Source organism: Nocardioides sp. NPDC023903, from assembly GCF_040639295.1.
Lineage (GTDB): Bacteria > Actinomycetota > Actinomycetes > Propionibacteriales > Nocardioidaceae > Nocardioides.
On the sequence record NZ_JBEZZS010000025.1, the window covers coordinates 1 to 87,154 of the forward strand.

The window sequence follows — 87,154 nt, forward strand, 5'->3', positions numbered from 1 at the left end:
GGGCGGCCGGTCACCTACGAGATCGACGCACCGGCCGACCTGATCGTCGACGCCGACCCCGATCGCCTCAGCCAGCTCGTCGTGACCAACACGGTCCCTCCGCGCTCGATGGGACTGTGTTGGTCTCGACACCGCTCGCTGGCGCTCGCGGGCTCGACCAGCGGGGGCTACGGCGCCGCCGGGGTGCTCGGCGGGAGCGCCGGGTCACACGTCGGCGGGTCGCCCGGCTCGGCGGTCTGGGTGGCCGAGGCCGACGGGTTGGCCGGGTCCGTGCCGGGCACCAGTGTCTGACAGCTCGGCAGGGCCTCCTCCTTCGTCGAGACGAAGATGATCACCTCGCCGTCCTGCGCGAGCGGCGTGCCCTTGGCCGGCGTCTGCTCGACGACGGTGCCCTTGGGTTCCTCAGTGTTGGGCTCGTCCTTGACCACGGGCGTGAAGCCGGCGCTGCGGAGGATCTCCTTCGCCTCTTCGGACGTCTTGCCGACGACGTTCGGAACCTTCTTCGGGCCCTTGGAGACGGTGAGGAGGACCTCGGTGCTCTCGCCGGTGGTGACGCTCTGGTCCGCGACCGGGTCGGACTCGATCACGGTGCCCTTGTCCTTGTCGGAGGGGGCCGTCTCGATCTTCACCGTGAAGTTGTAGGGCGCGCCCTCGAGCAGGTCCTTCGCAGCAGCCTGTTGCATCCCGACCACGTTGGGCATCTCGCGGTTGGGTGGACCGGTGGAGACCGTCAGGGTGACGGTGCTGCCCTCCTCGACGTCCTGGCCGGCGGGCGGGTCCTGAGAGATCACGACGCCGACCGCGACCGTGTCGCTCGCCTCCCGCTTGACCTCACCCTTCAGCTTGGCCGTGCTCAGCTCGGCCCTCGCCTTCTCCTCGGTCAGGCCGGTGACGTCGGGTGCCGGGGTGCTCTGCGGGCCGAGGGCGGCAGGCAGGAAGTAGGCGCCCAACCCGATGAGGCCGATGATGACCAGACCGAGCAGGACGAGCACCCACGGGCGCGGGCCCTCGGGGCGGTCGTCCTGAGGCGGGTAGTAGCCACCGTTGGTGGGGTCGCCACCGTAGGGGCCGACAGCGCGGTTCTGGGCGACCTGGGTCTGGTCCATGCTCGGGGGCACGGTCGCCTGGACCGGACGTCCGGCGAGGTAGCGCTCGATGTCGGTGCGCATCGCCTGCGCGGACTGGTAGCGATCCTCGACCCGCTTGGCCAGGGACTTCATCACGATCGCGTCGAGCTCACGGGTCAGCGTGGGGTCGTGGGCCGAGGGAGGCTGGGCCTGCTCGCGTACGTGCTGATAGGCCACCGAGACCGGAGAGTCGCCGACGAACGGCGGACGGCCGGTGAGCAGCTCGTAGAGGAGGCAGCCTGCCGAGTAGACGTCGGAGCGGGCGTCGACCTGCTCGCCACGGGCCTGCTCGGGGCTGAGGTATTGGGCGGTGCCGACGACAGCCGCGGTCTGGGTCATCGTGGACTGGGCGTCGTTGAGCGCCCGGGCGATGCCGAAGTCCATCACCTTCACGTCACCGGCGGGCGTCAGCATGACGTTGCCCGGCTTGATGTCGCGGTGGATGATCCCGTTACGGTGGCTGTAGTCGAGAGCGTTGAGTACGTCCGAGCTGATCTCCAGCGCCCGCTCGGGCAGGATCTTGCGACCCTCACGGAGTACGTCACGCAGCGTGCGGCCGGCGACGAACTCCATCACGATGTAGGGCTGGGCGACGCCGTCGTCGGACTTCTCCTCGCCGGTGTCGTACACCGACACGATCGAGGGGTGGTTGAGCTTGGCCGAGGACTGCGCCTCGCGCCGGAAACGCGCCTGGAAGGTCGCGTCGCTGGCGAGATCGACCCGCAGGCGCTTGATCGCGACCACCCGGCCGAGCCGGTGGTCGGTGCCCTTGCGGACCTCCGCCATGCCGCCGCGGCCGAGCAGCTCGCCGACCTCGTAGCGACCGGCCAGGAGAGCTCCCTCAGCCATTGCCGCCCCCGTTGCCGTTGCCGCCGCCAGTCTCGTCGCCGGGGAGCTCCGGGACGCCCCAGCCGTCGGAGGATTCTCCGTCGGTCGGCTCCTCCTCGTCGCTCTCTTCCTCGTCGGGCTCCTCCTCGGCGGGAGGGGGCTCGACCACTGGGCGCTCGCCGTAGTAGCGGATGGTGATCGGGTCGCCCTCGTAGAGGTTGCGGGTCGGGTCGAGGCCGGCGACCGTGTCGGGCTCGTAGCTGCCGTCGTTGTCCTGGACCGCGACCTTGACCTTCAGACCGAGGTCGTCCAGCTCGGAGCGCACCTCATCGACGTTGCGGCCGATGTAGGCGTCCTCGTCGATCTCGACGGCCTTCGGCTCCTCCTCGGGCTCCTCCGACGGGGTGGGAGTCGGGGAGGCCGAAGGGGTGGTGGACGTGTCGTTGGCCGGAGGGGTCTTCGGGTCCATGGCGAGGGTCGAGATGATCCAGATGATCGCGACGATGACGGCCACGAGCATCAGGATGACGATGATGTTGAACGGCTTCTTGTACCAGGGCTTCTGCTCGTCGTCCTCGTCGTAACGGTCGTAGGGGTCCTGGTAGCGAGGCGGCGGCGGGCCCTCGGGACCGCCCGCGGCGCCCTGCATGCCGACGTAGTTCTGAGTGGGTGAGGGCACCGGGTCCATGACCGACGTCGCGGTCGCGTCGCCGGGCGCCGCGGCGACGACGGTGGTGGCATCGGCGTCCTGGTCGGCGGCGCCGTGACCGATCATCGCGCTGGTGAACGCGGCCGCGTCGGCGTAGCGGAGGGTCGGGTCCTTCTGCAGGCTCCGCATCACGATCGCGGCCAGATCGGCAGGGACGTGGTCGGGCAGCGGCGGGACCGGGTCGTGCAGGTGGGCGATCGCGGTAGCGACCGGGGTCTCCTTCTGGAACGGCCGATAGCCGGCCAGGCACTCGAAGGCGACCACGCCGAGGGAGTAGACGTCGGAGGCCGGGGTGGCCTTCTCGCCACGCGCCTGCTCGGGGCTGAGGTACTGAGGAGTGCCCATCACCTGGCCGGTGCCGGTGATGCCGGTCGAGGCCTGCGCGCGGGCGATGCCGAAGTCGGTGACCTTCACCTTGCGCTGCGGGGTGATCAGAAGGTTGGCGGGCTTCACGTCACGGTGCACGATGCCGGCCCGGTGCGCCGCGGCCAGCGCGTCGCCGGCCTGACCGAGCAGGTCGCGTACGACCTCGGGGGCCAGGGGCCGCCCGTCACGGATGAGCTCCGAGAGCGGCTTGTGGTCAACGAGCTCCATCACCAGGAACGGCCGCATCAGGCCGGAGGCGGTCGGCATCTCGCCGACGTCGTAGACGGCCACCACGTTGGGGTGGTGGAGCGCCGCGGCATGCTTCGCCTCGGACTCGAAACGGGAGCGGCCGATCGGATCCTCGGCGTGCTCGGGCTTGAGGAGCTTGATCGCGACCTCGCGGTTGAGGGTCGTGTCGGTCGCTCGCCACACCTCGCCCATCCCGCCGGTGCCGATGAGCTCGTGGAATACGTAACGACTCATGAGATCGCTGCCTCCATCATGGCCTTCGCGATAGGTCCGCCCAGCCGTCCGCCGGCGATTTCGCTGCGTTCGGTGCCGCTCTTCTGGACCATCACGGCGACCGCGATGGACGGGTTCTCCGCCGGGGCGAACGAGGTGAACCAGGCGTACGGCGGCTTGTCCGGCGTGGTCTGTGCGGTGCCGGTCTTGCCGGCGACGCTCACGCCGTCGATGGCCGCCGCCTCGGCGGTGCCGTTGTCGACGGTGCTGACCATCATCTGGGTCAGGATCTCGGCGGTGTCCTGCGAGACCGCAGGCTGGTTGTCGATCGGGGTCGGGTTGCCCTGGTCGATGACGTCGAGCGAGGAGGAGGTGACCCGGTCGACGAGGTAGGGCTTCATGACCTCGCCCCCGTTGGCGATGCCTGCCGAGACCATCGCCATCTGCAGCGGGGTCGCGATCACGCTCTGCTGACCGATCGCGGCACGGGCCTGCTCGGCTTTGCCGTCGTTGGGCGGATACTGGCTCTCGGCCAGCGGGCCGATGTCGTCGAGGTAGTCCTGGCCGAAGCCGAACCCCTCGGCCTGGTCCTGCATCTCCTCGTCGGAGAGCTCCATCCCGAGTGAACCGAACGCGGTGTTGCAGGAGACCTCGAGAGCGCGGGTGAGGGTGATCTGCTCGCCGCCGCAGCTGGTGCCGTTGAGGTTGGGCAGGTCGGTCGTGGTCCCGGGGAGGTCGAGCGACGCGCCGCCGTAGACCATGCTGTCGCCGTCCATGCCGAGGTTCTCGATGGCGGCCGCGGCGGTGACCAGCTTGAAGGTCGATCCCGGCGGCAGCGCCGTCTGGATGGAGCGGTTGAGCAGCGGCTCGTCGTCGTCCTTCGAGAGCTGGTTGTAGGACTTCTGCGCAGCACTGAAGTCGTGGGTCGCCAGCTTGTCCGGGTTGTAGGTCGGCGTGGAGGCCATCGCCAGGATCTTGCCAGTGCTCGGCTCGATCGCCACCGCCGCCGCCTGGACGTCGTCGCCGAGAGCGGTCAGGCCCTCGTACGCAGCGTCCTGGACCTTCGGGTCGATGGTGAGCTCGACGTTGCCGCCTGACGGCTCGGAGTTGGTGACCAGGTCGACCAGACGGTTGGTGAAGAGCTTGTTGTCCTTGCCCGACAGCACCGAGTCCTGGGAGCGCTCGATCCCGCTCTGGCCGAAGGAATAGGACATGAAACCCGTGATCGGGGCGTACTTCTTGCCGCCGGGGTAGGTGCGCTGCCACTCGTAGGTGTCGTCGCTCGGCTTGCTGGTGGCGATCGCCTTCTTGCCGACCAGGATGTCGCCGCGCTGCCGCGAGTAGGCCTCTTCGGTGACCCGCCGGTTGTCAGCCCGGTCGTTGTACCAGTTCGCCTTGAAGAACTGGACGTACGTCAGGTTCAGCATCAGCGCCACGAACAGGATCAGGCAACCGACGCTCAGCGTGCGGATGGGGCGGTTCACTTGTTCAGCGCCCCTTTGTCGAGCTTGACGATCTGGGTCTCCTCAGCGGCGAGATCTTCATCGGACGGCGCCGTCGGCAGTGGACGGCGGGACTGGTCCGAGACGCGCAACAGCAGGGCCACGATCACCCAGTTGGCGACCAGCGAGGATCCACCATACGAGAGGAACGGTGTGGTCAGACCAGTCAGCGGGATGAGCCCCGTCACGCCGCCGACGACGACGAAGGTCTGCAGCGCGATCGAGGTGGCCAGGCCGACAGAGAGCAGCTTGCCGAAGTCGTCGCGGGCGACGATCGCGGTGCGCAGGCCGCGCTCGACGATCAGGCCGTAGCAGAGAAGCAGCGCCAGAAGCGCGGTCAGACCGAGCTCCTCGCCGATCGCCGGAACGATGAAGTCGGAGTTGGCGTAGGGGATCCGATAGGGCATGCCGGAGCCGAAGCCACGGCCGATCATGCCGCCCCAGGCCATTCCGAACAGTCCCTCGACCAATTGCGTCGAGGAGGTGCCGTTGAGGGGTTCCGGGTAGTAGTCGAACGGGTTCAGCCAGGTCAGCACGCGGACGCGTACGTGGCTGAAGAGGCTGAGCGCGGCGAAAACCCCGCCTGCGAAGAGCAGGCCGCCGACGACGATCCAGCCCTTGCGCTCGGTCGCGACGTACAGCGTCACCACGAAGAGGCCGTAGAACAGCAGGCTTGAGCCGAGGTCGCGCTGCAGCACCAGGATCGCGAGGCTGATCACCCACATCATCAGCAGTGGCCCGAGGTCGCGGCCGCGGGGCAGGTCGATGCCGGCGAATCGGCGCCCCGCCAGGGCGAGCGCGTCGCGGTGGACCGCCAGATAGCCGGCGAAGCAGATCACCAGCAGCACCTTGGCGACCTCACCGGGCTGGAAGCCCACCGGACCGACGTTGATCCAGATCCGGGCGCCGTTGATCTCCTTGCCGATGATCGGGAGCATCGGCAGGATCAGCATGACCACCGCGCCGAGGCCGGCGGTGTAGGTGAACCGCTGCAACATCCGGTGGTCGGGCACGACGAAGAGCGTGATCAGGAACAGCGCCACGCCGATCGTCATCCAGGTCAGCTGCTGGCCTGCGAAGTCCGCATTCTCAGCCGCCGGGCGCGACAGGTCGAGCCGGTGGATCACGGCCAGACCGAACCCGTTGAGCATCGCCACCAGCGGAAGCAGCACGGGGTCGGCGTACGGAGCCAGCAGACGTACGCCGATGTGGGCCGCCACCAGGAGCGCGACCAGCCAGGTGCCGTAGCCGACGATGTCGACCGGGATCTCCTCCTTCACCCCCAGACCGACCGCGGCGTACGCGCCGATCCCGACCGCCAGGGCCAGGATCATCAGGACCAGTTCCGCTCCCCGCCGCGACCGGTGGACGAAAACGGGCATGGAGCTCGCCGGTGTAAAACCGCTCATGACCCGCTTCCCGCGTCCGCGGCGCTCTGGTCCGCGAGAGACTGCACCTTCTCCTGGGCGCCGGCCAGGTCCTTGCTGTGGATGCCGTCCTCGAGCTGGTTCTGGTAGGTCTCGGCCAGGTCGTCGACCTTCAGGTTCGAGGTCTGGTAGGGCTCGGAGAGGTCGAGGCCGATCATCGTGGTGGGTACGCCACGGAAGATCGTGACGTTGCCTTCCTGCTCGCCGATGTACCACTGGTTCTGCGACCAGACGAATGCGGTCGCAACGGCGATCCAGACGACACCGAGAAGGGTCAGCAGCCCGAAGGCCCAGCGCAGCTTCAGATACTTGGCCGGCGCCTGGAGCGCGTAGCGCATCTCCTCCGGGTCGGCGGCGATCGCGCCGTCGGGGATCTCTTCGTCGATCGGGTCCAGCTCGCCGGTGTCGCCCATCCGGTGACCACGGAACAGCGCGGTCATCTGACCGGTCTTGGTGGTCCTCCGCTTGAGCTCGGCGGCCGCACCCACCATCTGGGCCTCGAGGCCCGGGGACGGGATCGTGTCGCTGGGCACCACGTCGGCGACCACGCAGGTCACGTTGTCGGTGCTGCCGGAGTCGAGGGAGACCCGGACCAGCTCGACCGCTGCGTACTCCGGCGTGCCGGTGGCCAGGATGTCGGCGATCCGCGGGTCGTCCACGTAGCCGCAGACACCATCGCTGCAGAACATCAGCCGGTCGCCGGCGGCGAGGTCGACGATGAACAGGTCGGGCTCGAGCTCGCGGGTGCCGTCGAGGGCCTTGAGGATCAGGTTGCGGTGGGGGTGGGTCTTGGCCTCCTCCTCCGTGATCCTCCCCTCGTCGAGAAGCGTCTGCACGAAGGTGTGGTCGTGGGTGACCTGGTGGATAGCGCCGTTGCGGAGCAGGTAGGCGCGGCTGTCGCCCACGTGGCCGACGGTCAGCTTGGAGCCGTCGAAGAGGCCCACGGTCGAGGTCGTGCTGGTGCCGTTGAGCGTCGGGTCGTGGTCGACCAGGTGGCCGATCTCGTCGTGGGCCATGTGCAGCGCGTGGGAGACCAGGCCGATCAGGTCGTCGTCGACCAGCCCGAGGGCCGGCTCCTCGTCGAGCTTGCGCAGCTGCTGGACGGCGGTGCTGGAGGCGATGTCGCCGCGGGCAGCGCCGCCGACACCGTCGCAGACGGTGAGCAGCCAGGGTCCGGCGTACCCGCTGTCCTGGTTGTCCTTGCGCACCCGGCCGACGTCCGAGACCGCCGCGAACTCGAGGCGGAAGGGTCGTCCGTCGGCAGAGCCGGGGCTAGGTGCGGGGTCGGGGGTGGGGTCGGTCGCAGCGGTCACTTGCGCAGCTCCAGGATTGTTTTACCGATCCGCACCTGGGTCCCGAGAGAGATGGCGGTCGGCTGATTGATCCGGACGGACCCGATGTAGGTGCCATTGGTCGATCCGAGGTCCTCCACGAACCACTGGTCGCCAGAGACGGCGATCCGGGCGTGGCGGGTGGAGGCGTAGTCGTCATCGAGGATGATCGCGGCATCGCTGCCGCGGCCGATGACGATGGGTGCCTGCGAGAGAGGCACGGTCACACCGGCGTTGGAGCCGGTGGTGACGGCGACATGCGTGGGTACGCCGCGCCGCGGTGCCCTCGCCGCGGCAGCCTTGCCGCGAGCAGGCGGGGCCGCGGGCTGGCCGCCGGCGGAGGCGTTGGTGACCCGCGCGCCGAACATGTCGGAGCGGATCACCGACAACGCGGCCAGCACGAAGATCCACAGGATCGCCAGATAGGCGACCCGGATCAGGAACAGGGTCAGCTCGCTCAACGGCGCTCCTCCACGATATGCGCGGTGATGACGGTGGTGCCGATGCGCACCTGAGAGCCGTCGTCCAAGGTGGCACTCGCCATCTTCTGCCCATTGACCAGCATGCCGTTGGTCGAGCCGAGGTCATAGACCTCGACGCGCACACGGTCGCCGGCCTGCTTCGAGCGGAACTCGATGTGGCGGCGGCTGATGCCTGGGTCGTTGATGCGCAGGTCGGCGTCGGTGCCCCGTCCCACGACGAGGTTGCCGTGGAGCGGGTGCCGGGTGCCGTTGATCTCCAGGTAGGCCTGCGCGCGGCTCACCTGGGTGTCGCTCATGTCGGCGCCGGAGACCGCAGCCTGGGCGCGGCTGCGCACCCGGAACCGGCCGATTGTCAGGTCCTTCGCCTCGCCGAACTCGATGCTCACGCGGCCCGGGAAGACGAAACCCTGCGCCTCGGCGTGGTCCATCAGCTGGCGCTTCAGCTCTTCCTTGAGGTGGGGTCCGTACGACTCCAGCTTGCCGAGGTCGCTGGAGGACAGCTCCACGAAGAAGTCGTTGGGGACCAGGCGCCGCTGGCGGCTCAGCACCTGTGCGTTGTTGTCGATCTCGCGCTGGAGCGCGGCGACGATCTCCACCGACTTCACCTCGGACCGGAACGCTTTCGCGAAAGCGCCTGAGATGAGCTGCTCCAACTTCTGCTCGAACTTCTGCAGGCCGCTCACGTTGTTGCGCTCCTCTCAGGTGCCGGGGGTGGGCCGGTCGGGGTGGGTGGTCAGTCGCGTACGGGCATAGTGGTCCCCGGGATTCGGCCCGATCGTATCGGTGCACCCTAGGGGATCTGCCACTTCCCGCATTCTGCGTGGTTTCGATCCTCCCACGATCGGGTGACCACCAGCGTCAAGGCGAGCGGGGTGCCGTCGTTTTGGGTCGGTGGGCGCCCGTGGGCTAACGTTTCCTGTGCTGCACGCGCGAGTGGCGGAATAGGCAGACGCGCACGGTTCAGGTCCGTGTGTCCGAAAGGACGTGGGGGTTCAACTCCCCCCTCGCGCACCACCACCGAAGCCCCAGGGAATCCCTGGGGCTTCGTGCATTTCAGGGCGTTGAGGCAACAGACGATCACCCTGTAGGGGTGACGACGCGCACGCAGTCGATTGCGACGCTCGGTGAACACCTCACCGATGACTGGAGCACCCCGCGATGCCGAACCGTCCCGACCTTCACGCCCGGACCATGTTGCCGATTCCGGACCGACCAGCCTCGGGGCACACGACGTACGACGCCAAGGACCCAGACACCAAGTACCCGCCGATCGAGCCGCTGCTGCCGCCGGACGGCGCGCCCAACGTGCTCGTCGTACTCCTTGACGACGTCGGCTTCGGAGCGTCGAGCGCGTTCGGAGGGCCCTGCGCCACGCCGGTCGCCGAGCGGCTGGCGGGCAACGGCCTGCGCTACAACCGGTTCCACACCACGGCGCTGTGCGCTCCGACGCGGCAGGCGCTGCTGACCGGCCGCAACCACCACTCCGTCGGGATGGGCAGCATCACCGAGACGGCGACCTCGGCGCCCGGCAACAGCTCGGTGCGGCCCAACACCAAGGCGCCGCTGGCGATGACACTCAAGCTCAACGGGTACTCGACGGCACAGTTCGGGAAGTGCCACGAGGTCCCGGTCTGGCAGTCGTCGCCGATGGGGCCCTTCGACGCCTGGCCGTCGGCCGGCGGAGGATTCGAGACGTTCTACGGCTTCATCGGCGGTGAGAACAACCAGTGGGATCCCGCGCTCTACGAAGGCACCACCCCGATCGAGCCGCCCGCGACGGCCGAGGAGGGCTATCACCTCACCGAGGACCTGGCCGATCACGCGTGCGCGTGGATCCGCCAGCAGAAGGCGCTGATGCCCGACCGGCCGTTCTTCGCGTACTTCGCGCCGGGCGCGACCCATGCTCCCCACCACGTCCCCCCGGAGTGGATCGACAAGTACGCCGGGAAGTTCGACGACGGCTGGGACGCCCACCGGGAGCGCACCTTCGCGCGGCAGAAGGAGCTCGGCGTCATCCCCGCAGACGCCGAGCTGACCGCCCGCCACGACGAGATCCCCGCGTGGGACGACATGCCGGACGACCTCAAGCCCGTGCTCGCCCGTCAGATGGAGGTGTACGCCGGCTTCCTCGAGCACACCGACCACCACGTCGGCCGGGTGATCGACACCATCGCCGACCTCGGCGTACTCGACAACACCATCGTCTACTACATCATCGGCGACAACGGGGCCTCCGCCGAGGGAACCGTCAACGGTGCCTTCAACGAGATGGCCAACTTCAACGGCATGGCCGCGTTGGAGACGCCCGAGTTCATGCGGGCGAAGATGGACGAGTTCGGCTCACCCAGCTCCTACAACCACTACTCGGTCGGCTGGGCGTGGGCGATGAACTCGCCGCTGCAGTGGACCAAGCAGGTCGCGTCGCACTGGGGCGGCACGCGCAACGGCACCATCGTGCACTGGCCGGACGGGATCGATGACCCGGGCTCGGTGCGCCCCCAGTTCACCCATGTCATCGACCTCGCACCGACCGTCCTCGAAGCGGCAGGGCTGCCCGAGCCCGCCATGGTCAACGGCGTTCAGCAGTCGCCGATGGAGGGGACGAGCATGCTCTACACCTTCCGTGGCGCGAGCGAGCCGGAGCGGCACGACCTGCAGTATTTCGAGATGTTCGCCAACCGCGGCGTCTACCACAAGGGCTGGAGTGCGGTCACCAAGCACCGCACCCCGTGGGTGATGGTCGGCGGAGACCTGCCCGCGTTCGACGACGACGTGTGGGAGCTGTACGACGGCAACACCGACTTCAGCCAGGCGAGGGATCTCTCGGCGGAGCACCCCGAGAAGCTCGCCGCGCTGCAGCGCCTCTGGCTGATCGAGGCCGTGAAGTACGGAGTGCTGCCGATGGACGACCGCACCAGCGAGCGGCTCGAGCCCACGATGGCGGGAAGGCCGACGCTCGTCCGAGGCAAGACCCAGCTCTTCTTCCCCGGCATGGGCCGGCTGTCGGAGAACAGCGTGGTCAGCATCAAGAACAAGTCGTTCTCCGTCACGGCCGAGGTGACGATCCCCGACACCGGTGCCGAGGGCGTGATCATCGCCCAGGGCGGCCGGTTCGGCGGCTGGACGTTCTTCGCCCGCGACGGACGGCTCAAGTTCGTCTACAACGTGCTCGGCATCCAGGAGTTCCCTGTCGTTTCGGACTCCCTGGTCGCGGCCGGCACCCGCCAGGTCCGGGTCGAGTTCGCGTACGACGGCGGCGGCCTCGCGAAGGGCGGCGACGTCACGCTCTACGACGACGGCAAGCCGGTCGGGTCGGGACGGGTGGAGGTGACCCAGCCGATGGTCTTCTCGGCCGACGAGACCACCGACATCGGCTACGAGTCCGGTACGTCTGTCTCCTCGGACTACACGAGCCGGACCAGCCGGTTCAGCGGCAAGATCGCGTGGGTCCAGATCGACCTCGGCGACGACGTCCACGACCACTACATCGACCCGGAGGAGCGGTTCAGGATCGCGATGGCACGTCAGTAGCGATGTCACAGATGCACCGCGTGTCCCGTCTGAGGGGGTGAACATCGGAATCAACTGGACACCTGGAGACACATCATGAACATCGCCCTATGGATCGTCGCCGGCGTATTCGGCATCGCCTACGTCGCCGGCGGCATCGTCAAGCTGACGATGCCGTACGAGAAGTACGCAGCGAAGCTGGGATGGCCGGAGGACTTCACGCCCGGGAACGTGAGGTTCATGGGTGTCCTGGAGGTGCTCGGCGGCATCGGGCTGGTGCTGCCGGGGCTGGTCGGCGTGGCGCCGATCCTGGTGCCGGTCGCGGCGTCGTGCATGGCGCTCTACATGGCCGGAGCGATCACCGAGCGGATTCGGCGCGGTGAATACAAGGAGCTCCTCGGCGACCTGCTCTTTCTCGCGGCATTGATCTTCATCGCGTGGGGGCGCTTCGCGATCGAGCCGTTCTGAGCGGAGCCCACTTTTGAGTGATGCGCGGGCGAAACCGGGTCGCTAGCCTGACGCCATGGAGCGGCCGTGGCCGCTGACCGGCCGGGACGACGAGCTGCGCAGGGTGGCGGCGGCGATCCGGCCCGGTGCGGCGGGCGTCATCGTTGCGGGTCCGGCGGGCGTGGGGAAGACCCGGCTCGCCCGTGAGGCGCTGGCGGCCGCCGGTCATGGCGGATCCGTCGTCTTCGCCCAGGGCAGCACGGCCGCCCGGCCGTTCCCGCTCGGCGCGTTCGCCGGGCTGCTCGATGTCCCGCCCGGAGAGGCCGCCGAGACCATCGGCCGGGCGCTGGATCAGATCACCCGGCAGCTGCCGCTCGTGCTGACCGTAGACGACGCGCACCTGCTCGACGAGCACTCCGCGATCGTCGTGCACCGGGTCGTCGCCCGGCGGATGGCTCCGGTGCTGATCACGCTCCGCACCGGGGAGCCCGCCCCCGACATCGTGACGTCGCTGTGGAAGGACGACCACCTGCCGCGGCTGGATCTGGTGCCGCTGGATGCCGAGGAGAGCACGCGCCTGATCGCCCAGGTGCTCGGCGGTCCGGTCGACACGGACTCCGCGCACCGGTTGTGGACGATGACCGAGGGCAGCCCGCTGTTCCTGCGGCATCTGCTGGCCGGTGAGGTGTCGGCGGGCCGGTTCAGCGCGGCGTCCGGGATCTGGCGCTGGACCAGCGAGCCCGCGATTTCGCCGGAGCTCGCCGGTCTCCTGGAGCGGGAGATCGGGGACCTCGCAGCAGGGGTGCGAGACGTCGTCGACCTGGTCGCCCTGGCCGAGCCGGTGGCGGTCCCGACGCTGTCCGCGCTGACCTCGGCCACGGACCTCGAGGAGGCGGAGAGCCGGGGGCTGGTGCGTACCGATGGCGTGGTCGCCCGGCTGGCGCACCCCCTCTACGGCGAGGTACGCCGCGCCGCGATGGGCACGCTGCGTGCCCGCCGTCTCCGCGGCCGGGTGGCACAGACCCTGGACCCGGAACCGGACCCGATCCCGCGGGCCGTACTGACCCTCGACTCAGACCTGCCCCCGGAACCGGAGCTGTTCCTGCGGGCCGCCGAGGCCGCGACCCGGATGTACGACCTGCCGCTGGCCGAGCGGCTGGCGCGCGCGGCGGCCGGCACCGGCGATCTCGCCGCCAGGGTCGTGCACGGTGCCGCGCTCTCCTGGCTCAGCCGCGGGGAGGAGGCCGAGGCGATCCAGGTGGACGTCATCGCCGACGCGCCCGACCCGGGGCTGGTCGCGATGGTGCAGCTGCACCGTGCCGGCAACCTGCTCTTCACGATGGCCCGTCCTGACCAGGCCCATCAGGCGCTGGCCGCCGCCGAAGCCACCGGGGCAGCCCTGGCCCACGTCGCGGCCATGGCGCTCGTCCTGGATCTGGTGGACGGCGAGACCTCAGGCGTGCTCGCCCGGGCGCCGCAGCTGCTGCGGAGCGAGCTTCCCGACGACCTGGCCGGCATCCTCGTCGCCACCTCCGCATCCGCGGCGGCCGCCGTCACCGGTGACCGCGAGCTCCTCGATGAGGCCGCAGTCGTGGGTGGGCTGGCCGCCGACCGGGTGCCGACCGTCATCCCCGGCTTCGGGCTCGCCGACTTCCAGGTGCTCGGACACCGTCTCGCCGGCACGCCGGACCGGGGCGCCGACCTGGCCCGGAGGATGCGGGCCGCATCGGCCGACCTCCCCGGGCCGGCCAGGCTCATGGGCCTCGTCGTCGCAGGTCACGCGGCCCTTGCCGAGGGCCGTCTGCTCGATGCGCTGCTCTCGCTGCGCGAGGCCTGGGCGGCGCTGGGGGGCTCCGGCCACGAGTTCCGATTCCGGTGCCGTACGTTGCTGGCGACCGCCCTCGCGCAGGCCGGTCAGCCGGAGAACGCCGAGCCGTTGCTGGCCGGCGTGGCTGCCGGGCACCATCCGGCGTACCGGCTCTATCTGCCCGACGACCGCCTCGCGCTGGCGTGGGGTGCTGCGGCGGCGGGGTGGACGACCGAGGCGATCGGCCACGCGGTCGCCGCGGCGGATCTCGCTCGTGAGGCGGGTTCACCTGCGTACGAGGTCCTCGCCTGGCAGACCGCGGTCCAGCTCGGCGACACGACCGTGGCGCCTGCCCGCCGCCTCGCCCCGCTCGCCGGGCTGGGTCCTCGCGCCGACGCGGCTCTGGTCCATGCCCGCGCCTGGGCCGACGAGGACGGCGACGCGCTGCTCCAAGCGGCCCATGCCTGGGCCCGGCTCGGTGACCTCGTCGCCGCGGGCGACGCGGCCGCGCAGGCCGCCGACGTACACCGCCGCGCGGGACGGCAGGGATCGGCCCTGACCGCGGCGGCCGTCGCCGCGAAGTTGGCGGAGAGGTCGGGTGCCCGCACCCCAGCGTTGGTGGTCGCCGCCCGGCCCCTGCCGCTCACCGCCCGCGAGCGCGAGATCGCCGCACTGGCCGCCCGGGGGCTGTCGAACAAGGACATCGCGGCGCGACTGACCCTGTCGGTGCGCACCGTCGAGGGTCACCTCTACCGGGCCGGCCACAAGCTCGGCGTCTCCGAACGAGCCGGGCTGGCGGACCCTCTGGGAGTCGAGTAGCGCACTACTCGCGCCGCTCCTGCTTCAGCGGCGGATGCTGACAAGCACCCGACCGAAGGAGCAGTCATGAGCACCACCTACGTACGGCCCCACGAGGGCCACCACAGCCCCATGATCGACGGGGACCATGTCGCCAAAGCCGCCGTCAAGGACGCCCAAGGGGCCTTCGAGGTCTTCGAGGTGATCGCACCCGCCGCCCCGATGACGCCGCCGCACGTCTCGCCGTGGAGCGGGGTGCTGTACCTGCTCGAGGGCCGCATCACGGCGTACGTCGACGGTAGGTCGTACGACGTCGAGCCCGGCGGGCTGGTCGTCTTCCCGGCGGGAACCCCCGGCACCTTCGAGGTCGTCGGCGACTCCGCCCGAGCTCTCGCGATCACCACCGGCGACGGCGCCGGCCGGTTCTTCGCCGACTTCGCCAGTTCTGTTCCCGTGGGGCAGCCGGCCGCTGACTCGATGGCCGCGATCCTGTCCGTCACCGAGCGCCATGGTGTCGCCCTCGCGGGCGGATGATTTGCGCGACTCAACGACAGGGGCCTGTCTCGGAACGCGACTCACGCCGCGTTCCGAAACAGGCCCTGTGTGTTCGGGTCGGTGACCCGTCAGAGGTCGCGCCGGATCTCGTCCTCGCGCGGAAGGTCAGGGCTGCGTCGCAGGTTGACGACGGCCAGCGCCAGGCCTCCCCAGATGACCAGCATCGCGACGAGCATCATGACGATGGCGGAGCCGCTCATGACTGTGCTCCCTTCTCGTTGAAGTGAACCGGGGACAGAGCCTCGGGGTCTCGCCACTTGGCCTGAGCGGCCAGGAAGCCGAAGACGATGACCGCTCCGGCCGCGCCCCAGCCGAAGACGGCGAGCATCCAGCCCGGGTAGCCGCCGTAGGGGGTCTTCACGTCCTCCCAGAAAGAGAGCCCGAGCACGAGGACCAGGCCGATCGGAGCGACGATGCTGACCAGGATCCGCCACCAGGCGCCCACGACGATCGAGCTGCCGTCGGACAGATGGTCGCTGAAGGTCGGCAGCACTCGCAGCCCCCAGCTCATGATCAGCATCGAGATAACGGCGACCAGCAGGATGCCGAACTGGTTGATGAAGTGGTCGAGGATGTCGAGCACGTAGATCCCGCTCGTGGTGGCGAAGAACACCAGGCTGAGCACAGCCATCGGCACGGTGACCGCGATTGTGGCGGTGGTGCGCGTGATCTCGAACTTGTCACGCACCGCCGAGATCACGACCTCGACGATGGACACCATCGAGGTGAAACCGGCGATGACCAGGGAGAAGAAGAAGAGCACCCCGATCAGGGCGCCAGCGGGCGCCTCGCTGATGATCGCGGGGAAGGCGACGAACGCCAGCCCGATGCCAGAGGTGGCGACCTCGCCGACGGCGACCCCGTTGGCCTGCGCCATGAAGCCGAGCGCGGCGAAGACGCCGATGCCGGCGAGCAGCTCGAAGCTGGAGTTGGCGAAGCCGACCACGAGCCCCGCGCCCGGCATGTCGGTGTGCTTGTGCACGTAGGAGGAGTAGGTGATCATGATGCCGAAGCCGATGGACAGCGAGAAGAAGATCTGTCCGTACGCCGCCGCCCACACCGTTGCGTCGGTCAGCGCTCCCCAGTCCGGGGTGAAGAGCGCGTCCAGCCCATCGGCCGCACCCGGGAGGAAGAGCGAGCGCACCACGAGGATCGCGAAGGCGACGACCAGGATCGGGATGAAGATGGCCGAGGTCGCGCCGACGCCCTTCTGGACGCCGAGCAGCATGACGGCCAGGATCGCGACCCACACCAGCAGCAGCGGGATCAGCACGCCCCACACCGGGGTGGCGTCGACGCCCGGATCGCCTGCCTTGAGGAACTCGCCGAAGAAGAAGCCCTCCGGGTCGTCACCCCAGGCCTTGGTGACGCTGAAGATCGTGTAGCGCACCGCCCACGCCATCACGGCTGCGTAGTAGATGGCGATCATGAAGCAGATGCCGACCTGCCACCAGCCCAGGCCCTCGGTGCCGCGACGCAGGCGCGCGAACGACAGCGGCGCGGAGCCGCGGTAGCGGTGGCCCAGTGCGTAGTCGAGGAACAGGAACGGGATTCCGGCTGTCAGCAGCGCCACGATGTAGGGGATGACGAACGCGCCACCTCCGTTGTCGTAGGCGACGTAGGGGAAACGCCAGATGTTTCCCAGGCCCACCGCTGAGCCGATCGCCGCGAAGATGAAGACCTGTCGCGATGAGAACGCTCCGCGTTTTGCCGCGGCCGCTTCCTGCACGCCCTCAGGTGTCGTGCTCATATCCGCCTCCTTGCTCGATATGTGCGTGGCGCTTGTGGCGCCAAATGTAGTGCTGGCGGCGCTTGTGACGCCGATCACAGACAATAGTCATCCGGCTGTCGGTGGGCGACTTCGGGGTTTCGGCGGCTGTCAGTAGTAGTGGCGAACCATTGACAAGCCCGGGTCATTTGTTGATCGTATGAGACATGGATTCAGATGTGTCTCACACGCTGGCGGCGTACACCCCGTTGACCGGGGAGTCGTGGGCCGACCCGTGGCCGATGTACGCCGCGCTGCGCGAGCACGACCCGGTCCACCACGTCGCTCGGGGCGACTACTGGGTCCTGACCAGGCACGACGATGTCTACGCCGCGGTGCGTGACCACGAGACGTACAGCTCGACCGGAGGGCTGACGACGGCTCATGACGAGCTCGAGCGGATCGGGCTGGCCGACAATCCGCCGATGGTGATGACCGATCCGCCGGCGCACACGGCGTTCCGGAAGCTGGTGAACCGCGGGTTCACGCCGAAGCAGGTCGAGGACGTGACTCCTCGGGTCACCCGGTTCGTGGTCGAGCGGGTCGAGCAGCTCAGGGCGGCCGGTGGAGGCGACATCGTGGCGGAGCTCTTCAAGCCGCTACCGAGCATGGTGGTGGCTCACTACCTCGGCGTTCCAGAGGTGGACTGGGGGCGCTTCGACGTGTGGACCGACGCGATCGTGACGGCCAACGCGGCTCAGGACGAGAGCATCGGAGCCGGTGCCGCCGCCGAGCTGATGGGCTACTTCGCCGAGCTGATCGAGCGGCGCCGGCGAGAGCCCGGTGACGACACCGTCTCCCACCTCGTCGCGGCCGGGGAGGCCGACGACGACGCCGGCCTGCTGCGGGTGCTCGCGTTCGCCTTCACGATGGTGGCTAGCGGCAACGACACGACGACCGGGCTGCTCGGCGGCGGCCTGCCGCTGCTGGCGGACCGCCCCGACCAGCGCGAGTTCGCGCTACAGGACGTACCGGCCGCTGTCGAGGAGCTGCTGCGGCTCACCTCGCCCGTGCAGGGGCTCGCCCGGACCACCACACGCGACGTCACGATCCACGACGTCACGATTCCCGCGGGGAAGAAGGTCCTGCTCTGCTACGCGGCCGCCAACCGGGACCCGCGCGTCTTCGGCGCCGACGCCGAGGAGCTCGACGTCACCCGCCGGCCGCGCCAGATCCTGACGTTCGCCCAGGGGGCGCATCACTGCCTGGGCGCCGCGGCCGCCCGGATGATGGGCCGGGTGACGCTCACCGAGATACTCACCCGGATGCCGTCCTTCACCGTCGACCACGACTCCCTGCGATGGGCACCGGGGAGCTACGTACGCAGGCCCGTCAGTCTTCATGTCGAGGTGGCCGGATGAGCTGGCTCGAGGTGGAGCGGACGGAGCTCGCCGCCGAGCGGATCCTGGACGCGGCTGGCGCGCTCTTCGTGGAGCGAGGGGTCGACAAGCCGGGCATGGACGAGGTCGCCCGCGCGGCCGGCTGCTCGCGGGCGACCCTGTATCGCTACTTCGAGAACCGGCAGGCCCTGATCTACGCCTTCGCCCATCGCGAAGCGCGGCTCATCACCAAGCAGGTCGCCCAGGCCGCGACCGACGTGTCCGATCCACGCAGTCGCGTGGTCGAGGCCGTGATCGCCTGCCTCGCTGCCGTGCGCGAGCGGCCCCACCTCGCGGCCTGGTACGCCGGTGACAGCACCCTGCTGCGCGAGGTCCTCCACGACTCCCCGGTGATCCGCGGCGTCGCCCAGAGCTACCTCGCCTCCGACTCGGAAGCCACCGATCCCGACCTGGCCGACTGGATCCTGCGCATCATCCTGTCGTTCCTCTCCAATCCGGGCGACGACGAAGAAGCAGAGCGTCGCCTGCTGGAGCGGTTCCTCGTCGTGCCGCCGCGCAGCTAGACCCGTCAGCGCCGGATGGCCGACGGGGCGGTGCCGTACTTGCGCCGGTGGGCGGCGGCGAAGCGGCTCGCGGAGGAGAAGCCCCAGCGCGCCGCGACGTCGCCGACGCTGAGGGTGGGGTCGGTCGTGAGCTCGGCGTGGGCGCGCTGGAGCCTGATGTCGAGGAGGTAGTGGGAGGGCGCGCTTCCCACCCACTGCTGAAATCCCTCCTGCAGCCGGCGGACGCTGGTGCCGGCGAGGGCGGCCATGTCGGCGGCGGTCCAGGCCCGGGCCGGGTCGTCGTGGAGGGCCTCGACCACGCGGCGGATCGTCCGCGGCTGTGCGGCCGCGGTGACGCCGCCGTCGGGGGAGCACACCTCCAGGAGGCCGGCGGCGACCGCGCCGGCGAGCTGGCGGCGTACGAGCTCGCTGTCGGCGAAGATGTCCGGGTCGTGCAGGTTGGTGGCCAGGTTGGTGATCAGGTGATGCCAGGCGCGTCCGCGGCCGCGCTCCAGCGACAGCTGCTCCGGGAGGAGGGCGCGGGCGTTGACGCGGTCGGTGCCCAGGATCCGCTCGGTCTCGACCTCCAGCCAGTCGCTGTCGAACTTCACGCCGAGCACGGTGCAGGTCGCGTCCCAGTGGCTGATCAGGGACGGGGTGTCGGCCCGGAAGACGGTGCCCTGGCCGACGACCGAGGTGAGCTCCCCGAACCGGCCGCGGCTCTCCAGGTGGCCGGTGATCGGCATGTTCACCTCGTACGCGCTCGGGTAGTCGCACTCGATCGCCACATCCGCGCCCCAGCCGACGTGGCCGATCAGAACCGGACCGAGATCCAGCGTACGCAGCGTGAGCCGCGGCTCGTGAGCGCCGCCGACCGGCCGGAGCTCGTGCGGGAAGTATGCCTGGGCCACGACGCGCGAGGCCTGCCCCCAGTCTCTGGGAGCGGCTCGCATACGACCGGCCATGCCGCAGAGCGTACCTGAGACGAGCGTCACAAATTGGTCGCGTTCTGGGTGCTGAACCCGCGCAATCCGTGTCGCCGGGGCGCGCGGACCGACCTACTTTCGAGTCCTGTTCGGAACCTCCCACCTCTCGAGGAGCACCCATGACGACCACGCAGCAACCCGGCACGCAGGACCTCTCCTGGCTCGACGACGTGACGATGACCGAGCTCGAGCGGAACCCCTATCCGACCTACGAGCGCCTTCGCCGCGAGGCGCCGCTCGCCTTCGTCCCGGTCCTCGGCTCCTACGTCGCCTCCACCGCGGAGATCTGCCGCGAGGTCGCCACCAGCCCCGACTTCGAGGCGGTGATCACCCCGGCCGGCGGACGTACCTTCGGACACCCGGCGATCATCGGCGTCAACGGCGACATCCACGCCGACCTGCGCGGCATGGTCGAGCCCCAGCTTCAGCCGGCCGAAGTCGACAGCTGGGTGGACGACCTGGTCCGCCCGATCGCGCGGGACTACGTCGAGCAGTTCGAGGACCGCGGCCGCGCCGAGCTGGTCGCGGAGTACTGCGAGCCCGTCTCCGTACGCTCCCTCGGCGACCTGCTCGGGCTGCAGTCGGTCTCCTCCGACAAGCTCCGCGAGTGGTTCCACAAGCTGAGCGTCTCGTTCACCAACGCCGCGGTCGACGAGAACGGCGAGTTCACCAACCCTGACGGGTTCACCCCCGGTGACGAGGCCAGGGCCGAGATCCAGGCGGTCGTCGACCCCCTTATCGACCGCTGGATCGAGCACCCCGAGAACACCGCGATCTCCCACTGGCTCCACGACGGCATGCCACCGGGGAAGACCCGCGACCGCGCGTACATCTACCCCACCATCTACGTCTACCTGCTCGGCGCGATGCAGGAGCCCGGCCATGGCATGGCCTCGACGCTGGTCGGCCTCTTCAGCCGCCCCGAGCAGCTGGAGGAGGTCGTCGACGACCCGTCGCTGCTGCCGCGGGCCATCTCGGAGGGCATGCGCTGGACCTCCCCGATCTGGTCGGCGACGGCGCGGATCAGCACCAAGCCGGTCACGATCGCCGGCGTCGACCTGCCCGCCGGGACTCCGGTGATCCTCTCCTACGGCTCTGCGAACCACGACTCCGGGAAATACGATGCGCCCACGGCGTACGACCTGCACCGGCCGCCGCTGCCGCACCTCGCCTTCGGCGCCGGGAACCACGCGTGCGCCGGGATCTACTACGCCAACCAGGTGATGCGGATCGGGCTCGAGGAGCTCTTCGAGGCGATCCCCAACCTGGAGCGCGACACCGGTGAGGGCGTGGAGTTCTGGGGCTGGGGATTCCGCGGCCCGACCAGCCTGCACTGCACCTGGGAGGTCTGAGCGATGTCCGCCGCGATCAGTGTCTCCGGCCGCCGCGTCGAGTGCGCCGAGGACCAGTCGATCCTGGAGGCGTTCCTCCGTGCCGGCGTGTGGATGCCGAACTCCTGCAACCAGGGCACCTGCGGCACCTGCAAGCTGCAGGTCCTGTGCGGCGAGGTCGACCACCGCGACTCGCCGCTCGAGACGCTGACCGCGGACGAGCGCGCGAGCGGTCTGGCGCTGGCGTGCCAGGCGCGGCCGCTCGAGGACACCGAGGTCGCGCTGCGTGGCACGGAGATGGGCCGCGCCACCCACGTGCTGCGTGACCTCACCGCCACCGTCGTCGACGTCGAGGACGTCGCCCGCGACACCCGGCGGGTCCGGCTCGGCCTCGAGGAGCCGCTCGCGTTCTCGGCGGGACAGTACGTCGAGGTGCTCGTCCCCGGCACCGCCGAGCGGCGCCAGTACTCGCTCGCCAACACGGCCCAGGAGGACAAGGTCCTCGAGCTCCACGTACGCCGCATCCCCGGCGGTGTGGCCAGTGACTGGCTCTTCGGGTCGGTCGCGGTCGGTGACCGGGTCGAGGTACGCGGCCCGCTGGGCGACTTCCACGTCCCGGAGGCGGATCAGGACGAGGGAGAGCCGATGGTGCTCATCGCCGGTGGCACCGGGCTGGCGCCCCTGCTCGGCATCGCCCGCACCGCGCTCGAACGCCATCCGGACCGGATGATGGTGCTCTACCACGGCGTACGCACCGAGGCGGACCTCTACGACACCGACCGCCTCGAGGAGCTGGCCGAGAGGTATCGCAGCTTCAGCTTCGTCACCGTGCTCTCCCGGGAGACGCGGCCCGGTCACCGCAGCGGCTATGCGCCCGACGCCTTCGTCGAGGACGTCGCCAGCGCACGTCGCTGGTCCGGCTGGCTGTGCGGCTCGCCGGCGCTGGTCGAGGCCGGGGTCAAGGCGTTCAAGCGGCGCCGGATGGCGCCCCGGCTCATCCACCGGGAGAAGTTCGAGCCGGCCGACGGGCGTGGGCCGGGCTCCTGACCCGGGAAAACCTCGGACGCCGAGACCGGCCCTTGCCGAGATATATCACGAACCCCCAGGATGAATCACGAGTTACCGGATGCCTCCGGTGCCTTGAGAGGAGAGATATGCAGCAGGTCAAGGCCGTCATCGCCCGTGCCAAGGGTGCGCCCGTCGAGCTCGTGACGATCAACGTTCCCGAGCCCGGGCCGGGCGAGGCGGTGGTGAAGATCCAGTCGTGCGGGGTGTGCCACACCGACCTGCACTACCGCGAGGGCGGGATCAACGACGAGTTCCCGTTCCTGCTGGGTCACGAGGCCGCCGGGATCGTCGAGGCGGTGGGTCCGGACGTGACCGACGTGGCGCCGGGCGACTTCGTGGTGCTCAACTGGCGCGCCGTCTGCGGCAGCTGCCGGGCGTGCAAGCGCGGTGAGCCGCAGTACTGCTTCGCCACGTTCAACGCCACCCAGAAGATGACGCTCGAGGATGGCACGGAGCTCTCGCCCGCGCTGGGCATCGGCGCCTTCGCGGAGAAGACGCTGGTCGCGGCGGGTCAGTGCACGAAGGTCGACCCGGAGGCCCGGCCCGCCGCCGTCGGCCTGCTCGGCTGTGGCGTGATGGCCGGCATCGGTGCCGCCATCAACACCGGCGGCGCGACCCGCGGGAGGTCGGTGGCGGTCATCGGCTGCGGCGGTGTCGGGGTGGCGGCGATCGCCGGTGCGGCGCTAGCCGGGTCGAGCCCGGTCATCGCCGTCGACATCGACGCCAAGAAGCTCGAGCGCGCCGCGGCCATGGGCGCGACGCACACCGTGGACTCCTCGCAGACCGACCCGGTCGAGGAGATCCGACGGATCTGCTCGGAGACGTACGAAGGAGCCGAAGGCGCCGACATCGTCGTCGAGGCGGTCGGCCGCCCGGAGACCTGGAAGCAGGCCTTCTACGCCCGGGACCTGGCCGGCACCGTCGTGCTCGTCGGTGTGCCCACGCCCGACATGACCGTGCCCGAGATCCCGCTCATCGACGTCTTCGGTCGCGGTGGCGCGCTCAAGTCCAGCTGGTACGGCGACTGCCTCCCCAGCCGCGACTTCCCGATGCTGGTCGACCTCTATCGCCAGGGGCGTCTAGACCTGGACGCCTTCGTGAGCGAGGAGATCGGGATCGGCGACGTCGAGGCCGCCTTCGAGAAGATGCATCATGGCGAAGTGCTGCGTTCGGTGGTGGTGCTCTGATGGCCGTACGTGTGGACCACGGTGTCACCAGCGGCACCTTCAGCCTCGACGGCGAGACGCATCAGGTGGACAACAACGTCTGGGTGATCGGCGACGACCAGGAGTGCCTGGTCATCGACGCACCGCACTCGGTGGAGGACATCTTGGCGGTGGTGGACGGTCGCCGCGTGAAGGCGATCGTCTGCACCCACGCCCACGATGACCACGTACGCGTGGCGCCGGCGTTGCGCGAGGCCGTCAGGGCCCCGATCCTGCTGCATCCCGAGGACCGGCCGCTGTGGGAGCTCACCCACACCGACGAGCTGTGGGACGCGGACCTCTCCGACGGACAGGTCATCGAGATCGGCGACACCTCTGTGACGGTCCTGCACACCCCGGGTCACGCGCCGGGGGCGGTCTGTCTGTCGGTGCCCTCGCTGGGGTGCGTCTTCACCGGCGACACCCTTTTCCAGGGTGGTCCCGGGGCGACCGGGCGCTCCTTCAGCGACCGGCCCACCATCGAGTCGTCGATCCGGGCCAAGCTGTTCACGCTTCCCGGCGAGACGGTCGTCCACACCGGGCACGGCGACGACACCACAATTGCCGCCGAGGCCGCCGCCTTGGGCTGATCAGCGTCCGGCGGCCGCGAACTCCGCGCGCATCCAGGCGCACCACTCCAGTGCCGTACGCCGTGACCGGATGCCTCCTTCGAGGGTGATCCGCGTGGCGAACAGCGGGTTCGACGGGTCGCGGACGCCGGGGCGGTCGGAGATCTCGGCCAGCTCCTCGAGGTAGCGGTCGAGGACGTCCTGGTGGACCGCCTCGAGCCGGCCGACCAGCTCCGTGGCGGCGTCGGGCTCCACGGTCCAGATCGACCACAGCCGGAGAATCTCCAGGTCACGGACCGGCTGGGGCTCGAGGTCGCCCACGACCCATGCCGCCAGGGCGTCCCGACCGGTCTCGGTGATTCGGTAGCGCTTCGTCGGCCGGGGGCCGGCGCCCTCGATGACCTCGTGCTCGACCAGCCCGGCGGCGTCGAGTCGGTTCAGCTCCGGATAGATCTGGGAGTGGCGGGCGGTCCAGAAGTAGCCGATCGGCTGCCGCATCCGCTGCGCGACCTCGTAGCCGGTGCTCGCCCGCCGTGCCAGCAGGCCGAGGATCGCGAAGCCGAGGTTGGAAGTGGTCACCCCGGGATCATTCATATGTCAATATTGACATATGCGGAGCGTGAAGGGCGTAGCGGTCGGGGCGGCGATCCTCGGCATCGTGCTGGCCGGGTGCGGTGCGGAGAACGGTGCCGAGGGGGATGGTGGTCCGGGCAAGGCGAAGAAGTCGGGTCCCGTGCTGCCGACGGACGGCCCCTATATCGAGGGTGAGCTCGGCGGGTGCTTCCTGCCGGAGACCGACGCCGGGGTGGAGCCGATGCAGGTCGCTGGCAAGGACCTCGAGCTGCCGGCCATCCGCTTCTCCCCTCCGGACGATCAGGACCCGTCGGCGGTGCTGGTGATGCTCCACCAGACCGACGGGGACCGCTGCGGCTGGGGTGACTTCGCGATCCTGGCGGCTCTCCAGGGCGTCGCGGGCCTCTCGTTCGACCTCTGCGGCTATGGCGATGCCGATTGCGGGATCAAGGATCCCGACGACCCGGTTCCGCAGGTGCGGGCCGCGCTGGACGAGGTCGAGAAGCAGTGGCCGGACGCGGCGGTCGTGCTGGTCGGCGCCTCGATGGGAGGCAGCCAGACCGTCCGGGCCGTCGCCGCCGGCGTGGACGTCGACGGCTGGGTCGACCTGTCGGGGCCGTCGAACTGGGCGGGTGTCGACCTGGCCTCGGTCGCCGACTCGATCAGGACGCCGGGTCTGATCGCCGTCGCCGAGGACACCGACGGTGCCGAGGAGGCAGACGCCGCCCAGGCGCTGGCGCAGGCCACGTCCTCGGAGTTCGTGCCCGCCGAGGCAGGGCACGGCTGGGAGCTGGTGATCGAGGAGGGCCGGCTCACGCCGCTCGGTCAGCAGGTCCTCACGTACGCCGCGAGGTGATCGGCAGGACGATCGAGAGCCGCTCGGCGGCAGCCTGGAGGTGCGGGAGCAGCTCGACCATCCGGGCCATCTCCATCCGGTAGGACGGCGCGGCGATCGAGACGGCCGCGACGGCATGGCCGTCCGGGCTGAGAACCGGGACGCCGAGCGCGCGGATGCCGATCTCGTGCTCCTCGTCCGCGACGGCGTACCCCTGCTCGCGCACCTGGTCGATCATCTCCGCGAACGCGGCGCGGTCGGAGATCGTGCGCGGTGTCTTCGCGACCAGGTCGAGCTCATCGACCAGCTGCTTCCGCTCGGCGTCGGGGGCGAACGCCACCAGCACCTTGCCCATCGAGGTGCAGTGCAGCGGTCCGAGGCCGCCCGGGGTGCCGATCACGCTGACCTGCTGAGGTCCCTGGACGTGGTGGACGTAGAGCTGGTTGTGGGCCGAGCGGACCGACATCAGCGAGGTCTCGCGGGTCTGCTCGGTGAGCTCCTCCAGCGCGGGCAGCGCCGAGCCGGCGAAGCCGCGGCGGTGGGCGACGTACTGGGCAAGGGAGAAGACCTTGAGCCCGAGGGAGTAGCGCTTGCTGTCCTCGTCGAAGGTCGCGAAGCCGTCGCGGATCAGCGCCGCCGCGAGCCGGTGGCAGGTGCTCAGCGGGAAGCCGGTCTCCCGGCTGAGCGCGGAGAGCGGTACGCCGGAGGGGTAGGCGGCGAGCTTGTCCAGCAGGAGCAGCGCCTTGCCGACCATGTCGCGCTTTTCTGCCGCATCCGTCGTGTCATCCATGGCGCCATCCTTCCATAGTTCCTTCCATATCGTGGAAGCGATATCTGAAAGATGGAAGGAACTCGTTGACGGGCCGATGTGGCCGCCGCCACACTCGCATGGTGAAAGTGACTTCCGCCACGCGGGAGTGGAGCGAAAGGAACCCGATGACCACCTCCGAGACCCGCGCCGACTCCGGCGCGACGATCGGCACGCAGCGCTGGGCACGCCTGCTGCCGATCGTCTTCATCACGTACAGCCTCGCCTACCTCGATCGCTCCAACTTCTCCATCGGCATCGCCGGCGGCATGGAGGAGGAGCTCGCCATCACGCCAGCGGTCTCCGCGCTCATCGGCGCGGCGTTCTTCCTGGGCTACTTCGCCTTCCAGATCCCGGGAGCGATCTACGCCGAGCGGCGCAGCGTACGGTCGCTGATCTTCTGGAGCCTCATCGCCTGGGGCGTGCTCGCCTCGGTGCAGGGGCTGCTCAGCTCGGCGACCGCGCTGATCGTCGTACGCTTCCTGATCGGCGTCGTCGAGGCGGCGGTGCTGCCGGCGATGGTGATCTTCCTGAGCCACTGGTTCACCAGCCGCGAGCGCGGCCGCGCCAACACCTTCCTCATCCTCGGCAACCCGGTCACGGTCCTGTGGCTGACGGTCGTGTCCGGCTTCCTCATCGAGGCCACCAGCTGGCGGTGGATGTTCATCATCGAGGGCCTGCCCGCGGTTGCCTGGGCGTTCGTGTTCCGGGCCATGGTCAGCGACCACCCCGAGCAGGCGAAGTGGCTCAACCCGGCCGAGCGCGACGCCGTCGTCGACCAGCTCAACCAGGAGCAGCGTGCGCTGACCCCGATGAAGGGCTACGGCGAGGCGTTCCGGTCCCGCAACGTCATCCTGCTCTCGCTGCAGTACTTCCTGTGGAGCGTCGGGGTCTACGGCTTCGTGTTCTGGCTTCCCTCGATGGTGAAGGCGGCCTCGGGCCAGGGCATCGGGATGTCCGGGCTCATCTCGGGGATCCCGTACGTCCTCGCGGTCGTGCTGATGATCGTCAACAGCCGAGCCTCCGACCGCGCCGGGACGCGTGGCCGGTTCGTGTGGCCGTGGCTGCTGCTCGGCGCGGTGGCGTTCTACGGCTCCTACCTGCTCGGGCCCGACCAGTTCTGGCTCTCCTTCCTGCTGCTCGCAATCGCCGGCGGTGCCATGTACGCGCCGTACGGGCCGTACTTCGCGCAGATCCCGGAGTTCCTGCCGCGCAACGTGGCCGGAGCGGCGATCGCGCTGATCAACTCCTTCGGTGCGCTCGGCGGGTTCGCGGGCAGCTACCTCGTCGGCTGGCTGAACGGAACCACCGGGAGCACCGACGCGTCGTTCCTGCTGATGGCGGGCTGCCTGGCGCTGGCCGCTGTGGTGATGCTGCTGGTCAGGGCGCCAGCTGCGAAGACAGTGTCGGAGCCGGCTTCGGGGACGGCTCGATGAGGATCGCCCGGATCGAGCATCCCCACGGGATCGACCATGCGGTGGTCGAGACCGACGGCTACCGGCTGATCGAGGACGTGTTCGCGGAGGAGATCCGGTGCCAGGACCGGTGGGTGGCCCTCGCCGATGCTCGCCTGCTGGCTCCGGTGGAGCCGCGCACGGTGGTCGGGATGGCCCACAACACCGGGCCGGGCGACCGGCTGCTGCCGCCGCAGGCGTTCCTCAAGCCGGCCCGGTCCGTGATCGGACCCGGTGACCCGGTGCCGGTGCCGGTCGAGCTCGGACTGGTCCACGCGGAGGCCGAGCTCGCGGTCGTGATCGGGAGCTCGGGCACGGTGCTGGGCTACACGGTCGCCAACGACGTCACCGGGCGCGACCTGCAGACCGAGGATCCACTGTGGACCCGCGCCAAGGGGCAGCGCGGATTCACCCCGCTCGGCCCCTGGATCGAGACCGATCTCGACCCGGGCCGTGCGATGGTCGCACTCGCGGTCGACGACGCGACGTCGCCGTTGACAGGCACGAACCAGCTGGCCCGAAGTGTCGCCGAGGTGGTCGCATGGGTCAGCGAGTTCCTCCCGCTCGGGCCGGGTGACGTGATCCTGACTGGCGCCCCGGGGGCCAGCCTTCCGATCCGGCCAGGACAGCAGATCACCGCGAGCGTCGCCGGGATCGGCGAGCTGGTCAACCCGGTGGCCGAGGGCCTGCTCGAGCGGCGTACGGAGAGGGGTGCGGCATGACCGGGATCGACGCGGTCACCTTCGGTGAGGCGATGGCCATGTTCGTCGCCCAGGAGAGCGGACCGCTGCACCGGGCGGCGACCTTCGTGCAGGCGACCGCCGGAGCCGAGACCAACGTGGCGACCGGGCTGGCCCGGCTGGGGCATCGCTCCGGCTGGGCCGGGCGCCTGGGCGACGACCCGCTGGGCCTGTTCATCGAGGAGGAGCTCGGCCGCTGCGGTATCGACCTGTCGCGGGTCGAGATCGACCGTGAAGCGCCGACCGGCTTCCAGCTGAAGTCGAGGGCCGACGGTGGCGACCCGGAGGTGGTCTACTTCCGCCGCGGCTCCGCGGGCAGCCGGCTGGCGTGGAGCGAGCCGATGAGGACGTACGTCTCCACTGCCCGGCATCTCCACCTGACCGGCATCCCGCTGGCGATCTCGGAGACGGCGCGAGACTTCGCGTTCCAGGCAATCGCCGCGGCTCGGGCGGGCGGCGCGAGCGTGTCGTTCGACCCGAACCTGCGCCCGTCCCTGTGGGCGAGCGAGCAGGAGATGGTGGCCGTCGTGAACGAGGTCGCGGCGCTCGCCGACTGGGTGCTCCCGGGGGTCGAGGAGGGGCGGGTGCTGACCGGTCACAGCGACCCCGAGAGCATCGCCGAGCACTATCTCGCCACGGGCGTCACCCGCGTGGTGGTCAAGAACGGCTGTGCCGGTGCCGTCGCGTTCGGCCCGGAAGGCACGATCCGGCAGCCCGCGTTCAGGGTCGAGGCGGTGGACACCGTCGGCGCCGGCGACGGCTTCGCCGCCGGACTGATCAGCGCCCATCTCGACGGTCTGGGGATCGGACCGGCACTCGAGAGGGCCGCCGCCGTGGGTGCCTTGGCCACGACCTCGGCCGGCGACAAGGACGGCCTGCCGGACCGCGAGCGGCTGGAACGGTTCCTCGCGACCAGTGCCAGCCTGATCCTGCAGTGAGCACGAAAACACCAATGAAAGGAAGCGACTCGATGCGCGCACTCGTCCCGTGGGCCCACCTGGAGGGCCAGATGGGCGGCTGGCCCGACGGCCTGCAGGTGGAGGTGTACGACGGCACCGGCTCTCCGCCGGCCGACGTCTCCGACGTGGCGTTCTACGTCCTGCCGTACGGCCGCAGCGCCGGACGAGATCTGCTGCCGCTGATGCCTGCGCTCCGTGCCGTACAGAGCCTCAGCGCGGGTGTGGAGAAGGTGCTCCCGCTCATCGGTCCCGAGGTCACGCTGTGCAACGGGCGTGGCCTGCACGACGCCAGCGCCGCCGAGCACGGGCTGGGCCTGATCCTCGCCGCGCAGCGGGAGCTGCCCCGCTGGGTGCGCGACCAGGAGGCCGGCCGCTGGCAGCCGGAGCACACCAGGTCGCTGGCCGACTCACGGGTGGTGATCGTCGGGTACGGCTCGATCGGTGCCGCGCTCGAGCAGCGCCTGCTCGCCTGCGAGGCCCAGGTCGTGCGGGTCGCGTCCACGGCGGACCCGGACCGCGACGTGCACGGCGTCGACGAGCTGCCCAGCCTGCTGCCCACCGCCGACATCGTGGTGCTCACGCTCCCGGAGAAGCCCGGCACCATCGGCCTGATCGGCGTCGAGCAGCTGGCGCTGCTGCCCGACGACGCGCTCGTGGTGAACATCGGCCGGGGCCGCACGCTCGACACCGGCGCGCTCCTCGCCGAGCTCGCCACCGGGCGGCTGCGAGCGGCTCTCGACGTCGTGGACCCCGAGCCGCTCCCGGCCGATCACCCGCTGTGGTCGATGGCCGGCGCCATCGTGACCCCGCACGTCGGCGGTGGTGCGGCGACTTTCTACCCGCGCGCCGAGCGCCTGGTGGCGGAACAGCTGCGCCGCTTCGCCGAGGGCCGTCCGCTGCTCAACGTGGTGGCCCGGCCGGGTGCGGCCATACCTCGCTGATCCTGCCCGGAAGACTCTCCGATCGGGGAGGTTGCTCCGCTCACGCCGTGATTAACGTGCGAACGGTCACCCCGTGAGAGGAGCAGCAGATGGAACCCCAGAACGAGTCGAACCCGACCGACGTCGCCACCGAGGACCTCATCGAGGAGGTCTCGATCGACGGAATGTGCGGCGTCTACTGATGCCCGATCGCATGCTCGAGGAGCCGTGGACACTCTCGCCCTCGGTGGCGCTGCGTCCTGAGCCCTTCGGGGCACTCGCCTACCACTTCGGCAATCGGAAGCTGACCTTCCTCAAGCGGCCGGAGCTGGTCGAGGTGGTCCGGCTCCTCGAGCATCACCCCCGTCTCGGCAGCGCGCTCGATGCCGCCGGCATCCCGCCGGAGCAGCACGACGCGTACGCAGCGGCGCTCCGCGCCCTCGCCGAGACCGACATGATCCGCCCCCGCCATGAGGAGGCAGTGTGACCCTCGCACCAGAACGCCCCACCACTCCCAAGGCCCGTCCCGCGGGCGGCAGCCTCGTCGAGCAGTTCGAGTTCGGCCTCGACGCCCCGATCTGCCTGACCTGGGAGCTGACGTACGCCTGCAACCTCGAGTGCGCCCATTGCCTGTCGAGCTCGGGCCGGCGTGACCCGCGCGAGCTCAGCACGGAGCAGTGCAAGGCCGTCATCGACGAGCTGCAGCGCATGCAGATCTTCTACGTCAACATCGGCGGTGGCGAGCCGACGATCCGCCCCGACTTCTGGGAGCTCGTGGAGTACGCCGTCGACCACCAGGTCGGCGTGAAGTTCTCCACCAACGGCTTCCGGATCACCCCCGAGCGCGCCGCCTTCCTGGCCTCGACCGACTATGTCGACGTACAGATCTCCCTGGACGGCGCGACGGCGGAGGTCAACGACCGCGTCCGCGGAGCCGGCTCGTACGACACCGCGCTGCTGGCATTGCGGAACCTCCGGGACGCCGGCTTCTCCGACGCCAAGATCTCCGTCGTCTGCACCCGGGAGAACATCGGCCAGCTCGACGACTTCAAGGCCATAGCCGACGAGTACGGCGCCACCCTGCGTCTCACCCGGCTGCGCCCGTCGGGTCGCGGCGCGGACGTGTGGGACGAGCTGCACCCTAGACCTGCGCAGCAGCGCGAGCTCTACGACTGGCTGATGGCGCACGGCGAGGACGTCCTCACCGGTGACTCCTTCTTCCACCTGGCCGCCTACGGCGAGTCGCTCCCAGGGCTCAACCTGTGCGGCGCCGGGCGGGTGGTGTGCCTGATCGACCCGATCGGCGACGTCTACGCCTGCCCGTTCGCGATCCATGACCAGTTCCTGGCCGGCAACCTGCTCGGTGAGGGCGGCTTCCAGGAGGTGTGGCAGTCCTCGCCGCTGTTCACCGAGCTGCGCTCGCCGCAGACCGGCGGAGCCTGCACGAAGTGCCAGCACTTCGACGCGTGCCGCGGCGGCTGCATGGCCGCCAAGTTCTTCACCGGGCTGCCCTTGGACGGCCCGGACCCGGAGTGCGTCCAGGGCTACGGCGAGACGGCGCTCGCCGGCGACCGCTCGGTGCCGACCGCAAGCCAGGACCACTCGCGCAGCCAGGCAAGCCGCAACGCACCGGTGCTGCTCAATCTCGGTGCCACCAGGCGGCGCCCCGTCTCGGCCTGCAACGAAGACCCGCTCGCCGGAGGTGACCTGTCGTGAAGCTCGAGAACCCCTGGAAGCGAAATCCGTGGTTCGAGTCGGTCGCGGTGGCTCAGGAACGAGCCCGGCGCCGGCTGCCCAAGCCGGTCTACGGTGCGCTGGTCGCCGGCTCCGAGCGTGGCCAGAGCATGACCGACAACCAGGCCGCGTTCGCCGAGCTCGGCTGGGCGCCCCACGTCGTCGGACAGCACGCCAAGCGCGACCTGGGCACGACCGTCTTCGGCCACTCGATCCCGCTGCCGGTGCTGATCAGCCCGACCGGGGTCCAGGCCGTACATCCCGACGGCGAGGTGGCGGTCGCCCGGGCCGCCGCGGCCCGCGGCACCATCATCGGGCTCTCCAACTTCGCCTCGAGGTCGGTGGAGGAGGTGACCGCGACCGGCGCGACCACGTTCTTCCAGATGTACTGGACCGGCGACCGCGGCACGATCGTCCAGCGCATGCAGAGGGCGCACGCCGCCGGCGCCCAGGGCCTGATCGCCACGCTCGACTGGTCCTTCTCGATGGGCCGCGACTGGGGCAGCCCCGAGATCCCGGAGAAGGTCGACCTGCGGACGATGATGCGGCTGGCGCCACAGGTGGCGGCAAGGCCGCGGTGGGCGTGGCAGTTCGGGCGTACGGGCTCCTTCCCCGATCTCACCGCCCCGAACCTCGCCCCGCCGGGCGGGAGCGCGCCGACGTTCTTCGGTGCCTACTACGAGTGGATGACCACCCCGCCGCCGAGCTGGGAGGACGTCGCCTGGATGCGCGAGCAGTGGCACCAGATCAGCGGCACCCCGTTCGTGCTGAAGGGCGTGTGCCGGGTCGACGACGCGCTCCGCGCGGTCGATGCCGGGGTCGCGGGCATCTCGGTGTCCAACCACGGCGGGAACAACCTCGACGGCACCCCGGCCGCGATCCGGATGCTCAAGCCGATCGCCGACCGCGTCGGCGACCAGGTCGACGTGGTGATGGACGGAGGCGTACGCCGCGGCTCAGATGTCGTCAAGGCGCTCGCGCTCGGTGCGAAGGCGGTGCTGATCGGCCGGGCCTATCTGTGGGGTCTGGCCGCCAACGGCCAGGCCGGAGTCGAGAACGTCCTCGACGTGCTGAGCGGTGGCATCGACTCGGCGCTGCGGGGGCTGGCGCTCGGGTCGGTCACCGAGCTGCGGCCCGAGCACCTGATCGTCCCGGACGGCTTCCATGTACACACTGGGTGACGCCACCTGGCCGCAGGTGCGCCGGGGCACCGTCCTGCTGGTGCCCGTCGGCTCCCTGGAGCAGCACGGACCGCATCTGCCGTTCGACACCGACACGACCATCGCGACCGCGGTCACGCAGGGGGTGGCCGAACGGCTCGCGGAGCAAGGTGTCGAGAGCTGGACTGCGCCGCCGATCGCGATCGGCTCCAGCGGCGAGCACCAGTCCTTCCCCGGCACCGTGTCGATCGGAAGCGATGCGCTCCATCTGGTCGTCGTCGAGCTCGTCCGTTCGGCCCGCACCTGGGCAGAACGGGTGGTGCTGGTGAACGGCCACGGCGGCAACGCCGCCGCGCTGACCAGCGCGGTCAACCAGCTCACCTTCGAGCGGCAGACCGCGTGCTGGCTGCCGTGCCGCACCGAGGAGTTCGACCTGCACGCCGGCCGCACCGAGACGTCCCTGATGCTGCACCTGCGGCCCGAGGCCGTACGCATGGACCTGGCCGAGCCCGGCGACACCCGGCCGCTCGCGGAGATCCTCCCGGCGATGCGGGCGGGCGGGGTCGCGGCGGTCTCCGTTAACGGCGTCCTCGGCGACCCGACCGGCGCAACGGCGGAGGAGGGAGCGGAGGCGCTCGCCATGATGATCGAGCAGACCACGATGGACGTGCTGGCTCCCGGCGGCGTGGCAGTGGGGTGAGATTCCCGATCGGCTTCCGGGTCCGAGTCCGGGAGGACGTACGCCGCATCGACCGGCGCCTGCTGGTCGGCGGCTCGCCGCTGCGTGCCGTCCGGCTCACCGACGGCGCGCTGGCCCGTCTCGACGACGGCGAGATCACGGTGGTCGACGCGGCCACCGAGGCGCTCGCGGCCAGGCTCGTCGACGGCAACCTGGCCGATCCCGTGCTCGACGGCCCCGGGGTGGATCCGGCCGAGGTCACCGTCGTGATCCCCGTACGCGACCGGCCCGACCAGCTCGACCGTGCTCTCGGTCCGCTGGCCGGTCTCGGCTGCATCGTCGTCGACGACGACTCCCACGATCCCGACGTAGTCGCGGACGTCGCTCGCCGCCACGGCGCCCAGCTCGTACGACTGCCGCAGAACCTCGGCCCCGCCGGCGCCCGCAACGCCGGCCTGGGGGCCGTCCGCACCCCGTACGTCGCCTTCATCGACTCCGACGTCACCGTCGAGGTGAGCACGCTGCTGGCGCTCTCCCGCCACTTCGCCGACAGCCGAGTAGCGCTGGTGGCGCCGCTGGTCCGCAGCCGTGCCCGCAGCCGGGCGCCGCGGTGGTTCGAGCGCTTCGACGAGGACGACTCCTCGCTCGCGCTCGGCACCCGTGCCTGCGTCGTACGCCCCGGCGCCGCGGTGGGCTGGCTGCCGAGCGCCTGCCTCGTGGGTCGTACGGAGCGCCTCGGGTCGGGGTTCGAGGAGTCGATGCGCGTGGGCGAGGACGTCGACCTGGTGTGGCGGCTGGTCGAGGCCGGCGAGGTCGTCCGCTACGACCCGGAGCAGATCGCCTGGCACGACACCCGCACGACGATCCGTGGCTGGCTGGGCCGCAAGTACCTCTACGGGACCGGCGGCGCCGACCTCGCCGTCCGCCACGGCCGCAAGGGCGCTCCGGCGGTGATGACCGCGAGCATGGCGGCCACCGCGGCCGCGCTGATGGTGCACCGCCGGTGGTCCCTCCCGGTGGCCGCGGTCGGGATCGCGTACGGCGTTCTCTCGCTGCGACGACGGCTGCCGGAGACCCCCGGACGGGACCGGCTCGCGGTCCAGCTCTGTGCCCAGGGCCTCGGCTGGACGGTCCGCCAGGAGGCCGCGCTGCTGCTGCGGCACTGGTGGCCGCTGACCGTGCTCCTCGCCCCGCACAGCAGGCTCCTCAGGCGCGCTCTCGCCGCGTCCCTGCTTGTCGACGTCGTCGTCGCCCAGGTCGACAACCCCGGCACGAGATACCGGCCGCTGGCCCGGCGCCTCGACGACATGGCGTACGGCGCAGGCCTGTGGGCCGGCGCGATCAGAGCCCGTTCGATGACCTGTCTGCTGCCGCGCCGACCTGGCCAGAAGACCGGCCAGGGAGGCACCTCTCCCAACGGGTAGGTCGGCCCCTCCCGGGGTGGCCTGTTTCCCGTTCCTCGCCTGTTCGCGGCTCTGTCGGCGTACCTAATGTGCTGAGCGTCACACACCAACGGAGGTTTGCCATGCAGGTCGACGAACTACTCAAGCCCTTCCCCATCAAGGAGTTCCACCCGTTCCCTCGAGCCCTCATGGGGCCCGGCGCTCACGAGATGATCGGGCCCGAGGCTCTGAAGATGGGCTTCCGCAAGACCCTCGTGATGACGTCCGGCCTCCGCGGCACGGACATCGTCACCAAGATCGTCGAGTCGATGAAGTACCACGGCCTCGAGGTCGTCGTGTACGACAAGGTCGAGTCCAATCCCAAGGACTACAACGTCATGGACTCGGTGAAGCTCTACCAGGAGAACGAGTGCGACTCGTTCGTCTCCATCGGCGGCGGCTCGTCGCACGACGCCTGCAAGGGCGCGCGCATCTCGGTCGCCCACGACGGCCGTAACGTCAACGAGTTCGAGGGCTTCAACATGTCCGAGAACCCGAAGAACCCGCCGCACATCGCCGTCTCGACGACGGCCGGCACCGGTTCCGAGACGTCCTGGGCGTACGTCATCACCGACACCACCACCGACCCGGACAACCCGCACAAGTACGTCGCCTTCGACGACGCCTCGGTGGCCAGCCTGGCGATCGACGACCCGGTGCTCTACTTCGACTGCCCGGTCGACTACACCGCGCAGTGCGGCTTCGACGTCCTGGCGCACGCCAGCGAGCCGTACGTCTCCCGGATCAACTTCCAGCCCTCGCTCGGCAACGCGCTGCACGCGATCAAGCTGACCTCGGAGAACCTGCGGCAGGCGGTCTGGAACGGCCAGGACCTCGGCGGCCGCGAGGGGATGATGTACGCCCAGTACATCGCCGCTCAGGCGTTCAACTCCGGCGGCCTCGGCATCATCCACTCGATCAGCCACGCCATCAGTGCGTTCTACGACACCCACCACGGCCTCAACAACGCCATCGCGCTGCCGCGGGTCTGGGCGTTCAACATGCCCACGCACTACAAGCGGTTCGCCGACATCGCCCGCGCGATGGGCGTCGACACCCACGGCATGACCGACGTGCAGGCCGCCGACGCGGCGCTCGCCGCGGCCATCCGGCTGCTGCGCGACGTCGGCATCACCGAGCGGTTCGTCGACGTCAAGCAGGACACCTACTCGAAGAACCGGCTCGGCCAGGGGCCGACCGCGTACTACGAGAACGCCAAGGAGATCGTCGGCGACGACACGGACGTCGACCGGATCACCAACCACGTCCTGGGCGACGCCTGCACGCCGGGCAACGCCAAGGAGTGCACGTTCGAGACCGTACGTCCGGTGGTCGACCACTGCCTCAACGGCGACCTGGACGACCTGCTCGGCTGATCGTCCCTGCCGATCGATCCGTGGCGGGTCCGGCCCGCTGAGAACACCAGCCGGACCCGCCACCTCGCCCCCCACCACCTCGAGGAGTGCACGTGTCGACCACCACCGAACCGATCCAGGGCTTCATCGACGTCGAGGACACCCGCGCCCAACTGGCGACGTGCGGCTACCTCGCCGACGACCGGCTCGCCACCACGGTGTTCCTGCAGACGCGGCTGGAGAAGCCGGTCCTGCTCGAGGGCCCGGCGGGCGTCGGCAAGACCCAGCTGGCCGAGAGCCTCGCCGCCGCGACCGGACGGCGCCTGATCCGGCTGCAGTGCTACGAGGGCCAGGACGAGACCAAGGCGCTCTACGAGTGGGACTACGGCAAGCAGATGCTCTACACCCAGATCCTGCGCGAGAAGATCGGCCAGGTCGTCGAGGACGCCGCCGACCTGAACGAGGCCGTCGAGAGGATCGCCAAGCAGGACTCGGTCTTCTTCTCGCAGCGGTTCCTGGCCGCGCGACCGCTGCTCGAGGCGATCGACTCCGACACCCCGGTGGTGCTCCTCATCGACGAGGTCGACCGGGCCGACGAGGCCCTGGAGGCGGTGCTGCTCGAGCTGCTCGCCGAGTTCCAGATCTCCATCCCCGAGATCGGCACCGTTACCGCCAGGACGATGCCGTACGTCGTCCTGACCTCGAACAACACCCGCGACCTCTCCGCCGCGCTCAAGCGCCGGTGCCTGCACCTCTTCCTCGACTACCCCGACGCGATCCGTGAGCTGGAGATCATCCGGTCCAAGGAGACCGGGCTCGCCGACTCCCTCGCGGCGCGGCTGGTCGACATCGTCCGGGGCATCCGCGAGCTCGAGCTGCGCAAGGCGCCCAGCATCTCCGAGACCGTCGACTGGGCCCGGACGCTGGCGGTGCTCGGCGTCGAGGAGCTCACCGCCGACGTGCTCTCGACGACCCTCAACGTCGTGGTGAAGTACGAGCGCGACCTGAAGCGGGTGATGGAGGCGCTGCCGCGGCTGGTCGACCCGAACGCCGAGGTCCCCGACCACCTGCACGGCCACGGCCACGGCCACGGACATGGCCACGGTCACTCCCACGCTCCGGCTGCCGAGGATCACGACGACGTCGACGGCCGCGCCGAGCGGAAGGCGAAGGACCAGCCCGGCCGGCACAACGCGGGCTACTACGGCGGTGCCGGCGGCACCGGACCGCGTACGGCTCCCTCGGTGTCCACCAGCCAGGGCAACAGGGCGTTCCCGTCGGCCCGCAAGCGTCCGGTCTGAGCCGGGATCGGGGCCCGACATGGAGACCGCACTCCACCGCTTCATCCGGCTGCTCCGGCTCTACGGCGTACGCGTCAGCACCGCCGAGGTGATCGACGCGATGCACGCGGTCGCCCAGCCGGGGGTGCTCGAGCAGCGCCACGTGCTCCACGCCGCGCTGACCGCGAGCCTGGTCAAGGACCGCCGCGACCTGGCCACGTTCGACCTGGTCTTCGACCGGTTCTTCGGGCTGCGACCGGTCGTCGACGAGCAGGACGACCACGGCCACACCCACGACGACCTCTCCGACGACGGTGAGCTCACCGACTTCACGCTCTCCGAGGAGCCGGGCGAGGTGCCCGAGGACGGGCACAGCCACGGCAAGCCGGACGACATCAAGGAGTACTTCAAGCCCGAGGACATGGCGCAGCGCTACAACCTCCACCAGGAGGCGAACAAGATCGACATCGCCGCGCTCACCGACGAGATCGTCCTCTCCAACGACCCGAAGTCGAGCCCCGGGGAGGCCGCGCGGGTCCAGCTCTCGACGAGCCGGATGCACAACCCCGGCAACCCGGGCGAGCTGATCCGGGACGGCGGGATGCAGCTCGACACCGAGCTGTCCGTGCAGGAGGAGATCGCGCTGCTGAGCTGGCTCGAGGAACGCGAACCCGAGAGCGGCATCGACGACGACGATGACCTCGCGGAGCTGCGCACGGCGCTCTCCCCGTGGCTGGCCTCGCTCCCCGAGCGGATCCGGGACCACCTCGAGCGGCTGATGAGCATGGAGCGCGAGATCGAGTCGCGGGAGATCCAGGCGGCGCAGGCCGAGACCGTGGCCGAGCACGACCGAGCCGCGCTGGAGGAGTCGCTGCGCCGGCTGCTCAGGAAGCTCCACGGCGCACCGCGCCCGCGGCGTACGGTCGCCGCGCGCGGCATCGTCGACGGCCGCCGGACGATGCGCACCAACATGAAGTACGACGGCGTGCCGTTCCGGCCGGTCACCGTCGCCAAGGCGCACGACCGGCCGCGGCTGCTCGTCCTCTGCGACGTCTCCCTGTCCGTACGCTCCACCGCCCGCTTCACGCTGCACCTGTTGCATAGCCTGCAGTCGGTCGCCACGTCCGTCCGGTCGTTCGCGTTCGTGAAGGACCTGGTGGAGATCACCGACCTCTTCGCCGAGCACCGGATCGAGGATGCGCTGTCCCTGGTGCTGGCGGGCCTGCCGGCCGGTGGGGTGCTCGACGTGGACGCCGACTCGAACTACGGCGCCAGCTTCGAGCAGTTTCTCGAGCAGTTCGGCTCCGCCGTGAACCGGCGGACCACGCTGGTGATCCTCGGCGACGGACGCGGCAACGGCAAGGATCCCGGCTTCGCCGCCTTCGAGGAGCTCACCCGGCGCGCCCGATCGACGATCTGGCTCACCCCCGAGCCGCGCTACTCGTGGGCGCTCGGCGGCTGCGACCTGCCGGAGTACGCGGAGTGGTGCGACAAGGTCCAGGTCGTACGCAACCTGCGGGGGCTGGACAACGTCACCCAGACGATGTCGGTCGGCCGATGACCACGCCGCCCGGCGACCTGGACGTGATCGACGCGCTGCGACCCGGTCCCGAGGCCGGGGTCTACCGCGACGAGCTCGTCAGCGTCCGGGCCTGGCACGGCCCGCGCCCGCGCCGCCATCTCGGCACGATCCGCACCCGCCACTTCGACGTGCACCGCGAGGGCCACCAGGTCCATCTGATCCACTGCCTGCGTACGGACCAGATCGACGACGACCTCTCCGGTCTGCTGGCCGAGGAGCTGTTTCAGCCGGGTTGGCTGCGCGGCCCGGACCTCTTCGAGCGGCTCTTCACCGGGATCGTGGTCAGCAGCGCTCCGGACCCGGAGCAGGCCTGGGCGGCGTTCTACCGCAACACGCTGCGGCGTGTGGAGCAGGCGCTGCACCGGCCCGGTCCTGCCGCCCCGGCTCACGGAACCGTCGCCGAGTACGCCCCCGTCTACCGCTTCGTCGAGCAGCAGCTGGCACCCGGTTCGGTCCTCGAGGTCGGCTGCTGCTTCGGGTTCCTCTCGCTGCGGCTGGCCTCCGCGGGACGGCAGGTGACCGCCTCCGACCTCTCCGCAGGCACCGTCACGCTGCTCAGCGCCGCGGCGGCCCGGCTGGAGGTGCCGCTGACCACGCGAGCCGCCGACGCCACCCGGCTGCCGTGGGCGGACCGGGCCGCCGACAACGTGCTGCTGATCCACCTGCTCGAGCACATCGAGCCGAGCCTCGGCGACCGGGCGGTCGCGGAGGCGATCCGGGTGGCGCGACGCCGGGTCGTGATCGCCGTACCTCTCGAGGAGGAGCCCGACGAGACCTGGGGGCACGTCCGGACGGTCTCGTTGGACGACCTCGCCGCCTGGGGCGCGGCCTCGGGACACCCGCACCGGGTCGTGGAGCACCACGGTGGCTGGCTCGTCATCGACACCGACCGCTGATCGCGCCTCTCCGGTGGTGACCTGTCCGTCGGCGACGCGGACGAGCGGTTGTCCTCGCTGCGCCGCGTCAGGCCTGGTCAAGGCCCGGTTCGACCTGTCCGTCGGTCGCACGCGACCGCGCTGGAGGGCTACCCGAGGGCAGGTGCGCTACCGCCCACTCGGCGGGTCCGTCGGTGTGTCGTACGTCACTACTTTGTGAGAACCGTGGCCCAGCCGGACGACGGTTGAACCCTTGGAGGAACCGATGACGAACACATCCATCGATGCACTGGACACCACGCAGGGCGCCGCGCCGACGACGTGGGGCGACCCGTTCCCGCTCGGGCTGGCCAGCTTCGGGATCTCGGCGCTCGTCCTGGCCACCGTGATGTCGGGGATCGTGGACGCGGCTGCCCTGCCGGCCGTCCTGCCCCTCGCGCTGGCGCTGGGCTTCGCGACCGAGCTCGTGGCCGGCCTGGTCCACTTCCGGCGGGGCGAGACGTTCCCGGCCCTGGTGTTCACCGCGTACGCCGGGTTCTGGCTCTCCTACGCGCTGCTGGTGCAGTTCTACGGCCCGATGGTGACCTCGGGTGGGGCCGCGATCACGGGGATGTTCCTGCTGGCCTGGGCGCTGTTCACGACCTACATGCTGCTGGCCGCGCTGCGCACCAACACCACCACGATCGTGATCTTCGTGCTCCTGGCCGGGGTCTTCTACCTAGCGGCCTTCGGGTCGTTCCTCGGCAGCGTCGCTCTCGGCCAGACCGCCGGCTACGTGCTGATCCTCGACGCCCTGGTGGCGCTCTACGCCTCCGCCGCGATCATCGTGAACACGACCTGGGACCGCACTGTCCTGCCGGTGCCGTGACGTCTGCGGCCGCCGGGTCAGAGGAGGCCGAGCTTGGACGCCTCGTACACCGCCTCGGCCCGGCGGCTGACGCCCAGCTTCCGCAGGATGTTGCCCACATGGAACTTGGCGGTGGTGTCGGAGATGTAGAGCCGGTGGCCGATGGCACGGTTCGACAGCCCGTGCGCGAGCAGCTCCAGCACCTCCAGCTCGCGGGCGGTGAGCTCGGAGTCGTCGCTGGTCACCGGCATGTTCACGCCACGGATCATCGCTGCCGCTGAGCGCGCGTCGAAGGCGCTCCCGCCGCTCGCGACGTCCCGGATCGCCCGGACCAGCCCGGTGGTGTCGACGTCCTTGACGACGTAGCCCCGGGCGCCGGCGCGGATCGCCTGCATCACCAGCTGCTCGTCCAGGAACGTCGTCAGCACTAGGATCAGCGCCTCCGGGTGCCGTTGGGTCAGCGCGGCGCACAGCTCGAGCCCCTCGGCATCCGAGGACGAGGAGAGCTTCAGGTCGAGCAGCACGATGTCCGGGCGAGCGCTGTTGACCCTGGCCAGCGCCTCGGCTGCCGTCGCCGCCTCCGCGACGACCCGGAGGCCCGGCTCGCGCTCCAGGATCGACCGCAGACCCTGACGGACGATCGCGTGATCATCGACCAGCAGTACGTCGATGCCGGCTGTGGCCTGGGCCTGGGCAGGGGCCATCTGGGGTGGGCTGAGCGTGTTCATCGGGTTCCTCCTCGAAGCGGCTACTGCGGGTCCTCGATGAGCCCGCAGATCGTTCCTCGGCCGCGATCCACGACCGGCAGCGGCACCCGGAGCTCCACCCGGACACCGCCGAGGTGCGAGCGCCGGAACGCGACGGTGCCACCGAGCTCGCAGATCCGGGTCTCGATGTTCGCCAGGCCACGGTGTCTGCCGTCGATCGAGGCGCCGCGCTCGAGCCGAAGCTTTCGGGCGAGCAGGCCCGGATCCCCACGGCCGTCGTCGGCGACCCCGACGTAGAGCTCGTGCTTGCGGTAGCGGAGCCGGAGCACCGCCTGGGTGGCCTCGGCATGGATCGCCACGTTGAAGAGCGCCTCGCCGACCGCGCGGGCGATGTCGTGCTTGGCCTCCGCGGGCATCGGGCACACCTCGCCCTCCACCCGCACCGACACGTCCAGGTGCGGTCGGTGGTGCTCGGCGACCTCGTGCAGCAGCTCGGGAAGCGAGGAGACCGTGTCGCGGTGCGGCTGGTGCAGGGCGTAGATCGCCCGGCGGAGCTGTTCGACGGCGTCCTGGGTGAGCTGCTTGGCGGTGCCGAGGAGCTCGGTGATCCGCTCGCCGGCCGGCCCCAGGTCCTCCGTCTCGCCCCGGGCGATCTCGACCGACATCCCGGCGGAGAGCACGTACTGGGTGACGCTGTCGTGGAGCTCCCGCGCGATGCGGTGGCGCTCGTGGTCGACCAGCTCGCGCTGGCGCGCCACCAGCAGCCGCTCCTCGGCCTGGCGCAGCTCGCGGGTCCGCTGCTCGAGGTCGCGCTCCCGGGCACCGACCTCGTCGTAGAGCCGCTGGGCGCGGCGGTGCTGGGCGAGCCCTGCCTGGTACTGCTCGGAGGTGTGCAGCGCCACCGCGGCCTCGTTGGCCAGGATCCGCAGCACCGACAGGTCCCCGGGCTCCGGATCGTCGGCGAGCCCGTGGAGACCGACCAGGCTGCCGATCATGACGCTCTCCAGCGTCATCGGCACCCGCACCCAGCGAGCCGGCCCGGGCGCCCCGGTCGCGTGTCCGGCCCGGATCGCGCCGAGCTCGCGGCGTACGACTCCGGGGAGCTCCTCCTCGTCACCGACCACCTGGCCGTCATGACCGACCACGATGAACCTCGGTCTCGCCCCGGTCAGGTGGCCGTCGGCCAGCGCCAGGATCGTCCACTCCGCGGCGAGGTGCACCGCGGCCGCGCGGGCGACCTCCTCCAGGAGCGCTCGCGGACCCTCGACCGTGCGCACCAGCGCCCGCGAGATCGAGTCCATGGCGCGTACGGCCTGCTGCATGCGCTCGTCGGAGCGCAGGAAGGCGCGGTAGTAGGAGCGCTTGCCGGAACGTACGCCGGTCAGTGCAGCCAGATCGGGGGCGCTCACTGGATCGCCTTCACAGGGCTTCTCGGAAGAGCGCGTGGATCTCGGCACGGCTCGCCGGTCGCGGGTTCGTCGTCAGGCAGGCGTCGTCGAGGGTGGTCACCGACAGGGTGTCGAGATCGGTGTCGGTGACTCCCAGGTCCCGCAGCCGCCGGGGTACGCCGACATCGTCGGCCAGGAGTCTGACGTGGTCGGCCAGCATCTCGGCCGCGACGTCACCGGGTACGCCGTCGACCGGCAGGCCCGCGGCTCGGGCCAGGCCCACGAACCGCTCCGGGACCGAGCGCGCGTTGTAGCGGATCACGTGCGGAAGCAGGACACCGTTGACCACGCCGTGCGGGGCGTCGAGCAGTCCGCCGACCTGGTGGCTCATCGCGTGGGTCGCGCCGAGGATCGCGTTGGTGAAGGCCAGGCCTGCCTGCAGGCTCGCCTGCGCCATCATCGCGCGGTGCTCCATCGCGGCCGGGTGGGTGACGGTCGAGCGCAGGTGCCGGCAGACGAGCGCGACCGAGCTCATCGCGTGCCCGTCGGCCAGCGGGTTGTGCGCCAGCGAGACGTACGACTCGATGCCGTGGGTCAGCGCGTCCAGGCCGGTCGCGGCGTTGAGCGCCTCCGGCATCGTGATCAGCAGCCGGGGGTCGGTGATCGAGACGTCCGGCACCAGGGCGCGACCCATGATCGTGATCTTCACCCGGCGGTCGGTGTCGGTGACGATGCAGAACTGGGAGACGTCGGCCCCGGTCCCCGAGGTGCTCGGGATCATCAGCATCGGCGGGATCGGCCGGGCGATCTGGTCGATCCCGGCGTAGTCGAGGATGTCGCCGCCGTTGCCCGAGAGCACCGCGACGCCCTTCGCGGCATCCATGCAGGAGCCGCCGCCGATGGCCACGATGACGTCGGCCTCGGCCTCGACGTACCTCTCGTAGGCGCGGCGTACCTCGTGGTCCTTGGGGTTCGGCGTGACATCGGTCCACAACACCGGGACGAGTCCCTCGGCGCGGAGCAGCCGGAGCAGCGCGTCGACCCAGCCGGCCTCGACGATGCCGGGATCCGTCACGACGAACGGTCGCCGGGCGCCGAGCCGGGCGGCGGAGTAGCCCGCCTCCTCGAGCGAGTTGTGCCCGAAAACCACCTCGGGAGCCTGGAACTTCACCACCTGGTCCAGCGGGGCACTGGTCGCCTGCTCCTGCTGAGGAGCCGCTTCCCGGCTGCGTGCCATCACCGCCGTCGTGGGCGCCATTCCAGCGGTCATCTCAGAGACCGATCTCGCGGTCCAGCCGGGCGAGCTGGCCGTCGGCGAGGGCCAGCAACGGGGAGCCGGAGGGCAGCAGCGCCTGGAGCCGGAGCCACATCTCGTAGTCGTCGGCGCCCCACGCCGATCGGGTCCATGTCGAGACCAGGTCGGGCTGACCCGACTGCAGCACCGCCGCGCGCAGCTGCTGCGCCAGCGTCTCGCGGAGCCGGACCACGCCCGGCGCGACCGAGCGCGGCAGGATCGGGCCGCGGTAGCAGCGGAGCGCGCCCGGGACATCGCCGACCGCGAGCCGTGCCTCCACGCCCAGCCAGTCGCCGGTCACCTCGGTCGTGAGCCGGTAGGGCCGGGAGGCGAGGAACTCCTCGCCGAGCAGGTTGCGCAGCCGGTTCAGCTCGGCACGGAGCGTCGAGGAGCCGCCGTCGTCCTCGTACAGGAGGACCGCGAGCTCGTCGCCCGAGAGGCCGCGCGGAGCGCTGGCGAGGAGCAGGAAGATCTCGCTGTGACGAGGGGAGAGCCGCAGCTGGGCGCGATGGCCACGGCCGTCGTCGATCGACAGCAGCAGGTCCTGACGGCCCAGGGTCTCCACGGCGATGCGTGCCCAGCCGGGCCGGGTCTCGGGCTGCCTCGGCAGCAGCTGCTCGCGGGCGAGCTCGGACTCCGCGAGCCTCGCGGTGGCGCGCACCATCGCCATCGTCTGGGGCACGACGATGGAGTCTCCTCCGGTGATGTCGAGGACGCCGAGCAGGCGCGAGTCGCCCGGGTCGTGGATCGGGGTGGCGGCGCAGCTCCACTGCTGCACCGAGCGCCGGAAGTGCTCCGCGGCGACGACGCTGGTCGGCCGCTCGAGCCGGAGCGCGAGCCCGGGGGCGTTCGTGCCGGCGAGGCGCTCGTCCCAGTTGCTCCCCTCGACGAAGCCGATCCGCTCGGCGCGCCGGAGCGCCGCGGGAGCACCGCACACCCAGAGCAGCTGACCGGCCTCGTCCGAGACGGCCATGATCGCGTCGCAGTCGCGCGCCGCCTGCCCGAGCACGTCGTCGAGGAGCGGAAAGACGCGTGCCAGCGGATGGGCGGCGCGTACGTCCTGGAGCTCGTCCTCGGGGAGGGTGATCGGCGCGTGCGCGTCGTCTGCGGTCACCCCGGCGGCAGCCGACCGGTGCCACGAGTCCGCCACGGCTGCGCGCATGGAGGGGTTCTGCTTCGTATCGTTCATCCGGACCTCCTCAAGTGATGAGGGTCACATTTGAAGGTTGCATTCACGTTGCATCGGTCTCCTGCGGTGAACGCAACGTTGCTGCAACCTCGGCGTTCCTAGCGTCTGTGACCACGATCACGCCCCAATGCCTGAACTGCCTGAGGAGAAATCCCGATGACCGTATACACAGCTCCTGGCCAGCCCGACTCGCTGGTCACCGTCCAAGGCCGCTACGGCCACTACATCGGTGGCGCCTGGGTCGACCCGGTCAAGGGTGCCTACTTCGAGAACATCTCGCCGGTGAACGGCAAGCCGTTCACCGAGATCGCCCGGGGCACGGCCGAGGACATCGAGGCCGCCCTGGATGCCGCACATGCTGCCGCTCCGTCGTGGGGGAAGACCTCGACGACGGAGCGGGCCAACATCCTGCTCAAGATCGCCGACGTGATGGAGGAGAACCTCACCGCCATCGCCGTCGCCGAGACCTGGGAGAACGGCAAGCCGGTCCGAGAGACCCTCGCCGCCGACATCCCGCTCGCCATCGACCACTTCCGCTACTTCGCCGGCGTGCTGCGTGCCCAGGAGGGCACCATCGGCGAGATCGACGAGAACACCGTGGCGTACCACTTCCACGAGCCGCTGGGCGTCGTCGGCCAGATCATCCCGTGGAACTTCCCGATCCTGATGGCCGTCTGGAAGCTCGCCCCCGCCCTGGCCGCCGGCAACGCGGTCGTGCTCAAGCCCGCCGAGCAGACCCCGTGGTCGATCCTCAAGGTGATGGAGCTGGTCGGCGACCTGCTGCCCGCCGGCGTACTCAATGTCGTCAACGGCTTCGGCGTCGAGGCCGGCAAGCCACTCGCCTCCTCGCCGCGCGTCGCCAAGGTCGCCTTCACCGGCGAGACCACCACCGGCCGCCTGATCATGCAGTACGCCAGCCAGAACATCATCCCGGTGACCCTGGAGCTCGGCGGCAAGAGCCCGAACATCTTCTTCGACTCCGTCGCCGCGGAGAAGGACGCCTTCTACGACAAGGCGCTCGAGGGCTTCACGATGTTCGCCCTCAACCAGGGCGAGGTCTGCACCTGCCCGTCGCGTGCGCTCGTCCAGCGCTCGATGTACTCCGACTTCGTCGGCGACGCCATCGCCCGGGTCGAGAAGATCAAGCAGGGCAACCCGCTCGACGACACCACGATGATCGGTGCCCAGGCCAGCAACGACCAGCTCGAGAAGATCCTGTCCTACATCGAGATCGGCAAGGACGAGGGCGCCAAGGTGCTCACCGGTGGCGAGCGGAACGTCCTCGAGGGCGACCTCGCCGAGGGCTACTACGTGCAGCCGACGGTCTTCGAGGGCGACAACTCGATGCGGATCTTCCAGGAGGAGATCTTCGGCCCGGTCGTGTCGCTGACCAGCTTCGACGACGAGGCCGACGCCCTTAAGGTCGCCAACGACACCCTGTACGGCCTCGGCGCGGGCGTCTGGTCGCGGGACGGGTCCCAGGCCTTCCGCGCGGGCAAGGAGATCAAGGCCGGCCGGGTCTGGACGAACTGCTACCACGCCTACCCGGCCCACGCGGCCTTCGGCGGCTACAAGCAGTCCGGCATCGGACGCGAGACCCACAAGATGATGCTGGACCACTACCAGCAGACCAAGAACCTGCTCGTCAGCTACAGCCCCGACGCACTCGGGTTCTTCTGATGAGCGCGACCCACGCCTCCTCCCTTCCGGCGCGGGTCGCCGTGACCGACGGGGCGGCGGACCTTCTCCGCCGCCTCGTCGGTATCCACGGGCCGGTCATGTTCCACCAGTCCGGTGGATGCTGCGACGGCTCCGCCCCGATGTGCTACCCGAGCGGCGACTTCATGCTCGGCGACGCCGACATCCACCTGGGCGACCTGGACATCGGGCTGGACCAGCAGGTGCCGGTCTGGATGTCGCGCTCGCAATTCGAGTACTGGTCGCACACCCATCTCACCATCGACGTCGTCCCCGGACGCGGCGCCGGGTTCTCCCTGGAGGCGCCCGAGGGCGTGCGGTTCCTGATCCGGTCGCGACTGTTCACAGACGAGGAGGCACAGCGCCTTGACCGAGAAACTGCTCAGCACTGACCATCCGACCCGCTTCGAGCCACCGGCCGACCTGGCCGCTGCCGCCAACGTCACCGAAGAGGCGTACGCCCGGGCCGAGTCCGACCTCGAAGGCTTCTGGGCCGAGCAGGGGGAGCGGCTGACCTGGGCCGAGCCGTTCACCGAGGTGCTGGACTGGTCCGACGCACCCAACGCGCGGTGGTTCGCGGACGGGAAGCTCAACGCGGCGTACAACTGCGTCGACCGTCACGTCGAGGCCGGTCGCGGTGACAAGGTGGCCTTCCACTTCGTCGGCGAGCCTGGTGACACCCGAGACCTCACCTACGCCGATCTCAAGGACGAGGTGTCCCGAGCCGCCAACGCGCTGACCGACCTCGGGGTGGTCAGTGGCGACCTGGTCGCGATCTACCTGCCGATGATCCCCGAGGCCATCGTCGCGATGCTGGCCTGTGCCCGCATCGGGGCCACCCACACCGTGGTCTTCGGCGGGTTCTCGGCCGAGGCCCTCGCCTCCAGGATCGAGGACTGCCGGGCCAAGCTGGTCATCACCTCCGACGGCGGCTACCGCCGCGGGGCCCCGTCGTCGCTGAAGCCGGCCGTCGATGCCGCCCTGGCGCGGCTGGGCGGCCAGAGCCCGGTCGACCACGTTCTCGTCGTACGTCGCACCGGGGAGTACGTGCCCTTCGACGACGCCACCGATCTGTGGTGGCACGACGTCGTCGACAGCGCTTCGCCTGAACACACGCCCGAGGCGTTCGATGCCGAGCACCCGCTGTACGTCATGTACTCCTCGGGCACGACCGGGAAGCCCAAGGGCATCCTGCACACCACGGGCGGCTACCTGACGGGCGCGGCCTACACGCACCATGCTGTCTTCGACCTCAAGCCGGACACGGACGTCTACTGGTGCACCGCCGACATCGGCTGGGTCACCGGACACAGCTACATCGTCTACGGCCCACTCGCCAACGGCGTCACCCAGGTGCTCTACGAGGGCACTCCGGACAGCCCGCACCGCGGTCGCTGGTGGGAGATCATCGAGCGGTACGGCGTGACCCTCTTCTACACCGCCCCGACGGCGGTCCGGACGTTCATGAAGTGGGGACGCGAGATCCCGGACAGGTACGACCTCACCTCGCTGCGGCTCCTCGGATCGGTCGGCGAGCCGATCAACCCCGAGGCGTACCTCTGGTACCGCAACGTCATCGGCGGCGACCGCTGCCCCGTCGTCGACACGTGGTGGCAGACCGAGACCGGTCAGATGATGATCAGCCCCCTCCCCGGGGTCACCGCCGGCAAGCCCGGCTCGGCGATGCGGCCGCTGCCCGGCATCGGCGCCGACGTGGTCGACGAGGAGGGTCGCTCGGTGCCGAACGGGTCGAGCGGCTACCTGGTTCTCACCAAGCCGTGGCCTGCCATGCTGCGTACGTTGTGGCAGGACGACGACCGCTTCGTCGAGACGTACTGGACCCGCTTCGCGGACCTCGGCTACTACTTCGCCGGCGACGGTGCCAAGAAGGACGAGGACGGCGACATCTGGATCCTGGGCCGCGTCGACGACGTGATGAACGTGTCCGGTCACCGCCTCTCCACGAGCGAGATCGAGTCCGCCCTGGTCTCCCACCCACGGATCGCCGAGGCAGCTGTCGTCGGCGCCGCCGACGAGACCACCGGCCAGGCGGTCGTCGCCTACGTGATCCTGCGCTCCGGAGACGGCAACACCGGCGAGGCGCTGATCCAGGAGCTACGCAACCACGTGGCCAAAGAGATCGGGGCCATCGCCAAGCCGCGGCAGATCACGATCGTCCCGGAGCTGCCCAAGACACGCTCCGGCAAGATCATGCGCCGCCTCTTGCGCGACGTCGCCGAGGGCCGAGATGTCGGCGACACCACCACCCTCAGCGACCCGAGCGTCATGGCCTCGATCGCCGCGGGACTGGCTGTGCGAGCCGAGTAGCGGCGGGCACGACCTCGGCTGTGAAGCTGCTGCCGGCCAAGGCGTCGAGCAGGTCGGCGGCGGCGACGTCTCCGGTGACGGTGATCTGGCCGGTGCCGCGGTCGGCGGTGAGCGTGGCGACCCCGGGGAGGTCCCGGAGCCGAGCCGTGGCCTCACGGACGCATCGAGGGCAACGCATGCCCTCGACGTACAGCTGGATGGTCTGCATGGCGGTCTCCTTGTGCCTTCGTGGCCCCGGACGGATCCGGGGCCACGAAGAGGGTTGGACTGCTAGCGGCCGGCGGGAACCGACTCGGAGGTGGTCGCGGTGCGCACCGTCTTCCAGCCGATCCCGGTGACGACGGCACCGGCGAGAGCGATGCCGGCCGCGCCGAGGAAGCCGGCCGAGAAGCCGTCGGTCATGGCGGCCAGGTCGCCGACCTGGTCGGAGCCGTACGCGGAGGCGACGACCGTCATCGCCGCCAGCCCGAGCGCCGAGCCGACCTGGTAGCTGGTGTTGACGATCCCGGCGGCGAGGCCGCCCTCCTCAGGCGCGGCCGCGCCGAGCGCGGTGCTCAGCGACGGGATGAACGCCAGCGCCATGCCCGCCGCGGTGACCAGCGTCGCCGGGAGCACGTCGACGGCGAAGCTGCCGTCGGCGTCGATCCGGGAGAGCCAGACCAGGCCGATCCCGAGGACGACGAGGCCGCCGACGGTCATCGCCTTCGGTCCGAACGCGGCGGTCAGCCGCGGGGCGACGGCGACCATGCCGAGCATGATCGTCACCGTCATGGGCAGCAGGGCGGCGCCGGACTCGAAGGCACCCAGTCCGAGCACCTGCTGGAGGTAGAGGTTGATGAAGAAGAACATCGGGATCCAGGCTGCGCCGAGCAGGAGCTGGGCGATGTTGGCGGCGGCCAGGTTCGGCGCCCGGAAGATACCCAGGCGCATCAGCGGCGCCGCCGAGCCGGCCTGCAGGGCCACGAAGGCGCCGAGCAGGGCGATGCCGACGAGACCGGCGATGAGCGTGCTGGGCGATCCCCAGCCCTGCTCGGGGGCACGTACGACGGCGAACACGACCGCGGCGAGGCCCAGGGTGACGGTGAGGGCGCCGAGAACGTCGATCCGGCCGCGCTGCGCCGTGCCCGCCGGCATCACACCGGGAGTCAGGAGGAGTACGCCGATGGCGATCGGCAGGTTGATGAAGAAGACCCACGGCCAGGACAGATACTCGGTCAGCACGCCACCGAGGAACACGCCGGCCGTTCCGCCGGCCGGGGCGGCTGCGCCGTAGAGCGCGAGAGCCTTGGTCAGCTCCTTCGGGTTCGACCCGAAGGTCATGAACAGGAGCGTCAGCGCCGACGGTGCGATGAGCGCGGATCCGGCGCCCTGGATGGCGCGGCCGGCGATCTCGACGGCAACACCGTCAGCGAGTCCGGCGACGAGGGAGCCGACTCCGAGGACCAGCCACCCGATGGCGAATATCCGTCGGGCGCCGAGTAGGTCGGAGAGCCGGCCGCCCAGCAGGAGGAGGCCGCCGAAGGCCACTACGTAGGCGTTGAAGACCCAGCTGAGGTCCTGCGGGGCGAATCCGAGATCGCGCTGTATCTCGGGGAGTGCGACTCCGATGATGGAGGTGTCCATGATGACCATGAACTGGGCGGCGGCGATGAGGCCGAGGGCGAGCCAGCGGCGGCTGTTGGCACCCGCCGCCGGGGATGCTGTGGAAGACATGGTTCTCTCTTTCGTCAGGGCGGCCTTCCGACCGCGTGAAGAGAACCTGTCCCGCGTCACTGTCCCTGGACTGTCCGGCCGTTGTTCAGCCGGGCCAGCGCCTCCTCCGCCTGGGCGGCGACGGCGGTCTCGCCGGCGGCGAGGGCGAGCGCGCGCGCCTCGTCGTAGCGCTCCGCGGCCGCCTCCGGCTCGGCGGCCTGCTCGTGGCACCGGGCCAGCGCGAGCGTGGCCTTCGCCGTCATCGCGGGCGTCTCCAGCGTCTCGAAGCCCTGGATCGCGCTCGACAACAGCGAGATGGCGCTCGACCAGTCCTGCTGACGCTCGGCGAGCCGGCCCCGTCCGTACGTCGCGAGGACCGACCCGGCGCGGTCCCCGACGTGACGAGAAGCCAGCTCCGCGCGACGGAAGGCGTCCCGGGCCGACTCCTCGTCCCCCAGCTCGAGGTGGGTGATTCCGAGGTCGGCGAGGGCCCACTGCACGTTGTTGTGGATGCCCGCGGACGCGGCGACGTCGATCGCCTGCTCGAGCGTCCTGGCCGACTCCCGCAGTCGTCCGAAGTCCCGCAGGCCGCAGCCGAGGTGGTACAGGACCGCGCTCTGACCCCACGGGTCGTCGAGGTGACCGAACTCGGCCGCGGTGGCCCGCCCGAGGCGTATCGCGGCCGGCTCGTCCCTGGCCTTCAGCGCCGTCTCGAGCCGGACGAAGCCGGCGACGGCGAGACCCCAACGGTCCCCCTGCTCCCGGAACCACACCTCGGCCTCGTCGAGGAGCGCGGCGGCCTCCGGGTCCCCTCCGTTGACCCCTTCGACGGCGAGCAGCACCCGCGAGACCGCGGCCCCGTCGGCGTCACCGTCCTCGAGGAAGATCGCGAGGCTGTCGCGGGCCGCCTCGGCGCACCGTGGATGGGGGTGGACGACGCAGGCCCGGGGACGCTCGACCAGCGACACCGCCTGGAGGGCAGCCGCCCGCGCCGTGTCCGAACCGCGCTCCTGCTCGAGGAGCCGGCGCAGGATCCGGCGGCCCTCGAGATGACGGCCCTGATGCCAGAAGAGGCCCAGATGACCAGCCAGGCGAAGGGCGGCGTCGATGTCGCCGGCCGGTCCTTCCAGCCACGCGATGGCCGAGCGTACGTTGGCCTGCTCGTCGACGAGGAGGTGTCTCGCGCGGGCGTCACCCAGCCCGCGCAGGGCGTGCGCCGACCGCTCGGCGACCTGGCTGAAGTAGTGCGCGTGCCGGGTGGCCAGGGCGTCGTTCCGGCCCGTCTGTGCCAGCCGGTCGGCGGCGTACTCACGCAGCGTCTCGAGCATGCGATAGCGGGTGACCGGGCCTCGCTCGGCGACGATCAGGGACTGCTCGACGAGCCTGCCGACGGCATGGATGATCTGGTTCGAGTCGGTCTCGTCGTCGGCGAGGATCTGCTCGGCGGCGGTCAGGGTCCAGCCGCCGTGGAACACCGCGAGCCCTTCGAAGACGCGCTTCTCGAGGTCGTCGAGCAGGTCGTAGCTCCAGTCCACGGTCGCGCGGAGCGTGCGCTGGCGGTCCTCCGCGGTTCGCGCTCCCGAGGTGAGAAGCGTGAACCGCTGGTCGAGCCGGTCGGCGAGGTCGCTCGGGGACAGCGAGGCCGCCCGGGCCGCGGCCAGCTCCAGCGCCAGCGGCATGCCGTCGAGCGCGCGGGCGATGCGGCCGAGCGGGGCGTACGCCTCCTCCTGGTCGGTCTCGATCCCGGGCAGGACCGTCGCGATCCGGCGGATCAGGAGCTGCACCGAGGCGGTCGCCGCGATCGCCTCGGCGTCATCGTCGTCGAGCGGCGTCGGGAGCGGTCCGACGAGGGTCTGGACCTCGCTCGGCAGGGCGAGGGGTTCTCGGCTGGTGGCGATGACGGTGAGCCGGGGGCAGCGGGTCAGGAGCTGCTCGACCAGGGTCGCGACGTGGTCGACGAGATGCTCGCAGTTGTCGATGACCAGGAGCAGATGCTTGTCGGCGAGGAAGTCGGCCAGCCGTTCCTGGAGGTCGATCGCCGAGCCGTCCTGCGGCATCGCCACTGCCGCGGCGACGGCCGGCACGATGTGCTCCCGGCTGCGGATCGCGGCGAGGCGGACGAGGAAGGTGCCGTCCGGGAACCGGTCGGCGACGCGCTGCGCGGTCTGCAGGCCGAGGACGGTCTTCCCGGACCCGCCGGGGCCGACGAGGGTGGTGAGTCTGGACGTACCGACCCGCTCGCTCAGGGACGCGAGCAGCTCCTCGCGGCCGACGAGCGGGGTCAGGTCGGTCGGCAGGTTGGAGAGGCCGGACCTAGGGCGGTGGGGCCCGGTCGCGGGGGTCGACAGGGTGACCTCGCCGGAGGAGCCGAGTGACGGGTCCTGCCGGAGCACTCGCTCGTGGAGCGAGCGGAGGGAGGCCGACGGCTCCAGACCGAGGTCGGCGTCCAACGTCGTCCGCGTGCGGGTGAAGACCTCGAGTGCGTCGGCCTGTCGGCCGGCGCGATAGAGCGCGACCATCAGCAGGCCGGCCATGGCCTCATGGGTCGGGTCGGTACGCAGCAGCGGCTCGAGATCGGTGACCACCTCCGCGTGCCGGCCCAGCGACAGCGCGATCTGAGCACGCTCGGCGTACGCCGTCCGGCGGAGGTCCTCCAGCCGTACGGACTCGGGCACCGCCCAGGGCTCGGTGGCGAAGTCGGCGAGCGCGTCGCCGCGCCAGAGCCCGAGCGCCGCGTCGTAGGCGCCGAGATCGTCGTCGGTCGGGCTCCCGGCTCCGGCGACCGATGCGCGGACCCGACGGATCCGGCGCTCGAAGTCCTCGGCATCGATCGAGCCCGGATCGACCGCTGCCCGGTAGCCGCCGCCGTCGCGTTGCACCAGGTCGAGACCGGCGTTCTTGAACACCCGCCGCAGCTTGGAGACCCGGAGCTGGAGGGCGTTCAACGGATCGGCCGGCAGCGACGAGTCGGCCCACAGCCGGTCGATCAGCGCCGAGGCGGGCACGATCCGGCCGCGCGCGAGGAGCAGCACCGCGAGCAGGGCCCGCTCGGCCGACCCGGGGACCTTGACGGTGTCGCCGTCGATCGTGGTCTCGAAGGTGCCGAGCAGCCCGAACCGGATGTCACGCGAGGTCGGGGTCGGCAGCACAACGAGATCGTAGTCAGACCGGGCTCATGCGCCGATCGGATATCTGTCCGGGCCCCGACAATCCCGGGACAGTCCGCGGACAGATTCGCCGAGCAACCTCTGGCACGTCATCGAGAGTCATCGAGATTCGAGCCAGGAGAAATCACATGAACGCCATTGCCAAGGTCGGTGCGTTCGCCGGAGCCGTCGTTGCCCTCGGCGGCCTGGGTTCCGCCGTGGGTGCCTCCGTCGGCCCTCTCGGCGAGCCGGAGCGCCCGACCCACCAGAAGCATGCACCCGAGAACGACAGCGGCGGCGGCCACGGCGGCCACGCCGGACACGGCGCGAAGACGGCGCCCGAGGCCACCGGGCTCAACGTCAGCCAGGCGGGCTACACGCTCGACGTCGTCGAGGACCGCCCGCAGCGCTCGGCATCCGCCACGCTGCGGTTCCGGATCCTCGGCACCGACCACGAGCCCGTCACCCGGTTCGAGACCGCCCACGGCAAGCTGCTGCACCTGATCGTCGTACGCCGTGACCTGGCCACCTACGAGCACCTGCACCCCGTGATGGCCGACGACGGCACCTGGTCGGTCACCGCCGACCTGGCCGCTGCCGGGACCTACCGCGTCTTCGCCGACTTCCGGCCGGCGACCGAGGCCGAGGGCCTGACCCTTGGTCAGGACCTCTTCGTCGCCGGCCCCTACGAGCCCGAGACGCTGCCGCCTGCCGCCGCCATCAGCACGGTCAGCCCGTACGAGGTGAATCTGGACGGTCATCTGGTGGCCGGGCAGACCTCGCGCCTCACCCTGACCGTGACCCGCGACGGCGAACCGGTCACCGACCTCGAGCCCTACCTCGAGGCGTACGGGCACCTGGTCGCGCTCCGCGACGGCGATCTCGCCTACCTCCACGTCCACCCCGAAGGGGCGCCCGGCGACGGGCGTACGGACCCCGGCCCGGAGATCACCTTCTCCGCCGAGGTGCCCTCGGCCGGGACGTACCGGCTGTTCCTCGACTTCAAGCACGCCGGCGAAGTGCGTACCGCGGCCTTCACCGCCGTCGCCGACGCCCACTGACCGGCCCACTGACTCCCTGCTTCAGCAGGGTCCACCACAGAGAAAGGAAAGCACCATGTGCAGCACCACCTACACCGTTTCCGGGATGACCTGCGGCCACTGCGTCAGCTCCGTCACGGAGGAGGTCGCCCAGATCGCGGGCGTCTCCTCGGTCGACGTCGACCTGGCCACCGGCCAGGTGACCGTCACCTCCCAGAACGAGCTCGACCGCGTGCAGGTTCAGCGCGCGGTCGAGGAGGCCGGCTACCAGCTGGCCGGCTGAGCCACCCGCGTCGGCTCCCCGTCACCCGGGGAGCTGGCGCGCACCACGATCCACGCCACCCGAAGGACACCAGTGATGACCGTCTCCGGAACCTCTGCACCCACGACCGACTTCGAGCTCGAGATCAACGGCATGACCTGCGCGTCGTGCGCGAACCGCATCGAGCGCAAGCTCAACAAGCTCGACGGTGTCGCAGCCACCGTCAACTACGCGACCGAGAAGGCGAAGATCTCCGTCGCCGCGGAGAGCACCGACATCGACGCGAGCGTGCTGATCGCGACCGTCGAGAGCGCCGGGTACGGCGCGAAGGAGCCTCGCCACGAGTCGGCTCCGTCGAGTGCCTCTCCCGACGCCGAGGCCACGGATCCGGTCGCCCTCCTCAAGCGGCGACTGCTGGTCTCGGCCCTGATCACCGTCCCGGTGGTGCTCTTGGCGATGGTGCCGGCCCTGCAGTTCGAGAGCTGGCAGTGGCTCTCGCTCACGCTCGCCGCACCGGTCGTCGTCTGGGGCGCGGCGCCGTTCCACCGGGCGGCCTGGACGAATGCGCGCCACGGCGCAGCGACGATGGACACCCTGGTCTCGATCGGCACCCTGGCGGCCTTCGGCTGGTCCCTGTACGCCCTCTTCCTCGGCACCGCCGGCGAGCCCGGCATGACCCACGCGTTCAGCTTCGCCATCGAGCGCACCGACGGTCTCGGCAACATCTACCTCGAGGCGGCAGCCGGGGTCACGACGTTCATCCTCGCCGGCCGCTACTTCGAGGCCAGGTCGAAGCGGCGCGCCGGTGCCGCCCTGAAGGCGCTCCTCGAGCTCGGCGCGAAGGAGGTCGCCGTCCTCCGGGACGAGGTGGAGACCCGGATCCCGATCGACGAGCTCGCCGTCGGGGACCTGTTCGTCGTACGTCCCGGGGAGAAGGTCGCCACCGACGGCATCGTCGAGGACGGCTCCTCCGCGATCGACGCGGCGATGCTGACCGGCGAGTCGGTGCCGGTCGAGGTTGGACCCGGTGACGGGGTCACCGGAGCCACCGTGAACGCCGGCGGACGCATCGTCGTCCGGGCGACCCGGGTCGGCGCGGACACCCAGCTCGCCCAGATGGCGCGCCTGGTTGAGGAGGCGCAGACCGGCAAGGCGGCGGCTCAGCGGCTCGCCGACCGCATCTCGGGGATCTTCGTACCCATCGTGATCGCCCTCTCGGCCATCACCCTCGGGTTCTGGCTCGGCGCCGGCGCGGGGACCGCCACCGCCTTCACCGCGGCGGTCGCGGTGCTGATCATCGCCTGCCCGTGCGCGCTCGGTCTGGCGACGCCCACGGCGCTGATGGTCGGCACCGGACGTGGTGCCCAGCTGGGCATCCTGATCAAGGGACCGGAGGTGCTCGAGAGCACCCGCAGGATCGACACCATCGTGCTCGACAAGACCGGCACGGTCACCACCGGCAGCATGACCCTGACCGACGTCATCGCCGCGCCCGGCGAGGACGCCGACGAGATCGCACGCCTGGCCGGCTCCCTCGAGTACGCCTCGGAGCACCCGATCGCCCGCGCCATCGCCGCCGGGGCCGGGGCCCGCGTCGGCACCCTGCCGGCGGCCGAGGACTTCGCCAACGTCCCGGGCCTGGGTGTGCAGGGCATCGTCGACGGCCACGCCGTCCTCGTCGGGCGGGTCCGCCTGCTCGAGGAGTGGAGCCAGTACCTGCCCGGCGACCTCGCCCTGGCGATGGCCGAGGCCGAGAGCGAGGGCCGCACCGCCGTCGCCGTCGGCTGGGACGGACAGGCGCGTGGCGTCCTGGTCGTCAACGACGTGGTCAAGGCGACCTCCGCCGCGGCGATCGCCGAGTTCCAGCGCCTCGGCCTGACGCCGGTCCTGCTCACCGGTGACAACGAGACGGTGGCCCGCTCGGTCGCCGCCGAGGTCGGCATCCCGGTCTCCGCGGATACCGTCATCGCCGAGGTGCTCCCCGAGGACAAGGTCGCGGTGGTCCGCCGGCTGCAGGAGGAGGGCCGCGTGGTCGCGATGGTCGGTGACGGCGTCAACGACGCGCCGGCCCTGGCCCAGGCCGACCTCGGCCTCTCGATGGGCACCGGCACCGACGTCGCCATCCAGGCCAGCGACCTGACCCTGGTCGGTGGTGACCTGGGGGTCGCGGCCGACGCGATCCGGCTCTCGCGGCGGACGCTGGCGACCATCAAGGGCAACCTGTTCTGGGCGTTCGCCTACAACGTCGCGGCCATCCCGCTGGCGGTCGCCGGGCTGCTCAACCCGATGCTGGCCGGTGCCGCGATGGCCTTCTCGTCGGTGTTCGTGGTGAGCAACAGCCTCCGGCTGCGACGCTTCCGCTGATCCCAGCGCCGCCCCGCACGATCTCTTAGGCTCCTGAGCATGGACCATCGGGTGTTGCTGATCGTCGGGGCGGCGCTGGCGATCATGATCGCGGCGTCGGTGTTCGCGCGGCGTACGGGAGTGGCGGCGCCGCTGCTGCTCGTGGGGCTCGGGATCGGGGCGAGCTATCTGCCGGGGGCGCCGGAGATCGAGATCGATCCGGAGCTGATCCTGGCCGGCGTACTGCCGCCCTTGCTCTACTCCTCCGCGGTCAACCTGCCGGTGATCGACTTCCGGCGGAACCTCCGGCTGATCAGCTGGCTCTCGGTCGTGATGGTGATCGTCTCGGCGCTGGTGATCGGGACGGTCGTCCACTGGCTGTTCCCGGAGATCTCCTTCCCGCTCGCGGTCGCGCTCGGCGCGGTCGTCAGCCCCACCGACGCGGTGGCGGCGACGGCGATCGGGCGCCGCGTTGGGCTGCCGCCGCGGGTGATGACGGTGCTGGAGGGCGAGAGCCTGGTCAACGACGCCTCCGCCCTCGTCGTCCTCCGGACGGCCGTCGCGGGGATCGCGGCGGCCAGTTCGTTCTCGCTGGGACGTACGGCTCTGGAGTTCGGCTGGGCCGTGCTGGGTGCGCTCGTGATCGGCGCCGTCATCGGCTGGCTCACCGTGCTGCTCCGCCAGCGCCTGGACGACCCGGTGCTCAACACGACGATCTCGTTCGCGGTGCCGTTCATCGCCTACTTCCCCGCCGAGGAGCTGAATGCGTCGGGAGTGCTCGCCGTCGTCGTCGCCGGCCTGGTCACCGGCGGGCTCGGCAGCCGCCGGTTCAGCGCCCGCGACCGGCAGACCCAGGCGACCACCTGGACGACCTTCAACTTCATCCTGGAGAGCGGCGTCTTTCTGGGGATGGGCTACCAGCTGCCCGGGCTCGTCGACGCCGCCCGCGGCGAGACCACGCTGGGCGAGATGGCCGGGCTGGTCCTGATCGTGGTCGGCCTGCTCGTGGCGCTCCGGTTCCTCGGGCTCGCCGGGCCTGCGCTCCGGGACCGGGAGGAGAACAAGGAAGAGGTACGCACCCGCCTCGACCAGTTCGAGGAGAAGCTCGACTCGCTGACTCCCGCCGATGACCGGGAGGACGCCCGGATCACCTCGGCCCGGCGACGGCTGGCACGGGGCCGGGCGGACATCGACTTCGAGGAGCGGGAGCCGATCACCAAGCGTGGCTTCCTGATCATCGGGTGGGCCGGGATGCGTGGCGTGGTCACGGTCGCCGCCGCCCACACCATCCCGGCCGGAACCTCCCACCGCGCGACCGTCGTGCTCGCCGCCTTCCTGGTCGCGCTCATCACGCTCGTGCTCTTCGGCCTCACGCTCCCGGCGGTGATCCGCCGGATGCGGTTCCCCGGTGAGTCCTCGAAGGATCGGCACGACGCGTTCCGGGAGCTGCTGCGCCAGGTCGGTGAGGATGCGATCGACACCCTCGGACCGCTGGAGTCGCAGACCATCGACGGCGAGCCGATCGACCCGAAGCTGGTGACCAAGCTCAAGGACAGCATCCTCCCTCGGGTGCTCGCGGGTGTGCGTGAGACCCCGAGACTCAGGCCCGCGGTGATGGAGCAGACGATGATCCTGCAGATGCGCTACCTCGATGCGATGCGCGACGCGCTCGCCGCCGAGCGCAGCATCGGCGCCTACAGCTCCCACACCTACCGGAGGGTCGAGTCGATCCTCGACGACATGGAGAAGCGGCTCGACGCGAGCTGAGCCGGTGGATGGGCGCCGGACGGTTACGTTGGCGCCTGCGGGCCCGTCATCACCATGACGGAGCTCGCGCGAGGAAGGTAACGACATGACCGGATCAGGTGCACACGAGGCAACGGCGGAGGCCTTCGAGCAGCAGCGCGAGCGCCTGGTGGCGGTCGCCTACCGGATGCTCGGGTCCAGGGCGGACGCCGAGGACGCGGTGCAGGAGGCGTGGATCCGGCTGGCGCGCCAGGACGAGGCCTCGATCGACAACCTGGCCGCCTGGCTGACCACGGTGGTGGGTCGGGTCTGCATCGACGTGCTCCGCTCGCGCAAGACCCGGCCGGAGCTGTCGTACGAGGACCGGCTGCCCGACCTCGTGGTCGCCGTCGACGGCGGAGCGGCGCCCGAGGACGACGCGATGCTCGCCGAGTCGGTCGGGATGGCACTGCTCGTGGTGCTGGACTCCCTCACGCCCACCGAGCGGCTGGCGTTCGTCCTGCATGACATGTTCGCGGTGCCCTTCGCCGAGATCGGCGAGATCATCGGCCGGTCCACCGACGCGACCAAGATGCTCGCCAGCCGGGCCCGCCGGAAGGTGCAGGGCACACCCCAGCCGCAGGAGGAGCCGCGGCGCCAGCGCGCAGTGGTCGACGCATTTCTCGCCGCGGCACGGAACGGGGACTTCGAAGGGCTCGTCACGCTGCTCGACCCGAACGTGACCTGGCGGACGTACCACCCGAAGGGCGTGCTGACCACGGTCGGCGCGGCCGAGGTGGCCGAACCGGTCATTCGCGGCGCCCGCTCGATGACCTCGGCACTCCCGGTCCGCGTCAACGGCGAGCCCGGGTTCGTGGTCTGGGGCGCCAACGGCAAGGTGCTCGGCCTGGTGGCGTGCACCGTGGTCGAGGGGCGGATCGTCGAGCTGGTGACCGTGAGCGACCGCAAGCGCCTCGACGCCATGGATCTGCCCCCGCGACCCGAATAGCGCGCCCGTCCTCGCTCCGGGTTGTTACCTCTTGAAGAGCGCCTTCGTCGTAGTGGTGCAAGCAACCGAAGACGAAGGAGACCCAAGATGGAAAGCCGGATCAACCCGATGGGCAACGAGATCGGGGCCGCGTGGGCGAAGCACATCATCTCGTCGAACAAGATCATCGCCGGCTCGACACTGCCGACGGCCGTGCAGGAGCTGGTGAAGATCCGCGCCAGCCAGATCAACGGCTGTGGCGGCTGCCTCGACATGCACACCAAGGAGGCCGCGGCCGCCGGTGAGAGCGCGCTGCGGATCAACCTGGTCGGCGCATGGCGGGAGACGACCGTCTACACCGAAGCGGAGCGGGCGGCCCTGGAGCTCACCGACCAGGGCACTCGCCTCGCCGACTCCAGTGGGGTCACCGATGAGGCGTGGGCGAACGCGACGAAGCACTTCGACGAAGACCAGCTGATGGCCCTGGTCGGCCTGATCTGCCTGATCAACGCCTTCAACCGCCTCAACGTGATCACCCGGACTCCCGGCGGCGAGTACCAGCCCGGGCAGTACGCCTGACACCAACTCGCCTCAGGCTCGCGGCGGACCCGCCCCTGGGGTCCGCCGCGGCCACCGACCTCATCGATTCTGCCCAGGAGAAGACTCATGAACATCGCACTTTGGATCGTCGCCGGCCTGATGGCGGCCATCTACCTGCTCTCCGGTTTCGGGAAGCTGTTGGTCCCCAGGGAGAGGATGGCCACGATGGGCGACGCCTCGCGCTGGGTCCTCGACTTCCGACCCAGCACCCTCAAGATCATCGGAGCACTCGAGATCCTCGGCGCCGTCGGCCTGATCCTGCCTGCCCTGCTCGACATCGCGCCGATCTTGGTGCCGCTGGCAGCAACCGGCCTGACCCTGATCATGGTCGGTGCCGTGATCCTGCGGATCCGCCGTGGCGAGAGGAAGATCGCGCTGGTGGACGCGACCTACCTCGTCTTGATCGCTTTCGTGGCGATCGGCCGCTTCGCATGGGTCCCCTTCACCGGCTGATCGGCCCGGTCGGTCACACCGTCTCGAAGCCGGCCATCATCGCCATGTCCTCGTGCTCCAGATTGTGGCAGTGGATGAGGAACCTGCCGGCATACCTCTCGAACTTCACCCTGACCCGGACGGCCTCGTACGGGCGTACGTCGACGGTGTCCTTCCAGCCGAGGTCCATCGGGCCCGGTCCGTGGTTGCCGCGCCGCAGGACCTGGAAGGGCGAGAGGTGGACGTGGACCGGGTGGTGTGCGTCGGTGAAGAACTCCCAGATCTCGGTGGACTCCAGCGGCACCTTGGCCTGCGGGACCGCCGGGTCGAAGGGCTTGCCGTTGATCCCCCAGCCTTTGCGGCCGTGCACCTTCGCCTGACGGAAGTGCCACCGGCGGATGACCGCTCCGTCGGGCTTCTCGGGCTCGGGTACGTCCGCGAGCCGCTCGGGGATCCGGACGTCGTCGGTCGCGCGGCGAGCGACGAGGAACCTCATCACCTGCGCGGTCCGGCCGGTGCCGAGGGCGTTGCGCATCTCGACCGTCGTGCCCGGCGCGAGCGAGCCGAAGTCGACGACGACGTCGAACCGCTCACCGGAGGCCATCGTGATCTCGCCGTGCTCGGCCGGGGCGGCGAGCAGCCCGCCGTCGGAGCCGATCTGGGTGAACTTCACGGGCCGGCCGTCGGAGGTGCGCAGGCTCAGTGCGTAGCGGCGCGCGTTGGAGGCGTTCAGCAGCCGCAGCCGATATTGCGCCGCCTCGACCTCCGCCTCCGGCCAGGGGGCACCGTTGACCAGGATGACGTCGCCGAGCACACCGGCCATGTAGCGGTCCTCGACGCCGGGCTCGCCCAGGAGCTCCGGGTCGAGCGCCGGATAGCGCAGCGCGCCGTCCTCGTCGAAGGCCCGGTCGGCGATCATCAGCGGCAGCTCCCGTTCGCCCCGTGGCAGCGAGAGCGCGTCCTCCTCGTCGTCGCGGATGATGTGGAAGCCGGCCAGCCCGCGCCACACCTGCGGGGCGGTGAAGTCCATCCGATGGTCGTGGTACCAGAGCGTCGTCGCCGGCTGCTCGAGCGGATAGCGGTAGTCCCGCTTTCCTGTCGTGACCAGCGCCTTCGGGTCGGCCATGGCCTCGTGACCGCCGCCGTGACCGTCCCCATGACCCGTGTGGTGAGCGTGGTGCGCCTCGAAGCCCGGCGGCACCAGCAGGTCCGTCGGCCAGCCGTCGCTCTTCGCCGGGGTGTGCCCGCCATGGAGATGCGTCGCGGTCGGCAGTGTGAGGGAGTTGGTGTGGCGTACGGTCACTGCCTCGCCGCGGTGGGTCTCCAGCGTCGGCCCGGGAAAGACCCCGTCGTACGTCATCATCTCGGTCCGCAGCCCGGGCAGGATCTCCACCGACGCGGTGCGCTGAGAGATCTCGATCATCTCGCCCGAAGGCCGCTTGACCGGCGGCAACGGCAACGGAGTCTCGTACGCCTTCGGCAGCCGTGCCGCGCTGCGCAGGATCCGTCCGGTCTGCTCGGGGGCCTCACCGCACGCGGCCAGCGATCCGGCGACCGGAGCGGCCAGCCCGGCGCCGAGGAGTGTGCGTCGCCCGATCCTCATCGCCCGACCTCCCGCGGGCTGCCGGCGCCGCGGCGCACGGAGGCGATGGCCACGGCCACCGCGATGCCGACGGTGAGGACGCCGACCGGGACGTGCAGTTGGAGGACCCGGGTGTAGCCGAGGATCGCCTGGACGTGGATGAGGAAGAAGAGCGCGACCGACCAGATGAGGAACCACCAGCGCCCCCGCATCGCGACGACGGCGCCCGCGGCGATCGGCAGCAGCAGGCCGAGGCCCTGCAGCGCGACCGCGCCGGCGGAGTGGAGGCCCAGCGCCTCGAAGGTCCCGGCGAAGTAGGAGCCGATGAAGATCGGCTGCCCGATCGCGAAGAGCGCGGTCGCCACCGCGACGGCTCGGAAGCAGAAGAGGCTGACGCGTGGTCGGCGCTCGCGTATCTGTGTGGTCACACCTCGACAATAGGTAGACAAGGTACCTATGACATCGGGCGTTCCCCTGACCGCCGGCGGATCCTCGCCGGGGTCAGCCCTGGTGGGTGAAGACCTCGTCGCGGGCCGTGTCGAGACCGATCTGGAGGGCGCCGCGGAGCACGGGGTCGCCGGAGATCTCGGTGGGGACGACGGTGGGGACGTTGGGACCGAGGGCAGCGATCGCCTTCTGCACGCGCGCCGCGAGGACCGATCCGCCGGCGCGCCCGACCTCGCCCGCGAGCACGCACAGCTCGGGATCGAGCACCACGCAGATCCCCGCCAGGCCGAGGGCGAGCCTCCTGGCCAGCTCCTCCAGGAACGGCTCGGCGTCGGGGTTGCCGTCGGCGGCCGCGCGTACGCAGTCCACGCCGCTGCCGCTCAGCCCGAAGGCGCGGGAGAGGGTGTCCATGGCCTCGACGCTGACCAGCGACTGGAAGGCCGCGTGCTGTGGGCTGTCGGTGCCGTGGGGTGTGGAGGCGCCCGGAACCGCCAGATAGCCGATCTCACCGGCACCACCGCCGGCGCCGCGGTGGAGGCGGCCGTCGACGAACACCGCGAGCCCGAGGCCGCGGTCGATCCAGGCGAGCACCGAGTCCTTGACGCCGTGGGAGGCTCCGGCGGACTGCTCGGCGAGCCCGGCCAGGTTGACGTCGTTCTCGATCAGTATCGGCCGCTGGAAGGTGCGGCGGAGGTCCGCGAGGACGCCAGCACGCCAGTCCGGCAGGTCGTTGGCGAAGCGGATGTCCCCGGTGCGCGGGTCGATCATGCCCGGCGTACCGATCGAGAGGCAGCGGAGCTGCGGCATCGTGATGCCCGCGCTCCGGGTGGCGTCGGCGACGGTGGCCCGCACCGCCTCGACCGGGTCGGAGGCCTCGTGGGGGTCGAGCGCGCCGGTGGCCAGCTCGGTGCCGGTGATGTCGGCGACCGATGCGGTGATCTGGTCGGGGCCGATGTGGAGGGCCGCGACATAGCCCGCCGACGGGACCACGCCGTAGAGCGCCGCGTTGGGACCGCGACCGCCCTGTTGCACACCGACGACCTCGACCAGGCCACGCTCGCCCAAGCGCGTCAGCAGCTGTCCCGCGGTCACCTTCGAGAGGCCGACGAGCTCGCCGAGCCGGGTCTTCGTCACCGGCCCGTTCGAGAGCATCAGGTCGAGCGCCGCGCGGTCGTTGGTGTCGCGGATCAGGTGTGTCTTGGGTGGTCTCGACATCGGCGGCGCTCCTTTCGCGGGTAGGGGTGGCGTACGGAACGCCAACCTAACAATTGCAGGGCCTGAGCCGGTGTTTGTCCACGCAGGGTCTAGACGGTAACTGTAAAGGAACCTTACAGTAGGGCTTCGATCGCCATCCTTCTCAACCCCCATCAAGGAGTTTGGAATGCGTACTACCACGAAGATCGCCGTTCTCGGCGGGATCTTGCTGGCGCCCGTCCTGGCCATGTTGCCGACGAGCCCCGCAAGTGCGCACGGCTACATCTCGAACCCCCCGAGCAGGCAGGCCCAGTGTGCTGCCGGCACCGTCGAGTGCGGGGACATCAAGTACGAACCGCAGAGTGTCGAGGGCCCGAAGGGCCTCACCAGCTGCTCCGGCGGCAACTCGAGGTTCGCCGAGCTCGACGACGACTCGAAGAACTGGCAGGCCACACCGGTCGGCCGGACCCAGACGTTCACCTGGTCACTGAGCGCCCGACACAGCACCAGCACCTGGCAGTACTTCATCGGCGGCACCAAGATCGCCGAGTTCGACGACGGTGGCGCGCAGCCTCCGGCCACCGTCGAGCACCAGGTCGACTTCGGGTCGTTCACCGGCCGGCAGAAGGTCCTCGCGGTCTGGAACGTCGCCGACACGACCAACGCCTTCTACGCCTGCATCGACGTGAACATCGGCGGCACCGCGACCGACCCGGAGGAGCCGGCACCGGTGGCCGGGGAATTCCCGGTCAGCGAGGAGCAGTTCAACCAGCTCTTCCCCAACCGCAACCCCTTCTACACGTACGCGGGCCTCGTCGAGGCGCTCAGCGCCTACCCGGAGTTCACCAATGCTGGGGACGAGGCGGTGCAGAAGCGGGAGGCCGCGGCGTTCATCGCCAACGTCGCCCACGAGACCGGTGACCTGCTCTACGTCGTCGAGCAGAACGAGGCCAACTACCCGCACTACTGCGACCCCAACCAGTCCTACGGCTGTCCCGCGGGCAACGACCAGTACTACGGCCGCGGTCCGGTCCAGCTGAGCTGGAACTTCAACTACAAGGCCGCCGGGGACGCGCTCGGGATCGACCTGCTCAACAACCCCAACCTCGTCGCCACCGATCCGGCGGTCGCCTGGAAGACCGGGCTCTGGTACTGGAACACCCAGAACGGCCCGGGCACGATGACCCCGCACGCGGCGATGGTCAACGGTGCCGGCTTCGGCGAGACCATCCGGTCCATCAACGGCGCCATCGAGTGCAACGGCGGCAACCCGGCCCAGGTGCAGAGCCGTGTCGACAACTACACCGAGATCACCTCGCTGCTCGGGGTGGACCCGGGCGGGAACCTTTACTGCTGAGGACATCCCGCACAGAGACCGGCGGTGTACGCAGCCCCACCTGCGTACGCCGCCGTGTTTCTGTTTTGTGACAAGCGCCCAACGAGTTTCTGCCTCCGTGCCGGTGTCGGTCGCCCGGTTGCGCCCCTACCTTCGAGTAGCAACCGGATCCCCGGACAGTCCGGGGCCGGACGGACGAAGGAGCATGCTCGGTGCTCAGATCACTCTCTCTCCGAATCGCCGCGGTCGCCGCGGCCGTCACTCTCCCCCTCTTCGGCCTGGTCGCGCCGGCCGATGCGGAGAGCCCCTACGAGCGCGGACCGGACCCGACGTCGGCCAGCGTCCTGGACAACGGCACGTTCTCCCTCTCCACCGCCTCGGTCTCCTCACTGGTGACCGGCTTCGGCGGCGGGACGATCTATTACCCCACCTCCACCACCGCGGGGACGTACGGCGGTGTCGTGCTCGCCCCTGGCTACACGGCCTCCTCGTCGTCCTACTCCGCCGTCGCGCGCCGGGTGGCCTCGCACGGGTTCGTGGTCTTCGCGATCGACACGAACTCCCGCTACGACCAGCCCGACAGCCGCGGCTCGCAGATCCTGGCGGCGGTCTCGTACCTGAAGAACAACGCCTCCTCGACGGTCGCCTCACGCCTGGACGAGACCCGGATCGCGGTCTCCGGCCACTCCATGGGCGGCGGTGGCACGCTCGCCGCGGCCAACCAGGACTCGTCGATCAAGGCCGCGGTCGCCCTGCAGCCCTGGCACACCGACAAGACCTGGCCCGGAATCCAGATCCCGACCATGATCATCGGCGCCGAGAACGACAGCGTCGCGCCGGTCAGCTCGCACTCCATCCCGTTCTACACCTCGGCCACCGGGGCCCGGGAGAAGGCGTACGGCGAGATCAACAACGGCGACCACTTCATCGCCAACACCGACGACGACTGGCAAGGGCGCCTGTTCGTCACCTGGCTGAAGAGGTACGTCGACGACGACACCCGCTACTCGCAGTTCCTCTGCCCGGCGCCGACCTCGATCAACCTGTCCGACTACCGCAACACCTGCCCGGACTGATCCGTCGGTCCTGACGTACGGAATCGAACCGGCCACCTCGGGGGAGGTGGCCGGTTCTTCTACCCCCACGTTGGAAGATGGGGGCATGACCGGAATTAGTGGAAACGGCGGAAGCAGCACAGGCATCCGCGTCGCGTCCGTCGACGACATCCCGGAGGGTGAGGGGATCGCCATCTCCTCCGACATCACCGGCACCGAGGACGACATCGCCATCCTGCGCGACGATGACGGCATTTGCTGGGCCCTCAACGACACCTGCACCCACGAGACCGCCTCGCTGGCCGAGGGCTGGGTCGAGGACGGCGACGTCGAATGCCCCCTGCACTCCTCGCGGTTCAACCTCAAGACCGGCAAGGTCGACGGGCTCCCGGCCACCCGCGACACCGTCCCGCACCGCGTCGAGGTGCGCGACGGTGAGGTGTACCTGTTCCCCGGCGAGAGGCCGTGACCGTCTCGTCGGTCCTCGTCGTCGGTGGCGGGATCGCCGGCGTCTCCACGGCCGCGGAGTTGCGGAAGAACGGGTACGCCGGTGAGTTGACGCTCCTCTCCGCCGACGCGCTCCCCTACGACCGCCCGCCGCTGTCCAAGGAGTATCTCGCCGGCGGTCGCGACCTCGAGTCGATCACACTGCAGCCCTCGCAGTGGTACGCCGACCAGAAGATCTCGCTGGTCGGGGGAGCAGTCGCGGTCGCCGTGCGCCCGGACGACGGCGAGGTCGAGCTCGCCGACGGACGGGTGCTGACTGCCGATCGGATCGTGCTCGCCACAGGCGGTCGCGCGGTCCGGCCGGCGTTCGGATCGCCGAGCCACGTCCTGCGGGAGGTTGCTGACGCCGACCGGCTGCGTACCCAGTTCGTGCCCGGGGCCCGACTGCTGATCGTCGGAGCCGGACTGATCGGTGCCGAGGTCGCCTCGACCGCCCGGGGGCTGGGAGCCGAGGTCGTGCTGGTCGACCCGCTCGACCCGCCCCTCGCCGCTGCGGTCGGGATCGAGGTGGCCAGGTGGCTGCACAGCCTGCACGCCGACCACGGTGTGGAGGCGCTGACGACCACGGTCGAGACGCTGCTGGAGACGCCGACCGGAGTCGCCGCGCAGCTGAAGGGCGAGCCGGACTCGCGCGAGTTCGACGCCGTGCTGCTGGCCGTCGGCCTGATCCCCGAGACCGGGCTCGCCGAGGCCGCGGGTCTGGAGACCTCGCGCGGCATCCTGGTCGATGCCGGTCAGGTGACCAGCCATCCGTCGGTGCTCGCGGTCGGAGACTGCGCCCGCCTCCGCGACCACCACCGCGCCGAGCACTGGGAGGCCGCCCAGCTGGACGGTGCCCGGGCGGCGGCGACGATCCTCGAGACCGAGCCCCCACCCGCGACAGCGCCCTGGTGGTGGTCGGACCGCTACGGGCTCCACGTCGAGGGCGTCGGTGAGATGCGGTCGGCGGACGCCGAGCACACCAGAGTCGTACGCGGCACCCTCGGCGAGCCGCCCTTCTCCGTGTTCACTCTCCGCGGCGAGCGCGTCATCGGCGCGGTCGCGGTCGACGACCCGGCTACCGCCAAGGCGGCCCGTCGCCTGATCGACCGAGGTGTCGACGTACGGCCCGCTGATCTCGCGGATCCGACTCAGAACCTACGAACCCTGCTGCGCCGATGACGATCTTCGTGCCGAGTCGGCGCGTTCTGACCGGGTTTCGCGTCGAGTCGGCGCGTTAGAACGAGCCGACTCGACGAGTTTTTTAGTCAGAACGAGCCGACTCGGCGATACAGCGAAGGCGCCCCGCGAGCGGGTCGCGGGGCGCCTTTCGTGGTGAGGAGGCTCAGACGGTGAGCTGCGCCGGCTTGGACTGGTTGGCGACGCGGTTCTCGGAGTCGATGAACCAGGCCAGCTGCTCGACGCGGGTGATGATCGCGTGCAGCAGGTCGGCGGTGGTCGGGTCCTCGGAGTCGATGTCGTCGTGGATGTCACGAGCGGTCTTCGAGGTTGCGTAGAGCGCGGCGGCGGCGAGGTCGGCGGCCGTCGCGGTGTCGACCTCGGTCGCCGGGAGCGGCGCGAGGGTGGTGTCCTCGGAGACGGTGCCGGTGCGGCCGTCGGGGAGGATGTAGAGCGCACGCATGCGCTCGGCGACCTCGTCGGTGAAGTCGCGGGCAGCGTCGACGACCTCGTCGAGGACGAGGTGCATGTCGCGGAAGTTCTTGCCCACGACGTTCCAGTGCAGCTGCTTGCCCTGCAGGCTGAGCTCGGTCAGATCGACGAGCAGACGCTGCATCTGGGTCGCGAACGCCGGGCTCGGGATGAACGCGGGGTGCGAGGTGTGGGTGGCGCTGCTCGTGTCGGTCTTCGTGGCCATGTTCGGTGGGTCCCCCAGATTTGAAGTGTTGGTCTTTCGTGGTGACACCAACTGTGCCACCTTTTCTTGAACCATTCCAGAAAGGTTAGTCTTCCCTAAGTCATCGCGGACGACTCTCGGCACGCCGTAGAGTCGGCTCGTGCCGTCAGCCGGAGACGCCCCAGCCCCTCTCGTCGCGCGGGTTCGCCGCCCCGAGGTCTTCGAGACCAGCCGGCTGAGCGAGGACTCGCAGGTCGAGGCCTGGGAACGCCACAACGCCAGCGCCCTCGTCGCGCTCTCCTGTCGTCCCATCGACGGCCACGGGTTCGACGCGCAGGAGGTCAACCTGCAGCTCGACGAGATCCATCTGGCCCGGGTCCGGGCCACCCGCCACGTCGTCGAGCGGCCCGCGAGCCTCGTCAAGGAGATCCCCGCCCGCTCGATCGCCGTCTACGCCAGCCTCCGCGGCGAGGCGATCCTGGAGTACGCCAGCCGCCGCAAGCTCATCCGGCCCGGGCAGCTGATCGTGTGCGACGTCGACGCGCCCTTCCTGCGGGGCTTCGGGCACGGGCTCGAGGAGCTCGCGGTCAAGGTCCCGGTAGACGCCTTCGCGGCCCGCACCGGGATGACGTCGATGCCCTCGCCGCTCGTCCTCGACGCCGGCCGCGACCAGGACCCGCACGGCCGAGCGCTCGTGCAGATGGTCGGCCGCGCCCTGCGGCCCCACGACCCGGTTCCGGCCGACGAGGGTGCGGTGCTCGACCTGATCTCGGTGATCGCCACCGCCGGGAAGGTCTCGCTGGCCACGGCCCACCGGGCGGCGGCGAAGGCGTTCATCGAGGACCATCTCGCCGACCCCGGCCTCTCCGCCACCAGCGTCGCCGCGGGCGCCGGTATCTCCGAGCGCCACCTGTCCCGGCTCTTCGCCGACGCCGGCACCAGCGTCCCCCGCCACATCCTCGGCCGCCGCCTCGAGCTCGCCTACGCGATGCTCGCCACCGGCTCGGACCCGGCCATCCGCACCGTCGACGTCGCCGAGAAGTGTGGCTTCACCTCGGCCTCGTACTTCTCCCAGGCCTTCCGCAAGCGCTTCGGCGTCGCCGCCGGAGACGTACGCCGCGCCGCCCGCGCCTGACTCCCAGCCGAGTCCGCACTTGTGGCGGCCGAATCCTCAGTTGTGGCGTACGAAAGTCGACTTTCGTGGGCCAGAACTCACTTCTCGGTGCCCAGAACTCACTTCTCGGCGCGAAAGGGTGACAAGTCCACCAAAGTCCGATAGGTCTTCCATGCGATTTTCCGCCAACCAGACCCTGCTTCCCACCAGGAGGGGCGGTGGCGGACGACACTCTCGAACACCCCACACTCTCTAAGGAGACGTACGTGCGCAACGGACTCACCACCGGACGCGGCCTGAGCTTGGCCGCCGCCGGTGTCGCAGCGATGGCGCTGACCTTGACGGCCTGCGGGTCGGGCGGCATCGACGACGAAGGCGGTGGCGGCGAGGACACGCTCACCATCGGGTTCGTCTCGACCGAGACGGGCTCCTCGGCGCCGTTCGGCGAGGCGAACAGCTTCGTCGTCGACGAGCTGGAGACCTACTTCAAGGACAACCCGGTCAAGGCCGGCGGCAAGGAGCTCGACGTCGAGATCGTGGTGCGCGACGCGCAGAGCGACACGACGAAGGCCGGGGCGGTGGCCGGCGACCTGATCAACAAGGACGGCGCCGACATCATCGTCGCCTCCTCGACGCCCGACATCGTCAACCCGGTCTCGGAGCAGTGCGAGGCCAACTCGATCCCGTGCATCACCACGGTCGCCCCGTGGCAGCCGTTCGCGATCCGCAGCGGCGACAAGCCGGCCGAGCTGAAGTACAGCTACCACTTCTTCTGGGGTCTCGAGGACGTCTCGACGGTCTACGCCGACATCTGGGGCAAGGTTCCGAACAACAAGAAGGCCGGCGGCCTGTTCCCGAAGGACCCCGACGGCGAGGCCTGGGGCGCCAACTTCCCGGCGCTGACCGAGGCGTCGGGCGTCAAGATCGACAACCCGGGCAACTACCCCAACGGCACCAAGGACTTCTCCGCCCAGATCAGCGCCTACAAGGGTCACGACGTCCTGGTCGGCGTCCCGATCCCGCCGGACTTCACCACGTTCTGGCAGCAGGCGAAGCAGCAGGGCTACAACCCGAAGGTCGCGACCATCGGCAAGGCGCTGCTGTTCCCGAGCAGCGTCGAGGCGCTGGGCCCGATCGCCCACAACCTCTCCACCGAGGTGTGGTGGACCCCGACCGCTCCCTACAAGTCCTCGCTGACCGGCCAGTCCGCGCAGGAGCTGGCGGATGCGTACGAGGAGAAGACCGGCAAGCAGTGGACCCAGCCGCTGGGCTTCGCGCACGCGCTCTTCGAGGTCGCGACTGCGGCGGTGACCGAGGCCGGCTCGACCGACGCCGACGCGATCACCAAGGCGCTTGCCGGGCTCGAGGTCTCCACGGTCGTCGGTGACGTCGCCTGGGGCAAGGACGCGAACGTCCCGCCGTACGTCGCCAAGACCTCCCTCGCGGGCGGTCAGTGGCGCCAGGTCGAGGGCGGGGAGCACCCGTTCGAGCTGGTCGTCGTGCAGAACTCGCTCGCGCCCGACGTACCTCTCGGGGGCGAGCCCGAGGCGCTCAAGTGACCTTGCTTCACGTTGACGACCTGGCCAAATCCTTTGGCCAGGTCGTCACGGCCCGCTCGGTCTCCTTCCATGTCGCCGCCGGCGAGGCGCTCGGCATCGTCGGGCCCAACGGCGCCGGCAAGTCCACGCTGCTCAACCTGGTGACCGGCACCCTTCCGTCCGACGCCGGCACCATCCGCTTCGACGGCACCGACGTCACCCGGATGCCGGCGGCCCGCCGTACGGCCCTCGGGATCGGGCGTACGTTCCAGGTCCCCCGCCCCTTCGAGGGGCTCACCGTCTACGAGAACGTGCTGGTCGGATCCACCTTCGGTGCGGGCACGCGCCGGAAGGAGGCCAACGCGCAGGCCTGGGAGGCGCTGGAGACCGCCGACCTGACCCACCTGGCCAACACCCGAGCCGGCTCGCTGCGGCTGCTCGACCGCAAACGGCTCGAGCTCGCCCGCGCGCTGGCCACCCAGCCGCGGCTGCTGCTCCTCGACGAGATCGCCGGCGGTCTGACCGAGCACGAGCTGCCCGCGCTGATCGAGACCATCTCCGCGATCCGCGACGGCGGCACTGGGGTCGTCTGGATCGAGCACATCGTGCACGCGTTGCTGCAGGTCGTGGACCGGTTGATGTGCCTGGCCCAGGGCGACGTCGTCGCCACCGGCGACCCGCGCGAGGTGATGGCCTCGGACGCGGTCGCCGCCGTCTATCTCGGCTCCCCCGACCTGGAAAGCGACACCCCGTGACCACTTTGCTCGAGGTCGACGCGATCGACGTCGCGTACGGCGACTTCCGCGCCCTGCACGGCATCACCGTGACCGTCGCCGAGGGCGAGACGCTGGCCGTGATCGGCGCCAACGGCGCCGGCAAGTCGACGCTGCTGAAGACGATCGCCGGCCTGCTCCGCCCGATCGCCGGCCAGATCCGTTTCGACGGCCACAACGTCTCCCACACCCCCGCCCACCGGCGGGTCCGCGAGGGCATCGCGCTCACGCCGGAAGGTCGCCGGATCTTCGCCTCGCTCACCGTCGAGGAGAACCTCAAGGTCGGCGCGCACGGACGCCGGCCCGGCCCGTGGAACCTCCAGACCGTCTACGACGCGTTCCCGCTGCTCGCGGAGAAGAGGACGCGCCGCGGAGCCCACCTCTCCGGCGGCGAGCAGCAGGCCACCGCCATCGGCCGGGCGCTGATGTCCAACCCGAAGCTGCTCCTGCTCGACGAGGTCTCGCTGGGTCTCGCCCCGGTCGTGATCGCCGACATCTACAAGGCGCTCCCCACGATCGCCGCGAAGGGAACGACCGTGCTCGTGGTCGAGCAGGACCTCACCCAGGCACTCACCGTCGCCGACCGGGTGCAGTGCCTCCTCGAGGGCCGCACCGTCCTCGAGGGCGCGGCGGCCGACGTCACCCGGGAGCAGGTGCAGGCGGCGTACTTCGGCGTCGACGAGCAGGAGGTCGGCTGATGGACTGGATCAACGCGGTCCTCCAGGGAGTCCTGCTCGGCGGGCAGTACGCACTCCTCGCCTGCGGTCTGAGCCTCATCTTCGGCGTGATGCGGATCGTCAACCTCGCCCACGGCGTCCTCGCCGTCGCCTCGGCCTACCTCGCCTACTGGCTCGTCCAGCAGACCGGGATGCCGGCGTTCCTCACCATCGTCATCGTGATCCCGGTGCTCGCCGCGGTCGGCTACGCGATCCAGCGCGGTCTCTTCAACCCGGCGCTGCGCCACGGCGAGCTGTCGCCGCTGCTGGTCTCGTTCGGCCTGGCCGTCATCGGCGCCAACCTGCTTCAGGAGATCTTCACCGCCGACTCCCGCAAGATCTCGATCGGCACCCTGTCGACCGCGTCCGTCGAGCTCGGCGGCCTGCGGCTCGGCGTCTTCTCGCTGATCACGCTCGTGGTGGCGGTCGGCGTCATCGTCGGCCTGCAGCTCTACCTCTCCCACACCCGCATCGGCCGCGCGATGCGCGCGACCAAGGACGACCCCGAGGCGGCCACGCTCATGGGGATCGACGAGAGGCACATGTACGCCCTGGCCACCGCGATCGCGATCGGCACCGTTGCCCTTGCCGGTGTCTTCCTCGGCATGTCGACGCAGTTCAGCCCGACGTACGGGGATCTGGTCCTCATCTTCGCCTTCGAGGCGGTCATCATCGGTGGCCTCGGCTCGCTGTGGGGCACGCTCCTCGGCGGCCTCGTCCTCGGCGTCGCGCAGACCGTCGGTGCCCAGATCGACCCGGCCTACGGCGTCCTCGCCGGTCACCTGGTCTTCCTGGTCGTACTCCTGTTCCGGCCCCAGGGCCTGCTCCCGAAGGCGGTCGTCGCATGAGCACCACAACGACAACTCTCGCCAGACAAGAAGACCTGAAGGTCGTACGCGGCGGCTGGCCCTCGCTCGCAGGCGGCGGCGTCCTCGCCGCGATCGTCGTCTTCCTGGCCGCGGCGCCGTGGTTCGTCTTCAGCCCGGGCGACGTGACCAACCTGGTCACGCTCTTCGCGCTGATCATCCTCGGCACGACCTGGAACCTGATGGCCGGCTATGGCGGGCTCGTCTCGATCGGGCAGCAGGCCTACATCGGTGCCGGCGGCTACGGCGTGATCAAGCTCGCCGACGTCGTCGGGCTGCCGATCCCGGTGGCCGTCGTGGCGGCCGGCGTGGTCTGCGCCGCCCTGGCCATCCCGACCTCGTTCCTGCTGTTTCGGCTGGTCGGAGGCTATTTCGCGATCGGCACCTGGGTGGTGGCCGAAGTCTTCAAGCTGGTCACCCAGGAGCTCCCGGGCTTCGGCGGCGGCTCCGGCCTCTCGCTCACCGCCTTCCAGGGCGTCGACCGGGTGACCCGGATCGCGACCGTCTACTACCTGGCGCTCGCGCTGGCAGTGGTCGTCGTGCTCGCGACGTACGCCCTGATGCGCTCGCGTGTCGGGCTCGGCCTGACCGCGATCCGTGACGACTCGGTCGCGGCGGCGTCGCTCGGCGTCGCGGTGCGGCGCTCGCAGCGTCTCGTCTACGTGGCCGCCTCCAGTGGTGCCGGCCTGGCGGGGGCGCTGATCGCGGTCAACGGGCTGCGGGTCTCGCCGGACTCGATGTTCTCGGTCCAGTACACCGCCTTCATGATCTTCATCGTGGTCATCGGCGGGCTGGGGACGATCGAGGGCCCGATCCTGGGCGCGGTCATCTTCTTCGCGCTCCAGCAACTGCTGGACTCCTACGGCACCTGGTATCTCGTCGCGCTCGGCGCGGTCGCGATCGCCGTCGTACTGCTGGCTCCGCGCGGGTTGTGGGGCCTGATGGCGCGTGGTCGCTACGAAATCTTCCCGGTCGGCCACACAGTCCTCACCCGATAGTCGGGGATCAAACGGTCGCTCTACTCGCAAGTAACCGACCGATTGATCCCGACTATCCACCGCTCTCCAGAGTTATCCACAGGGTTGTGCACAGGCGGGGGATTGTTGTGGATCCCTAGGTGCGGGATTCGTACGTCTGGCCGATGCTGTCGTTGTGGCTGCCCGATCTCCTCACTTCCGACCGCCGGAATACTCCGCTGCGCGGCCTGCTGTGGTGCGGCCGGTGCGACTCGATCCGCGTGGGGAGACCGGCCCGACCCCGCGTCAGGCCCGGGGGCCTCCTTGCACCTCGAGGGCAAGCAGCGTGCCAAGGACATCAGGCGTGAGGGAGATCTGCGTGGCGTCGGTCTGGAGTACGTCACCATGGTCTCCGCCGACCTGCGCGATCAGTCCGGATTCAAGGCCCCATCCCCGACTACCGGAGGTTGCTACTCACAAGTAACATTGGTCGGGTGACCGAGACGAGCACCCCCACGACCACCCCCGAGGCGTACGGAATCGAGCGTGCCGAGGGCACCAGCTTCACGCTGACGGTTGTCCGTGCGGCGGACCCCGAGGCGCCAACGGTGCTGATCGTGCCCGCGATGGGCATGCCGGCGGGCTACTACGACAAGCTGATCGTGGCCTTCGCGGAGGCGGGGATCAACGTCGGCCGGATGGAGCAGCGTGGCCACGAGGAGCTCGGCGGGCGGGTTGCCGGCTGGTCCTACGACTTCGGCTACGCCGACCTGGTCGACGACATCGCCGCCGCCGTCGACCGGCTCGGCGAGCTGATTCCGGCCGCGGCCGGTGGGGCGTACGTCCTCGGGCACAGCCTCGGCGGGCAGGCCGCCAGCGCCTATGCCGCGCTGCACCCCGACCGGGTCGCGGGCCTGATCTACGTCGCCTCGCAGACGCCCTACTGGCGCAACTACGGCCTGGGCTTCCTGGTCGCCAGCCAGGTGATGGGCGTCGTCGGCCGGGTCGTCGGCCACTTCCCCGGCAAGCAGCTCAAGTTCGCCGGGCGTGAGGCCCGCACCCTGATGAAGGAATGGGCCAGGTACGCCCGGACCGGCCGGCTCCGCTTCGGCAGCCCGGCTCGCGACATCACCTCCGCCATGCGCGCGCTCGAGAAGCCCGCGCTGATCGTCTCCATCGAGGGCGACTGGCTGGCCCCGAGTGCGACGGTCGACGAGATCCAGCGCCGGATGCCCGGGCTCGACGTCGCGCGGGTCCACCTGGACGAGCCCGGCATCGACCACTTCAAGTGGGCCCGCAAGCCGGACTCGACGATCGCCGCCGTCCGGGAGTGGCTCGCGCGCTAGTCGCGTACGCATTTCCGCCAACCAGCGACCCCACCTTTGATGCGGCCCGAGCGGGCCGCAAGACTCGCCCTGAGGCTGCGATCCCACACCCCGCCGTGGCCTCGGAAAGGTGAGGAACATGCCAGTCTTCGACGACGGCCAGCAAGAGACCGAGGTCCCCGAGACCGAGGATGTCGTGACCACCGACGTCCTCGTCGTGGGATCCGGCCCGGCCGGCGCGTCCGCCGCGCTCTTCCTGAGCGAGCTCGGTGTCGACAACATCATGATCACGAAGTACCGCTGGACCGCGAACACCCCGCGGGCACACATCACCAACCAGCGCGCGATGGAGATCTTCCGCGACCTGGGCATCGAGGAGCAGGTGCTGGCCGACGCGACGCCGCACGAGCTCGTCGGTGACACCGTCTTCTGCACCAGCATCGCCGGCGAGGAGATCGGCCGCATCCGCACCTGGGGCACCCGCCCCGACCGCGAGGCCGACTACCAGCTCGCCTCGCCGTGCCTGACCGTCGACATCCCGCAGACGTACCTCGAGCCGATCCTGGTCCGCAACGCGACCGAGCGCGGCACCCAGACGCGGTTCTCCACCGAGTACCTGAGCCACACCCAGGACGACGAGGGCGTCACCACGATCGCCCGCGACCGGCTGACCGGCCACGAGTACAAGATCCGCTCGAAGTTCCTCATCGGCGCCGACGGCGCCCGCACCCAGGTCGGCGCCGATATCGACCTCCCGCTCGAGGGCGCGATGGACATCGCCGGGTCGATGAACATCACCTTCAAGGCCGACCTCTCCGAGCTCGTCGACCACCGCCCGTCGGTCCTCTACTGGGTCATCCAGCCGGGCTCGAACGTCGGCGGCATCGGCACCGGCCTGGTCCGCATGGTCCGCCCGTGGGACGAGTGGCTGATCGTGTGGGGCTACGACATCAACCAGCCGCCGCCGGAGCTGACCGAGGAGTACGCCGTCAAGGTCATCCGCGATCTGCTCGGGATGCCCGACCTGGAGCCGGATGTGACCGGCTACTCGCTGTGGGGCGTGAACGAGATGTACGCGACCCACGCCCAGAAGGGCCGCGTCTTCTGCGCCGGCGACGCCATCCACCGGCACCCGCCGTCGAACGGTCTCGGCTCGAACACGTCGATCCAGGACTCCTACAACCTGGCCTGGAAGCTCGCCGCGGTGCTGCAGGGCTATGCGGAGACCTCGCTGCTGGACTCCTACTCCACCGAGCGTGCCCCGGTCGCCAAGCGCATCGTCACCCGCGCCAACCAGTCCGCGCGCGAGTTCGGTGAGCTCTTCGAGGCGCTCGGCGTGGTCGGCCTCGAGGGCGAGGAGATGGCCAAGGCCATCGAGGAGCGCAAGGCCAACACCCCCGAGGGGGCTGCCAAGCGCGCCGCGCTGGTCACCGCGATGGAGCGCAAGAACTACGAGTTCAATGCCCATGGCGTCGAGCTCGGCCAGTTCTACGAGTCCAACGCGATCGTCTCCGACGGCACCCGGCCGGCGCCGACCGACGACGAGGACCTCTACCACCGGATGTCGACCTCGCCGGGCGCTCACCTGCCGCACGCCTGGGTCGGCGACAACGTCGAGAAGCACGCGATGCTCGACCTCGCGCCCTACACGAAGTGGACGCTGATCACCGGCGTCGCCGGTGAGGCCTGGGAGGACGCGGCTGAGGCGGCCCGGACGAAGTTCGGGATCCCGCTCCAGACCGTCGTCATCGGCCCTGGCCGGCCGGTCACCGACCTCTACTTCGACTGGGCCAAGCTCCGCGAGGTCGAGGAGTCGGGCGCCCTCCTGGTCCGTCCTGACAAGCACATCGCCTGGCGCTCCATGTCGCTTCCCGACGACCCCGGCGCCGTGCTGGGCGAGGCGGTCGCGACGCTGCTGGGCAAGGCCTGATCGTTCCGGTCGAGCGGGGGGGATTCGATGAAGTTCACGCATGAGTCGCTGCCGCAGCGGGTCCGCTTCGCCACCGGCGAGGCGTCCGCTGCGGTGGCAGCAGAGATCGACGAGCTCGGCGCGCGGCGGGTGATGGTCATCGCCGGTACGCGCGAGGCTGAGCTCGCCGCCCGGGTGACGGCCGACGTACCGGTCGCGCTGCACCACGACGAGGTCGTGATGCACGTGCCGGTCGAGGTCGCCGAGCGGGCTCGTGAGCGGGCGGCCGAGTCCGCCGTCGACGCACTGGTGTGCGTCGGCGGTGGCTCGACCACCGGCCTGGCCAAGGCCGTCGCGCTCACCACGGGGCTGCCGATCGTGGCGGTCCCCACGACGTACGCCGGGTCCGAGGCGACCAACGTCTGGGGCCTGACCTCGGGCGAGACCAAGACGACCGGCATCGACGCCCGCGTCCTACCACGGTCGGTCGTCTACGACGCCTCGCTGCTGACCACGCTGCCCGGCGAGATGACCGTCGCCAGCGGCCTGAACGCGCTCGCGCACTGCGTCGACGCGATGTGGGGTCCGCGGGTGGACCCCATCGACCAGGTCAACGCCGCCGAGGGGATCCGGGGGCTCGCCACCGGACTGCCGCTGGTCGCGGCGAATTCGGAGAGTATCGAGGGCATCGAGCAGACCCTCTACGGGGCCTACCTGGCGGCGGTCTCGTTCACGTCCGCAGGCTCGGGGATGCACCACAAGATCTGCCACGTGCTCGGCGGCATGTTCAACCTGCCGCACGCCCAGACCCACGCGGTCGTGCTGCCGCACGTGCTCGCGTTCAACGCTCCGTCCGCACCCGAGGCGGAGGCGCGGATCGCTGCGGCCTTCGGGGCGTCGAGCGCCCTCGCGGGCCTGGCGGGGCTGCGTACGACGCTCTCGGCGCCGAAGGCGCTCAAGGACTACGGCATGCCCGAGGACGGCATCGCCAAGGCGGTCGCGCCGATCCTGGCCGCCATCCCCGACAACAACCCAACCCCGGTCACCGAGGAGAACCTGACCGCGCTGCTGACCGCGGCGTGGGCAGGAGAGGAGAGCTGATGAGCGACGTACCTGGCGTATCGCCGGAGCAGCAGGCGGTCGAGCAGACCCTTGTCGACACCGTCGTCGCGTCCTTCGACGCCTGCGAGGACCCCCGCCTGAAGGAGGTCATGGTCTCGCTGACGCGTCACCTGCACGCCTTCATCCGCGACGTACGCCTCACCGAGGACGAGTGGGGCGCGGCCATCGAGTTCCTGACCAAGGCCGGCCACATCACCGACGACGTACGCCAGGAGTTCATCCTCCTCTCCGACACCCTCGGCGCCTCGATGCAGACGATCAACATCAACAACCAGGCGTACGCCGACGCGACCGAGGCCACTGTGTTCGGGCCGTTCTTCGTGGAGGACTCCCCGGCGATCGAGCTGGGCGGGGACATGGCCTTCGGTGCTCCGGGCGAGCCGTGCTGGGTCACCGGGACGGTCACCGGAACCGACGGGAAACCGCTGGTCGGAGCCAAGATCGAGGTCTGGGAGGCGGACGAGGACGGGCTCTACGACGTCCAGCGCGATGCGGGCGCGAGGGCGGCACGGGCGCACCTGTTCACCGACGCCGAGGGCGGCTACCGGTTCTGGGGACTGACGCCCACGCCGTACCCGATCCCCGACGACGGCCCCGTCGGCAAGATGCTGGCCGCGGTCGGGCGCTCGCCGCTGCGAGCCTCGCACCTGCACTTCATGGTCACTCACGAGGGCTGCCGGACGCTGGTCACCCACATCTTCCCTGAGGGCGACCCGATCGGTTGGAAGGACACCGTCTTCGGGGTCAAGGAGTCGCTGATCAAGAGGTTCGAGCGGCAGGCCGCCGGGACGCCGACCCCCGACGGGCGGGACGTCGACGGCACCTGGTCGAAGGTGCGGTTCGACATCGTCCTCGCGCCCGCCGGCGCCTGATTCGTCCCTGGCGTGCTTCGGGCACAGGGGTGTTGCCCCGGCACGCCAGGGACCCCCTCACGGTGCCGGATGGACGATGTAGGTGAAGTCCTCGTGGACCAGGACGTTGCCGCCTGAGTCGGCGATCGTGAGGTGGTCGGTCACGCGGGAGTCGGGTGGATACGGGTTGTGGTAGACCGTTGCCTCGGTCCAGTTCACGCCCTCGGGAACGGTCAGGCCGTTCACGTCGAGCCCGCCCGGCGGCGCCGGATGGTCCAGCGTGATCCGGAGGGTTCCCCGCACCCAGCCGTCCGACCCCTCGGGCGTCAGGACCGGCTCGTTGACGGTGAACCGGTCGCCCGCCCGGAAGGCCCGGATCTCCGGTCGGACCTGCATCGTCCGGGCGGCACTCTTACCGTTCCGGGTAGCCCTGATCGTCACGTTGAACGCGGGCAGCGTCCCGACCGCCGGCGCCTTCGTGACCGCCGTGAACGACGCCGTACGCCGCCCGGCCAGGACCGTGAGCGTGCCCGGGACCGTCACCCAGGAAGAACTCGAGGTGAGGCTCACGGCCAGGGACGTCTTGGCGGCGCAGTCCAGCGTGACCGTCCCGGTGGCCCTCTGGCCGGCGTGGACGTACGTGGGCAACGCCACCGCGGCGGGCACCGGCGTCGGGTAGCACGGGGTGACCGTGCGGACGAGTGTCGCGCGGCGTACGACCTGCCGGTAGACCGCCTTGACCCTGCCGCTGCTGCGCACTGTCGTGGGTGAGGTCCGGACGGTGACGACCCGGGTGCTCCGGCCGCCGGCGACATAGACGTACGCCGGGACCCGGATGCCCGTGCTGGCCCACAGTTGCACCTTGGCGCGCCGGGGAGTCCGGCAGGTGAGCCTGATCGTGGCGGTCGTCGACGCGCCTCCGGCCACGGTGCTCTTGGCGAGGGTCAGCGACTTGAGCGCCGGCCGGCAGGCCGCCTCCGCTGGCGGTGCCGTCATCGCGGCGGGCACGTTGAGGACCGCGACGGTCAGCGCGATGCCGAGGACGAGTCGGGCGAGACGGCGGGACATCTTCGGAACGTAGCGGGACCGCCGGTACGTGCTGCTCGCACGTGCCGGCGGTCCCTCAGATCAGGTAGCTCTCTCTTGGTCGCCTAGTCCTGGGCGGCGGCGTCGGCCGAAGCGAAGTCGACCTGGAGTGATTCCAGGATCGAGGCGATGGTCTGCTCCGTAGGCGCCTTCTCGATCCCGGCCTCGTGGAGGATCCCGGCGCCGTCCTCGTACTCGAGCAGGGCGAGCAGGATGTGCTCGGTGCCGACGTAGGAGTGCTCGAGCCGCAGGGCCTCGCGGAAGGTCAGCTCGAGCACCTTCTTGGCGTCGGCGGTGAACGGGATCATCTCGCCGACCTCGCCGTAGGGCTCAGGGGTCGCGGCGGTCGCCGCGGCGCGCACGGCGTCGAGGGTCACGTCCTGCGCCCTGATCGCATGGCCCGCGACGCCCTCCGGCTCGGCGAGGAGACCCAGCACGAGGTGAGGTACGCCGGTCTCCGCGTTCGCGGCCTTCCGAGCCTCACCCTGGGCGGCGACGACCACCGTGCGGGCGCGCGGGGTGAACTTCGCGAACCCGGCGTTCGGGTCGAGCGACTGGTCGCCGGCCTTGGGGACGTACTTCTTCTGGGCCGCCTGCTTCGTCACCCCCATCCGGGTGCCGATCTCGGTCCAGGAGGCGCCGGAGCGGCGAGCCTGGTCGACGAAGTGCCCGATCAGATGGTCGGCCACCTCGCCCAGGTGCTCGCCGACCACCATCGCGTCGGCCAGCTGGTCCAGGGGCTCGGTCCGAGCCTTCTTGATCGAGTCGATCAGGGTGTCGAGGCGTACGGCCTTGAGGGCAGGGTCTGCATCGCGGGGAGTCGTCATGCGTCAACCATAGGTTGACGCTGGCGCTGCGTCAACCTATGGTTGACGACGCTAGTTGCTGAGGACGACTTCGTGCGTCTGGCTCCCTCGTCCGATCGAGACGGTGATGCGCACGGTCGTGCCTGCTGCGCTCGGGTCGCTGCTGACCGCAGGAACGGTGATGAACCGGGACCCGGCAGGGATCTCGACTGACGCTGGGAACGCGAGGAGGTCGGGACGGTCTGTGGCGATGTCGACGATGGTGCCGGCCGATGCCCGGCCGGTCATCCAGATCTCCAGTTCATGCTGGCCCGTCGTCGCGTTTCTCGGGTAGAAGAACGACCAGAGTCCAGGTTTCACGGCGATCGTTCGCGAGGTGCTGAGACCGATGGGTCCAGCCTGGATCTCGACGGCCAGCTCACCGATGCACCTGGAGTAGTAGCAGGCCCCTCCTCCGATGGCTTTTAGCGCGAACGTTCCGGTGGTCGATCCCTTGGGGACTTCGACAAACCGCGGGGCGGACAGTACGTAGGAGTTCGAGGAGTGCAGCGGAATGAGGAGGTTCGTCGGTGCGATGCAGCCGAGTGTGACCTTGGTCTGGTAGGCGAGAGGGTCGTAGAAGTCGTTCGTGACGAAGACGTCCTCAGGTACATCGATGGCCTGCGGTCGACATTCGTCGGGGATCGCTGCGCCAACCGTGACCGAGGTCGACGTCGTCGCGCCCCGAAGCTCTGCTCGAACGCTGCCGGTCCCGGCACCGGTGCCGTCGATATGGAAGGTGGCGCTGGTCGCTCCGGCGGGCACGGTGACCGTCGCGGGCACCGCCACGCCGGTCCCGGTGAGATGGATCGTCTCGCTCTGCGCTGAGGGTCCCACCAGCTTGACCGTTGCTGTCGCCGGTCGTCCGGTGATCACCGGCGTCGGCACCCGCAGCTCCGACGGGGCGGGGTGGACGGCATAGGACGCGTCCTGGCGGACGAGGATGCCCGACGACTCTCCGTTCTCGATCACAAGCGTTCCGTTGATCAGCGAGTCTGCTGGGTAGGGGTTCGCGTAGACAGCCACGCGGGCGGTCATGGAACCGGCGGAGACGTACGAGCGCCGGCCTCGGAACTCGACGGTCGCGCCGTCGGGGCCGGCGGGATGGTCCAGGGTCACGCGGAGCTCGCCGCGCACCTCGCCGTCGGTGCCGCTGGGTGCCAGTGTCGGTTCGTGGACCGTGTAGCTGTCGCCTGCCCGGAATGCCCGCGCCGTGGTCAGCTGGGTCGTCACCGTCCGTCCGGCGAAGGACGCTTTGACGATCACACGCTCGTCGTAGGTCAAGACGTTCGTCTGCGCGGTGATCACTGCGGACGACCGCCCGGCCGGAATGGTCACCTTGGAAGGCAGGCTCAGCGAGTTGCTCTGGACGGGAGCTCCGTCGATGTAGTCCGTCGCGGCGATCAGCGAGACCACCGTCTCCGTCGTTGCCGGTCCGCTGAGTCCGACGGTCACGTCGACCGCGTTGCTGTCGGCCGCCTGTGCGGCCGAGACTGTGCGGAGTCCGGGGCGGACCTGGATCGCTCGCGAGACCGTCTTCTGGCCGCGTGTAGCTCTGATCGTCGCGTTGTAGGCCGCCTGCGAGCCGGTCACTGGGAGCTTCGTAGCCAGTGTGAACGACGCAGTGCGCTTCCCCGCTGGGACCGTGATCGTTGCCGGCACCGTGACACCCGAGTTGCTCGAGGTGAGGCTCACCCCGAGCGACGTCTTGGCGTAGTAGTCGAGCGTGACGGTGCCCGTGGTCGAGCCGCCGGCATAGACGTATGCGGGGATCGAGACCGAAGACGGAACGGCCGTCGGATAACAGGGTGTGATGGTCCGCGTAAGGCTCCGTCTGATGACACGGAGCCGGTACGTCGCCTTGACCGTGCCAGCCACTCGCCTGGTCGTTGGGCTGGTTCTGACGGTCACCTTCCGCGTGCTCGTGCCCCTGGCGACATACACGTAGTCGGGCACTCTGATCCCGGTAGCGGCCGCCAGGCGAACCTTCTGCCGTGTCGAGACCCGGCAACTGAGCTTGATCGTCGCGGTCGTCGACTGTCCGCCGGTCAACGTTGACCTTGCGAGTGTGAACGACGACAGCGTCGGGCGGCATGCCGCCTGGGCAGAGGGTGTTGTGACGGTGGCAGGAACGACGACAGATGCGATCAGCACTGCGCCGGCGAGCAGTCTCGCGACTGTGCGCGACATGAAAATGGAACCTCGCGGGGAAGAGCGCCACCCCGGAGTCGGCGCAAGATCGAACAGGCGTCGCGGAGCCTAGCGGATGCAGATCGCCCGCGTCCTGCGATTGTTAATGACCCAACCAGACGACAGAGGGCCGGCCACTCCACGATCCAATATTCGGGAATTCCGAGCGCCGCATACTCACCGACCTTTCGCACCCGATCGGTACGTTCGCTTCCGCTGCCCGGCGAGACCACCTCGACAACGAGCAAGACGTCGAGTCCCGGAAGCATCTTCGGCACTTCGTCCACGATCACCGATCGCGCGACATCACGAGGAACAATGAGGACGTCAGGCTTCCGTACACCCGAAGGGGTGCTGATCTCCCACTCACCGCCGTCGAAAACCACGAGGGAGTCGTTGGGCAGTGCGCCTCGCACCGTTTGAGCCAGCCGGTGCGCGATCCAGTTGTGCCGAGCCCCCGCAGCCACCTCGACCAACCACCCGTCCTCGAGTTCGAACCCTTTACCGTCCTCCGACAGGTCGTGCAGATCGAGCACGGTGTAAGGGCCGAAGCCGCTGTCACCGACAGCGCGATCAACCGCCATCTCGCCTCCCGATCTGGGCTCTTCCATCCTCCATCTGCCTGTCCGCCCAACTGGACACGCCACGATGTGATCAGTCTAATCACCAGGGTCCGGGGATAGGCACCATCGTCTGAGCCGCGTGTGCGTTCAGCGAACCAGCGCACACATTTCCACCGATAGTGCCACCGAAACGGCGAAGGGCCTGCGCCATCGAGCATCGGCGCAGGCCCTTCCCGTCGAGTCGTCCTAGACGATGGCCGCGATGCGGTCGCCGATTTCCACGGTGGAGGCGGTGCCGGTGCGCGAGGCCAGGTCCTTGGCGACGGCGGATTCGATGCGGGCCGCGCCCTCGGCGTTGCCGAGGTGGTTGAGCAGCAACGAGACCGACAGTATGGCGGCGGTCGGATCGGCCTTGGACTGACCCGCGATGTCGGGAGCACTGCCGTGGACCGGCTCGAACATCGACGGATTCACGCCCGAGGCGTCGATGTTGCCCGACGCGGCCAGACCGATGCCACCGCTCACGGCGGCGGCGAGGTCGGTGATGATGTCGCCGAACAGGTTGTCGGTGACGATCACGTCGAAGCGGCCCGGGTCGGTCACCATGTGGATGGTGGCGGCGTCGATGTGCTGGTACGCCGTGGTCACCTCGGGGAATTCGACGGCGACCTCGTCGACGGTGCGCTGCCACAGCGAGCCGGCGAAGGCGAGCACATTGTTCTTGTGCACCAGGGTGAGGTGCTTGCGGCGGGCCTGCGCGGCGGCGAAGGCGTAGCGCACCACGCGCTCGATGCCGAAGCGGGTGTTGTTGGAGACCTCCGTCGCCACCTCGTGGGGGGTGCCGACGCGGATCGCGCCGCCGGTGCCGGTGTACGGCCCCTCGGTACCCTCACGCACAACCACGAAGTCGATGTCCGGGTTGCCCGACAGCGGGCTGGTGACGCCCGCGTGCAGCTTCGACGGACGCAGGTTCACGTGGTGATCCAGCGCGAAACGGGTCTTGAGCAGCAGCCCACGCCTCGACCATCGACTACGTGCTGGCTCGCGGGATCGCGCGGTTCGCCACCGGCAACCAGCGCGCCTTCGGGCTCGAGTCCGACCATCACGCGG

Annotated in this window: 77 protein-coding genes, 1 tRNA gene and 1 pseudogene; 51 read left to right on the forward strand and 28 right to left on the reverse strand. The window is 70.0% G+C overall.

From position 1 onward, the window contains the following. Positions 1-167: 167 nt before the first annotated feature. Genes pknB through AB0F44_RS21795 form a run of 7 tightly spaced genes read right to left on the reverse strand, consistent with a single transcriptional unit; the run spans position 168 to position 8,917 of the window. On the reverse strand, positions 168-1,976 hold the full coding sequence (gene pknB / locus AB0F44_RS21765) for a Stk1 family PASTA domain-containing Ser/Thr kinase (protein WP_357358771.1): 1,809 nt from the start codon (positions 1,974-1,976) through the stop codon (positions 168-170). Beyond that, a complete protein-coding gene (locus tag AB0F44_RS21770) occupies positions 1,969-3,513 on the reverse strand; it encodes a protein kinase (RefSeq protein ID WP_357358772.1) in 1,545 nt (514 codons plus the stop codon). Before AB0F44_RS21770 ends, pknB begins: the two co-directional genes overlap by 8 nt. Further along, entirely contained in the window at positions 3,510-4,976 is a 1,467-nt protein-coding gene (locus tag AB0F44_RS21775) for a penicillin-binding protein 2 (RefSeq protein ID WP_357358773.1), read from the reverse strand. Before AB0F44_RS21775 ends, AB0F44_RS21770 begins: the two co-directional genes overlap by 4 nt. Then, entirely contained in the window at positions 4,973-6,376 is a 1,404-nt protein-coding gene (locus tag AB0F44_RS21780; RefSeq protein ID WP_357358774.1) for an FtsW/RodA/SpoVE family cell cycle protein, read from the reverse strand. The genes AB0F44_RS21775 and AB0F44_RS21780 overlap by 4 nt, the downstream gene beginning before the upstream one ends. 23 nt (positions 6,377-6,399) lie before the next feature. Then, entirely contained in the window at positions 6,400-7,734 is a 1,335-nt protein-coding gene (locus AB0F44_RS21785; RefSeq protein WP_357358775.1) for a protein phosphatase 2C domain-containing protein, read from the reverse strand. After that, positions 7,731-8,213, reverse strand: coding sequence for an FHA domain-containing protein (locus AB0F44_RS21790; protein WP_141802030.1), 483 nt, complete (start codon positions 8,211-8,213; stop codon positions 7,731-7,733). The genes AB0F44_RS21785 and AB0F44_RS21790 overlap by 4 nt, the downstream gene beginning before the upstream one ends. After that, a complete protein-coding gene (locus AB0F44_RS21795) occupies positions 8,210-8,917 on the reverse strand; it encodes an FHA domain-containing protein (RefSeq protein WP_160026076.1) in 708 nt (235 codons plus the stop codon). The genes AB0F44_RS21790 and AB0F44_RS21795 overlap by 4 nt, the downstream gene beginning before the upstream one ends. Positions 8,918-9,161: 244 nt before the next feature. On the opposite strand from AB0F44_RS21795, the gene AB0F44_RS21800 reads away from it, so the two are divergent. The 5 genes from AB0F44_RS21800 (at position 9,162) to AB0F44_RS21820 (ending at position 15,330) form a co-directional block, all read left to right on the forward strand. Then, positions 9,162-9,248, forward strand: a tRNA-Leu gene (locus AB0F44_RS21800). Between the two features lie 177 nt (positions 9,249-9,425). Then, entirely contained in the window at positions 9,426-11,765 is a 2,340-nt protein-coding gene (locus AB0F44_RS21805) for an arylsulfatase (protein WP_357358776.1), read from the forward strand. A 75-nt stretch (positions 11,766-11,840) separates the two neighbouring features. Continuing rightward, entirely contained in the window at positions 11,841-12,212 is a 372-nt protein-coding gene (locus AB0F44_RS21810; protein ID WP_357358777.1) for a DoxX family protein, read from the forward strand. Between the two features lie 55 nt (positions 12,213-12,267). Further along, entirely contained in the window at positions 12,268-14,817 is a 2,550-nt protein-coding gene (locus AB0F44_RS21815) for a LuxR C-terminal-related transcriptional regulator (protein ID WP_357358778.1), read from the forward strand. A 66-nt stretch (positions 14,818-14,883) separates the two neighbouring features. Then, positions 14,884-15,330, forward strand: coding sequence for a cupin domain-containing protein (locus tag AB0F44_RS21820; RefSeq protein WP_357358779.1), 447 nt, complete (start codon positions 14,884-14,886; stop codon positions 15,328-15,330). A gap of 89 nt (positions 15,331-15,419) precedes the next feature. Here the strand turns inward: AB0F44_RS21820 and AB0F44_RS21825 are convergent, their stop codons facing one another. Next, positions 15,420-15,551: a methionine/alanine import family NSS transporter small subunit gene (locus AB0F44_RS21825; protein ID WP_160026071.1), complete on the reverse strand. Its 132-nt coding sequence runs from the start codon at positions 15,549-15,551 to the stop codon at positions 15,420-15,422. Beyond that, positions 15,548-17,101, reverse strand: a complete 1,554-nt coding sequence (locus tag AB0F44_RS21830; protein WP_357358780.1) for a sodium-dependent transporter — start codon at positions 17,099-17,101, stop codon at positions 15,548-15,550. The genes AB0F44_RS21825 and AB0F44_RS21830 overlap by 4 nt, the downstream gene beginning before the upstream one ends. A 197-nt stretch (positions 17,102-17,298) precedes the next feature. On the opposite strand from AB0F44_RS21830, the gene AB0F44_RS21835 reads away from it, so the two are divergent. Both AB0F44_RS21835 and AB0F44_RS21840 read left to right on the forward strand, forming a co-directional pair. Next, positions 17,299-18,480 (forward strand): cytochrome P450, encoded by a 1,182-nt coding sequence (locus tag AB0F44_RS21835; protein ID WP_357358781.1) that lies wholly within the window; start codon positions 17,299-17,301, stop codon positions 18,478-18,480. Next, positions 18,477-19,022 (forward strand): TetR/AcrR family transcriptional regulator, encoded by a 546-nt coding sequence (locus AB0F44_RS21840; RefSeq protein ID WP_357358782.1) that lies wholly within the window; start codon positions 18,477-18,479, stop codon positions 19,020-19,022. Before AB0F44_RS21835 ends, AB0F44_RS21840 begins: the two co-directional genes overlap by 4 nt. Before the next feature lie 5 nt (positions 19,023-19,027). On the opposite strand, the gene AB0F44_RS21845 is transcribed toward AB0F44_RS21840, so the two are convergent. Beyond that, positions 19,028-19,966: an AraC family transcriptional regulator gene (locus AB0F44_RS21845; RefSeq protein ID WP_357358783.1), complete on the reverse strand. Its 939-nt coding sequence runs from the start codon at positions 19,964-19,966 to the stop codon at positions 19,028-19,030. Between the two features lie 140 nt (positions 19,967-20,106). Between AB0F44_RS21845 and AB0F44_RS21850 the strand changes: the two genes are divergently transcribed. From AB0F44_RS21850 to AB0F44_RS21865, 4 genes are all read left to right on the forward strand, one after another. Further along, a complete protein-coding gene (locus AB0F44_RS21850) occupies positions 20,107-21,339 on the forward strand; it encodes a cytochrome P450 (RefSeq protein ID WP_357358784.1) in 1,233 nt (410 codons plus the stop codon). Between the two features lie 3 nt (positions 21,340-21,342). Next, positions 21,343-22,365: an FAD-binding oxidoreductase gene (locus AB0F44_RS21855; protein ID WP_357358785.1), complete on the forward strand. Its 1,023-nt coding sequence runs from the start codon at positions 21,343-21,345 to the stop codon at positions 22,363-22,365. 107 nt (positions 22,366-22,472) lie between these two features. Continuing rightward, a complete protein-coding gene (locus AB0F44_RS21860) occupies positions 22,473-23,573 on the forward strand; it encodes an S-(hydroxymethyl)mycothiol dehydrogenase (RefSeq protein WP_357358786.1) in 1,101 nt (366 codons plus the stop codon). After that, complete coding sequence (locus tag AB0F44_RS21865; RefSeq protein WP_357358787.1) at positions 23,573-24,181, forward strand: MBL fold metallo-hydrolase; 609 nt, start codon at positions 23,573-23,575, stop codon at positions 24,179-24,181. The genes AB0F44_RS21860 and AB0F44_RS21865 overlap by 1 nt, the downstream gene beginning before the upstream one ends. On the opposite strand, the gene AB0F44_RS21870 is transcribed toward AB0F44_RS21865, so the two are convergent. Then, entirely contained in the window at positions 24,182-24,739 is a 558-nt protein-coding gene (locus AB0F44_RS21870) for a PadR family transcriptional regulator (RefSeq protein ID WP_357358788.1), read from the reverse strand. A 31-nt stretch (positions 24,740-24,770) separates the two neighbouring features. On the opposite strand from AB0F44_RS21870, the gene AB0F44_RS21875 reads away from it, so the two are divergent. After that, on the forward strand, positions 24,771-25,589 hold the full coding sequence (locus tag AB0F44_RS21875; RefSeq protein WP_357358789.1) for an alpha/beta hydrolase: 819 nt from the start codon (positions 24,771-24,773) through the stop codon (positions 25,587-25,589). On the opposite strand, the gene AB0F44_RS21880 is transcribed toward AB0F44_RS21875, so the two are convergent. Beyond that, positions 25,570-26,358, reverse strand: a complete 789-nt coding sequence (locus AB0F44_RS21880; RefSeq protein WP_357358790.1) for an IclR family transcriptional regulator — start codon at positions 26,356-26,358, stop codon at positions 25,570-25,572. The genes AB0F44_RS21875 and AB0F44_RS21880 overlap by 20 nt on opposite strands. A 146-nt stretch (positions 26,359-26,504) precedes the next feature. On the opposite strand from AB0F44_RS21880, the gene AB0F44_RS21885 reads away from it, so the two are divergent. The 15 genes from AB0F44_RS21885 (at position 26,505) to AB0F44_RS21955 (ending at position 41,424) form a co-directional block, all read left to right on the forward strand. Continuing rightward, on the forward strand, positions 26,505-27,812 hold the full coding sequence (locus tag AB0F44_RS21885; RefSeq protein ID WP_357358791.1) for an MFS transporter: 1,308 nt from the start codon (positions 26,505-26,507) through the stop codon (positions 27,810-27,812). Further along, positions 27,809-28,552 carry a fumarylacetoacetate hydrolase family protein gene (locus AB0F44_RS21890; RefSeq protein ID WP_357358792.1) on the forward strand — a complete coding sequence of 248 codons (744 nt, stop codon included), beginning with the start codon at positions 27,809-27,811 and terminating at the stop codon, positions 28,550-28,552. The genes AB0F44_RS21885 and AB0F44_RS21890 overlap by 4 nt, the downstream gene beginning before the upstream one ends. Then, a complete protein-coding gene (locus tag AB0F44_RS21895; protein ID WP_357358793.1) occupies positions 28,549-29,508 on the forward strand; it encodes a sugar kinase in 960 nt (319 codons plus the stop codon). The genes AB0F44_RS21890 and AB0F44_RS21895 overlap by 4 nt, the downstream gene beginning before the upstream one ends. Before the next feature lie 32 nt (positions 29,509-29,540). Further along, on the forward strand, positions 29,541-30,470 hold the full coding sequence (locus tag AB0F44_RS21900) for a 2-hydroxyacid dehydrogenase (protein WP_357358794.1): 930 nt from the start codon (positions 29,541-29,543) through the stop codon (positions 30,468-30,470). An 89-nt stretch (positions 30,471-30,559) separates the two neighbouring features. Then, positions 30,560-30,652 carry a mycofactocin precursor MftA gene (gene mftA, locus AB0F44_RS21905; protein ID WP_141802062.1) on the forward strand — a complete coding sequence of 31 codons (93 nt, stop codon included), beginning with the start codon at positions 30,560-30,562 and terminating at the stop codon, positions 30,650-30,652. After that, positions 30,652-30,936: a mycofactocin biosynthesis chaperone MftB gene (gene mftB, locus AB0F44_RS21910; RefSeq protein WP_357358795.1), complete on the forward strand. Its 285-nt coding sequence runs from the start codon at positions 30,652-30,654 to the stop codon at positions 30,934-30,936. Before mftA ends, mftB begins: the two co-directional genes overlap by 1 nt. Next, positions 30,933-32,165 (forward strand): mycofactocin radical SAM maturase, encoded by a 1,233-nt coding sequence (gene mftC / locus AB0F44_RS21915; RefSeq protein WP_357358796.1) that lies wholly within the window; start codon positions 30,933-30,935, stop codon positions 32,163-32,165. Before mftB ends, mftC begins: the two co-directional genes overlap by 4 nt. Beyond that, entirely contained in the window at positions 32,162-33,364 is a 1,203-nt protein-coding gene (mftD, locus tag AB0F44_RS21920) for a pre-mycofactocin synthase MftD (protein WP_357358797.1), read from the forward strand. Before mftC ends, mftD begins: the two co-directional genes overlap by 4 nt. After that, complete coding sequence (mftE, locus tag AB0F44_RS21925) at positions 33,348-34,043, forward strand: mycofactocin biosynthesis peptidyl-dipeptidase MftE (RefSeq protein WP_357358798.1); 696 nt, start codon at positions 33,348-33,350, stop codon at positions 34,041-34,043. The genes mftD and mftE overlap by 17 nt, the downstream gene beginning before the upstream one ends. Beyond that, on the forward strand, positions 34,040-35,446 hold the full coding sequence (gene mftF / locus AB0F44_RS21930) for a mycofactocin biosynthesis glycosyltransferase MftF (protein WP_357358799.1): 1,407 nt from the start codon (positions 34,040-34,042) through the stop codon (positions 35,444-35,446). The genes mftE and mftF overlap by 4 nt, the downstream gene beginning before the upstream one ends. 101 nt (positions 35,447-35,547) lie before the next feature. After that, the gene (gene mdo, locus AB0F44_RS21935; protein ID WP_160026054.1) at positions 35,548-36,840 is read left to right on the forward strand and encodes an NDMA-dependent methanol dehydrogenase; all 1,293 of its coding nucleotides are present in this window, start codon (positions 35,548-35,550) and stop codon (positions 36,838-36,840) included. A 92-nt stretch (positions 36,841-36,932) separates the two neighbouring features. Continuing rightward, on the forward strand, positions 36,933-38,120 hold the full coding sequence (locus AB0F44_RS21940) for a MoxR family ATPase (protein ID WP_357358800.1): 1,188 nt from the start codon (positions 36,933-36,935) through the stop codon (positions 38,118-38,120). 19 nt (positions 38,121-38,139) lie between these two features. Continuing rightward, a complete protein-coding gene (locus AB0F44_RS21945; protein ID WP_357358801.1) occupies positions 38,140-39,660 on the forward strand; it encodes a VWA domain-containing protein in 1,521 nt (506 codons plus the stop codon). Then, positions 39,657-40,577, forward strand: a complete 921-nt coding sequence (gene mftM, locus AB0F44_RS21950; protein WP_357358802.1) for a mycofactocin oligosaccharide methyltransferase MftM — start codon at positions 39,657-39,659, stop codon at positions 40,575-40,577. The genes AB0F44_RS21945 and mftM overlap by 4 nt, the downstream gene beginning before the upstream one ends. A 244-nt stretch (positions 40,578-40,821) precedes the next feature. Continuing rightward, positions 40,822-41,424 carry an acetate uptake transporter gene (locus AB0F44_RS21955; protein ID WP_357358803.1) on the forward strand — a complete coding sequence of 201 codons (603 nt, stop codon included), beginning with the start codon at positions 40,822-40,824 and terminating at the stop codon, positions 41,422-41,424. 17 nt (positions 41,425-41,441) lie between these two features. Here AB0F44_RS21955 and AB0F44_RS21960 read toward each other — a convergent pair whose 3' ends face one another. The 4 genes from AB0F44_RS21960 to AB0F44_RS21975 are packed head-to-tail and all read right to left on the reverse strand — an operon-like array spanning position 41,442 to position 45,981. Then, positions 41,442-42,131: a response regulator transcription factor gene (locus AB0F44_RS21960; protein WP_357358804.1), complete on the reverse strand. Its 690-nt coding sequence runs from the start codon at positions 42,129-42,131 to the stop codon at positions 41,442-41,444. A gap of 20 nt (positions 42,132-42,151) precedes the next feature. Then, positions 42,152-43,519 carry a histidine kinase gene (locus AB0F44_RS21965; RefSeq protein ID WP_357358805.1) on the reverse strand — a complete coding sequence of 456 codons (1,368 nt, stop codon included), beginning with the start codon at positions 43,517-43,519 and terminating at the stop codon, positions 42,152-42,154. 10 nt (positions 43,520-43,529) lie between these two features. Next, a complete protein-coding gene (locus AB0F44_RS21970; RefSeq protein WP_357358806.1) occupies positions 43,530-44,768 on the reverse strand; it encodes an iron-containing alcohol dehydrogenase in 1,239 nt (412 codons plus the stop codon). Between the two features lies 1 nt (position 44,769). Continuing rightward, positions 44,770-45,981 (reverse strand): GAF domain-containing protein, encoded by a 1,212-nt coding sequence (locus tag AB0F44_RS21975; RefSeq protein WP_357358807.1) that lies wholly within the window; start codon positions 45,979-45,981, stop codon positions 44,770-44,772. A gap of 156 nt (positions 45,982-46,137) precedes the next feature. Between AB0F44_RS21975 and AB0F44_RS21980 the strand changes: the two genes are divergently transcribed. From AB0F44_RS21980 to acs, 3 genes are read left to right on the forward strand one after another with little or no spacing between them, the layout of a single operon-like run. After that, positions 46,138-47,661 carry an aldehyde dehydrogenase family protein gene (locus AB0F44_RS21980; protein ID WP_357358808.1) on the forward strand — a complete coding sequence of 508 codons (1,524 nt, stop codon included), beginning with the start codon at positions 46,138-46,140 and terminating at the stop codon, positions 47,659-47,661. Next, positions 47,661-48,071: a DUF779 domain-containing protein gene (locus AB0F44_RS21985; protein ID WP_357358809.1), complete on the forward strand. Its 411-nt coding sequence runs from the start codon at positions 47,661-47,663 to the stop codon at positions 48,069-48,071. Before AB0F44_RS21980 ends, AB0F44_RS21985 begins: the two co-directional genes overlap by 1 nt. Next, complete coding sequence (gene acs / locus AB0F44_RS21990) at positions 48,046-50,007, forward strand: acetate--CoA ligase (protein WP_357358810.1); 1,962 nt, start codon at positions 48,046-48,048, stop codon at positions 50,005-50,007. The genes AB0F44_RS21985 and acs overlap by 26 nt, the downstream gene beginning before the upstream one ends. Here the strand turns inward: acs and AB0F44_RS21995 are convergent. The 3 genes from AB0F44_RS21995 to AB0F44_RS22005 all read right to left on the reverse strand — a co-directional run bounded on the left by AB0F44_RS21995 (position 49,964) and on the right by AB0F44_RS22005 (position 54,848). After that, the gene (locus AB0F44_RS21995) at positions 49,964-50,215 is read right to left on the reverse strand and encodes a heavy-metal-associated domain-containing protein (protein ID WP_357358811.1); all 252 of its coding nucleotides are present in this window, start codon (positions 50,213-50,215) and stop codon (positions 49,964-49,966) included. The genes acs and AB0F44_RS21995 overlap by 44 nt on opposite strands. A 62-nt stretch (positions 50,216-50,277) precedes the next feature. Continuing rightward, positions 50,278-51,720 (reverse strand): MFS transporter, encoded by a 1,443-nt coding sequence (locus AB0F44_RS22000; protein WP_357358812.1) that lies wholly within the window; start codon positions 51,718-51,720, stop codon positions 50,278-50,280. Positions 51,721-51,776: 56 nt separating this feature from the next. Further along, positions 51,777-54,848: a BTAD domain-containing putative transcriptional regulator gene (locus tag AB0F44_RS22005; protein ID WP_357358813.1), complete on the reverse strand. Its 3,072-nt coding sequence runs from the start codon at positions 54,846-54,848 to the stop codon at positions 51,777-51,779. A gap of 146 nt (positions 54,849-54,994) precedes the next feature. Here AB0F44_RS22005 and AB0F44_RS22010 point away from each other — a divergent pair, with 146 nt between their 5' ends. The 7 genes from AB0F44_RS22010 (at position 54,995) to AB0F44_RS22040 (ending at position 62,256) form a co-directional block, all read left to right on the forward strand. After that, positions 54,995-55,906 (forward strand): hypothetical protein, encoded by a 912-nt coding sequence (locus AB0F44_RS22010; RefSeq protein ID WP_357358814.1) that lies wholly within the window; start codon positions 54,995-54,997, stop codon positions 55,904-55,906. 55 nt (positions 55,907-55,961) lie between these two features. Beyond that, positions 55,962-56,168: a heavy metal-associated domain-containing protein gene (locus AB0F44_RS22015; protein ID WP_357358815.1), complete on the forward strand. Its 207-nt coding sequence runs from the start codon at positions 55,962-55,964 to the stop codon at positions 56,166-56,168. Positions 56,169-56,243: 75 nt separating this feature from the next. Further along, entirely contained in the window at positions 56,244-58,511 is a 2,268-nt protein-coding gene (locus AB0F44_RS22020) for a heavy metal translocating P-type ATPase (RefSeq protein WP_357358816.1), read from the forward strand. Positions 58,512-58,550: 39 nt separating this feature from the next. Next, positions 58,551-60,257, forward strand: coding sequence for a sodium:proton antiporter (locus tag AB0F44_RS22025; protein ID WP_357358817.1), 1,707 nt, complete (start codon positions 58,551-58,553; stop codon positions 60,255-60,257). Positions 60,258-60,342: 85 nt separating this feature from the next. After that, positions 60,343-61,224, forward strand: a complete 882-nt coding sequence (locus AB0F44_RS22030) for a sigma-70 family RNA polymerase sigma factor (protein ID WP_357358818.1) — start codon at positions 60,343-60,345, stop codon at positions 61,222-61,224. An 87-nt stretch (positions 61,225-61,311) separates the two neighbouring features. After that, positions 61,312-61,782 (forward strand): carboxymuconolactone decarboxylase family protein, encoded by a 471-nt coding sequence (locus AB0F44_RS22035; RefSeq protein WP_357358819.1) that lies wholly within the window; start codon positions 61,312-61,314, stop codon positions 61,780-61,782. Between the two features lie 87 nt (positions 61,783-61,869). Continuing rightward, entirely contained in the window at positions 61,870-62,256 is a 387-nt protein-coding gene (locus tag AB0F44_RS22040) for a DoxX family protein (protein ID WP_357358820.1), read from the forward strand. 13 nt (positions 62,257-62,269) lie between these two features. Here the strand turns inward: AB0F44_RS22040 and AB0F44_RS22045 are convergent, their stop codons facing one another. From AB0F44_RS22045 to AB0F44_RS22055, 3 genes are all read right to left on the reverse strand, one after another. Beyond that, entirely contained in the window at positions 62,270-63,838 is a 1,569-nt protein-coding gene (locus AB0F44_RS22045) for a multicopper oxidase domain-containing protein (RefSeq protein WP_357358821.1), read from the reverse strand. Beyond that, positions 63,835-64,245: a hypothetical protein gene (locus AB0F44_RS22050; RefSeq protein ID WP_357358822.1), complete on the reverse strand. Its 411-nt coding sequence runs from the start codon at positions 64,243-64,245 to the stop codon at positions 63,835-63,837. Before AB0F44_RS22050 ends, AB0F44_RS22045 begins: the two co-directional genes overlap by 4 nt. A 73-nt stretch (positions 64,246-64,318) precedes the next feature. Then, positions 64,319-65,479: an ROK family transcriptional regulator gene (locus AB0F44_RS22055; protein ID WP_357358823.1), complete on the reverse strand. Its 1,161-nt coding sequence runs from the start codon at positions 65,477-65,479 to the stop codon at positions 64,319-64,321. Positions 65,480-65,645: 166 nt separating this feature from the next. Here AB0F44_RS22055 and AB0F44_RS22060 point away from each other — a divergent pair, with 166 nt between their 5' ends. The 4 genes from AB0F44_RS22060 to AB0F44_RS22075 all read left to right on the forward strand — a co-directional run bounded on the left by AB0F44_RS22060 (position 65,646) and on the right by AB0F44_RS22075 (position 69,517). Further along, entirely contained in the window at positions 65,646-66,815 is a 1,170-nt protein-coding gene (locus AB0F44_RS22060) for a glycoside hydrolase family 19 protein (protein ID WP_357358824.1), read from the forward strand. A gap of 191 nt (positions 66,816-67,006) precedes the next feature. Next, complete coding sequence (locus tag AB0F44_RS22065) at positions 67,007-67,870, forward strand: alpha/beta fold hydrolase (RefSeq protein ID WP_357358825.1); 864 nt, start codon at positions 67,007-67,009, stop codon at positions 67,868-67,870. 85 nt (positions 67,871-67,955) lie between these two features. Continuing rightward, positions 67,956-68,318 (forward strand): non-heme iron oxygenase ferredoxin subunit, encoded by a 363-nt coding sequence (locus AB0F44_RS22070; RefSeq protein ID WP_357358826.1) that lies wholly within the window; start codon positions 67,956-67,958, stop codon positions 68,316-68,318. Further along, positions 68,315-69,517 (forward strand): FAD-dependent oxidoreductase, encoded by a 1,203-nt coding sequence (locus AB0F44_RS22075; protein WP_357358827.1) that lies wholly within the window; start codon positions 68,315-68,317, stop codon positions 69,515-69,517. The genes AB0F44_RS22070 and AB0F44_RS22075 overlap by 4 nt, the downstream gene beginning before the upstream one ends. A 163-nt stretch (positions 69,518-69,680) precedes the next feature. Here AB0F44_RS22075 and AB0F44_RS22080 read toward each other — a convergent pair whose 3' ends face one another. Further along, positions 69,681-70,211 (reverse strand): DNA starvation/stationary phase protection protein, encoded by a 531-nt coding sequence (locus AB0F44_RS22080; protein ID WP_350662725.1) that lies wholly within the window; start codon positions 70,209-70,211, stop codon positions 69,681-69,683. 139 nt (positions 70,212-70,350) lie between these two features. Here AB0F44_RS22080 and AB0F44_RS22085 point away from each other — a divergent pair, with 139 nt between their 5' ends. The 10 genes from AB0F44_RS22085 (at position 70,351) to AB0F44_RS22130 (ending at position 81,381) form a co-directional block, all read left to right on the forward strand. Continuing rightward, positions 70,351-71,325, forward strand: a complete 975-nt coding sequence (locus AB0F44_RS22085; RefSeq protein WP_357358828.1) for an AraC family transcriptional regulator — start codon at positions 70,351-70,353, stop codon at positions 71,323-71,325. A 245-nt stretch (positions 71,326-71,570) separates the two neighbouring features. Beyond that, entirely contained in the window at positions 71,571-72,863 is a 1,293-nt protein-coding gene (locus tag AB0F44_RS22090; RefSeq protein ID WP_357358829.1) for an ABC transporter substrate-binding protein, read from the forward strand. Then, positions 72,860-73,597: an ABC transporter ATP-binding protein gene (locus AB0F44_RS22095; RefSeq protein ID WP_357358830.1), complete on the forward strand. Its 738-nt coding sequence runs from the start codon at positions 72,860-72,862 to the stop codon at positions 73,595-73,597. Before AB0F44_RS22090 ends, AB0F44_RS22095 begins: the two co-directional genes overlap by 4 nt. Next, positions 73,594-74,313, forward strand: a complete 720-nt coding sequence (locus tag AB0F44_RS22100) for an ABC transporter ATP-binding protein (protein WP_357358831.1) — start codon at positions 73,594-73,596, stop codon at positions 74,311-74,313. Before AB0F44_RS22095 ends, AB0F44_RS22100 begins: the two co-directional genes overlap by 4 nt. After that, on the forward strand, positions 74,313-75,179 hold the full coding sequence (locus tag AB0F44_RS22105; RefSeq protein ID WP_350662735.1) for a branched-chain amino acid ABC transporter permease: 867 nt from the start codon (positions 74,313-74,315) through the stop codon (positions 75,177-75,179). Before AB0F44_RS22100 ends, AB0F44_RS22105 begins: the two co-directional genes overlap by 1 nt. Beyond that, positions 75,176-76,195, forward strand: a complete 1,020-nt coding sequence (locus tag AB0F44_RS22110) for a branched-chain amino acid ABC transporter permease (RefSeq protein WP_357358832.1) — start codon at positions 75,176-75,178, stop codon at positions 76,193-76,195. Before AB0F44_RS22105 ends, AB0F44_RS22110 begins: the two co-directional genes overlap by 4 nt. A 452-nt stretch (positions 76,196-76,647) precedes the next feature. Next, a complete protein-coding gene (locus AB0F44_RS22115; protein ID WP_357358833.1) occupies positions 76,648-77,499 on the forward strand; it encodes an alpha/beta fold hydrolase in 852 nt (283 codons plus the stop codon). A 118-nt stretch (positions 77,500-77,617) separates the two neighbouring features. Next, positions 77,618-79,408 carry an FAD-dependent monooxygenase gene (locus AB0F44_RS22120; RefSeq protein ID WP_357358834.1) on the forward strand — a complete coding sequence of 597 codons (1,791 nt, stop codon included), beginning with the start codon at positions 77,618-77,620 and terminating at the stop codon, positions 79,406-79,408. A 27-nt stretch (positions 79,409-79,435) separates the two neighbouring features. Next, on the forward strand, positions 79,436-80,488 hold the full coding sequence (locus AB0F44_RS22125) for a maleylacetate reductase (protein ID WP_357358835.1): 1,053 nt from the start codon (positions 79,436-79,438) through the stop codon (positions 80,486-80,488). Next, a complete protein-coding gene (locus AB0F44_RS22130; protein ID WP_357358836.1) occupies positions 80,488-81,381 on the forward strand; it encodes a dioxygenase in 894 nt (297 codons plus the stop codon). Before AB0F44_RS22125 ends, AB0F44_RS22130 begins: the two co-directional genes overlap by 1 nt. A gap of 57 nt (positions 81,382-81,438) precedes the next feature. On the opposite strand, the gene AB0F44_RS22135 is transcribed toward AB0F44_RS22130, so the two are convergent. The 5 genes and pseudogenes from AB0F44_RS22135 to AB0F44_RS22155 form a co-directional block, all read right to left on the reverse strand. After that, positions 81,439-82,428: a hypothetical protein gene (locus AB0F44_RS22135; RefSeq protein ID WP_357358837.1), complete on the reverse strand. Its 990-nt coding sequence runs from the start codon at positions 82,426-82,428 to the stop codon at positions 81,439-81,441. 83 nt (positions 82,429-82,511) lie between these two features. Next, a complete protein-coding gene (locus AB0F44_RS22140) occupies positions 82,512-83,273 on the reverse strand; it encodes a Clp protease N-terminal domain-containing protein (RefSeq protein WP_357358838.1) in 762 nt (253 codons plus the stop codon). Between the two features lie 51 nt (positions 83,274-83,324). Continuing rightward, positions 83,325-85,169 (reverse strand): hypothetical protein, encoded by a 1,845-nt coding sequence (locus AB0F44_RS22145; RefSeq protein WP_357358839.1) that lies wholly within the window; start codon positions 85,167-85,169, stop codon positions 83,325-83,327. A 269-nt stretch (positions 85,170-85,438) separates the two neighbouring features. Beyond that, the gene (locus AB0F44_RS22150; protein WP_357358840.1) at positions 85,439-86,065 is read right to left on the reverse strand and encodes a Uma2 family endonuclease; all 627 of its coding nucleotides are present in this window, start codon (positions 86,063-86,065) and stop codon (positions 85,439-85,441) included. 225 nt (positions 86,066-86,290) lie between these two features. After that, a pseudogene (locus tag AB0F44_RS22155) lies at positions 86,291-87,061 on the reverse strand (3-isopropylmalate dehydrogenase); the annotation flags it as partial. Positions 87,062-87,154 lie beyond the last annotated feature (93 nt).

Coding starts and splice junctions, on each gene's coding strand:
- pknB (WP_357358771.1), bottom strand. CDS start 1,976: ATGGCTGAGGGAGCTCTCCTGGCCGGTCGCTACGAGGTCGGCGAGCTG.
- AB0F44_RS21770 (WP_357358772.1), bottom strand. CDS start 3,513: ATGAGTCGTTACGTATTCCACGAGCTCATCGGCACCGGCGGGATGGGC.
- AB0F44_RS21780 (WP_357358774.1), bottom strand. CDS start 6,376: ATGCCCGTTTTCGTCCACCGGTCGCGGCGGGGAGCGGAACTGGTCCTG.
- AB0F44_RS21805 (WP_357358776.1), top strand. CDS start 9,426: ATGTTGCCGATTCCGGACCGACCAGCCTCGGGGCACACGACGTACGAC.
- AB0F44_RS21810 (WP_357358777.1), top strand. CDS start 11,841: ATGAACATCGCCCTATGGATCGTCGCCGGCGTATTCGGCATCGCCTAC.
- AB0F44_RS21815 (WP_357358778.1), top strand. CDS start 12,268: ATGGAGCGGCCGTGGCCGCTGACCGGCCGGGACGACGAGCTGCGCAGG.
- AB0F44_RS21820 (WP_357358779.1), top strand. CDS start 14,884: ATGAGCACCACCTACGTACGGCCCCACGAGGGCCACCACAGCCCCATG.
- AB0F44_RS21825 (WP_160026071.1), bottom strand. CDS start 15,551: ATGAGCGGCTCCGCCATCGTCATGATGCTCGTCGCGATGCTGGTCATC.
- AB0F44_RS21830 (WP_357358780.1), bottom strand. CDS start 17,101: ATGAGCACGACACCTGAGGGCGTGCAGGAAGCGGCCGCGGCAAAACGC.
- AB0F44_RS21840 (WP_357358782.1), top strand. CDS start 18,477: ATGAGCTGGCTCGAGGTGGAGCGGACGGAGCTCGCCGCCGAGCGGATC.
- AB0F44_RS21845 (WP_357358783.1), bottom strand. CDS start 19,966: ATGGCCGGTCGTATGCGAGCCGCTCCCAGAGACTGGGGGCAGGCCTCG.
- AB0F44_RS21850 (WP_357358784.1), top strand. CDS start 20,107: ATGACGACCACGCAGCAACCCGGCACGCAGGACCTCTCCTGGCTCGAC.
- AB0F44_RS21855 (WP_357358785.1), top strand. CDS start 21,343: ATGTCCGCCGCGATCAGTGTCTCCGGCCGCCGCGTCGAGTGCGCCGAG.
- AB0F44_RS21860 (WP_357358786.1), top strand. CDS start 22,473: ATGCAGCAGGTCAAGGCCGTCATCGCCCGTGCCAAGGGTGCGCCCGTC.
- AB0F44_RS21865 (WP_357358787.1), top strand. CDS start 23,573: ATGGCCGTACGTGTGGACCACGGTGTCACCAGCGGCACCTTCAGCCTC.
- AB0F44_RS21875 (WP_357358789.1), top strand. CDS start 24,771: ATGCGGAGCGTGAAGGGCGTAGCGGTCGGGGCGGCGATCCTCGGCATC.
- AB0F44_RS21880 (WP_357358790.1), bottom strand. CDS start 26,358: ATGGATGACACGACGGATGCGGCAGAAAAGCGCGACATGGTCGGCAAG.
- AB0F44_RS21885 (WP_357358791.1), top strand. CDS start 26,505: ATGACCACCTCCGAGACCCGCGCCGACTCCGGCGCGACGATCGGCACG.
- AB0F44_RS21890 (WP_357358792.1), top strand. CDS start 27,809: ATGAGGATCGCCCGGATCGAGCATCCCCACGGGATCGACCATGCGGTG.
- AB0F44_RS21895 (WP_357358793.1), top strand. CDS start 28,549: ATGACCGGGATCGACGCGGTCACCTTCGGTGAGGCGATGGCCATGTTC.
- AB0F44_RS21900 (WP_357358794.1), top strand. CDS start 29,541: ATGCGCGCACTCGTCCCGTGGGCCCACCTGGAGGGCCAGATGGGCGGC.
- mftA (WP_141802062.1), top strand. CDS start 30,560: ATGGAACCCCAGAACGAGTCGAACCCGACCGACGTCGCCACCGAGGAC.
- mftB (WP_357358795.1), top strand. CDS start 30,652: ATGCCCGATCGCATGCTCGAGGAGCCGTGGACACTCTCGCCCTCGGTG.
- mftE (WP_357358798.1), top strand. CDS start 33,348: ATGTACACACTGGGTGACGCCACCTGGCCGCAGGTGCGCCGGGGCACC.
- mdo (WP_160026054.1), top strand. CDS start 35,548: ATGCAGGTCGACGAACTACTCAAGCCCTTCCCCATCAAGGAGTTCCAC.
- AB0F44_RS21945 (WP_357358801.1), top strand. CDS start 38,140: ATGGAGACCGCACTCCACCGCTTCATCCGGCTGCTCCGGCTCTACGGC.
- mftM (WP_357358802.1), top strand. CDS start 39,657: ATGACCACGCCGCCCGGCGACCTGGACGTGATCGACGCGCTGCGACCC.
- AB0F44_RS21955 (WP_357358803.1), top strand. CDS start 40,822: ATGACGAACACATCCATCGATGCACTGGACACCACGCAGGGCGCCGCG.
- AB0F44_RS21960 (WP_357358804.1), bottom strand. CDS start 42,131: ATGAACACGCTCAGCCCACCCCAGATGGCCCCTGCCCAGGCCCAGGCC.
- AB0F44_RS21970 (WP_357358806.1), bottom strand. CDS start 44,768: ATGACCGCTGGAATGGCGCCCACGACGGCGGTGATGGCACGCAGCCGG.
- AB0F44_RS21975 (WP_357358807.1), bottom strand. CDS start 45,981: ATGAACGATACGAAGCAGAACCCCTCCATGCGCGCAGCCGTGGCGGAC.
- AB0F44_RS21980 (WP_357358808.1), top strand. CDS start 46,138: ATGACCGTATACACAGCTCCTGGCCAGCCCGACTCGCTGGTCACCGTC.
- AB0F44_RS21985 (WP_357358809.1), top strand. CDS start 47,661: ATGAGCGCGACCCACGCCTCCTCCCTTCCGGCGCGGGTCGCCGTGACC.
- AB0F44_RS21995 (WP_357358811.1), bottom strand. CDS start 50,215: ATGCAGACCATCCAGCTGTACGTCGAGGGCATGCGTTGCCCTCGATGC.
- AB0F44_RS22000 (WP_357358812.1), bottom strand. CDS start 51,720: ATGTCTTCCACAGCATCCCCGGCGGCGGGTGCCAACAGCCGCCGCTGG.
- AB0F44_RS22010 (WP_357358814.1), top strand. CDS start 54,995: ATGAACGCCATTGCCAAGGTCGGTGCGTTCGCCGGAGCCGTCGTTGCC.
- AB0F44_RS22015 (WP_357358815.1), top strand. CDS start 55,962: ATGTGCAGCACCACCTACACCGTTTCCGGGATGACCTGCGGCCACTGC.
- AB0F44_RS22020 (WP_357358816.1), top strand. CDS start 56,244: ATGACCGTCTCCGGAACCTCTGCACCCACGACCGACTTCGAGCTCGAG.
- AB0F44_RS22025 (WP_357358817.1), top strand. CDS start 58,551: ATGGACCATCGGGTGTTGCTGATCGTCGGGGCGGCGCTGGCGATCATG.
- AB0F44_RS22030 (WP_357358818.1), top strand. CDS start 60,343: ATGACCGGATCAGGTGCACACGAGGCAACGGCGGAGGCCTTCGAGCAG.
- AB0F44_RS22035 (WP_357358819.1), top strand. CDS start 61,312: ATGGAAAGCCGGATCAACCCGATGGGCAACGAGATCGGGGCCGCGTGG.
- AB0F44_RS22040 (WP_357358820.1), top strand. CDS start 61,870: ATGAACATCGCACTTTGGATCGTCGCCGGCCTGATGGCGGCCATCTAC.
- AB0F44_RS22045 (WP_357358821.1), bottom strand. CDS start 63,838: ATGAGGATCGGGCGACGCACACTCCTCGGCGCCGGGCTGGCCGCTCCG.
- AB0F44_RS22055 (WP_357358823.1), bottom strand. CDS start 65,479: ATGTCGAGACCACCCAAGACACACCTGATCCGCGACACCAACGACCGC.
- AB0F44_RS22060 (WP_357358824.1), top strand. CDS start 65,646: ATGCGTACTACCACGAAGATCGCCGTTCTCGGCGGGATCTTGCTGGCG.
- AB0F44_RS22070 (WP_357358826.1), top strand. CDS start 67,956: ATGACCGGAATTAGTGGAAACGGCGGAAGCAGCACAGGCATCCGCGTC.
- AB0F44_RS22080 (WP_350662725.1), bottom strand. CDS start 70,211: ATGGCCACGAAGACCGACACGAGCAGCGCCACCCACACCTCGCACCCC.
- AB0F44_RS22105 (WP_350662735.1), top strand. CDS start 74,313: ATGGACTGGATCAACGCGGTCCTCCAGGGAGTCCTGCTCGGCGGGCAG.
- AB0F44_RS22110 (WP_357358832.1), top strand. CDS start 75,176: ATGAGCACCACAACGACAACTCTCGCCAGACAAGAAGACCTGAAGGTC.
- AB0F44_RS22120 (WP_357358834.1), top strand. CDS start 77,618: ATGCCAGTCTTCGACGACGGCCAGCAAGAGACCGAGGTCCCCGAGACC.
- AB0F44_RS22125 (WP_357358835.1), top strand. CDS start 79,436: ATGAAGTTCACGCATGAGTCGCTGCCGCAGCGGGTCCGCTTCGCCACC.
- AB0F44_RS22130 (WP_357358836.1), top strand. CDS start 80,488: ATGAGCGACGTACCTGGCGTATCGCCGGAGCAGCAGGCGGTCGAGCAG.
- AB0F44_RS22135 (WP_357358837.1), bottom strand. CDS start 82,428: ATGTCCCGCCGTCTCGCCCGACTCGTCCTCGGCATCGCGCTGACCGTC.
- AB0F44_RS22140 (WP_357358838.1), bottom strand. CDS start 83,273: ATGACGACTCCCCGCGATGCAGACCCTGCCCTCAAGGCCGTACGCCTC.
- AB0F44_RS22150 (WP_357358840.1), bottom strand. CDS start 86,065: ATGGCGGTTGATCGCGCTGTCGGTGACAGCGGCTTCGGCCCTTACACC.